This window comes from Mesorhizobium sp. STM 4661, assembly GCF_000359125.1.
In the GTDB taxonomy this organism is placed as follows: domain Bacteria; phylum Pseudomonadota; class Alphaproteobacteria; order Rhizobiales; family Rhizobiaceae; genus Mesorhizobium.
Genome location: NZ_CAAF010000052.1, coordinates 1 through 94,233, shown reverse-complemented (window position 1 = coordinate 94,233; position 94,233 = coordinate 1). Strand labels below are relative to the sequence as shown.

General features: G+C 61.9%; 95 protein-coding genes, 4 tRNA genes and 1 pseudogene. 53 read left to right on the top strand and 47 right to left on the bottom strand.

All coding sequences use genetic code 11. The annotated features are described in order from the left end of the window. Positions 1 to 285: 285 nt before the first annotated feature. Together MESS4_RS17095 and MESS4_RS17090 are read left to right on the top strand one after the other, a co-directional pair. Positions 286 to 1,173: a DMT family transporter gene (locus MESS4_RS17095; protein ID WP_006333292.1), complete on the top strand. Its 888-nt coding sequence runs from the start codon at positions 286 to 288 to the stop codon at positions 1,171 to 1,173. Between the two features lie 158 nt (positions 1,174 to 1,331). Continuing rightward, entirely contained in the window at positions 1,332 to 2,003 is a 672-nt protein-coding gene (locus tag MESS4_RS17090; protein WP_006333291.1) for a peptidoglycan recognition family protein, read from the top strand. A 51-nt stretch (positions 2,004 to 2,054) separates the two neighbouring features. On the opposite strand, the gene MESS4_RS17085 is transcribed toward MESS4_RS17090, so the two are convergent. After that, positions 2,055 to 2,312, bottom strand: coding sequence for a GlsB/YeaQ/YmgE family stress response membrane protein (locus MESS4_RS17085; RefSeq protein WP_006333290.1), 258 nt, complete (start codon positions 2,310 to 2,312; stop codon positions 2,055 to 2,057). Positions 2,313 to 2,474: 162 nt separating this feature from the next. On the opposite strand from MESS4_RS17085, the gene MESS4_RS17080 reads away from it, so the two are divergent. Further along, the gene (locus MESS4_RS17080; RefSeq protein WP_006333288.1) at positions 2,475 to 2,951 is read left to right on the top strand and encodes a YidB family protein; all 477 of its coding nucleotides are present in this window, start codon (positions 2,475 to 2,477) and stop codon (positions 2,949 to 2,951) included. A gap of 108 nt (positions 2,952 to 3,059) precedes the next feature. Here the strand turns inward: MESS4_RS17080 and MESS4_RS17075 are convergent. After that, a tRNA-Gly gene (locus MESS4_RS17075) sits at positions 3,060 to 3,133 on the bottom strand. Positions 3,134 to 3,222: 89 nt separating this feature from the next. Continuing rightward, positions 3,223 to 3,307: transfer RNA gene (locus MESS4_RS17070), tRNA-Tyr, on the bottom strand. Positions 3,308 to 3,505: 198 nt separating this feature from the next. On the opposite strand from MESS4_RS17070, the gene MESS4_RS17065 reads away from it, so the two are divergent. Further along, positions 3,506 to 4,351 carry an RNA methyltransferase gene (locus MESS4_RS17065; RefSeq protein WP_006333284.1) on the top strand — a complete coding sequence of 282 codons (846 nt, stop codon included), beginning with the start codon at positions 3,506 to 3,508 and terminating at the stop codon, positions 4,349 to 4,351. A 79-nt stretch (positions 4,352 to 4,430) separates the two neighbouring features. On the opposite strand, the gene MESS4_RS17060 is transcribed toward MESS4_RS17065, so the two are convergent. The 3 genes from MESS4_RS17060 to gcl all read right to left on the bottom strand — a co-directional run bounded on the left by MESS4_RS17060 (position 4,431) and on the right by gcl (position 8,159). Beyond that, a complete protein-coding gene (locus tag MESS4_RS17060) occupies positions 4,431 to 5,318 on the bottom strand; it encodes a 2-hydroxy-3-oxopropionate reductase (RefSeq protein ID WP_006333282.1) in 888 nt (295 codons plus the stop codon). Between the two features lie 236 nt (positions 5,319 to 5,554). Beyond that, the gene (hyi, locus tag MESS4_RS17055) at positions 5,555 to 6,352 is read right to left on the bottom strand and encodes a hydroxypyruvate isomerase (protein ID WP_006333278.1); all 798 of its coding nucleotides are present in this window, start codon (positions 6,350 to 6,352) and stop codon (positions 5,555 to 5,557) included. Between the two features lie 25 nt (positions 6,353 to 6,377). Next, positions 6,378 to 8,159 carry a glyoxylate carboligase gene (gene gcl / locus MESS4_RS17050; RefSeq protein WP_006333276.1) on the bottom strand — a complete coding sequence of 594 codons (1,782 nt, stop codon included), beginning with the start codon at positions 8,157 to 8,159 and terminating at the stop codon, positions 6,378 to 6,380. Positions 8,160 to 8,363: 204 nt separating this feature from the next. Here gcl and bhcR point away from each other — a divergent pair, with 204 nt between their 5' ends. Both bhcR and MESS4_RS17040 read left to right on the top strand, forming a co-directional pair. Continuing rightward, entirely contained in the window at positions 8,364 to 9,227 is an 864-nt protein-coding gene (bhcR, locus tag MESS4_RS17045; protein ID WP_006333274.1) for an HTH-type transcriptional regulator BhcR, read from the top strand. Between the two features lie 96 nt (positions 9,228 to 9,323). Beyond that, positions 9,324 to 9,809 (top strand): YbaK/EbsC family protein, encoded by a 486-nt coding sequence (locus MESS4_RS17040; RefSeq protein WP_006333272.1) that lies wholly within the window; start codon positions 9,324 to 9,326, stop codon positions 9,807 to 9,809. Between the two features lie 36 nt (positions 9,810 to 9,845). Here MESS4_RS17040 and MESS4_RS17035 read toward each other — a convergent pair whose 3' ends face one another. From MESS4_RS17035 to MESS4_RS32360, 3 genes are all read right to left on the bottom strand, one after another. After that, positions 9,846 to 10,202 (bottom strand): hypothetical protein, encoded by a 357-nt coding sequence (locus tag MESS4_RS17035; protein WP_006333269.1) that lies wholly within the window; start codon positions 10,200 to 10,202, stop codon positions 9,846 to 9,848. Positions 10,203 to 10,577: 375 nt separating this feature from the next. Next, the gene (locus MESS4_RS17030) at positions 10,578 to 10,877 is read right to left on the bottom strand and encodes a BA14K family protein (protein WP_006333268.1); all 300 of its coding nucleotides are present in this window, start codon (positions 10,875 to 10,877) and stop codon (positions 10,578 to 10,580) included. Between the two features lie 322 nt (positions 10,878 to 11,199). Next, complete coding sequence (locus MESS4_RS32360; RefSeq protein WP_006333267.1) at positions 11,200 to 11,367, bottom strand: hypothetical protein; 168 nt, start codon at positions 11,365 to 11,367, stop codon at positions 11,200 to 11,202. Positions 11,368 to 11,525: 158 nt separating this feature from the next. Here MESS4_RS32360 and MESS4_RS17025 point away from each other — a divergent pair. Further along, positions 11,526 to 11,601: transfer RNA gene (locus MESS4_RS17025), tRNA-Thr, on the top strand. 248 nt (positions 11,602 to 11,849) lie between these two features. Here MESS4_RS17025 and MESS4_RS32355 read toward each other — a convergent pair. After that, the gene (locus tag MESS4_RS32355) at positions 11,850 to 12,119 is read right to left on the bottom strand and encodes a hypothetical protein (protein ID WP_006333265.1); all 270 of its coding nucleotides are present in this window, start codon (positions 12,117 to 12,119) and stop codon (positions 11,850 to 11,852) included. 145 nt (positions 12,120 to 12,264) lie between these two features. On the opposite strand from MESS4_RS32355, the gene MESS4_RS17015 reads away from it, so the two are divergent. Then, complete coding sequence (locus MESS4_RS17015; protein WP_006333263.1) at positions 12,265 to 12,903, top strand: cupin domain-containing protein; 639 nt, start codon at positions 12,265 to 12,267, stop codon at positions 12,901 to 12,903. A gap of 76 nt (positions 12,904 to 12,979) precedes the next feature. On the opposite strand, the gene MESS4_RS17010 is transcribed toward MESS4_RS17015, so the two are convergent. The 3 genes from MESS4_RS17010 to MESS4_RS17000 form a co-directional block, all read right to left on the bottom strand. Continuing rightward, positions 12,980 to 14,692, bottom strand: a complete 1,713-nt coding sequence (locus tag MESS4_RS17010; protein ID WP_348259953.1) for a diguanylate cyclase — start codon at positions 14,690 to 14,692, stop codon at positions 12,980 to 12,982. Between the two features lie 417 nt (positions 14,693 to 15,109). Next, on the bottom strand, positions 15,110 to 15,586 hold the full coding sequence (locus tag MESS4_RS32350) for a DUF995 domain-containing protein (RefSeq protein ID WP_081609766.1): 477 nt from the start codon (positions 15,584 to 15,586) through the stop codon (positions 15,110 to 15,112). An 87-nt stretch (positions 15,587 to 15,673) separates the two neighbouring features. Further along, positions 15,674 to 16,288 carry a TetR/AcrR family transcriptional regulator gene (locus MESS4_RS17000; protein ID WP_006333258.1) on the bottom strand — a complete coding sequence of 205 codons (615 nt, stop codon included), beginning with the start codon at positions 16,286 to 16,288 and terminating at the stop codon, positions 15,674 to 15,676. 91 nt (positions 16,289 to 16,379) lie between these two features. Between MESS4_RS17000 and MESS4_RS16995 the strand changes: the two are divergent. The 6 genes and pseudogenes from MESS4_RS16995 (at position 16,380) to glf (ending at position 22,341) form a co-directional block, all read left to right on the top strand. After that, a pseudogene (locus MESS4_RS16995) lies at positions 16,380 to 17,449 on the top strand (spermidine/putrescine ABC transporter substrate-binding protein). A gap of 13 nt (positions 17,450 to 17,462) precedes the next feature. Beyond that, positions 17,463 to 18,308, top strand: a complete 846-nt coding sequence (locus tag MESS4_RS16990; RefSeq protein ID WP_006333249.1) for an ABC transporter permease — start codon at positions 17,463 to 17,465, stop codon at positions 18,306 to 18,308. Position 18,309: 1 nt separating this feature from the next. Further along, positions 18,310 to 19,092, top strand: coding sequence for an ABC transporter permease (locus MESS4_RS16985; RefSeq protein ID WP_006333247.1), 783 nt, complete (start codon positions 18,310 to 18,312; stop codon positions 19,090 to 19,092). Then, on the top strand, positions 19,089 to 20,150 hold the full coding sequence (locus MESS4_RS16980; RefSeq protein WP_006333245.1) for an ABC transporter ATP-binding protein: 1,062 nt from the start codon (positions 19,089 to 19,091) through the stop codon (positions 20,148 to 20,150). Before MESS4_RS16985 ends, MESS4_RS16980 begins: the two co-directional genes overlap by 4 nt. A gap of 3 nt (positions 20,151 to 20,153) precedes the next feature. Continuing rightward, a complete protein-coding gene (locus MESS4_RS16975) occupies positions 20,154 to 20,912 on the top strand; it encodes an MBL fold metallo-hydrolase (protein ID WP_006333243.1) in 759 nt (252 codons plus the stop codon). Positions 20,913 to 21,156: 244 nt separating this feature from the next. After that, on the top strand, positions 21,157 to 22,341 hold the full coding sequence (gene glf / locus MESS4_RS16970) for a UDP-galactopyranose mutase (RefSeq protein ID WP_006333239.1): 1,185 nt from the start codon (positions 21,157 to 21,159) through the stop codon (positions 22,339 to 22,341). Here glf and MESS4_RS16965 read toward each other — a convergent pair. Next, on the bottom strand, positions 22,299 to 23,306 hold the full coding sequence (locus tag MESS4_RS16965; RefSeq protein ID WP_006333233.1) for an NAD-dependent epimerase/dehydratase family protein: 1,008 nt from the start codon (positions 23,304 to 23,306) through the stop codon (positions 22,299 to 22,301). The two genes, glf and MESS4_RS16965, sit on opposite strands and share 43 nt — an antisense overlap. Positions 23,307 to 23,520: 214 nt before the next feature. Continuing rightward, positions 23,521 to 23,685, bottom strand: coding sequence for a hypothetical protein (locus MESS4_RS33980; RefSeq protein WP_198292764.1), 165 nt, complete (start codon positions 23,683 to 23,685; stop codon positions 23,521 to 23,523). A gap of 255 nt (positions 23,686 to 23,940) precedes the next feature. Here MESS4_RS33980 and MESS4_RS16955 point away from each other — a divergent pair, with 255 nt between their 5' ends. Beyond that, complete coding sequence (locus MESS4_RS16955; RefSeq protein WP_006333228.1) at positions 23,941 to 24,714, top strand: NAD kinase; 774 nt, start codon at positions 23,941 to 23,943, stop codon at positions 24,712 to 24,714. 192 nt (positions 24,715 to 24,906) lie between these two features. Then, complete coding sequence (locus tag MESS4_RS16950) at positions 24,907 to 26,484, top strand: DEAD/DEAH box helicase (RefSeq protein ID WP_006333219.1); 1,578 nt, start codon at positions 24,907 to 24,909, stop codon at positions 26,482 to 26,484. A 74-nt stretch (positions 26,485 to 26,558) separates the two neighbouring features. On the opposite strand, the gene MESS4_RS16945 is transcribed toward MESS4_RS16950, so the two are convergent. From MESS4_RS16945 to MESS4_RS16920, 6 genes are all read right to left on the bottom strand, one after another. Next, positions 26,559 to 27,209 carry an OmpA family protein gene (locus MESS4_RS16945; RefSeq protein WP_006333214.1) on the bottom strand — a complete coding sequence of 217 codons (651 nt, stop codon included), beginning with the start codon at positions 27,207 to 27,209 and terminating at the stop codon, positions 26,559 to 26,561. A 164-nt stretch (positions 27,210 to 27,373) separates the two neighbouring features. Beyond that, positions 27,374 to 27,742, bottom strand: coding sequence for a GFA family protein (locus MESS4_RS16940; protein ID WP_006333212.1), 369 nt, complete (start codon positions 27,740 to 27,742; stop codon positions 27,374 to 27,376). Positions 27,743 to 27,958: 216 nt separating this feature from the next. After that, the gene (locus MESS4_RS16935; protein ID WP_006333208.1) at positions 27,959 to 28,345 is read right to left on the bottom strand and encodes a hypothetical protein; all 387 of its coding nucleotides are present in this window, start codon (positions 28,343 to 28,345) and stop codon (positions 27,959 to 27,961) included. Between the two features lie 300 nt (positions 28,346 to 28,645). Continuing rightward, positions 28,646 to 29,777 (bottom strand): peptide chain release factor 2 gene (gene prfB, locus MESS4_RS16930; RefSeq protein ID WP_157385605.1). Its coding sequence is split into 2 segments (ribosomal slippage): positions 28,646 to 29,710 and positions 29,712 to 29,777, totalling 1,131 coding nucleotides; the frame shifts between segments, so codons are not numbered across the junction. A 131-nt stretch (positions 29,778 to 29,908) separates the two neighbouring features. After that, entirely contained in the window at positions 29,909 to 32,365 is a 2,457-nt protein-coding gene (locus MESS4_RS16925; RefSeq protein WP_006333204.1) for a penicillin-binding protein 1A, read from the bottom strand. 213 nt (positions 32,366 to 32,578) lie between these two features. Continuing rightward, positions 32,579 to 33,841 carry an N-acetylmuramoyl-L-alanine amidase gene (locus MESS4_RS16920; RefSeq protein ID WP_006333203.1) on the bottom strand — a complete coding sequence of 421 codons (1,263 nt, stop codon included), beginning with the start codon at positions 33,839 to 33,841 and terminating at the stop codon, positions 32,579 to 32,581. Positions 33,842 to 34,513: 672 nt separating this feature from the next. On the opposite strand from MESS4_RS16920, the gene MESS4_RS16910 reads away from it, so the two are divergent. Beyond that, complete coding sequence (locus tag MESS4_RS16910) at positions 34,514 to 37,462, top strand: ribonuclease E/G (RefSeq protein WP_006333195.1); 2,949 nt, start codon at positions 34,514 to 34,516, stop codon at positions 37,460 to 37,462. A 203-nt stretch (positions 37,463 to 37,665) separates the two neighbouring features. Here MESS4_RS16910 and MESS4_RS16905 read toward each other — a convergent pair whose 3' ends face one another. Then, positions 37,666 to 38,595: a glutaminase gene (locus tag MESS4_RS16905; protein ID WP_006333191.1), complete on the bottom strand. Its 930-nt coding sequence runs from the start codon at positions 38,593 to 38,595 to the stop codon at positions 37,666 to 37,668. Between the two features lie 11 nt (positions 38,596 to 38,606). After that, positions 38,607 to 39,755, bottom strand: a complete 1,149-nt coding sequence (locus tag MESS4_RS16900) for an aminotransferase class I/II-fold pyridoxal phosphate-dependent enzyme (RefSeq protein WP_006333189.1) — start codon at positions 39,753 to 39,755, stop codon at positions 38,607 to 38,609. 143 nt (positions 39,756 to 39,898) lie between these two features. Between MESS4_RS16900 and MESS4_RS16895 the strand changes: the two genes are divergently transcribed. The 6 genes from MESS4_RS16895 (at position 39,899) to aat (ending at position 45,272) form a co-directional block, all read left to right on the top strand. Next, the gene (locus tag MESS4_RS16895) at positions 39,899 to 41,293 is read left to right on the top strand and encodes a M48 family metalloprotease (RefSeq protein ID WP_036241485.1); all 1,395 of its coding nucleotides are present in this window, start codon (positions 39,899 to 39,901) and stop codon (positions 41,291 to 41,293) included. Positions 41,294 to 41,395: 102 nt separating this feature from the next. Further along, positions 41,396 to 42,199 carry a DsbA family protein gene (locus MESS4_RS16890; RefSeq protein WP_036241496.1) on the top strand — a complete coding sequence of 268 codons (804 nt, stop codon included), beginning with the start codon at positions 41,396 to 41,398 and terminating at the stop codon, positions 42,197 to 42,199. Between the two features lie 146 nt (positions 42,200 to 42,345). Further along, positions 42,346 to 42,780 (top strand): type II 3-dehydroquinate dehydratase, encoded by a 435-nt coding sequence (aroQ, locus tag MESS4_RS16885; RefSeq protein ID WP_006333183.1) that lies wholly within the window; start codon positions 42,346 to 42,348, stop codon positions 42,778 to 42,780. Positions 42,781 to 42,806: 26 nt separating this feature from the next. Further along, positions 42,807 to 43,265, top strand: coding sequence for an acetyl-CoA carboxylase biotin carboxyl carrier protein (gene accB, locus MESS4_RS16880; RefSeq protein WP_006333181.1), 459 nt, complete (start codon positions 42,807 to 42,809; stop codon positions 43,263 to 43,265). A gap of 19 nt (positions 43,266 to 43,284) precedes the next feature. Continuing rightward, entirely contained in the window at positions 43,285 to 44,628 is a 1,344-nt protein-coding gene (accC, locus tag MESS4_RS16875) for an acetyl-CoA carboxylase biotin carboxylase subunit (protein ID WP_006333179.1), read from the top strand. A 26-nt stretch (positions 44,629 to 44,654) separates the two neighbouring features. Further along, entirely contained in the window at positions 44,655 to 45,272 is a 618-nt protein-coding gene (aat, locus tag MESS4_RS16870; RefSeq protein ID WP_006333178.1) for a leucyl/phenylalanyl-tRNA--protein transferase, read from the top strand. A gap of 12 nt (positions 45,273 to 45,284) precedes the next feature. On the opposite strand, the gene MESS4_RS16865 is transcribed toward aat, so the two are convergent. From MESS4_RS16865 to MESS4_RS16845, 5 genes are all read right to left on the bottom strand, one after another. Next, on the bottom strand, positions 45,285 to 45,671 hold the full coding sequence (locus tag MESS4_RS16865; RefSeq protein ID WP_006333176.1) for a hypothetical protein: 387 nt from the start codon (positions 45,669 to 45,671) through the stop codon (positions 45,285 to 45,287). 75 nt (positions 45,672 to 45,746) lie between these two features. Beyond that, the gene (locus MESS4_RS16860) at positions 45,747 to 46,274 is read right to left on the bottom strand and encodes a DUF2155 domain-containing protein (protein ID WP_006333174.1); all 528 of its coding nucleotides are present in this window, start codon (positions 46,272 to 46,274) and stop codon (positions 45,747 to 45,749) included. Between the two features lie 125 nt (positions 46,275 to 46,399). Beyond that, on the bottom strand, positions 46,400 to 46,798 hold the full coding sequence (locus MESS4_RS16855; RefSeq protein WP_006333166.1) for an NADH:ubiquinone oxidoreductase subunit NDUFA12: 399 nt from the start codon (positions 46,796 to 46,798) through the stop codon (positions 46,400 to 46,402). Between the two features lie 210 nt (positions 46,799 to 47,008). Further along, positions 47,009 to 48,070 carry a dienelactone hydrolase gene (locus MESS4_RS16850; protein ID WP_006333162.1) on the bottom strand — a complete coding sequence of 354 codons (1,062 nt, stop codon included), beginning with the start codon at positions 48,068 to 48,070 and terminating at the stop codon, positions 47,009 to 47,011. Between the two features lie 221 nt (positions 48,071 to 48,291). After that, positions 48,292 to 49,398, bottom strand: coding sequence for an AraC family transcriptional regulator (locus MESS4_RS16845; RefSeq protein ID WP_006333160.1), 1,107 nt, complete (start codon positions 49,396 to 49,398; stop codon positions 48,292 to 48,294). 272 nt (positions 49,399 to 49,670) lie between these two features. Between MESS4_RS16845 and panB the strand changes: the two genes are divergently transcribed. Beyond that, entirely contained in the window at positions 49,671 to 50,525 is an 855-nt protein-coding gene (gene panB / locus MESS4_RS16840) for a 3-methyl-2-oxobutanoate hydroxymethyltransferase (RefSeq protein WP_006333158.1), read from the top strand. Then, on the top strand, positions 50,522 to 51,373 hold the full coding sequence (gene panC / locus MESS4_RS16835) for a pantoate--beta-alanine ligase (protein WP_006333157.1): 852 nt from the start codon (positions 50,522 to 50,524) through the stop codon (positions 51,371 to 51,373). The genes panB and panC overlap by 4 nt, the downstream gene beginning before the upstream one ends. Before the next feature lie 244 nt (positions 51,374 to 51,617). Here the strand turns inward: panC and MESS4_RS16830 are convergent, their stop codons facing one another. The 4 genes from MESS4_RS16830 to MESS4_RS16815 form a co-directional block, all read right to left on the bottom strand. Continuing rightward, on the bottom strand, positions 51,618 to 51,830 hold the full coding sequence (locus MESS4_RS16830; protein WP_006333156.1) for a hypothetical protein: 213 nt from the start codon (positions 51,828 to 51,830) through the stop codon (positions 51,618 to 51,620). 4 nt (positions 51,831 to 51,834) lie between these two features. Continuing rightward, on the bottom strand, positions 51,835 to 53,334 hold the full coding sequence (gene gatB, locus MESS4_RS16825) for an Asp-tRNA(Asn)/Glu-tRNA(Gln) amidotransferase subunit GatB (protein ID WP_006333148.1): 1,500 nt from the start codon (positions 53,332 to 53,334) through the stop codon (positions 51,835 to 51,837). Between the two features lie 287 nt (positions 53,335 to 53,621). Further along, positions 53,622 to 54,053, bottom strand: a complete 432-nt coding sequence (locus MESS4_RS16820) for a CBS domain-containing protein (RefSeq protein ID WP_006333146.1) — start codon at positions 54,051 to 54,053, stop codon at positions 53,622 to 53,624. Positions 54,054 to 54,176: 123 nt separating this feature from the next. Further along, positions 54,177 to 54,923: a rhomboid family intramembrane serine protease gene (locus MESS4_RS16815; protein ID WP_006333137.1), complete on the bottom strand. Its 747-nt coding sequence runs from the start codon at positions 54,921 to 54,923 to the stop codon at positions 54,177 to 54,179. A 413-nt stretch (positions 54,924 to 55,336) separates the two neighbouring features. Between MESS4_RS16815 and MESS4_RS16810 the strand changes: the two genes are divergently transcribed. The 3 genes from MESS4_RS16810 to MESS4_RS16800 all read left to right on the top strand — a co-directional run bounded on the left by MESS4_RS16810 (position 55,337) and on the right by MESS4_RS16800 (position 57,643). Beyond that, positions 55,337 to 55,975, top strand: coding sequence for a PAS domain-containing protein (locus MESS4_RS16810; RefSeq protein WP_006333135.1), 639 nt, complete (start codon positions 55,337 to 55,339; stop codon positions 55,973 to 55,975). Positions 55,976 to 56,090: 115 nt separating this feature from the next. Then, a complete protein-coding gene (locus MESS4_RS16805) occupies positions 56,091 to 56,708 on the top strand; it encodes a PilZ domain-containing protein (RefSeq protein WP_036241483.1) in 618 nt (205 codons plus the stop codon). A gap of 326 nt (positions 56,709 to 57,034) precedes the next feature. After that, a complete protein-coding gene (locus MESS4_RS16800) occupies positions 57,035 to 57,643 on the top strand; it encodes a transglutaminase-like cysteine peptidase (protein WP_006333129.1) in 609 nt (202 codons plus the stop codon). Between the two features lie 121 nt (positions 57,644 to 57,764). Here MESS4_RS16800 and MESS4_RS16795 read toward each other — a convergent pair whose 3' ends face one another. Together MESS4_RS16795 and MESS4_RS16790 are read right to left on the bottom strand one after the other, a co-directional pair. Further along, on the bottom strand, positions 57,765 to 58,292 hold the full coding sequence (locus MESS4_RS16795; RefSeq protein ID WP_006333127.1) for a gamma carbonic anhydrase family protein: 528 nt from the start codon (positions 58,290 to 58,292) through the stop codon (positions 57,765 to 57,767). A 106-nt stretch (positions 58,293 to 58,398) separates the two neighbouring features. Further along, positions 58,399 to 58,737 (bottom strand): hypothetical protein, encoded by a 339-nt coding sequence (locus MESS4_RS16790; RefSeq protein WP_006333126.1) that lies wholly within the window; start codon positions 58,735 to 58,737, stop codon positions 58,399 to 58,401. 162 nt (positions 58,738 to 58,899) lie between these two features. Between MESS4_RS16790 and MESS4_RS16785 the strand changes: the two genes are divergently transcribed. Further along, positions 58,900 to 59,631 carry a hypothetical protein gene (locus MESS4_RS16785; protein WP_036241481.1) on the top strand — a complete coding sequence of 244 codons (732 nt, stop codon included), beginning with the start codon at positions 58,900 to 58,902 and terminating at the stop codon, positions 59,629 to 59,631. 376 nt (positions 59,632 to 60,007) lie between these two features. On the opposite strand, the gene MESS4_RS16780 is transcribed toward MESS4_RS16785, so the two are convergent. Further along, positions 60,008 to 60,211, bottom strand: coding sequence for a DUF3126 family protein (locus MESS4_RS16780; RefSeq protein ID WP_006333119.1), 204 nt, complete (start codon positions 60,209 to 60,211; stop codon positions 60,008 to 60,010). 259 nt (positions 60,212 to 60,470) lie between these two features. Then, positions 60,471 to 61,319: a serine O-acetyltransferase gene (gene cysE, locus MESS4_RS16775; protein WP_006333117.1), complete on the bottom strand. Its 849-nt coding sequence runs from the start codon at positions 61,317 to 61,319 to the stop codon at positions 60,471 to 60,473. Positions 61,320 to 61,548: 229 nt separating this feature from the next. Between cysE and MESS4_RS16770 the strand changes: the two genes are divergently transcribed. Beyond that, entirely contained in the window at positions 61,549 to 62,157 is a 609-nt protein-coding gene (locus tag MESS4_RS16770) for a hypothetical protein (RefSeq protein WP_036241494.1), read from the top strand. A gap of 148 nt (positions 62,158 to 62,305) precedes the next feature. Here the strand turns inward: MESS4_RS16770 and MESS4_RS16765 are convergent, their stop codons facing one another. The 3 genes from MESS4_RS16765 to MESS4_RS16755 all read right to left on the bottom strand — a co-directional run bounded on the left by MESS4_RS16765 (position 62,306) and on the right by MESS4_RS16755 (position 64,333). Next, on the bottom strand, positions 62,306 to 63,073 hold the full coding sequence (locus MESS4_RS16765) for an alpha/beta hydrolase (RefSeq protein WP_006333115.1): 768 nt from the start codon (positions 63,071 to 63,073) through the stop codon (positions 62,306 to 62,308). Between the two features lie 96 nt (positions 63,074 to 63,169). Further along, entirely contained in the window at positions 63,170 to 63,733 is a 564-nt protein-coding gene (locus tag MESS4_RS16760) for a DUF192 domain-containing protein (protein WP_006333114.1), read from the bottom strand. 24 nt (positions 63,734 to 63,757) lie between these two features. Beyond that, positions 63,758 to 64,333: a cold-shock protein gene (locus tag MESS4_RS16755; protein WP_198292765.1), complete on the bottom strand. Its 576-nt coding sequence runs from the start codon at positions 64,331 to 64,333 to the stop codon at positions 63,758 to 63,760. A 216-nt stretch (positions 64,334 to 64,549) separates the two neighbouring features. Between MESS4_RS16755 and gloA the strand changes: the two genes are divergently transcribed. Both gloA and MESS4_RS32340 read left to right on the top strand, forming a co-directional pair. Next, positions 64,550 to 64,990, top strand: a complete 441-nt coding sequence (gloA, locus tag MESS4_RS16750) for a lactoylglutathione lyase (RefSeq protein ID WP_006333111.1) — start codon at positions 64,550 to 64,552, stop codon at positions 64,988 to 64,990. Between the two features lie 128 nt (positions 64,991 to 65,118). Beyond that, the gene (locus MESS4_RS32340; protein WP_006333110.1) at positions 65,119 to 65,412 is read left to right on the top strand and encodes a DUF2218 domain-containing protein; all 294 of its coding nucleotides are present in this window, start codon (positions 65,119 to 65,121) and stop codon (positions 65,410 to 65,412) included. On the opposite strand, the gene MESS4_RS16745 is transcribed toward MESS4_RS32340, so the two are convergent. After that, a complete protein-coding gene (locus MESS4_RS16745) occupies positions 65,351 to 65,983 on the bottom strand; it encodes a DUF1697 domain-containing protein (protein WP_006333109.1) in 633 nt (210 codons plus the stop codon). The two genes, MESS4_RS32340 and MESS4_RS16745, sit on opposite strands and share 62 nt — an antisense overlap. A gap of 13 nt (positions 65,984 to 65,996) precedes the next feature. Next, on the bottom strand, positions 65,997 to 67,253 hold the full coding sequence (ilvA, locus tag MESS4_RS16740) for a threonine ammonia-lyase IlvA (RefSeq protein ID WP_036241492.1): 1,257 nt from the start codon (positions 67,251 to 67,253) through the stop codon (positions 65,997 to 65,999). A gap of 145 nt (positions 67,254 to 67,398) precedes the next feature. On the opposite strand from ilvA, the gene MESS4_RS16735 reads away from it, so the two are divergent. The 3 genes from MESS4_RS16735 (at position 67,399) to MESS4_RS16725 (ending at position 71,272) form a co-directional block, all read left to right on the top strand. After that, complete coding sequence (locus tag MESS4_RS16735; RefSeq protein ID WP_006333107.1) at positions 67,399 to 68,811, top strand: aminopeptidase P family N-terminal domain-containing protein; 1,413 nt, start codon at positions 67,399 to 67,401, stop codon at positions 68,809 to 68,811. Positions 68,812 to 68,910: 99 nt separating this feature from the next. Continuing rightward, the gene (locus MESS4_RS16730) at positions 68,911 to 69,984 is read left to right on the top strand and encodes an alpha/beta hydrolase (RefSeq protein WP_006333105.1); all 1,074 of its coding nucleotides are present in this window, start codon (positions 68,911 to 68,913) and stop codon (positions 69,982 to 69,984) included. A 121-nt stretch (positions 69,985 to 70,105) separates the two neighbouring features. Continuing rightward, positions 70,106 to 71,272 (top strand): alpha/beta hydrolase, encoded by a 1,167-nt coding sequence (locus tag MESS4_RS16725; protein ID WP_006333102.1) that lies wholly within the window; start codon positions 70,106 to 70,108, stop codon positions 71,270 to 71,272. Between the two features lie 261 nt (positions 71,273 to 71,533). On the opposite strand, the gene ade is transcribed toward MESS4_RS16725, so the two are convergent. After that, positions 71,534 to 73,351 (bottom strand): adenine deaminase, encoded by a 1,818-nt coding sequence (gene ade, locus MESS4_RS16720; RefSeq protein ID WP_006333101.1) that lies wholly within the window; start codon positions 73,349 to 73,351, stop codon positions 71,534 to 71,536. A 188-nt stretch (positions 73,352 to 73,539) separates the two neighbouring features. Between ade and MESS4_RS16715 the strand changes: the two genes are divergently transcribed. Continuing rightward, on the top strand, positions 73,540 to 74,205 hold the full coding sequence (locus MESS4_RS16715; protein ID WP_006333097.1) for an outer membrane protein: 666 nt from the start codon (positions 73,540 to 73,542) through the stop codon (positions 74,203 to 74,205). Between the two features lie 34 nt (positions 74,206 to 74,239). Here MESS4_RS16715 and MESS4_RS16710 read toward each other — a convergent pair whose 3' ends face one another. Beyond that, the gene (locus MESS4_RS16710; protein ID WP_006333096.1) at positions 74,240 to 74,560 is read right to left on the bottom strand and encodes a hypothetical protein; all 321 of its coding nucleotides are present in this window, start codon (positions 74,558 to 74,560) and stop codon (positions 74,240 to 74,242) included. Between the two features lie 433 nt (positions 74,561 to 74,993). Here MESS4_RS16710 and MESS4_RS16705 point away from each other — a divergent pair. Then, a tRNA-Leu gene (locus tag MESS4_RS16705) sits at positions 74,994 to 75,078 on the top strand. Between the two features lie 187 nt (positions 75,079 to 75,265). Further along, positions 75,266 to 76,267 (top strand): DUF2806 domain-containing protein, encoded by a 1,002-nt coding sequence (locus MESS4_RS16700; protein ID WP_036241479.1) that lies wholly within the window; start codon positions 75,266 to 75,268, stop codon positions 76,265 to 76,267. 230 nt (positions 76,268 to 76,497) lie between these two features. Here MESS4_RS16700 and MESS4_RS16695 read toward each other — a convergent pair whose 3' ends face one another. The 3 genes from MESS4_RS16695 to MESS4_RS16685 form a co-directional block, all read right to left on the bottom strand. Next, positions 76,498 to 76,776 (bottom strand): hypothetical protein, encoded by a 279-nt coding sequence (locus MESS4_RS16695; RefSeq protein ID WP_006333089.1) that lies wholly within the window; start codon positions 76,774 to 76,776, stop codon positions 76,498 to 76,500. Between the two features lie 156 nt (positions 76,777 to 76,932). Then, on the bottom strand, positions 76,933 to 77,838 hold the full coding sequence (locus tag MESS4_RS16690) for an ATP-grasp fold amidoligase family protein (protein WP_244441150.1): 906 nt from the start codon (positions 77,836 to 77,838) through the stop codon (positions 76,933 to 76,935). An 87-nt stretch (positions 77,839 to 77,925) separates the two neighbouring features. Next, positions 77,926 to 78,504 (bottom strand): NUDIX domain-containing protein, encoded by a 579-nt coding sequence (locus tag MESS4_RS16685; protein ID WP_006333086.1) that lies wholly within the window; start codon positions 78,502 to 78,504, stop codon positions 77,926 to 77,928. Positions 78,505 to 78,724: 220 nt separating this feature from the next. Here MESS4_RS16685 and MESS4_RS16680 point away from each other — a divergent pair, with 220 nt between their 5' ends. The 8 genes from MESS4_RS16680 (at position 78,725) to MESS4_RS16645 (ending at position 85,536) form a co-directional block, all read left to right on the top strand. After that, positions 78,725 to 79,828, top strand: a complete 1,104-nt coding sequence (locus tag MESS4_RS16680; protein ID WP_006333082.1) for an NADH:flavin oxidoreductase/NADH oxidase — start codon at positions 78,725 to 78,727, stop codon at positions 79,826 to 79,828. Positions 79,829 to 80,127: 299 nt separating this feature from the next. Further along, positions 80,128 to 80,289: an SH3 domain-containing protein gene (locus tag MESS4_RS34575; protein ID WP_244441149.1), complete on the top strand. Its 162-nt coding sequence runs from the start codon at positions 80,128 to 80,130 to the stop codon at positions 80,287 to 80,289. A gap of 129 nt (positions 80,290 to 80,418) precedes the next feature. Continuing rightward, positions 80,419 to 80,697, top strand: coding sequence for a DUF982 domain-containing protein (locus MESS4_RS16670; protein ID WP_006333072.1), 279 nt, complete (start codon positions 80,419 to 80,421; stop codon positions 80,695 to 80,697). 30 nt (positions 80,698 to 80,727) lie between these two features. Next, positions 80,728 to 80,967 (top strand): DUF2188 domain-containing protein, encoded by a 240-nt coding sequence (locus MESS4_RS16665; RefSeq protein ID WP_006333070.1) that lies wholly within the window; start codon positions 80,728 to 80,730, stop codon positions 80,965 to 80,967. A gap of 179 nt (positions 80,968 to 81,146) precedes the next feature. Next, positions 81,147 to 82,235, top strand: coding sequence for a sn-glycerol-3-phosphate ABC transporter ATP-binding protein UgpC (gene ugpC, locus MESS4_RS16660; RefSeq protein ID WP_006333069.1), 1,089 nt, complete (start codon positions 81,147 to 81,149; stop codon positions 82,233 to 82,235). Between the two features lie 36 nt (positions 82,236 to 82,271). Then, on the top strand, positions 82,272 to 83,597 hold the full coding sequence (locus tag MESS4_RS16655; protein WP_006333065.1) for an ABC transporter substrate-binding protein: 1,326 nt from the start codon (positions 82,272 to 82,274) through the stop codon (positions 83,595 to 83,597). 78 nt (positions 83,598 to 83,675) lie between these two features. Next, positions 83,676 to 84,626 carry a sugar ABC transporter permease gene (locus tag MESS4_RS16650; RefSeq protein ID WP_006333064.1) on the top strand — a complete coding sequence of 317 codons (951 nt, stop codon included), beginning with the start codon at positions 83,676 to 83,678 and terminating at the stop codon, positions 84,624 to 84,626. Position 84,627: 1 nt separating this feature from the next. After that, complete coding sequence (locus MESS4_RS16645; protein WP_006333063.1) at positions 84,628 to 85,536, top strand: carbohydrate ABC transporter permease; 909 nt, start codon at positions 84,628 to 84,630, stop codon at positions 85,534 to 85,536. Positions 85,537 to 85,636: 100 nt separating this feature from the next. On the opposite strand, the gene MESS4_RS16640 is transcribed toward MESS4_RS16645, so the two are convergent. Continuing rightward, a complete protein-coding gene (locus MESS4_RS16640; RefSeq protein ID WP_006333062.1) occupies positions 85,637 to 85,915 on the bottom strand; it encodes a hypothetical protein in 279 nt (92 codons plus the stop codon). Between the two features lie 317 nt (positions 85,916 to 86,232). Between MESS4_RS16640 and MESS4_RS16635 the strand changes: the two genes are divergently transcribed. The 7 genes from MESS4_RS16635 (at position 86,233) to MESS4_RS16610 (ending at position 94,092) form a co-directional block, all read left to right on the top strand. Beyond that, positions 86,233 to 86,976, top strand: a complete 744-nt coding sequence (locus MESS4_RS16635) for a competence/damage-inducible protein A (RefSeq protein ID WP_006333059.1) — start codon at positions 86,233 to 86,235, stop codon at positions 86,974 to 86,976. A gap of 80 nt (positions 86,977 to 87,056) precedes the next feature. Beyond that, positions 87,057 to 87,890 (top strand): universal stress protein, encoded by an 834-nt coding sequence (locus MESS4_RS16630; RefSeq protein WP_006333057.1) that lies wholly within the window; start codon positions 87,057 to 87,059, stop codon positions 87,888 to 87,890. Between the two features lie 114 nt (positions 87,891 to 88,004). After that, positions 88,005 to 88,505: a xanthine phosphoribosyltransferase gene (gpt, locus tag MESS4_RS16625; protein WP_006333055.1), complete on the top strand. Its 501-nt coding sequence runs from the start codon at positions 88,005 to 88,007 to the stop codon at positions 88,503 to 88,505. 308 nt (positions 88,506 to 88,813) lie between these two features. Then, positions 88,814 to 89,302: an NUDIX hydrolase gene (locus MESS4_RS16620; protein WP_036241477.1), complete on the top strand. Its 489-nt coding sequence runs from the start codon at positions 88,814 to 88,816 to the stop codon at positions 89,300 to 89,302. A gap of 626 nt (positions 89,303 to 89,928) precedes the next feature. After that, positions 89,929 to 93,726 carry a vitamin B12-dependent ribonucleotide reductase gene (locus MESS4_RS16615; protein ID WP_006333049.1) on the top strand — a complete coding sequence of 1,266 codons (3,798 nt, stop codon included), beginning with the start codon at positions 89,929 to 89,931 and terminating at the stop codon, positions 93,724 to 93,726. Between the two features lie 62 nt (positions 93,727 to 93,788). Then, positions 93,789 to 93,893, top strand: a complete 105-nt coding sequence (locus MESS4_RS34570; RefSeq protein WP_244441148.1) for a type II toxin-antitoxin system HicA family toxin — start codon at positions 93,789 to 93,791, stop codon at positions 93,891 to 93,893. 4 nt (positions 93,894 to 93,897) lie between these two features. Next, positions 93,898 to 94,092, top strand: a complete 195-nt coding sequence (locus MESS4_RS16610; RefSeq protein ID WP_006333046.1) for a type II toxin-antitoxin system HicB family antitoxin — start codon at positions 93,898 to 93,900, stop codon at positions 94,090 to 94,092. The last annotated feature ends 141 nt before the right edge of the window (positions 94,093 to 94,233 follow it).

The window sequence follows — 94,233 nt, the reverse complement described above, 5'->3', positions numbered from 1 at the left end:
TAGTCTCTTTCCTTGGACGGCCTGGACCTTCAGTTCAGTCGAATGCGGGGCGATTAGCGACAACGGCCGAAAAACACAAGTGCCTTGTGGCTGAGCGCTTTCCCGCTCGGTCTGAACCCATGATCCGATTTTCGGGGGATATGGCGCGGATATAGGAACGCCAGCCGGGAAATGAAATAGGCAAGCGTCCAGCCCGCCGAAGGCCGCATTCCCCGTGCCCTTGCCGGATTTACAGCGCCGGCCTGGCCCATTGCCGGCGTAACATCAGTCTGATTTGTTCGACCGATGCAGTTCATTCCCAGCTCCATTCGCGGCCCGCTGTTCATGATCGTCTCGACCGGGTCGTATCTGGTCAACGACACGATGATGAAGCTTGCGACCGTCGGCCTGCCGCCCTACGAGGTGCTGTTCCTGCGCGGCATGGCGGCTACGTTGTGGGGCATGCCGTTGTTGTTCCTGCTCGGCTACAGCAGACAGATCCCGCTGATGTTCGACAGGAAGGTCTTGCACAGGAACCTGCTCGAGCTGGGGGCGATCCTTTGCTACGTGGTGGCGCTCGCCAACATGCAGATCGCCGATTCGACCGCGCTTGGGCAGATCACGCCCCTGTTCATGCTGGTCGGCTCCTCGATCCTGTTCGGCGAGCGGATCGGCGGCATGCGCATGGCGCTGATCGGGCTGGGCTTCATCGGCGCACTCATGGTGGCGCAACCGACGATGCAAGGCATTTCGATCTATGCGGCGCTGGCGCTCGGCAACGCGGCGCTCGCCGCCGCGCGCGATCTCGCCGGGCGCAAGGTCGCCGCGGAGGTGCCGGGCATGATCGTCGCCATTTCCGCCGTCGTGGTGGTGCTGGCCGGCTCGGGCATCGCGCATCTTGCGACGGAGCAGTGGGCGGCGCCCGCAGCCCACCATTTGCTGCTGATCGCCGGCGCCGGGCTGTTCCTGATCTTCGGCCATTTCTTCATCTTCATGGCCTATCGCGTCGGGCCAACGAGCGCGGTGGCGCCGTTCTATTACTGCTTCACCGTCTGGGCGGTCATTTCAGGCCTGGTGGTGTTCGGCCAGTTCCCGAACGCGCTGGCGGTTGGCGGCATCCTTCTGGTGGTGGCCAGCGGGCTGACCATCGTGTGGCTCGACGAGCGCAAGCGTCGGCTGACCGTCGTCGCATAGGCGAGATGGATGATTGCCTGGCGACCAAGGTCTCCTGCCGAGTAGCCGCAGCACATCAAGTGTTAGAAACGCTCAACCAAATTATCGTTTCGTTTTCGCATTCTCCCTCAAAGAAATTATAGTGATTCCATTCGCCAGATTTGTTGCGGGGATTTTCTGTGGCACTGCCGCCGGACTGGATACCCAACGTTCCGATGAAGCGGGTCGTTTGTCATTGGACGGCCGGCTCGCATTCGGCAGGCGATACCGACAAGGATGCCTATCATATACTGGTCGAGGGCAATGGCGACCTCGTCAGGGGCAGGCCTTCCATCGCGCTCAACTCCGGCAGGGTAAAATCGGGATACGCGGCCCATACCCTCAACTGCAACAGCGGCTCGATCGGGGTCTCGCTCTGCTGCATGGCCGAAGCGGAGGAGCGGCCATTCAGTGCCGGCCGTTACCCGATGACGAGGACACAGTGGGATGCGCTGGCCGTCGTCGTCGCCGAGCTCTGCAAATACTATCGCATCAAGGTCTCGCCAAGGACGGTGCTCTCCCACGCCGAGGTCGAGAGCACGCTGGGCATCAAGCAGCGCGGAAAATGGGATTTTACCCGCCTGCCCTTCGACCCGTCGGTCGTCGGACCGAGGGCCTGCGGCGACCGGTTGCGAAAGGACGTGATGTCGGCGATGGGGGCGATGCCCAATCTGCCGGTCAGACCCGGTCGCGACACGGCCCTCGAAACAGCCGTCAGGCGTCTGCTCGATGAATTGTGGCCAATCCTCGCCCGAGGGCTCGCCGCAGGCTTCAACACGCTGGTGCGGGAGCTCCTCAAACGGATGAGGTAGACGGGCGGCAGCCAGGTGAAAAGGCAGATCCGCCAGGCTGATAAATTGTTCCTAGACCGCTCGTCTGCCGGAGAACTGGTGATAGGCCCACAGAACGACCACCGCGCCGACCACGGCGACGATCAGGCTGTAGAGATTGAGACCGGTAACGCCTGATGCGCCAAAGGCGCTGAAGATCAGTCCACCGACGATGGCGCCGACGATGCCCAGCACGATATCGAGCACCAGGCCTTGCCCGCTCTTGTTGACGATCTTGCCGCCCAGGAAACCGGCTATGACGCCGAGGACGATCCAGCTTAGTATCGACATTTTCGTTCCTCTCATTCCCCGCGAACGATTCTTCCACATCATTAAGCAAAGCTCAAGCCAACTTGAAATTCATGCTTACGGAAAGCTCAAGCCAGCTTGAAATTCGGGCCGAATGCGCCATTGTTGAGGATGGGACGGGCGATGTTGACATGGAGATCCATAATGGGACTGTTCGACAATGCCGTTCCCGGCGGCAACATAGCCAAGCCGCTGCTAATTGCGCTCGGCGCGCTGCTGGTTGGAAAGATGCTGAGCGGCAAAAGTGCCGACCAGACGAACCAGGATCAAAGCCCTGCCCCCATTCCGACAGGGACGACGCCGTCCGCAGGCGAGACGACTTCCGCCGATGGCGGCCTGGCCGGTGGACTGGGCGGCCTTCTCGACAAACTGAAAAACGCCGGCCATGGCAATGTCGCCGACTCATGGGTCGGCACCGGGCAAAACCAGCCGATCAACGGCAATGATCTGGGCAATGCGTTGGGGCCGCAGGTCATTCGCGAGATCGCGCAAAGGGCGGGGATGAGCGAACAGGACGTGCTCAAGCAATTGTCCGCGGCTTTGCCTGGCATCGTCGATCAGTTGACGCCGAATGGACAGATGCCATCGCAAGGCCAGCTTGCATCTATCTTCAACAGGTAGAGCGCCTTCAAGGGAGTAGGGGAATAGGGCAGTAGGGCAATATGTAGAACGAGGCTCGCGACCACATACTGCCCTACTGCCCTATTCCCCGATTTTGCAATGGGAATTTGGAGCGGGTAGCGGGAATCGAACCCGCATATTCAGCTTGGAAGGCTGCTGCTCTACCACTGAGCTATACCCGCGCCTTGTACTGAAGTACCGGATTCACCCGAAAAGCGCCATGCACTTTCGGTCCGATGCTTTTCACGTTTCAGGGCTTCCGGGCCGGCAGTGGTGGAGAGGGTTGGATTCGAACCAACGTAAGCTAAGCTAACGGATTTACAGTCCGTCCCCTTTAACCACTCGGGCACCTCTCCAGTCTGCCGCCGGAGCCATGCAACGAGGCATTCGAGCCAATTCGGACCCGAGTTGTGTCTTCTCCGAAACCAGCGAAGCGCCTTATGGCGGCAAGCCCATTGGGTGTCAACCGCGCAGCCAGGGTTTTTCGATGTTGTTCGCCGGCTGCGGCGACAGGGCATATCCTTGGCCGGAGGAGACGGCTATAGAAGCCGGCCATGAGCAACAATTCCAACACCCCGAAAGACACTCACTACGCCAAGCTGCGCCGCGCCTTTCGCGACGAGAAAAGCGGCGGCGCGCCGGCATTCAAGCCTCGCCAGCCTGTACCGCCGGGCGAGAACGCGGCCGACGGGCTGGTGCGGCTTTACGGCCTGCATACGGTGCGGGCAGCGCTCGACAATCCGCGCCGTAAGATCAGGAAGATGCTGGTGACGCGCAACGCGGCCGAGCGGCTGGCGATCGCCGACCTTGCTGCCTTGCCCTTCAAGGCCGAGTTGGTCGAGCCCAGGGAGATCGACAGGATCACCGGCTCGGATGCAGTGCATCAGGGCGTGCTGGTCGAGGCCGAGCCGCTGAAGCCGAAGCGCCTCGATGCGCTCGGCGAGGCAACGCTGGTGCTGGTGCTCGACCAGGTCACCGATCCGCACAATGTCGGCGCGATCCTGCGCTCGGCGGTCGCCTTCGGCGCCGGCGCGCTGATCACCACGGCGCGCCACAGCCCGCAAGAATCCGGCGTGCTGGCAAAATCGGCCTCCGGCGCGCTGGAGCATATCGACCAGATCGAGGTGAAGAACCTCGCCGATGCGCTTGGCCAGCTTCACGAAGCCGGCTTCCAGACCATCGGCCTCGATTCGGACGGACCGGCGGAGCTCGAAAAGTGCTTTTCTGGCTACAAGATCGCGCTGGTGCTCGGCGCCGAAGGCAAGGGCCTGCGTCAGAAGACGCGCGAAACGGTGACGACGCTGGCCCGGCTCGACATGCCCGGCGCCATCCGCTCGCTCAACGTGTCGAATGCGGCGGCGGTGAGCCTTTATGCGGCGAGGAAATTCTTAGGGCAGTAAGGGAATAGGGCAATAAGGCAGTATGTTTCGCTCGGAGTGGATCCACCCTACTGCCCTACTGCCCTACTGCCCTACTGCCCTACTGCCCTAACCCATGCCCCGCCATCCGCTCCAGCGCTCGAACCAGCGCCGAGTGATCCTCCTTGGCGCCGCCATTGGCGGCGCAGGAATTGAACAATTGCTGCGTCGTCGAGGTGTTGGGTAGTGCTACGCCAAGCGCCCTTGCCCCTTCCAGCGCAAGGTTAAGATCCTTCTGGTGCAGTTCGATGCGGAAGCCCGGCGCGAAGGTGCGCTTGACCATGCGCTCGCCATGCACTTCGAGGATGCGCGAGGCTGCGAGGCCGCCCATCAGCGCCTGACGCACCTTGGCCGGGTCAGCACCGGCTTTTGACGCAAAGACAAGCGCTTCGGCGACGGCTTCAATGGTCAGCGCGACGACGATCTGATTGGCAACCTTGGTGGTCTGGCCGACGCCATTCGGCCCGACCAGGGTGATGTTCTTGCCCATCTTTTCGAAGACGGGCCTCGCGCGTTCGAAAGCCTTTTCCGCGCCGCCGACCATGATGGTCAGCGACGCCGCCTTGGCGCCGACCTCGCCGCCCGAGACCGGCGCATCGAGATAGTCGCAGCCGAGATCGTTGATCTTCTTGGCGAATTCCTTGGTCGCGATCGGCGAGATCGAACTCATGTCGATGACCAGTCTGCCCTTGGCCAACCCGGGCGCGACGCCCTTGTCGCCAAACAGCACTTCAGCCACCTGCGGCGTGTCGGGCACCATGGTGATGATGATGTCGGCAGCTTTGGCCACGGCATCGTGGCCGGCGACGGTCTTCAAGCCCTTGGCGATGAGATCGGCAGGCGGCTTCGAGCGATGGTCGCTGGCTACAACCTTGTAGCCAGCATCCAGCAAATGCCCCGCCATCGGCGCGCCCATGATGCCGAGGCCGATGAAGCCGATGGTTTCCATGTGGTTCTCCGTTCGTTGTTAGGCCGCGTTCCTTCGCGCCCCCCTCTGGCCTGCCGGCCATCTCCCCCACAAGGAGGGAGATCGGCAGTTTCGGCACCGGCTCGTAACTTTCCCGTCCTCGAAAATTGGCGAAAGCGGCGGTGACATCCAATCTCCCCACCCGTGGGGGAGATGGCCGGCAGGCCAGAGGGGGGCGCGAAGGAGCGCGACCTCAATAGTCCTTAGCAATTAGGCAGCTAAGCCGCCGCACTCCCCTGCCCGGCCAATTCCTTGAACCAGCCGAGCCCGGCTTCGGTCCCGGCCTTGGGCTTGTATTCGGCCCCCACCCAGCCGGAATAGCCGATGCGATCGATATGTTCGTGGAGGAAGGGATAGTTGATCTCGCCCGTCCCCGGCTCATGACGGCCGGGATTGTCCGCAAGCTGGATATGGGCGATGCGGCCGAGATTTGCCTCGATGGTACGGGCGAGATCCCCCTCCATGATCTGCATGTGGTAGATGTCGTATTGCAGGAACAGGTTCTTCGAGCCGATGCGGTCGATCAGCGCCAGCGCCTGGTCCGAGTAGTTGAGAAAAAAGCCCGGAATGTCGCGCGTGTTGATCGGCTCGATCAGAAGCCTGATGCCGGCCTGCTCCAGCTTCTCGGCCGCGAAGGCCAGGTTACCGGCCAGGACATTTTCCAGCACTGCAGGGTCAACCCCTTGCGGCGCGATGCCGGCGAGGCAGTTGACTTGCTCGCAGCCCAGCGCATGCGCGTAAGTGATCGCCTTGGCGACGCCTTGCCGGAATTCCGGCACGCGGTCCGGCAGCACGGCGATGCCGCGCTCGCCATTTGCCCAGTCGCCGGCCGGCAGGTTGAACAACACCTGCGTCAGGCCGTTCTTCTTCAGCCTGGCGGCAACGACCTCGGGCGCATGGTCATAGGGGCCGATATATTCGATGCCCTTGAAGCCGGCGCGGGCGGCGGCGTCGAAGCGATCGAGGAAGTCATGCTCGCCAAAGAGCATCGAAAGATTGGCTGAAAAACGCGGCATTCTTTTCTCCTTCTCTCCGCAGATCTTAATCCAACATCACGATCGCCGTCGGCGCATCCTCGTGGCTCTCGGCAAGCTCCTCGAACTCGGTGATCTTGTCGATTTCCGTGCCCATCGAAATGTTGGTGACGCGTTCGAGGATGAATTCGAGCACGACCGGAACCTGATGTTCCTTCATCAGCCGTTGCGCCTCCTTGAAAGCCGAGGCGAACTCATCCGGCTTCTTCACCCTGATGGCCTTGCAGCCCATCGCCTCGGCGACCGCGACATGATCGACGCCATAGCCGGCCTCGGGGTCGTCCTTCCGGTTGACGTTCTCGAAGGCAAGGCTGACCTCGAAATCCATCGAGAAACCGCGCTGCGCCTGGCGGATCAGGCCGAGATAGGCATTGTTCACGACGACGTGGATGTAAGGCAATTTGTGCTGCGCGCCGGCTGCCAGCTCCTCGATCATGAACTGGAAATCATAGTCGCCGGACAGCGCCACGATGGTGCGGTCCGGGTCGGCGGCGCGCACGCCGAGTGCGGCCGGCAGCGTCCAGCCGAGCGGGCCGGCCTGTCCGCAATTGATCCAGTTGCGCGGCTTGTAGACATGCAGGAACTGCGCGCCGGCGATCTGCGACAGGCCGATCGTGGTGACATAGGTGGTGTCGCGGCCGAACGCCTTGTTCATCTCCTCATAGACGCGCTGCGGCTTCAGCGGCACCTGGTCGAAATGCGTCTTGCGCTTCATCGTCTTCTTGCGCTGCTGGCATTCCCTGGCCCAAACTGACCAGTCGCGCAGCTTTCCTGCCGTCTTCCATTCGGTGGCGACGTCAAGCAGCATCTTCAGCGCAGCACCCGCATCCGAGACGACGCCGAGATCCGGCGCGAAAACGCGGCCTATTTGCGTAGGCTCGATGTCGACATGGATGAATTTTTTGCCCTTGGTGTAGACATCGACCGACCCGGTGTGGCGATTGGCCCAACGATTGCCGATGCCGAAGACGAAGTCGGCCTCGAGCATGGTCGCATTGCCGTAGCGGTGCGAGGTCTGCAACCCGCACATGCCGGCCATCAGCCGGTGGTCGTCGGGGATCGCGCCCCAGCCCATCAGCGTCGGAATAACCGGCAGGCCGGTGATCTCGGCGAATTCGATCAGGAGGTCGGACGCATCGGCGTTGATGATGCCGCCACCGGCGACGATCAGGGGCTTTTCGGACGCATTGAGCATCGCCAGCGCCTTCTCGGCCTGGGCGCGCGTCATCGCCGGCTTGAACGGCGCCAGCGGTTCATAGGCGTCGATATCGAACTCGATCTCGGCCAGTTGCACGTCGACGGGTAGGTCTATCAGCACCGGTCCCGGGCGCGACGAGCGCATCAGGTGAAACGCCTTCTGCAGCGCCATCGGCACCAGATAGGGCTCCATGACGGTAACAGCCCATTTGGCGACGGGTGCGGCGATCGCGGCGATATCGACGGCCTGGAAATCCTCCTTGTTCAGCCTGGCCCGCGGCGCCTGGCCGGTGATGCACAGGATTGGAATCGAATCCGCCGCCGCCGAATAGAGCCCGGTGATCATGTCGGTGCCGGCCGGGCCGGAGGTGCCGATGCAGAGGCCGATATTGCCTGATTTGGCGCGGGTATAGCCTTCGGCCATATGCGAAGCGGCCTCGACATGGCGCGCCAGGATATGGCGGATGGTGCCCCTCGCCTTCAGCGCGGAATAGAGCGGGTTTATCGCCGCGCCCGGCACACCAAAGGCACAGGAAATGCCTTCCTTTTCGAGAACGAGAACCGCAGCGTCGACAGCGCGCATCCTGGCCATAGCAAGCCTCCGCAAATGTGTTGATGGCCAAGGATGGCAGCGTTTTCATCATTTTTCAATTTTTTCAGAATATTTTTTCATTTTTAAAAAACGACACCTATGCACTGATTTTGTTGTATTTTCAGTTTTTCAGATATAGGCTGCTCTGGTTGGTGAAAAACTTTTTCATTGCTCCGTTTGGCGAAATTGGCGACAAATGGCGCCATGGAAACGACCGAAAAACGTCAGCGTGGCCGGCCGCGCTCCTTCAATGGCCCCGCCGAGGCCGCCTCGGTGCAGTCGCTCGACCGGGCGCTGCGCATCCTTGCCATTGTCGCCGAGGGCAGCGGCCTCTCGCTGAGCGAGATCGCCGCCAGTTCCGGTCTTGCCGCCTCCACCGCCTACCGCATGCTCACGACGCTGGAAAGCCACGGCATGGTCGAATTCGACAGCACCGACCAGCTCTGGTCGATCGGCGTCGAGACCTACCGCATGGGCGCGGCGTTCCTGCGCCGCCGCAAGCTGGTCGACCGCGCCCGTGCCGTCATGCAGGACCTGATGGAGAAGACCGGCGAGACTGCCAACCTTGGCGTCGCCGAGGACGATTGCGTCGTCTTCGTCAGCCAGGTCGAGACGCATCAGGCAATCCGCGCCTTCTTCCGCCCGGGCACGCGCAGTTCCTTCCATGCGTCCGGCATCGGCAAGGCGGTGCTGGCGCATCTCGACCCCGAACGTGTCGCCGCCATCCTGCGCAAGGCCGGGCTGGAGCGCTTCACCGAAAACACGCTTTCCGACATCTCGGCGCTCGCCCACGATTTGGTGAGGATCAAGCTGCGCGGCTGGTCGGTCGACGACGAGGAGCGGCATCCGGGCATGCGCTGCGTGGCCGCCGCCATCTTCAACGAGTTCGGCGAGCCGATCGGCGGCGTTTCGGTCTCGGGGCCGACGGTGCGCGTCACACCGGAGCGGCTGGCCGAGATCGGCCCCCTGGTGCGTGAAGCCGCGGCCGACATCACCAGGATGATCGGCGGCCTGTCGACCCCGCCTTCGCAAGGCCTTGGCAACGGACGGGGTCACTCTTCGACATAGGCGGCACGGACATAGACAGCACGCGTTCGCCTTGACAGCCGCCCGGCAACGGCCAAGTTTGCGTCCATCTTCCGCAAGCCGACGCCCGAAAGACGCATGAGCCTCCAATCCGTCAAAGCCTTCTTCGCCGAACATGCCCCCGACATCGAGGTGATCGAAACGCCGACAAGCTCGGCGACCGTGGCGCTCGCGGCCGAGGTGCATGGCGTCGAGCCGGGGCAGGTCGCCAAGACCATCTGCCTGCGCGTCGGCGACCGGGTCATGCTGGTCGTCGCCCGCGGCGACGCGCGCATCGACAACCGCAAATCGCGCGATGCATTGGGCGGCAAGCCGCGCATGCTCGATGCCGAGCAGGTCGCCGAAATCACTGGCCATCCGGTTGGCGGCGTCTGCCCCTTCGGCCTCGCCTCGCCGCTGCCGGTCTATTGCGACGTCTCGCTGCGCGCCTACGATCAGGTCGTGCCAGCGGCCGGCGCAACCAATGCGGCGGTCAAGATCGGCGTCGAGCGCATGGCCCGGCTGGTCGGCGCCGAATGGTGCGACATCTGCCAGGACGCCGTGCCGGAGCCCGCCACAGCCTGACAGCAGCGACGAACGGCCGGGCCGCGATGTTGGAGGCTAAGCCCCAGGCAGCGCGCTCCTGGCCGACACTTCGAAGACGTCGAGCAGGATCGCGAGCCCGACGCCGCAGGCGGTCAGGACGAGGCCGGTCATGAAGACACGGTTGGCGCGCTCGTAGACGCGCCGGCGCAGGGAACTTGTGCCGAGCAGCACGGACAGCGCCCGCATCTGCAGCGCGATGCCGACCAGGATCGGCGCCACGGCGAGCAGATGGTGGAGTTGCCACGGTATCGGGTTGGCGGCCCAATGCGTGATGAAGCCCAGCGAAAACGCCAGCAGGATGCCGACGGTGGTGACCGTGCCGTTGCGGAAAAGGGTCTCGATCAACTCTTCCTTGGGTTCTTGCTCGTCCACGCCTTCTCCCCCTCTGCCGGCTTCGCCGTCAGATTAAGCTGTCGGGAAATCCCTGTACACCGACAAAGGCCGATCGCCATAGGACACAGTCGCTTCAGCTTTGCGCCGCTTGCGCCTGCGTTCCAGCGTTGGTGGCTGGCGAAAGCCGACGTAGCGCCCGATGTCCCCAGTCCAAACACCCCCTTGCGGGGGAGATGTCCGGCAGGACAGAGGGGGGTGGGAAGGATCGCCAACTTCGACTTGCAGCCAAGCTGGGATTAGCCTGAGGGGCTTGGCTGCGATTGGTTGACAGGTCGGAGGGACAGCACCCCCCTCTGCCCTGCCGGGCATCTCCCCCGCAAGGGGGGAGATCGGCAGCTTCACCGACGGTGCCTCTCAAAGCCGGCAATAGCGGCGATTACCGTCGTAGCCGACATAGGTGTCGGTGTAGGGATCGTAGCTCTGGTAGCGATCGAGGCAGCGGCGGACATGCCAGGAGCCGCCCTCTTCCTCGATATAGACGGTACGCGGCTGGGCGAGCGCGGTGCCGAGCAGGAAGCCGCCGACGCCGGCGGCGATGCCGATGCCGAGGTGCCTCCTGTGATGACTGCCATGGGCAGCCGAGGGCTGAATGGTGCCGGCCAGCATGACGGCCGCGACGGAGGTGGCGATAAGGCTGGAAATGAAAGTGCGCATGATGATCTCCTTGCTTCGTTGTGAGAGGCGATCCATCCGCCCCTTGACCATCGGTCGTTTCGGCAAGGAAAAAGGTTCGAAGCTTCCTTGAAATTTTTCGAGCGGCAGCTTCGCCGGCACATCAAGCAAAAAGGGCGGCCGAAGCCGCCCTTTCACGAACCGGGTCACCGATCAAAGGAAGATGATCACCTTGCCATGCTTGTGGTGATGAGTAGTGAGTAGTGAGTAGTGAGTAGTGAGTAGTGAGATGCGTGCCATGACGCGTTGCGATTCACTACTGACTACTGACTACTGACTACTGACTACCCACTCTTTCGCCGGTTCAGCCCATGCCGGTGACGTGGCGCAGCCAGAAGGCAAGCGCGATGAAACCGACGATGGTGGTAACCCCGGTCCAGTCGACATTGGCGTTCTTCACGTCCCTGATAAGCTTCACCAGGAGAAGCCAGGCCACCACGACGATCGGCAGAATGATGACAAGTCTGATCATGCGACACCCTCGCGCAAGCGATTGCACCTCGATCAAATATAGGAAGCGAATGGGCCGTTTTCAGGATGCCTTCCCCGGGAGCCGATGCAGCAGGGCCGATAACCGAAAATGGAGTTTTGTCTTTACTGGCGCAGCAAATATGCTAACCGGAGCGCCGTGCCCTTGTAGCTCAGCTGGTAGAGCAGCGGTTTTGTAAACCGAAGGTCGGCGGTTCGATTCCGTCCGGGGGCACCACCCTTCGCTCTTCGAGCTTCGGGTGGCAGGCCACCCGGGGCTCGTTAGACGAAGGAGTGTCCTCCGAAGCCTTGGCGAAGGAGGACTGTCGACGGTTCGATTCGGAGCCGCTGAGGCGCACCGGTCTCCTCCACACAGACATCGCCCTACTTTTGCTCATGCGCCCATGCACTCGCGCCCGGCCGGCATCCAGTCCCGGTCATTCAATGCCATTCGATTAAACTTCTCCTGTGTATATTAGTAATCGCTCAATTTAGCGCGCTGACAATATCCGTGCGGCGGCCAAACCAATAGGTGTTGTCATGCGAAGCGACTTCGCTGCGGCGCGCGAGCTTTTGGAGTGCGCGCAAAACCGCCTCTGCGGTCTCGACGAAACGAGCCAACGCGTCAGCCTGGCACTGGACGCGCTGATCGAGGAAATAGCCATCGCCGAATTCCGGAAAGCGCCGGTGACGATCGTGCCGTTTCCCCGCTCGCGGCCGCCCAGGCATGCTCGCTAGAATCGCGATTGCGCCCATGTTGACGGGAAGCCATGGAGTGGCTCGCGCGTTCGCGCCTTACGTTTCTTGGGGTATAGGCGTATCGTGGTTCACGCGAAGAAAGCTGTGCGATCGGGGTGTTTTGACATCAGCGCGCCGGTATTCGTAAGAAACGAGCTGATCCATGTCACGCTGTGGGGATGTCTACGAGAACAAGGTGACCGGTGAATTTGCCGTGATCCTGCGTGGCACCGAAGACCGTGGCCAGGGACCAGGCATTGCTCATTTGACCGCCCGGCCGGGGGCTGCGGTGGTCGGCGAGCACTTCCACCCGAACATGATCGAACGGTTCACCGTCTTCAGCGGCCGGCTCGACGCCCGCATCGCTGGGAAGACTTTCTCCCTGGAGCCCGGCCAATCCGCAACGGCGGAGGCTGGCGTGGCGCATGATTGGTGGAACAGCAGCAAGACCGATGAAGCGCATGTCCTGATCGAATTCGAACGGGCGCACGGCGCCGACCACATCGACCCGAACCGTTTCGAACTGCTGATCGGCATGCTCTTCGGCCTGGCCAATGCCGGCAAGGTGGACAGCAAAGGCAGGCCTTCGCCGCTTCAGGCGGCAGTCATCGCCAGGGAATTTGCCGACGTGGTCGTCTTCACCCGGCCGTCACCCGCGATCCAGCGAGTGGCGCTCGGAATCCTGGCGCCGCTCGCCAATCTGCTTGGCTATCGGGCGATCGACCCCAGCTACTGCAGACCGCACGGACATATCACGCCGGCCCCCGAAATTCTCGCTCTGGCGGGTCTTCCGGCTGCCTGATTCCGATCGGATGCAGGTATTAGTCGCTTCGGAGTTGTTGAGCCGCTGATGATCGCCGCGCCTTTATGGCGCGTCGTTACCCGCGTCGAGCGGCGGTCGTCGCAATTGCACCCGGTTCATAGGCTTTCCAGGTGCCCCGGCCTCTTGCCTTGGCCTGATAGAGCGCCTTGTCGGCATTCTTGAGCAGCCCATCCGGGTCTGATTGATCCCCGGGAAAGACGGTATAACCGATGGTTCCGCCGGGAAGCAGGGTGACATCGTCCATCTTCAGCGGCTGCGACAAGTTCTTCATGATCCGTGTCGCCAGGCTGACGTCGCCGGTGCCGTCCGTGGGACCGTACATCAGCACGGCGAATTCATCGCCACCCAGTCTCGCCACCATGTCACCACGCCTGATCGCCTTCTCGAGACGCCGTGCAATCTCGACCAGAAGCATGTCTCCCACGGCATGCCCGAAATTGTCGTTGACCTCCTTGAAGCGGTCGAGGTCGAGAAGCATGACGACAAGCTCGCCGCCCTCCGATCGCGCCTTGTCGACCAGCCTGTCGAGTTCGCGGTTGAAGAAGGCGCGGTTTGGCAAGCCGGTGAGAGGATCATGAAGCGCCTGGCGTTCGAGACTCTTCTCGAAACTGCGCCGCTCCGTTACATCCGAGATCGTCTGCACCGTGCAGCCATTGGCCAAGACCTTGCTGCGCGAGGCAAATGTTCTGCCATCACCGAGTTCGATCAGCTTCTCGCCGTCCTCGCGGAGCGTCGCAAGCTTTTCAGCAAGATGATCGTCCAGGCTTTTGCGAGGAGCAAGCGGCTCCTCGCCAAGTTTGACCGACGCCCGGATGATATCGGCGAAGCTGGCACCCGGCATCCGCAGATGTGCGGTGAGAGGAAACAATTCCCGAAACCGATTGTTGCAGAACAGAATGGTGCCATCCGGATCGTACATCGCCAGCCCATCATTCATGTGCTCAAGCGCCTGATCCAGATGGGCCTGGGTCTCTTCGAGCCTTGTTTGCAACGTCCTGCGCAGCGTGACATCGCGATTGTGCGTGATCAGCCCGACAACATCGCCCAGATCGTTCGTCATCGGGGCCTTCAAAGTCGACAGCCAACCGGTCGAGCCATCGGCAAAAATGCCTGGCTGCTCGATGGTGGCATGCTTTCCTTCCCGAAGCACCGCCAGTTCGTCGTCACGAAACCGTTTCGCGAGTTCTGGCGGGAAGAAATCGAAATCGGTCTTGCCGAGGAGATCGTCCGCGCTCGCCGCTCCCATCAGTTTCGCAGTAGCCGGATTTGCCGCCAGAAACCGGCCATCGACACCTTTGATGTTCAGACAATCCGGCAAGGCGTCGACCATGGAGCGAAAAAGCTGGTTGGCGACGGACAGCTCGCGACGCCTCATTTCCTGCAGAAGCAGAGCGCCCAGAAGCAGGGTGGCGACAAACGCCAGCAAAACACGCTGCCAAAGCTGCGCTATCAGAACAGCCTGCTTTTCCACGGGCAGCGTCAGCACAACCAAGGAACCGAAAGACGCGACCGCGGCAGCCATGAGCATGAGGTCCAGGTATCGGATGCGCCGGGATCCGCGCAGAGCATAGCCAACCAGCCCAATGGTCGTCGCAAGCACAATGCTCAAAACGCCCGAGAAGACTGCTCCGCCGAGATAGAGGCGGTACAGCACAGCCGCCCCGGCTGCCATGACAGCGGCGGGCACGCCGCCGAAAAAGCCTGTCACGGCGATCAATGGCCCACGAAAATCATTGTAGACGCCGGGGGATGCCTCGAAGGCCATCATCATCGAGCCGATGGTGCCCGCGGTCATCACCGCGCCAAACAGCAGCTTTTGGCGTGTCTCGCTCAACCGGGCCACGAAATCGCCGACGGAACTCCAGGCAACCAGCATGACCGCGGAGGCGGCGAGATTCGCAAAAAGAGGTTGCCAGATAGCCACCAGGGGAACCTTTCGGCATAAGACCGGCAGGCATTGTCGACGGTGGCGAATTTCTGATTGGTTACTTCGACGTATTTATTTGATTGAATGGTGAATTTATCGCCTGTGGAGCATCAGCGACGACGGACAGAGCGAAGAACTGAGGTGCTAAATATCTCGCCAAGATATGCACTTCGGGCGCGCGACCAGAGTCAGGGCGCCCAAGCCTGCAGCTTCGCCGGGCGGCAATGCCGTCTCCCCAAAAAGCGTTCGTTGATCAGCTTATGATTTAGTCAGTTTCGCGTATTCCTTGGATACCTTGTCTCCGGCTTTCAGGCTCTTCAACTCGCCTTGGTAATAGTCATCCTTCTTGGGTTTGGAGCCATCATAGCGGGTCGACCATAACGTCCAGATCTTCTTTCCGTCCTTGTACCACTGCCAGCAATCGGACGCTTTACCGGTATCGGCCGACTTGATCGACTTCCAGGCAACCTTCATGCAATTTCGGTTTGAAGAAACACTCCAACTGCCTGAAAAAGTAACCTTCCCCTTTGTATTATAACCGATGACATTCCCGTCCGGAGCAAAGAAAGCGCGAGCGTCGTCCCAGACAGCGGACTTTCCTGAATAGACGGCACGCACTTCATCCGCCGACATAGGTTTAGCGGTCTTGGGCAAATTGTCGGCGGATGCGGCCGATACCTGCGCTGCCAGAATCGAGACCAAAATAGGGAATGCTGCTGAACGAATTCGTCTCATAACGCTACTCCCCCCTCGTTGATTGTCGCCTTCTATCGCGCAAGTACTTTATATTATTCTAAATAACGGTCAACTAATTAGGCGTTCTCAAACCGTGATCGCCGCCACCAGAATGCGGTTCTGCCGGCGTATTGCCGCGCGCAACTCCGCGATCCTGGCCTCGTCGCGTTTCACGAATTCGATGAACATCATGTTCATGTTGTTGAAGATCAATTCGCCGAGGGCCGGCCCGTCGATGTCGCGGCGCACCAGGCCGAGCGTCTGCAGCCTCGCGATCAGCGCGCGGATCTGCTCGGTCAGCGTCCGGTCGAGCCCGGTATAGGCCTGGCCGAACGGGCTATCGGGAAGCTGCGTCGAAATCGCCATCGCCTGGCGCCACATCTCCTTGCTGAGATAATGCAGCGAGTGCTCGATATAGATGCCGAGCAGCGTATCCAGCGCATCGCCGACATTGGCCGGCGGGTTGGCGACGACGCCGCGCCCGGCATTCAGCACCTCGTTGACCTCCATCGAGACGATGGCGCCGAGGATATCGCCCTTATTCTGGTAGTAATTATAGATGGTGCCGACCGAGACCTCGGCCTGCGCCGCGATCGTCTCGATCTTGGCGCCTTCATAGCCGGCCTCGCGGAAAAGATCCGCCGCCGCCTCGATGATGCGGCGGTGCCGGTCCGCCTTTTGCCTTGCCCGCAATCCACTCATATCGGCTGTTTGCCACAAAAACAGAATTGACTCAATTTTAGAATTGGTTCAATTTTTTGCAACAAGCCACAAAGGCAAGGGAGAACACTCGATGTCCAGCAATTTTACCTCCGTTCTGAAAACCCATCTGCGCGCGGCAACCGCGGCCGCAGCATTAATGATTGCGACGGGCTCTCAAGCCGCTGATCTCAACGCGCTGATCTGGTGCGATCACGCCGACCCGGCACTGCTGCAGCCCTTCGAGGAGGCCAACGGCGTCAAGGTCAATGTCAAGGAATTCGAAGGCACCGGCGCCGGGCTAGCGATCGTCGAACAGTCGCAGCCCGGCGACTGGGACGTGATGGTGATCGACAGCATCGACATCCCGCGCGGCGTCGAAAAAGGCCTGTTCGAACCGTTGCCGGAAGACAAACTGCCCCTGGCCGACCTCTTTGCGCAAGTGAAGATGGATGGATCCACTGTCGTCGACGGCAAGCGCTACGGTATCACCGAAAAGTTCGACTACAACACGACGGCTACAACAAGACCAAGGTCGATCCGGCCGACATGCAGTCGCTTGCCACACTCACCGGCGACAAATACAAGGGCAAGATCGCCATCTACGACTATTATCTGCCGGTCATCGGCATGGCGGCACTGGCGATCGGCAAGAAGACGGCAGCGCTGACCGAAGCCGACCTTCCCGCCATCAAGGCCGAGCTGCTGAAGATGAAGGCCAATGCCAAGCTGGTCGGCGAGGTGACCGCCAGCCAGACCGCGCTGGCGACCGGCGAGGTCGACATTCTGGTCGGCGGCGGCGAATGGGTGACGGCGGGGCTGGCCAAGGAAAACCCGGCGCTCGACTTCTCGATCCCGAAAGAAGGCGCGGTGCTGTGGTCGCAGTCGCTGGCCATGTTCAAGGATTCAGAGAACAAGGACATGGCGCTGAAGTTCATCCAGTACATTATGAGCCCGGAAGGCCAGGCGCGGCTTGCCACCTCCTCCTGCTATTGGGGCATGCCGGCGAACAGCAAGGCGGCGCTCACCGAAGACCAAAAGAAGATCCTGCGCTTCGACGAGCAGCCCGGCTTCCTCGCCCGCGCCCAGTCCTATCCGGCGCCGAATGCCGATCTCGACAAGAAGATGCAGGACGTGTGGACCGAAATGCTGCAGGCGCAATGAGCGCCTGCCGGTGATGAACTCTGCCGCAAACAGCGGGCGTGCCTTGCCCTGGGCGCTGGTCACGCCGGCGCTCGGCTGGACATTGCTGTTCTTTGTGCTGCCCTTCCTCGCCATGGGGTTTTCCAGCCTCACGGCGCATGAAGGCGGCAGCTTCACGCTCGCCAACTACAGCCAGTTCTTTGCCAATCCGGCCTATTGGCATGCGATGGTGAACTCGCTTGAGGTGACGGCCATCGTCACCCTCATCTCCGTGCTGCTCGCCTATCCCTTCGCCTGGATCCTTGCCGAACAGGTGCCGGAACGCTGGCAGCGGCTGGCGCTGATGCTGGCCGTGCTGCCGTTCTGGACCTCCTATGTCGTGCGCTCCTATTCCTGGCTCTTGGTGCTGGCGCAGAACGGCGTGATCAACCGCGCGCTGACCGGCTCCGGCCTGTTCAGCGAGCCGCTGCAGCTCGCCAACACACGGCTGGCCACCGTCACCGGCTTCGTGCATTTCTTCGTCATGCTTTTGACGCTCACGATCTTCGCCAATCTGAAGCAGCTCAGCCCCAGCTACCGCAAGGCCGCCGCCGATCTCGGCGCCGGGCCGGTGCGGACCTTCCTGCATGTTGTCCTGCCGCTGACACTGCCGGGGATCATGGTCGGCGCTTTCCTCACCTTCGTGCTCTGCATCGGCGACTACATCACGCCGCAGATCCTGGGCGGCAACAACGAGCTTTTGATGCCGCAGTTGGTGATGATGCAGATCGGCCGGCGCGGCGACTTTCCGCTCGCCTCGGCGCTGTCGATCATCCTGATGGCGGTCGTCACATCAGCCTATCTCGCCTGCGCCCGCTGGCTGAAGATCGAGCGGGCCTGAGATGCGCGCTCTTGTCCGTATCGCTTCCTGGCTCTACGCCCTTGTCGTCTACGGCATCATCTTCCTGCCGGTGATCGTGCTGGTGCTGTTTTCGCTGCAGGCGACGTCGTTTCCGATCCCGCCCTTCACCGGCCCGTCGCTGCGCTGGTACGATGCTGTGCTTTCCGACACGCGGTTGACCTCGGCGCTGGTCAACTCACTTCTTGTCGCCGTCCTCTCTTCGCTCGCCGCCGTCACGCTCGGTTTCCTCTCCGCCTGGGGCTTCGCCCGCTTCACCCTCCCAGGCTCGGCGCTGCTGCGCGGGCTCATCACGCTGCCGCTGACGGTCAGCTATCTCATCATCGGCATGGGGCTGCTGGTGCTGTTCAACTGGGCCGGCGTGCCGAAATCGCTGCTGGCGGCCGGCATCGGCCATGTCGTGATCAACCTGCCGCTCTGCTTCGCCATCATCTACAGCCAGATGGGCGACCACCAGATCAATATAGAGCGCGCCGCGCGCGACCTTGGCGCGCCCGAATGGAAGGTGCTGCTGCTGATTACCGTGCCGGTCATGGCGCCGGCGATCTTCGCCGGTTTCTTCCTGTCGATGACCTTCTCCTGGGACGAGTTCGTGATCTCCTTCCTCTTGACCCGCTTCGATACCACGCTGCCGGTCGAAATCTGGAACCTGCTGCGCTCCGGTCTCAATCCCAAGACCAACGCCATCGGTTCGCTGGTGTTTGCCGTCTCCATCGTGCTGGTGGTGCTGTTCGAACTGACGCTGTTGCGGAGGAAGCCGGCATGACCGCGCCCCTGGTCGATATCCGTGCAGTCTCGCACCGCTTCGGCCAGCAGACGGTTCTGAAGAACGTCTCGCTGCAGATCGAACCGGGCAGCTACACCATCCTGCTCGGCCCCTCGGGCTCCGGCAAGACGACGCTGCTTTCCATTCTCGGCGGCTTTGTCAGCCCGAGCCAAGGCATGGTGTTCATCCGTGGCGAGGACTGCACATCCGTGCCGCCGGCGAAGCGCCCGACGACCACGGTGTTCCAGGACTATGCGCTGTTCCCGCATATGAGCGTCGGCGCCAATGTCGGCTTCGGCCTGCGCATGCAAGGCGTCGATGCCGCGACACGCGCCGCCAAGGCGCGCGAGGCGCTGGCGCTGGTCGGCCTGGCGTCTGCTTTCGACAAGAAGCCGCATCAGCTCTCCGGCGGCCAGCGGCAGCGCGTGGCGCTGGCCCGCGCGCTGGTCATCGAGCCGGCCGTGCTCTTGCTCGATGAGCCACTCGGCGCGCTCGATCTTAAGCTGCGCCGCCAGATGCAGGACGAGTTGAAGGCGATCCAGAAGCGCGTCGGCACCGCCTTCATCCATGTCACCCACGACCAGGAAGAAGCGATGGCGCTGGCCGATCATTGCGTGGTGATGAATGACGGGCGCATCGAGGACGAAGGACCGCCCGAGCGCGTCTATGCGCGGCCGGCGACGCGCTTTTCCGCGACCTTCATGGGTGAAAGCACGATCCTGCAGGGAAACGTGACGGAGGCGAAAAACGGGACGATCTCGGTCGCGACGCCGGCCGGCGCGATCATGTTGCCCGGTACCTTGCAGCCCGGCGCGAAAGTCGCCCTCGCCATCCGGCCGGAGCATCTTGTCCTTGGCGCGGCTGGAGGCGTGGCGCTGGGCAGGGCTGAGGTGAGCGATGTCGTTTTCCAGGGCAGCTTCAAGCGCGTGCTGGCCATCTCAGCCAAAGATCCGGCGCTGCACTTCATCGCCAAGGCTCCGGCTTCGGCCACCGTCCAGACTGGCGACACGGTCGCGGTTTCATGCAACGCTGACGATATCATCCTGCTGACGGACTGAGCGATGGGCATGCTTCCGGTCATCGACGCCCCCAACTGGTACGAAACCATCCGCATGGGCGAAGGCGTGACGCTGATCCATGAGCCGTGGATAAAGCCGTTCTTCCGCTGCAACATCTGGCATGTGCGCGGCCGCGACCGCGATCTTCTGTTCGACTCCGGCCTCGGCCATTTCAGCCTCAGGCGCCACGTGCCGCTGGTGACGGAGCGAAAGCTCACCTGCGTGGCCAGCCACACGCATTTCGATCACATCGGCTGCCATCACGAATTCCCGGACCGCTGCGTGCACCGGGCCGAGGCGGAAATCCTCGCCGATCCGCGCAATGAATGGACGGTCGCCGACCGTTACGCCACCGACGAGATGTTCGATGGGCTGCCGCAAGGCTGGGACACGGCGCGCTACCATATCCTGCCGGCGCCGGCCGGGCGTCTGCTCGAACAGGGCGATGTCGTCGATCTCGGCGACCGTGCCTTTGAGGTGATCCATACGCCAGGCCACTCGCCTGGCGGCATCGCGCTTTACGAGAGGAAGACCGGCGTCCTGCTTTCCGGCGACATCATCTATGACGGCCCGCTGATCGACGATGTCTATCATTCTGATATCGACGACTATGTCGCAACACTGCTCTCCATGCGCGATCTCGATGTCTCGATCGTGCATGGCGGCCACTTCCCAAGCTTCGGCAAGGTGCGCTACCGCCAGCTTGTCGACGAGTATCTCGCGCAAAAGCGGCTGGTCGGCTGCCATCTGCCGCAGAGCTGATGAATCCGTTGGCATCCGCCACTTCGACGCATATGGCTGTCCAGCCCTATCCGTGGTCCGACGATGCCGCCGACGACCCTTCGCACTCGCCCAGATTATGGTGTAAAGGCCGGCCACGGACCCTAAAGCGCGGCGCGGCTGAACAGATCCATACGACGCGCTTTAAGTTTTTGTCTCTACGCATGTCGTTGTCCCAAAACTGCTGCGCACTTTTGGGCGACATGCATCAGGAGCAGGCATACGAATGGACAACAATTTGCTGAACGGTGCCACAATCCTTATTGTCGGCGCTGGATTTTATGGCGCTACGCTCGCCGAGCGCATCGCGACGAAACTCGGCCGGCGCGTACTGGTGATCGATCGGCGCCCGCATATCGGCGGCAATGCCTACACCGAACCGGATTCGTCCACAGGCGTCGAGATACACCGCTACGGGCCGCATCTCTTCCACACATCGAACGAAGAGGTCTGGCGTTACCTCCAGAACTTCACCGGCTTCAGCGCCTACCGTCACCGTGCCTTCTCGACCCATCGCGACCAGGTTTATCCGCTGCCGATCAACCTCGCCACGATCTGCCAGTTCTTCGGCCGGCGCTTCAGCCCCGACGAGGCCCGCGCCATGATTGCCGAGCAGTCGTCGGAACTTGGCGACCGTCTGCCGAGCAATCTCGAGGAGAAGGCGATATCCCTTGTCGGACGGCCGCTCTACGAGGCCTTCATCAAGGGCTACACCGCCAAGCAGTGGCAGACCGACCCGCGCGAGTTGCCGGCGCAGGTCATCACGCGCCTGCCCGTCCGCTACAATTTCGAGGACGGCTATTTCAACGACCGCTTCCAGGGACAGCCGCTGGACGGCTATACCGCGATCTTCGAGAAGATGCTCGCCCACGACCTCATCGAGACGAGGCTTGGCGTCGACTTCTTCGATATCAGGAACTTGCTGCCAGAGGGCCTGCCGGTCGTCTACACGGGTCCCATCGACCGCTATTTCGACTATGCCGAAGGAGAACTCGGCTGGCGAACCATCGACATCGAACTGGAGATCATGGATACGCCGGATTATCAGGGCACCTCGATCATGAACTATGCCGACGAAGCCGTGCCCTATACACGCGTGCTCGAGTTCCGGCATTTCAACCCGGAGCGTCAGCATACAATCGGGAAAACGCTGATCGGCCGCGAATATTCGCGTTTCGCGCGCCGCGCCGATGAACCCTATTATCCGATCGATACACGCAGGGACCAGGCGACCTATGGGCGCTATGTCGCACGCGTGAGCCTCGAAAAGAACATCCATTTCGGCGGCCGCCTGGGCACTTACCGCTATCTGGATATGCACCAGGCCATCGGCTCGGCTCTCAAGGCGTTCGAGACCGTCCTCGAACCCTATTTCGAAGGACGGCTGGACTCCGTGTCGCGAAAGGCCTGAGCAATCGGACCGGCGTCGACAGCCGCTATCTGTTTCCGAAACCATTGAAGGGTCCGCTCAATGCCGTCCTGATAACCGGTTTTCGCTTCCCAGCCAGGGAGAATGCGCCTCGCCAAAGTCAGGTCCGGACAGCGATTTGTCGGATCCTGGGGAGCTGGCGGATGATGCTCGATGGAGCTGCCCGGAATGAGCGAGCAAACAAATTTTGCGATCCGCAGCACCGACACCTCGCAATCGTTTCCGATATTCAGGGGGCCTCGATATGAGATGTTGTCGCGCCAGAAAAAGCGCTCCAGTCCGTCGACAATGTCGTCGACATAGCCCCAGCTTCGCGATTGAGAACCGTCGCCGTAAACGGTCAGGATTCCGGTTGTCAGGGCCTGACTTAAGAAGTTCGAAATCGCGCGGCCGTCGTCGACCCGCGTTCGCGGTCCATAGGTGTTGAAGAGCCTCACTACCCGAACGTCCAGTCCGTCAACCCGTTGCGTCTCGAACAGCAAAGCTTCCGTGCAGCGCTTGCTTTCGTCGTATGACGATCTGGGTCCGGTGCAATCCACGGAGCCTCTGTAGCTCTCGGGCTGTGGGGAAATGAGGGGATCGCCGTAAACTTCCGAGGTCGAGGTAAAGCAGAAACGGCCACCCGGCTTGAGCAATGTCAGAAGATTGAGGGCTCCGCCCACATTGGCCTTGATGGTGCGCGACGGCTCGCGCATGTACCAAGGTGGCGAAGCGGGCGACGCGAGATGGATGATTTCATCGAAGCGGCGATGGGATCGGAAGCTCTCGACGTCCTGTATTTCCAGGCTCAGGCGCGGGTCGGTGATATCAGCAATGTTTTGGCGCGATCCGGTCCACAGATTGTCGACGACAACCAGGCTTTCCAGATCGTCGCGCGACAACAGGCGGTCGATCAAATGCGAGCCGATGAAACCGCAGCCTCCGGAAACCAACACGCTGCGCGCCATGGAAAATTCAACCCCTCGACGTCAGGCCAGTCAACGAACCGCAGAACCCGATCCGAAGCCATGAGTCTTCTTCTGCCAGAGCGTTCATCTACATCGCGACCGGCTGGAATTGCAACGAGCGACCTTGAGCGCGTGCGCGGATGCGTACAGCCGAGGGCGGCGCCGCATACATTGTTTGCCCCACCCGGAGTTCACGCTGCGGTGCTTCGCGGACTCACAGCGCCCGTTGCGGACACGGCATGCCTGCGGCGTCGCCGCAGCGTGAAGCCGTGGGTTGAGGTCTGAAACTGGTTTCTTCGGACTGGCGCACCAGTTCGGCGAAGACAAGGGCAAAACTTCCCAGCATCAGGAAGACGATGATCAGGCGTGCCAGTGGCAATAAATCGGCCTCGACTGGTTAGCCCCCACGCCACCCATCCACTGCCGGCTAACATGATCGATCCGGCTTTACGAGAGCTTAAGCCGGGCCTTAACCATCACATTCTCTTGTCATGCGACACGATGCGCGAGCAATGGATCAGCGCTTGGCCGGAGAAGACAGCGCCTCCCTTTGCAGAAATGTCCGCCCATGCTACCCCGGCGCTGGCGCGGCCCAAGCAACCGGTCGCCGCCAATCGGTCGTCATCGGGGAGCCATGAGCAAAGCCGCCAGCCGTTTCGCCTTCGTCTCGTCCGACACCGCCGACGCCAGAGCAGCGCTGGAAAGCCTGTCGGCGCGCTATGGCCAGGCATCCGTCGAGGATGCCGGAATCGTCGTTGCGCTCGGTGGCGACGGCTTTCTGCTGCAAACCTTGCGCGACACGATGAGCACGGGAAAGAAGGTCTACGGCATGAACCGTGGCACCATCGGCTTCCTGATGAACGAATATCGCGCCGGCGACCTGGCAGAGCGCATCGACGCCGCGGTGGCCGAAACAATCCGTCCGCTGGAAATGCAGGCGGTGACGCCTGACGGCGAAACGATTTCGGCGCTGGCGATCAACGAGGTGGCGCTGTGGCGTCAATCCTACCAGACGGCCAAGATCCGCATCACCGTGGACGAGCAGGAGCGGCTGGAGGAATTGAGCTGCGACGGCGTGATGGTGGCGACGCCGGCCGGCTCGACCGCCTATAATCTTTCCGCGCACGGGCCGATCCTGCCGCTCGACGCGCCATTGCTGGCGCTGACCCCGGTCAGCCCGTTTCGGCCGCGCAACTGGCGCGGCGCGCTGCTCTCCAACAAGGCGACCGTGCGCTTCGACATTCTGGAGCCGGAAAAGCGGCCGGTGAACGCCGCCGCCGACCACACGGAGGTCAAGGCGGTGACCTCGGTCACGGTCCGGGAATCGCCGAATGCGACGGCGACGCTGCTGTTCGATCCCAACCATTCGTGGAACGAGCGCATTCTCGCCGAGCAGTTCCGCTACTGAGCCGACATAGCAACGCGCGGCCAGATTAAGCATTGCAATTAAGGTTACGACTTCACAATCGTTCCATTCCCGCCTGTTTCTGTTGACAAATCGCGGGCTTGCGCCTATCGCAATGCACAATATTGCAGGCGCGTGGCGCTTGCCGCGACGGATGCCGTTGCGCTCCCCCGAACCAGCCAAAGACAACAACACTTGTCCTCAGACACCACGATCGCTCAAGAAGCGTTGACTTTCGCAGACCTCGGCCTGTCGCCGAAGGTCCTTTCCGCAGTCACCGATGCCGGCTACACCGAGCCGACACCGATCCAGGCCGGCGCCATCCCGCATGCCTTGCTCGGCAAGGATATTTTGGGCATCGCCCAGACCGGCACCGGCAAGACGGCTTCCTTTGTGCTGCCGATGCTGACGCGCCTCGAAAAAGGCCGGGCACGCGCCCGCATGCCGCGCACGCTGATTTTGGAGCCGACGCGCGAACTCGCCGCGCAGGTCGAAGAGAATTTCATCAGATACGGCAAGAACCACAAGCTCAACATCGCGCTGCTGATCGGCGGCGTGTCCTTCGACGAGCAGGACAAGAAGCTGGAGCGCGGCGCCGACGTGCTGATCGCGACGCCCGGCCGCCTGCTCGACCATCGCGAGCGCGGAAAACTCCTGCTCAACGGCGTCGAGATCCTCGTCATCGACGAGGCCGACCGCATGCTCGACATGGGTTTCATCCCCGACATCGAGCGCATCTGCGAGATGATCCCGTTCACCAGGCAGACGCTGTTCTTCTCGGCGACGATGCCGCCGGAGATCACCAAGCTGACCGAGAAATTCCTGCACGCGCCGGTGCGCGTCGAGGTCTCGAAAGCCGCGTCCGCCGCCACCAACATCATCCAGCGGCTGGTGAAGTCCGGCTCCAAGCCCTGGGACAAGCGCGAGACGCTGCGCAACCTGATCAAGGCCGAGGATGCGGAGTTGAAGAACGCCATCATCTTCTGCAACCGCAAGGTGGAGGTTTCGGAGCTATTCCGGTCGCTCTTGAAATACGACTTCGATGCCGGCGCGCTGCATGGCGACATGGACCAGCGCGCGCGCATGCAGATGCTGGCCAATTTCCGGGACGGCAAGTTGCGATATCTCGTCGCCTCGGACGTTGCGGCGCGCGGCCTCGACATTCCCGATGTCAGTCATGTCTTCAACTATGACGTACCGATCCATGCCGAAGATTATGTCCATCGCATCGGCCGCACCGGCCGTGCCGGACGCTCGGGGAAATCCTTCACCATCGCCACCAAGTCGGACACCAAATACATCGACGCCATCGAGCGGCTGATCGGCACCAAGATCGAGTGGCACGACGGCGATTTGTCGACAGTGGTCGCCAGCGAGGGCGAGGACGAAGCACCGCGTCGTGGTCGCGGCGCGCCACGCCGTGCCGGCCGCAAGGACGACGACCGCAAGGACAGGGGCGAGCGCAAGCCACGCGAGCGCCACGCCAAGCCCGGCGCAGAAGCGGTATCGGAAACCGCGCTTGAGGAATTGCCAGCCGTGGCCGATGCCGTGGTCAACGACATTGACCAGCGGCGTACGCGCAAGGAAGCGATCCGTTCGGAAAACACCGAACGCCAAGCTTCATCCGAACGCAGCGCACCGCGGACGCCGGAACGTGGCGACACCAAGCCGCAGCGTGACCGCCCTGCCCGCCACCGCCAGGAAGACAATGACGCGACCGTCGGCTTCGGCGATGACATGCCGGCCTTCATGCGCATCGTCGCCAAGGTCTGACACCGGCGCCGCGCTTTCTTTGAACGTCCAACAACGGCCCCTTGCGGGGCCGTTGTTGATTCTATCGGCTTCGCTCAGGTGAGCGGCGAAAGCTGGATCTCGACGCGGCGGTTCTGCGCGCGGCCCTCGGCTGTGGCATTTGAGGCGATCGGGCGCGTCTTGCCGAAGCCGGTGACGGCGAAGCGGCGGGAATCGACGCCTTGCCCTGACAGATAGTTGGCTACCGCCAAAGCGCGGCGCTGCGACAGGTCGAAATTGTACTCGGCGCTGCCAGTCGAGTCGGTGTGGCCGAATACGTCGACCGTGGTCTGCTTGAACTTCTTCAGCACAAGCGCCACCGAATTCAGGACGTCATAAAAGCCAGGCTTCACCGCATCCTGGTCGACGTTGAAGGTGATGTCGGACGGCATGTTCAGGATGATCTGGTCGCCGGTGCGGGTGACGCTGACGCCGGTCCCCTCAAGCTGCCGGCGCAGTTCCGCCTCGTTCTGGTCCATGGTGGCGCCGATGGCGCCGCCGGCAAGCGCGCCGATGCCGGCGCCGATCAGTGCGTTGCGGCGATCATTGCCGCCGGCAAGCAGGCCGACGCCCGCGCCCGCCAGCGCGCCGAGACCGGCGCCGGCCGCGGTGTTGGAGATCTTCTGATCTCCAGTATATGGATCGGTGGTGGTGCAGGCGCTCACGAGTACAGCCGTCGCCACAACGACGAGCACAGTCTTTTTCATTGGGTCGTCCCTCTCCAAACCGCGGTCGCGCCGACGGCGCGCCATATCAGCCCTTCCTCAAGCTTTGTAACATGAAATGCGGCGAAAAGCGGAACAGGGAAAGCGCCGGCTACTGCTTTTCCCAGCTCAATTCCACGGTCGCCATATTGGGCAATTTTGATCGGCTACCAGAGATTCTTGCCGTCGATAACCACCACTTCGACCCTGTCGAGATCGAAATCGTCAAACAGGCGCGCGTTCACGCTGATCTTCGGATTGTCGAAATCCGGCTTGCCGGTCGACCAGTCCGGCGTTTCGGTGAAAGTGCCGCAGCCGCAGGTGGCGCAGAACCCATGCTTTACGGTCTTCGATCCCCACCGATAGAAGGAAACATTCTCGATCGGGCTGGTGAGCTTGAACTGCGACGGGGTGTAGTAGGCCCACAACGAACCGCGCTTCGAGCAGAAGGAACAGGTGCATTGCGTGACGGTCCGCGGCGCTTGCGAAACCTCGAATGTCGTCGCCCTGCAGTGGCAACTTGCCTTGATGGTCATGAACGAATTCCTCTCCCGTTGCCCACCGCCTGAGCAGCAAGGCAACATAAAGAAACGGTCCTGACAACCATCTGTCAGCAGGCTTGCGCGCCCGCCATGCGCAGAGTCAAAATGTCAGAGCGTCCTTTGCGCGTCCAAATTGGGCGCGCGGCGCCCTAATCCTTTTTTATGCATGCCGTTATCCCAAAACCGCCGGGCACTTTTGGGCGACATGCACTAGTAGGACGGTGGCGGCACGAACAGGCAGATCGTCCTTCCGTCATTGGCTCCGGCAACCGAACACCAGTGATATTCGCCATCGGGCGAATTCTTGATGCGGGCGTCGCTGTAAGCCACGACTTCGCCCGTCCCCTTGATGACATACCCCTCGGGGCGCTCGCTGATCGATGTTTGCGAGACCTCGCGGCAATCATAGCCCGAGCAACAGGAGAACGGGTAACTCCAGCCTTGCGGCATCGCCGCGGTCGGCTTGGCGTCATGTGCCAAGGCGGATGAGGCGAATGTGATGGTGGCGGCCGTCAGGGCCACCACCGCAATGAAAGAATTCAGGAGGCGGCGCGCCGTCTGGACGGCTGAGGCCGATCGGATCTTGAAAGCAGACATGGGCACAATTCCTATCAAACGAGTTATCAAGCGTTTCGCTTGCCCGCCCGGAACGTGTCTTCCCAATAGCCGGATCGTCAGGTCGCAGATATGCCGCGTCCGGCCATAAATGCTTTTTCTCCAGCCCTGGATGCTGGGCTGATTCCTTGGTTGGCGCAAGAAATTGCTGCGCCCACGATGCCGCAGCCTCAGCATCTGCATCCAACTCAAAATCGTGCGCCGACTTGGTTAACGAAAGATTGCACCCTCGTTGGCGGTCGCGGGCAGCAGACGGCTTGGGTGGTGGCCGCTAAGACAGCGTCAGTCGATGTCAGCCACCACTTCGCCGGCGCCACCCTCGATGCGCTGCGACAGCGAGGCTTCCATGAAATCGTCGAGGTCGCCATCGAGCACGCTCGACGGGCTTGTGCTCTCGACGCCGGTGCGCAGATCCTTGACCAACTGATAGGGCTGCAGCACGTAGGAGCGGATCTGGTGGCCCCAGCCGATATCGCTCTTCGATGCTTCAGTGGCATTGGCCACCGCCTCGCGCTTCTTCAACTCTTCCTCGTAGAGTCGCGAGCGCAGCATCTCCCAGGCCTTCGCCTTGTTCTTGTGCTGGGAGCGTTCGGCCTGGCAGGCGACCGCGATGCCAGTGGCGAGATGGGTGATGCGGACCGCCGAATCGGTGGTGTTGACGTGCTGACCACCCGATCCGGACGAGCGATAGGTGTCGATGCGGACATCGGATTCGGAAACGTCGATCTCGATCGTGTCGTCGATGACGGGATAGACCCAGACGCTGGCGAAAGACGTGTGACGGCGCGCATTGCTGTCATAGGGCGAAATGCGCACAAGACGATGAACGCCGGATTCCGTCTTCATCCAGCCATAGGCGTTGTGGCCCTTGATCAGCAGCGTGGCGGACTTGATGCCGGCTTCTTCGCCGTCATGCACTTCCAGCACCTCTACCTTGAAGCGGCGCCGCTCGGCCCAGCGCGTGTACATGCGCAGAAGCATCGAGGCCCAGTCCTGGCTCTCGGTGCCGCCCGCGCCGGCATGGATTTCGAGATAGCTGTCGTTGGCGTCCGCCTCGCCCGAAAGCAGCGTTTCGATCTGGCGGGCCTTTGCTTCGCCGCGCATCGAACGGATCGAAGCTTCAGCCTCGGCGACGACGCTCTCGTCGCCCTCTTCCTCGCCAAGCTGGATCAGGCCGACATTGTCGTCCAGCGCCTGGGTGAGGCCTTTGACCGCCGCGATGCCTTCCTCGAGGCCCTGGCGCTCGCGCATCAGCTTCTGCGCTTCCAGAGGTTCGTTCCAAAGGCTCGAATCCTCGGCACGCACATTCAGGTATTCAAGCCGCTTTATGGCCTGATCCCAGTCAAAGATGCCTCCTCAGCAGGGTTATCGCCTGCCTGATTTCGTCGACGATGTTTTGCGTTTCCGCGCGCATGGCTGCTCGTTCTGTCCTGTGCTGAAATGGTGCCCTGTTGCTTAAATAGGGCTTGGGTCGGCGCGATACATAGGGACGGCGCCGCTGCCTGTAAAGCAGAATGGGCCGGCTCGAAGGCCGGCCCGGCGCCATTAGTAGAGGCCGCCGCCGCCTGACTGGATGGCCTGGTTGGCCTGTGGCGACAGCGACCCGCCAGAAGCGTTGGATCCGTCCGCACCCATGCCGATCACCCAATAGCTGTCGGCAGGACCGGTGCCCGGCTTGAAGGCTTCGATAATGGTGCCCGCGGCGCCCTCGCTGGCACGCATGCCAGTCTTGCGATTGATGGCGATCAGCTTCATGCCTTCCGGAACCTGAAAATCGACATTGGGCGTGCCGTCCAGCGCCACGCGCATGAAGTCCTTGAAAATCGGCGCGGCGAGGCCGCCGCCGGTCGCGCCTTTGCCAAGGCCTTTCGGCTGATCGTAGCCCATATAGAGGCCGACAACGAGGTTCGGCGTATAACCGATGAACCAGGCATCCTTCTCGTCGTTCGTCGTTCCGGTCTTGCCGGCGATGTGGCGGCCGAGCTCGGCGATGGTGGCGCCGGTACCGCGCTCGACGACGCCCTCCATCATCGAGGTGATCTGATAGGCGGTCATCGGATCGAGCACCTGCTCGGAATTGTCGACCAGCTCCGGCTCGGGCTGGTTCTGCCATTCGGCAGCATTGCAATTTTCGCAGCCGCGTTCGTCCTGCTTGAACACCGTCTTGCCGTAACGGTCCTGGATGCGGTCGATCAGCGACGGCTTGATCGACTTGCCGCCATTGGCCATGATCGAATAGGCCGACACCATGCGCATCACGGTCGTCTCGCCCGAACCCAGCGCCATCGGCAGATACGGCGCCAGCTGATCATAGACGCCGAAGCGCTCGGCATATTCAACGACCAACTTCATGCCCATGTCGTTGGCAAGGCGTACCGTCATCAGATTGCGCGACTTCTCGATGCCGGACCGCAAGGTCGCCGGCCCCGCCACCGTCCCGTCGTAGTTCTTCGGCGTCCAGGTCGTGTTGCCGCTCTGGATGGTGATCGGGCCGTCCATGATCACCGAAGCCGGCGTATAGCCATTGTCGAGGGCGGCCGAGTAGACGATCGGCTTGAACGACGAACCCGGCTGCCGCATGGCCTGCGTCGCACGGTTGAATTCGGATTGCGCGTAGGAGAACCCGCCGACCATGGCCAGAACGCGACCAGTATGCGGATCCATGGCGATCATGCCGCCTTCCACTTCGGGAACCTGGCGCAGGCTGTAGGCGCTGTCCGAACCGTCGTTCTTCTGCACGAAGATGACGTCGCCCGGCTTCAGCACGTCCGCCGGCGACTTGGCCTTGACGGTCTTGCCATCGACGACATGACGCATGGCGAAGCTCATGTCCTCGCGGCTCACGGTGCCCTCGATGCGCTCCTTGACGAGGTCGCCCGAGATCTGCCGCGTCGGCTGAAGGCCGATGGACAGGCCGCTTGCCGAACTGTCGAGAACGACGGCGAGCGACCATTCGGGCACGTCCTCCAGCCCCTTGACGTCGCCCAGCGCCCCCCCCCAGTCGCCGGATACGTCAATAGTCGTCACCGGTCCGCGATAGCCGCGCAGCGTGTCGAACTTCATCAGGCCGTTCTGCATGGCCTTGCGGGCGATGAGCTGCATCTTCGGATCGAGCGTCGTGCGCACGGACAGGCCGCCCTCGTAGAGCGCGTTCTCGCCATAGCGCGCGATGATCTGGCGGCGCACTTCCTCGGTGAAATATTCGCCGGCGAACAGATAGGTGCCGGTGCGGCGCGGCGTGACGCCGAGCGGCTCGGCCTTGGCCTTCTCGCCCTCTTCACGCGTGACGTAGCCATTGTCGACCATCTGGTCGATGACCCAGTTGCGGCGCTCGATGGCGCGGGCGGTATACTTGAAGGGATGGTAGTTGTTAGGCCCTTTCGGCAAGGACGCCAGATAGGCCGCTTCCGCCACGGTGAGTTCGTTCACCGACTTGTCGTAATAGGTGAGCGCGGCGCCGGCGACGCCATAGGCTCCGAAGCCGAAGAATATCTCGTTGAGATAGAGTTCGAGGATCCGGTCCTTCGAATAGGCCTGCTCGATGCGGAAGGCGAGGATCATCTCCTTGATCTTGCGCTCGTAAGTCTGATCCGAGGTCAACAGGAAGTTCTTCGCCACCTGCTGGGTGATGGTCGAGGCGCCGACCTGGCGCCTGCCCGATCCGAAATTCTGCAGATTGACCAGGATCGCCCGGCCAAGGCCGGTCATATCGATGCCGGGATGGTAGTAGAAATTCTTGTCCTCGGCCGACAGGAAGGCCGCCTTGACACGGTCAGGTACCGCCTGGATCGGCAGATACAGGCGCCGCTCGCGCGCATATTCGGCCATCAGCGCACCGTCGGACGCATGGATGCGGGTCGTCACCGGCGGCTCATACTTGGCCAGAACCTCGTAGTCGGGCAGACCTTTCGACAAATGGCTGATATAGATCGCGGCGCCCGCCGCGACCAAAAGGGCCAGCGCCGTGCCGATGCCGAAGAAATAGCCAATGAGACGAATCATGCCCGCTCCAGTCCTTGGTTCGGGGTTCTCCTAAACGAAGCCGCCTTTCGCGCAAGCTTTCGAGACGATCCCGATCCGCATTCGAAAACCCATGTCGCCACCATGTGGGTAAAATACGGCAAGCCAGGATTTCGGTTTCGAATGCCTGATATAAAAGCACGGGGTGTTGTCACCGTGCAACGCTGCCCCTGGTTGCGGGCGACGGCCGGCATATCAGCCTCCGGCTCCTGTTCCCGTCTTGGCCGAGGCAAACAGCGCGACGGCGTTGGTTATGCTCTGGGCCGCCTTGCCGCGCCAGTCGGCGCTGAGCAGTTGCGCCTCGTCCTTGGCATTGGAGAGATAGCCGAGTTCGACCAGCACGGACGGGACATCCGGCGCCTTCAGCACCTTGAAGCCGGCCGAACGCCGCGGATTGTTGATGAGGCCGACGCTGCTGGACAACTGGCCGACCAGAGTATGGGCAAAACTCATCGAGAAACTGTGCGTCTCGCGGCGGATCAGGTCGATCAGGATGTCGGTCACTTCCTTGTTGTCGTCCTTGATCTCCATGCCGGCGAACTGATCGGAGAGGTTTTCACGGTCGGCAAGCGCCTGGGCTTCGGGGTCGGAAGCCTTGTCGGAGACGGTGTAGACGGTCGCGCCGCGGATGCCCTTGACGCTGATCGTGTCGGCGTGGATCGAGATGAGCAGGTCGGCCTCGTGCTGGCGGGCAATGCGCACGCGGTCGTCCAGCCGCAGGAACTGGTCGCTCTCGCGCGTCATGAACACGTCGTATTTGCCGACCGCGGCAAGTTTGTCCCGCAATTCGTTGGCGAAAGCGAGCGTGACGTTCTTTTCGATCGTGCCGTTCAGGCCTTCGGCGCCGCCGTCGATGCCGCCATGGCCGGGATCTATGATGACGGTGAAGCGATGGCCTGGATTGGAGATCGGCCCGGTGCCGACCCGGCCGCCCTTGTCGGCGGAAACCGTCGAACCGGTGGTCAGTGCCTGATTGGCAAGCGCTGCGTCGAATTCGCGCGCCGACGCCGCCGACATGTCGATGGCGATGCGGTAGCCGTTGCCATCCTCGTTCTTGAGCACGTCGAGCCTGTCTATGGCGAACGGGCCCTTGCCGGTGAGGATCAGTCGCGAGACGCCCTCGCCCAGATCGCCGTAGCGCACGTTCCTGACCAGGCCACGCGCCTTCACATCCTTGGCATTGACGGCGAATCGCGTGCTTGGCAGGTCGATGACCAGGCGGTTGGGACCGCGCAGGAGGAACCATTTGATGTCGGGTTCGCGATCGAAACTGACGACGATGCGCATCTTGGTGGCATCGCCGGCCATCTTGTAGCTCGTTACGCGAAGCGGCGTCTCCACGGCAAAGGAAACCGGCGGGAAAGCCAGACAAGCGGCAAACAGCAGCAGCAGGCCGGCAACTCGGGAGAAAATGTCTCCGACACGCCTGCCCTTGTCCGTGAAGCCTGCCAGTCCCATTTTCTTCCAGTCGCTCCGGTTTGGCGCCAGACGCCCAATCTCTTCATTACTGAGAGTCGGCGTCTTGTCGAAGTGCCGGTTAAGCCGCGAACTCGATTAACGATTGGTATCCAGAGAAGGTTAACCAAGCCTTTTCATGCAAGGCCGAAACCCAGTACTTGCCGTAACGGAACTGCTTTTTGCCGGCATCGGAAATCGGGGTTGCCTTCCAACCCGCCAAATCATAAAAGCGATGGTGGATCACTGCAATCCTGGAACCGTCCTCTTCCGCAGCTTCCTGCTATCAGGTCAGACGAAAGGCGGCTCCTTCGCTTCAGGCGAAAAGGCATCAGGTGATCGCGACGAATTTCGCAGGTGTGAGCCCGTGGCGGGGGAAGCGCCTGCGTGAGGAAAACGGCCGGGATTGTTCCGCGCCGGCTCTGTACGAGCAAACAAGCTGGTCCGGATTTTCCGGGCTTTGGTTCAAAAAGGATCCGCTGGTTACGATGGCTTCAAGCGCAATCATGGAAAGGTCCGCAGCAAACCGCGCCATTGTGGCAGCGGGCGGCACCGCCATGGCGCTCAAGCGGCGGCCGGCGGACGTTCAAATGTCCGGCACCCATGCTCACCCGCAGCGAAGGGCTTCGCCCCGCAAGCTGCAAGCGATGACGGCTGCCGGCGGGAAACGAAATAATGCCCAACAAAATGCTGATAGACGCCTCCCACCCGGAGGAAACACGTGTTGTCGTCGTTCGCGGTAACCGCATCGAAGAATTCGACTTTGAATCCCAGGACAAGAAGCAGCTCAAAGGAAACATCTACCTCGCCCGCGTAACCCGCGTCGAACCCTCCCTTCAGGCAGCCTTTGTCGAATATGGCGGCAACCGTCACGGTTTTCTCGCCTTTAGTGAAATTCACCCCGACTACTACCAGATTCCTGTCGCCGACCGTCAGGCGCTGCTGCGCGCGGAAGCGCAGGAGGCTGAAGACGAGGACGAAGAGGACGGCGAAGGCGAAGACCGCCAGAACCGCGAGCGCGGCCGACGCGGCCGCCGGCGTGGCGGCAAGAGCCGTGACCGCGGCGAGCACAAGCGCGACGCAAGCAATGCAGATTCTGGCGATTCCAATGAAAGCGGCGATCACAACGAGAGCGGCGAAGATGCGGTCGCGGAAAACATCGATGCCGCAGCTGAACAGGATACCGCCGCGGCCGATAGCACGGATCATGTCGAGGACGTCGCCGACCGTGGCGAGGATGTCGTAGCTCGCGGCGAGGACGTCGCCGACGACGAGACCTCTACCGAAGGCGGGCCTAGTTCCATTGCCGCCAGTATCGAAGCGGATGTGATCTCCGAAGCCGTGCCGCAGGCAGAGCCTGCAGGCGAAGCCACCTCCACCGACAATGATCGCGGCATGCTGGAAGAGGTGCAGTCCTCGCATCCGGACGACCATGAGGTCGAATCGGTCGGCGCCGAGGATGCGCTGGAGGAAGTGCGCAACCGCCGCAAGCCGGTGCGCCGCCAGTACAAGATCCAGGAAGTGATCAAGCGCCGGCAGATCCTGCTGGTGCAGGTCGTCAAGGAAGAGCGCGGCAACAAGGGCGCCGCACTCACCACCTATCTGTCGCTTGCCGGCCGCTATTCGGTGCTGATGCCGAACACGGCGCGCGGCGGCGGCATTTCGCGCAAGATCACCAGCGCCGTGGATCGCAAGCGGCTGAAGGAAGTCGTCGCCGATCTCGAAGTGCCGCAAGGCATGGGCGTCATCCTGCGCACCGCCGGCGAAAGCCGCACCAAGGCCGAGATCAAGCGCGACTACGAATATCTGATGCGGCTTTGGGAAAACGTCCGCAATCTGACGCTGCAGTCCACGGCCCCTGCCCTGGTCTATGAGGAAGGCAGCCTGATCAAGCGCTCGGTGCGCGACCTCTACAACAAGGACATCGACGAGATCCTGGTCTCCGGCGACGAAGGCTACCGCGAGGCCAAGGACTTCATGCGCATGCTGATGCCGAGCCATGCCAAGGTGGTGCAGCCGTTCCGCGACACGACGCCGATCTTCGTGCGCAATGGCATCGAGGCACAACTCGACCGCATGCTGCAGCCGCAGGTGACGCTGAAGAGCGGCGGCTACATCATCATCAACCAGACCGAAGCGCTGGTCGCCATCGACGTCAATTCGGGCCGCTCCACCAAGGAGCACTCGATCGAGGACACCGCGCTTCACACCAATCTGGAAGCGGCCGAGGAAGTCGCTCGGCAGCTCCGGCTGCGCGATCTTGCCGGCCTGATCGTCATCGACTTCATCGACATGGAGGAGAACCGCAACAACCGCTCCGTCGAGAAGCGGCTGAAGGATCACCTCAAGAACGATCGCGCCCGCATCCAGGTCGGCCGCATCTCGCATTTCGGCCTGATGGAGATGTCGCGCCAGCGCATCCGCGCCAGCGTGCTGGAATCGACGATGAAGCCTTGTCCGCATTGCGGCGGCACCGGTCATGTGCGCTCCGATTCATCCGTCGCGCTGATGGTGGTGCGGGCGATCGAGGAATTTCTGCTCAAGGATTCGCGCAGCCACATCACGGTGCGGACGCCGGCGGCGACCGCGCTCTACGTGCTCAACCACAAGCGCGGCACGCTGGTCGAACTCGAAGGCCGCTTCGGCCTGACCATCACGATCGAGGCCGACGACACGGTCGGCGCCCAGCATTATGCAATCTTCCGCGGCGCGCTGGCCGAAAAGCCGGAGGGCTTCGTAGAGGCGCGCAGCCTGCCGACCTATGTCGAGCCGGAAGAGCCCGAGGACGAAATCATCGTCGAGGAGGAGGATGAGGCTCCCGTGCAAGCGGAGCAGCCGCGCCATGGTCAGCAGCCGCAGCAGCCAAGGCCCAGCGAGGATGGCGAAGGCCGCGATCGCAAACGCCGCAAGCGCCGCAGACGGCGTGGCGGCAAGGACCGCGACCGCGAGCATGGCGCGCCGGCGGAAGGTGCTTCCGTCTCGATGCCGGCTGTTGGCGGCGCCGAAGCGACAAGTGATGAACATGCCGGCGATGAAAATGCCGAAGCGGATCAGGAAGCGCCGGTCGGCGTGATCGATGCGGCGGAAGCTTCGGATGACGGTCAAGGCAAGAAGCGCCGGCGTGGCAAGCGCGGCGGCAAGCGCAATCGCCGTGAGGACGGCGAAGACGCGACCGATGCGAGTGCCGGCGAGTCAGCTGATGTTTCCGAAAGCGCGGCTTCGGAAAGCGAGCCTGTCGCAATCGAACCGGTAGCCGCAACACCGGTAGAGGAGCTGGCCATCCTTGCTCCGGCCAACGACGACGCGCCGAGCGCGGAGAAGCCTAAGAAGCCGCGCCGCGCCGCCAGGCCGAAGAAGGCTGCCGCGGAAATCGTCGCTGAGTCGCCGGTTGCCGAGCCGGAAATCCCTGCGGCGCCGGAAACCGCTGGCGAGCCTCCTGCACCTGTTTCGAAGGAAACTGTGGCCGCTGACGACGAAGAACCAAAGGCCCGTCCGTCACGGCGCAAGCCTGTACCGGTGGACGCTCCGGTTGTGCCGGTCGTCTCCTCAACCGTTGCCGACGAAGCCAAGGCCGAAGAAAAGCCGAAGCGTGCCGGTTGGTGGCAGAAGAAAGGCTTTTTCTAAGCTTTTCAGTTGTTTGGAATGATTTTCTGACTAAAGAATCCCGCGTCGTCCAAGAGACGGCGCGGGATTTTCCTGTCTGGCGGTATCGTTTCTACGCGCCCAAAACGCGTCGCGTTTAAAAGGATTCATGAGACGCGCTTTGGGTCTTTGTCTTCATGCATGTCGTTGTCCCAAAACCGCTGCGCACTTTTGGGCGACATGCATTATGGCGCGAAGATCGACCAGTTCATCATCCTGGCCAGCCGTTCCAGCGCCATCGAGCCCAGCTTGGAATTGCCATTGGCGTTGAGGCCGGGCGACCACACGGCAAGCGAGGCGACGCCCGGCACGATCCCCAATATGCCGCCGCCGACGCCGCTCTTGCCCGGGATGCCGACCCGGAAGGCGAAGTCGCCCGAGCCGTCATAGTGACCGCAGGTCAGCATCATCGCGCCAATGCGGCGGGCGCGTTCGGCAGACACGACGGAATGGCCGGTTGCCGGGTTCTTGCCGCCATTGGCAAGGAAACGGCCGGCCAGCGCCAGCTGCCGGCAGCTCATGGCGATGGCGCAGTGATGGAAATAGACGCCCAGCGCCAGCTCGGGCGCATGATGGAGATTGCCGAAGGATTTCATGTAGTTGGCAAGCGCGAAATTGCGGTATCCAGTGGCGCGTTCGGAGGCAGCGACCTCCCGGTCGATGATAACAGTGTCGTCATCGGCCAGGAACTGGATGAAACGCAGGATCTCGCCGATCGCCTCGCGCGGCTGGTGGCCGGCGAGCAGAATGTCGGAAATGACGATGGCGCCGGCATTGATGAACGGATTGCGCGGAATGCCGTTCTCATGCTCGAGCTGGACGATCGAGTTGAACGGGTTGCCCGACGGTTCGCGCCCGACACGCTGCCAGAGCGCATCGCCGACATTGCCGAGCGCCAGCGTCAGCGTGAACACCTTGGAAATGCTCTGGATGGAAAACGGTTCATCGGCATCGCCCGCCATCAGCACGCGACCATCATTGGTCACGGCGGCGATGCCGAACTTCTTCGGATCGACCTTGCCGAGTTGCGGAATGTAAGTTGCGACCTCGCCGCGATCCGTCCGTTCCGCCATTTCGGCGGCGACGTCGGCCAAGGCCTGTTCGAGTTCCGGCATTGACGTCCTCGCTACTTCAGCCAACGCTCGATGCGCACCAGCGCCTCGAGCATGTCGTCGTGGCTGCCGGCGTAGGAGAAGCGCATGGTTCGATGACCCTGAAGCGGATCGAAATCACGGCCGGGCGTCGCCGCGACATGCGCCTCGGCCAGCATCCTGCGCGCGAAAACCATGCTGTCGTTGGTATGCCTGGTGACATCGCAAAAGGCGTAGAAGGCGCCGTCCATCGGCGCCGCCAGCGCAAAGCCGAGTTCGGGCAGACGCTTCATCAGAAGCTCGCGATTGCCCGCATAGCGCGCCTTCACCACCTCCAATTCCCCAGTCGCCTTGAACGCTTCTATCGCCGCGATCTGGGAAAGCGCGGGTGGCGAGATGTAAAGGCTCTGGGCGATACGCTCGACCGGCCGCACCAATTCTTCCGGCAGCACCATCCAGCCGATGCGCCAACCGGTCATGCAATAGTATTTCGAAAAGGAATTGATCACCGTCACATCCGGGCCATGGGCAAGTGCCGTAGTGTCGGACGCGGTATAGACCAGCCGGTGATAGATTTCGTCCGAGATCACGGCGATGCCCAGCTCCTGCGCCGTCTTGACCAGTGCCGACAGCTCATTGGCAGGGATGACCGCGCCAGTCGGGTTGGCCGGGCTGGCGAACAGGACGCCCTTCAGCGGTTTTTGGCGGTGCGCGGCTTTCAGGTGCCCGGCATGGAGATAGGCGGCGCCGTCAAGCTCGATCTCGACGATCTCGATGCCGAGCGCCGCCATGATGTTGCGATAGGCCGGGTAGCCAGGTGCTGCGATGGCGACGCGGTCGCCCGGATCGAACATTGCCAGGAAGGCGAGGTTGAAGGCTGCCGACGATCCGGTGGTGACGGCGATCCGGCCAGCGGGAACATCAAGCCCGTAGTGGTCCGCATAGTGCTCGGCGATTGCCTTGCGCAGGCTAGGCAGACCCAGTGCATCGGTATAGCCGATGAGCCCCATCCTCAAGGCGTGAGCTGCTGCTTGCCTCACTCCAGCCGGCGCCGGATCGGACGGCTGACCTACGGCCATGGAGACGATGGGAATGCCGGAGGCCTTCAGCCGATTCGCCTCCGCCAGAATGTCCATGGCGTGGAACGGCTCGACCTCGCCGCGGCGTGAAAGCGAAACAACCATTTGACCTCACATCCTGCCGCCCGAAGCCGCCGGCCCGGCGGCCGCGCCGCACAAATGCCCGATTGATGTGAGGATCACAAGTTCAGTAAGTTTTCGGTGCCGACTTTTCATCCTTCGCCCGCTCGTCTACCAGTGGACCTGTCATGTTGAGCCGACCCAGATCGATGATTGCCAGGGCAGCGCGCGTCTTCGCAACGCTTTGGCTTGCCGCGATGGTCGCCGTGGCCGGCTCGGTCAATGCCTTCGCGCAAAACGTGCCGGTGGTGCGCGATGCCGAGATCGAAGCGCTGGTGCGCGATTACGCGCGGCCGATCTTCAAGGCGGCGGGCCTGTCGAACGATGCCATCGACATCGTCCTGGTCAACGATCAAAGTTTCAACGCCTTCGTCGCCGGGCGCCGTCTGTTCATCAACACAGGCGCCTTGATGGAAGCGGAAACGCCCAACGAGATCATTGGCGTCATCGCCCATGAAGCCGGCCACATCGCCGGCGGTCACCAGCAAAAATTGCGCGAGCAGCTCGAACGCGCCAAGACGATGGCCATCATCGCGACGTTGCTTGGCGCCGGTGCCATCGTCGCCGGCGCCACCACCAACAGCCGCGGCCTCGCCGGCGCCGGCATGGGTGTCGCGGCGGGCGGCGGCGAGATGGCGCAACGCAGCATCCTTGCCTATCAGCGCACCGAAGAGATGACCGCCGACCGCTCGGCAATCACCTATCTCAACGCCACCGGCCAGTCCGGCATGGGCATGCTGAAGACGTTCGGCCGCTTCCAGAGCGCGCTCTCGCTGTCGGGCGCGCAGGTCGACCCGTACCGGATCAGCCATCCGATGCCGCAGGAGCGTATCGCCAATCTCGAAGTCCTGGTGAAGCAGAGCCCCTATGTCGACAAGGTCGACCCGCCGGCGCTGCAGCAGCGGCACGACATGATGCGCATCAAGATCGCCGCCTATATGGGGGGCCAGGCCGCCGCATCGCGGCTGATGCGCAAGAATCCCGGCAGCCTCGCCTCGCAATATGGCCTTGCGCAGACCACGTATCTCTATGGCAATCTGGCTGCCGCGCTCAGCAAGACCAACGCGCTGATCAAGGCGCAGCCGAAAAACGCCTATTTCCAGGAATTGCGCGGCGACATCCTGATGAAGGCGAACAAGCCGAAGGATGCTTCGGAAGCCTATGCCAAGGCGGTCAGCCTCGATCCGGCCCGATCGGGACTGCTGCCGGTCTCCTACGGCCAGGCGCTGATGGCCATCGGCACGCCGGATTCGCTGGAGAAGGCGGTGGTGCAAATCAACAAGGGGCTCGCGCGCGACCGGGAAAACGTCGCGGGCTACCGCTATCTGGCGCAGGCCAATGGCGAGCTCGGCAAAATCCCGGCCGCCGATCTTGCCACCGCGGAAGGCCATTTCTATTCCGGCGACTACAGGAATGCGAAGATCTTCGCCATGCGCGCGCAACAAAAGCTGAAGCGCGGCGAGCCGGGCTGGCTTCGCGCGCAGGACATCATAAACTACGCGCCACCAGGCAAGAAAAAGTGAACCTTCCGGCAACCGTGGCGACATATAGTCAGGCCAGTCGGTAGTCAGACCAATCGAGTTGAACCAATCCGACCGGAAAACCAGGCAAGAGGATTACGGATGATGAAAAAGGCAATTCTGCTCGGCACAACAGGAGTGGCGGTCGCTCTCGCCATGCTGGCTTTCGGGTTCGTGGCCGGAAATCCGCAGACGGCAAAGGCCGATACGGCTCAACTGGCCCAAGCGGTGTCTGGCGATACCAAGATCGACCGCGCGGAGGTCGAGGGCATCATCCGCGACTACCTCCTGAAGAACCCGGAAGTGCTGCTGGAGGTCCAGGACGCGCTTGAGGCCAAGCAGAAGGAAGAGCAGCGCATCGCCAGTCTCGGCGTCATCAACAATGCCAAGGAGCAGATCTTCAACTCGGCCTTCGACGGCGTCGTCGGCAACCCGAACGGCAAGGTCACCATCGTCGAGTTCTACGATTACAATTGCGGCTTCTGCAAACGCGCCATCGAGGACATGCGGGCGCTGACGAAAGCCGATCCGGACCTGCGTTTCGTGCTCAAGGAATTCCCGATACTCGGCCCGGATTCGCAAAAGGCAAGCGTCGTCTCGATGGCCTTCCACATGATGATGCCGGAGAAATATGGCGAGTTCCACAACGCGCTGCTCGGCGGCCAGGGACGCGCCACCGAGGCCACGGCCATCAAGGTGGCGCTTTCGCTCGGCGCCGACGAGGCGAAATTGCGCGAGAAGATGAAGGATCCGTCGATCGCTGAAGCCATCTCCAAGACCTATGACTTGGCCAACAAGCTGGCCATCACCGGAACGCCGTCCTATGTGGTCGGCAACGAGGTGGTGTTCGGAGCGCTCGGCCAGGAAGTGCTGGCTGAGAAGATCGAAGCGGCCAAGTCCGCACTCTGATCGGCGCACTGGTTTTCGCCGCAGGCCATTTCCCGCCAGTTGTGGACAGCGAAAGAACGCACTTGCGCTCTTTTCGCAGGCGTCTAAGCCCATTATAGAGGCCCAGTGCGCTGGCTTGAGGCCGGTGCCGGGAAAGGTCGGCATTCTTGAAAACGGTTTTCGTCCTGAACGGTCCCAACCTCAACGCGCTCGGCAAGCGCGAGCCGGGCATATATGGCGGCAAGACGCTTGCCGCGATCGGCGAAGACTGCAAGCAGGCGGGTGCGGCATTGGGACTTGAGATCGATTTCCGCCAGTCGAACCATGAGGGCGATCTCGTCGACTGGATCCAGGAGGCCGCCGACAAGGCAGCCGGCATCGTTATCAATCCGGGCGCCTACAGCCACACCTCGATCGCCATTCACGACGCCATCCGCGCCGTAGCACCATTGCCCGTCGCCGAAGTTCATCTTTCCAACATCCATGCGCGGGAACCATTCCGCCACGTCTCCATGGTCTCGCCGGTCGCCGTCGGCATGATCTGCGGGTTCGGGCCGCTCGGCTACACGCTGGCGCTGCAGGCGCTGGCCGCACGCCTATGACCGGCCAACAAACAGAAGGCTCGAAAATGTCGATAAAGAAGACCGGTGTTGACCAGCAGCTGATCCGCGATCTGGCGGGCATACTGAACGACACCAACCTCACCGAGATCGAGGTCGAGCTGGGCGACTTGAAGGTGCGCGTGTCGCGACAGGCGCCGGCCGTACATGCGGTTGCCGCGCCGCAGCCCGCCTATGCGCCGGCGGCGCAGCCCGCAGCGGCCGCAGCCGGGCCGGCAGCAGCCGAAATATCAAAGAACGCGGTGGCTTCGCCCATGGTCGGCAGCGCCTATCTGGCGCCGTCGCCCGACGCCAAACCGTTCATCGAGGTCGGCCAGAAGGTCAAGGAAGGCCAGACGCTGCTGATCATCGAGGCGATGAAGACGATGAACCAGATCCCGTCGCCTCGCGGCGGCACGGTGACGGCGATCCTGTTCGAGGACGCGCAGCCGGTCGAATATGGCATGCCGCTCGTCGTGATCGAGTAGAGCCGGGAACAGGCGAGACATGTTCCAGAAAATCCTCATCGCCAATCGCGGCGAAATTGCCCTGAGGGTGCTGCGCGCCTGCAAGGAGCTCGGTATCCAGACTGTGGTGGTGCATTCGACCGCCGATGCCGACGCCATGCATGTCAGGCTCGCCGACGAGAGCGTCTGCATCGGCCCGCCGCCGTCGCGCGACAGCTATCTCAACATCCACCAGATCGTCGCGGCCTGCGAGATCACCGGCGCCGACGCCGTGCATCCGGGCTACGGCTTCCTGTCGGAAAACGCCAAGTTCGCCGACATCCTCGCCGCGCACAACATCACCTTCATCGGCCCGTCCGGCGATCATATCCGCATCATGGGCGACAAGATCGAGGCCAAGCGCACGGCAAAACGTCTTGGCATTCCGGTCGTGCCCGGCTCCGACGGCGCGGTCACCGAGGAAAAGGAAGCCAGGCGCATCGCCGCCGAGATCGGCTATCCCGTGATCATCAAGGCTTCGGCCGGCGGCGGTGGACGCGGCATGAAGGTGGCGCTTAGCGAAGCCGACCTTGAAATCGCGTTGCAGACGGCCCGCTCGGAAGCCGGCGCCGCCTTCGGCGACGACGCCGTCTACATTGAGAAATATCTGGAAAAGCCGCGCCACATCGAGGTCCAGGTGTTCGGCGACGGGGCTGGCCGCGGCGTGCATTTCGGCGAGCGCGACTGCTCGCTGCAACGCCGCCACCAGAAGGTTTGGGAAGAGGCGCCCTCGCCGGCGCTCAATGCCGAGGAGCGCGCGCATATCGGCGGCGTCTGCGCCAAGGCCATCGCCGATCTTGGCTATTCCGGCGCCGGCACCATCGAATTCCTCTACGAGAACGGCGAGTTCTATTTCATCGAGATGAACACCCGCCTGCAGGTCGAGCATCCGGTAACGGAGGCGATCACCGGCATCGACCTCGTGCACGAGCAGATCCGCGTCGCCTCGGGCGGCGGGCTTTCGGTGAGGCAGGAGGACATCAAATTCAACGGCCATGCCATCGAATGCCGCATCAATGCCGAGGATCCGCGCACCTTTACCCCCTCGCCCGGCACGATCACGCATTTCCATACGCCGGGCGGCCTTGGCATTCGCGTCGATTCCGGCGTCTATTCCGGCTACAAGATCCCGCCTTACTATGACAGCCTGATCGGCAAGCTGATCGTGCACGGCCGCAACCGCGTCGAATGCATGATGCGGCTGCGCCGCGCGCTCGACGAGTTCGTCGTCGACGGCATCAAGACGACGCTGCCGCTGTTCCGTGACCTTGTCGGCAACGCCGACATCGCCAATGGCGACTACGACATCCACTGGCTGGAAAAATACCTGGCCAAAGAGGAATAGCCATTAATTTCTAGTATGATGACGCGATGACCCGTCCCTATGCGCCAGGCTATCGCATCCCGACAGATCTTCTGCTCAAGGCCTATGCCTCGGGCGTCTTCCCGATGGCCGAAAGCGCCAGCGACCCGGAAGTTTTCTGGGTGCGGCCGGAAACGCGCGGCATCATCCCGCTCGACGGTTTCCATACGCCGAAGAGCCTGACGAAGACACTGCGGAGAAACCTGTTCGACATCCGTTTCGATTTCGATTTCGAGGCGACGATCGACGGCTGCGCCGAGAAGCGCGACGAACGCCGTTCGACCTGGATCAATGCGCCGATCCGCGAAGCCTATGTCGAGCTCCATCGGATGGGTCATTGCCATTCGGTCGAGGCCTGGCGCGAGGACCGGCTGGTCGGCGGTCTTTACGGCGTCTCGCTCGGCCGGGTGTTCTTTGGCGAAAGCATGTTCGCCAGGGAAACGGACGCCTCGAAGGCCTGCCTCGTGCGCCTGGTCGAGCGGTTGAAAGCGCGCGGCTTCGCGCTGCTTGATACGCAGTTCACCACCGAACACCTCAAGCGCTTTGGCGCCGTCGACGTGCCGCGCGGCAAGTACGAAAAAATGCTGGCGGATGCGCTGAAAGGCGAAGCGGTGTTTTTTTCCTGACGATCCGCTCAGTCAAGCTTTCGCAGCAGGCTCCATTGGCGTTTGCGAATGGAACATCATCTTCCAGCCGTTGACGCGATGGACATAGCCCGTGCTGACCAGCGCCGCATAAGGCTCGCCATTCTCCCGCGTTGCATGTGCCTCGTAGGTCAGCATGACGATGTCGCTGCCCGGCTCGATTATTCCCTTGAGCTCGATGTCGAGGTCGCGCCAACGATTTGGGTTGGTCGCGGTCTTGGCGAGATCGGCATTGTCCATCGCCTGCGCCATCTCTGGAAATGCCACCAGGCATTCGGTGTCGGCATTGGCCGCATAATAGGCCGCGTCGCCCGTCCAGAACCCCTTCTCGAGTTCCAGCAGCTCTTTCTTGCTGGCCGTGATCCGCTTGCTGTCTGACATCGGAGATCCTCCCTGCGCATCGATGCGCGGTCGTCCGTGGCTTAACGCAGGGCGCGTATAGCGGTTCCGGAGGGATCAGTTGGTCTTGGTGGTGTCCGGCTCGGCGGTATCGGGGTTGGCCTTGGGTTTTCCGGTATCGGCCTTGGCCGAATCGGGGGCCGGCACGTCCGACTTCTGCTTGCAGCCCTTCAGCCAGACGTCGTAGACGGCGTGCTCGACGGCATTGAGGCCGGGGCTTTCGGCAAACATCCAGCCGGTGAAGATACGGCGGATCTTACGGTCGAGCGTGATCTCGTCGACCTCGACGAAGGAATCGGTCTTCGGCTGGTCGTCCTGCGGTCGCGAATAGCAGACGCGCGGCGTCACCTGCAAAGCGCCGAACTGCACCGTCTCGTCGATATAGACATCGAAGGTGATGATGCGGCCGGTGATCTTGTCGATGCCGGCGAACTCGGCGACGGGATTGGTGACGCGATCCGATGCCGCGGGCGCGGCCGGCGCCTCCGGCGCCGCGGGGGTCTGCGCCGCGGCCACGCCAAAAGCGCCAAAAGCGACAGTGGTCGCCGCCAGTGCGCCCATCGAGATTCGGCCGAAAATGCTCATGCGGGGATACCGGTTGTTTGCGCCCGGGTGATTCTGTCGATCGCCAAGGCTAGTCGCTGCTGCGGGATCAGCAAGCAGCTAAACGCCAATTGTGGCGACAAAGGATCGATCCGCGTTGACGAGGGTTATGACCCCGGCGTCCAGGCGTCGTAGTCGCCCGTCACCTGCGGCCGGTGCTGATTGGTCAGGACGGAACCCTTGGGGCGATAGGCGGCGGGGCTGCCGGTGAGGTTCGGCTGATGCGGTTTCTGCCATTCGCGTGGCTTGTAGCTTTCGCTCGGCGGCGCGACATCGACGCGATGATGGATCCAGCCATGCCAGCCCGGCGGGATCTCCGAGGCTTCCGAATAGTTGCGATAGATGACCCAGCGGCGCGTGCGGCCTTCCGAATCGACACCGCCCTCGTAGTAGACGTTGCCGGCCTCGTCCTGCCCGACTTCCTTGCCATGCCGCCAGGTGTGGAAGCGCGTTCCCAGCGTCTGGCCGTTCCACCAGGTGAAAAACTGCAGAAGGAAAGTTTTCATCAAATCCTCGCGGCGGGCGCCCGTCGCCTGCTTATGGCGTCAGGTCATCGCGAAGGCAAGACTTTTGCCCGAGGTGCCGTACAAATGGTCGTCAGGAGACCGGTGTCCGTTCGCATGGCCGAGTTTTGAGGCTGGACTACCTGGTCTCGGTCATGCGGTTGTTCGGCATAATCGGCCAAACGATGCGGACGCATACGGGACAGTCTATGTTTATGGGCTTGCCTTCAATGCTCGACTGAAGGCAGTAGTGACCATATTGATCAGTTCCATATGGATCTCGCGCCGTGTGCGGCCTCCGCCATCCATACAAATCGGATCACCAACCTTTTCAGCTTCGGCAAGCTCAGGCGCACCAGGTTTGCATTCGCCAAACATGCTGTAATGGCTCGCATCTTCGATTGTGGAATAAGTGGCATTTGGGATGGCTTTTGCAATTTTTGCGGCCTGCGCGGTCAGAGGGATTTTCCCTGGTTGACCTAAATTTACGAGTTGAACAGGAATTGAGATCTGGGAAAAGCTGTTGAATTCGAAGACATCGACGGGTGCAGGATCAATCGCCATGGCAAATCTGATACGCGCATCTTCATTGTCGCGGCCGGCCGATGTCAAATCCATGGCGTGAAGATCAACGCCGCTTTGCCTGACCCATCCACAAAGAGAAGGGTTGAGCGCGTCCGTATCGCAATAGCCAGCCAAGCGTTTTGCGTCGATGCGGGCACCAGCTATCGCCAAAGCCGTGGTTCCGCCCATGGAAAGCCCGAGAGCACCTACCTTGTCATGTTCGAGGTGCTCTTCGAAAAAAGAGTCTTTGTCCATCGCATTCAAGGTCTCGGTGATATCCGCAGGTCTCAGCCAAAGCTTCATCGTTTCCGCCGCGGATCGGTTTGCGCCTGTATTTCCGGGATGGGTGGGGGCCGCCACAACGAACCCCTGCTTCGCCAATGGCATCGCAATCCAGCTCAAGGCTTGCGCGTTTCCTGCCAGGCCAGCGCCATGGGACAGCAATATAAGAGGAAATTTTCCATCTGAGATCGGGGCATCGAGCATGGCGGGCGTTCCCACAAAAAACATGCTCTCCCCAAGCACAACCGGTTTGCCACCCGAAGATGCCGGATACCAAACGGTCACGTCGAGATCGATCCCGCGCTCCTTGGAGAGAGCCGCAATCTGACGCACACCGACATTGTCGCTGGCGACGGCTGGCTGTTGCACCACCAACGTCGAAGAAACGACGGTCCAAAGCATAGCCAAGACTTTCATCAAGAACTTCATTGTTTTCCTCTTGCGCTCGTCATCATCGTCACGCTGTCAATCCCCTCGTACCGGAGTTCGGAGTACCGGAGTTCGGATAGTTGCCGATAAGTATGAGCTTGAGCGTTCAGGCCCCAAGATTGACCGGAATCCAGGCTGGCTCGCCCTCGAACGCGATCTCGGACGTCCGAGATCGTGATCAAGGTCGTTTCGCGCGATGAATTCAGCCCCTGGGTGCAGGATTACGAGGCGACAGGTGCCGCGTTTTGCGCTTCGGGCGGCGCAGACGTTTCGCCGCCGACCCGGCGATAGGCGCTGGGTGTCATGCCCGTGACGCGCTGGAACTCGCGATTGAAGTTCGACTTCGTGCCAAAACCCGATTCCAGCATGACGACTGTCACCGGATCGCGTGTCGAGACCAGCCGCCGCTGCGCATCGCCGACCCGGTATTCATTTACGACTTGGGAAACGTTGCGGCCATGAACCCGGTTAATTGCCCCAGAAATCTGTCGCGCATGTATTCCGGCGCGCCGTGCAAGACGGTCCAGCGTCAGGTCCGGATCGCGATAAAGATGCTGCTCGGCCATCAGTGCATCGATCCGGCGTATAACGACCTCGTCCGTCTCGGAAAGATCCTCGCTGACCGGCGAAGCGTAAGAGCGTGAAGGCGATGGCTCGGAGGTGGCGAATGCGAGACCCTCCTCCGTCGCTTTGAGTTCCGCGTCAGGGCGAGTGTCGTCCGCGACCGTTGCGGCGTAACCGGCGACCGCCAGCCACAGAACGCTCGCAGCGGTCAGGAGCATTTGGGCCTGCTGCCCATCACCAAAAGAGAGATCAAGCGATACCATTGCATCGACAAAGGCGGTGATAATGAGAAGAAGCGCGACCGCGACGAGCGCCTTGTGCGCGGTCCACTCGTCACTGAGACGCACAGCCGCAAGCGCGCTCGGGCCTTGCCGCGCAACTCGCAAGAGCGCCAGACCGTATCCGAGATCGATCGCGAAAAGAACAATGTCGATTGGCGCACGCCAGAAGGCGACGAGAACCGCGACGAGGCTCGCCGGCATTAAATGCGGCCACAGGTCTGAGGGTTTCGCCAGGTTCTTGCGGCGAAGCTGATCGAAGGCGGCGAAGGAAAGCGCGGGCAGGACAGCGGCGAGGATCGGCTGGATGAAGCGTGCCGGATACCAACCGACGTTCCAGTTCAACCCCGACACAGTCGCCTGAATTGCGAAGGCGGCCACGAGCAGCGGAAACAGCCCGAGCTTTCCTTGTCCCTGCCGGATCATCCGCACGAGGATGAGCAGCAGGACAAGCGAAATGACGAACGGGAGCGGTAGCGACGGCATATATAACCATTATCACGGAAGAGGCTTCTTCATCGCGCCGAGGGTGATGGTGGACCCCCTGAATTTTAGATGAAATTTTGTCGCGTGAATCCGCCGCGGAAGCCGAAGGTTCGCGACCAACCAGGCAATTCGTTGCGCATCTCATCGAGAACGCCGCTTACGGCGCTTTCGCGACCGCCGGACGCCTGCTTGCCAAGCTTGTTTCGTCTCCCTAAAGCTCTGCGCGCGCCCCGTGCGGGTACATGGTTGACTGGTCTTGAGGGAGATGAAGCTTGGCCCCAGACGCATCCGACGCGGATCAGCGGATCAGCGCCAGTTCCATTCGCCTTCGCAAGGGCGGTGTACCGATCGTCTGCCTCACCGCCTACACCTATCCCGTCGCCCGCCTGCTCGACGACCATGTCGACCTGCTTCTGGTCGGCGACAGCGTCGCCATGGTCCTGCATGGCCACGAGACCACGCTCGGCGCCTCGTTGGAAATGATGATTGCCCATGGCCAAGCGGTGATGCGGGGCTCGGCCAGGGCCTGCGTGGTGGTCGACATGCCGGCCGGCAGCTATGAGGGCTCGGCGGCACAGGCCGTCGCTTCGGCGCGGCGGATCGTCGAGGAGACCGGTTGCCAGGCCGTCAAGCTGGAGGGCGGCGTCACCATGGCCCGGCAGATCGCGGCGATCGTCGAGGCCGGCATTCCGGTCATGGGGCATATCGGCTTGCTGCCGCAATCGGTGGAAAGCGACGGCGGCTACAGGATCAAGGGCCGCAGCGAGGAGAATGTGGCGGCCTTGTTTCGTGATGCGGACGCTGTCGAAATGGCCGGCGCGTTCTCGGTGGTCATCGAAGGCACCGTCGAGACCGTCGCCGCCGACCTCACCCGGCACATCTCCATCCCTACCATCGGCATCGGCGCCAGCGGCGATTGCGACGGCCAGATCCTGGTCATCGACGACATGGTGGGCTTGACCGTCGACCGCGTGCCGAAATTCGTCAAGCAATATGCCGATCTGCGCAGCGTCATCTCGCATGCGGCAGCCAGCTACGCGGCAGAGGTGCGAAACCGGACGTTTCCCGGTCCGGGCCATGTCTTTCCCGCCGTAGCCGACAAGAACGACGCAGGCGACAAAGCGTGAGCCGGCCGCTCGTCGTCGACAGCGTAGCCGCTCTTCGCGCGCAAATCCGCGACTGGCGTCGCGATGGCCTGAGCGTTGCAATGGTGCCGACCATGGGAGCGCTGCATGACGGCCATATCTCGCTGGTCGAGATCGCGCTTGAAAAGGCCGATCGCTGCGTTGTCTCGATCTTCGTCAATCCGGCGCAGTTCGCGCCGAGCGAAGACCTCGACAAATACCCGCGCCAGCTCGCCCGCGACCTCGACCGGCTACGGCAGGCCGGCGCGCAGCTCGCCTTCACGCCCGATGTGACGCAGATGTACCCAGCCGGTTTCGCCACGAAAATCTCGGTCGGCGGGCCTGCCGCCGGGCTGGAGTCGGATTTCCGGCCGACCTTCTTCGACGGCGTCGCGACTGTCGTGGCAAAGCTCTTCCTGCAGGCGTCGCCCGACTGCGCGGTCTTCGGCGAAAAGGATTACCAGCAGCTTTGCGTGGTCCGGCAGCTCTGCCGCGATCTCGACCTGGCGGTGGAAATCATCGGCGCGCCGACGGTGCGCGATGCGCATGGCCTCGCCATGTCGTCGCGCAACGCCTATCTCGGCGAAGCCGAGCTCGAGGTGGCGCGCCAGTTCAACGCCATATTGCGCCGGGCGGCGGCGGCGCTTTCGGCGGGCACGGATGAAGGCAGCGCAACTGCCGAGGCCGGCCGCGCGCTGGTCAAGGCCGGCTTCGCCAAGGTCGACTATGTCGCGGCGCGCGAGAGCCTGACGCTTGCCCGCTGGCGGCACGGCCGCGACGGCCGGCTGCTCGCCGCGGCCTGGCTTGGCAAGACCAGGCTGATCGACAATGTGGAAGTTCCCTCCGTCTGATTCGGCGAGTTTCAACCCGCCTTTCATCGCTGCGGCAGGATCCGCGACGGTCACGTCGCCGCCGGCCTGACGCGCAAGGAAATCGCCGCCGCTGGCGGCGTCTCGACGGCACCATCAAGTCGCAACTGGCGACGATCTTCGACAAGACCGGCACCGGCGATCAGCGCGGGCTCGAACTCCTGATACGCGAACTTTCGCCACCGCTGCGCTCGAACTGATTTTGCGCCGGCACTGTTGAACCGGGTCAGACCGCATGTTTCGCGACCTTTGCGAGCTGGGCCATGTGGCTGAACAGCCAATTGTTGTCGGCGGCATACTCACCGAAGGCGGCAAGCGCGTCATTCGGGTTCTCATGTATCGGATGCATAAGGGTGCCGACGAACAGCAGTACGGCACCGGCTATCAGCAGCGCCGACGAGACAACTGCCTGATTGCGCGGCCGTGGTCTTGCGTTCATTGCCCTACTCGATGCCGAGCTTGGCCTTGACCAGGTCGTTGACCGCCTGCGGATTGGCCTTGCCGCCTGTCGCCTTCATCACCTGACCGACGAACCAGCCGGCCATGGTCGGCTTGGCGCGTGCCTGCTCGACCTTGTCCGGGTTGGCGGCGATCACCTCGTCCACCGCCTTCTCGATGGCGCCGGTGTCGGTGACCTGCTTCATGCCGCGGCTCTCGACGAGCTGGCGCGGGTCACCGCCCTCGTTCCAGACGATCTCGAACATATCCTTGGCGATCTTGCCGGAGATGGTGCCTTCCTTGATCAGGTCGATGACCGCGCCGAGCTGGTCAGGCGAAACCGGTGCGTTTTCAATGTCTTTTCCAGCCTTGTTGAGAGCGCCTAGAAAATCGTTGATAACCCAGTTGGCGGCGAGTTTGCCGTCACGCCCGGCGGCCACCTTCTCGAAATAGTCGGCGATTGCCTTTTCCGACACCAGGATCGAGGCGTCGTAGGTCGAGAGCCCCAGCGAGGCGATCAGCCGTGCCTTCTTGTCGTCAGGCAATTCCGGCAGGTCCTTTGCCAGCGCATCGACATAAGCCTGGTCGAATTCCAGCGGCAGGAGGTCCGGATCCGGGAAATAGCGGTAGTCATGCGCCTCTTCCTTGGTCCGCATGGAGCGCGTCTCGCCCTTGACGGCGTCGAACAGCCGCGTTTCCTGATCGATCTTGCCGCCATCCTCGAGAATGGCGATCTGGCGGCGCGCCTCATAGTCGATGGCCTGGCCGATGAAGCGGATCGAGTTGACGTTCTTGATCTCGCAGCGCGTTCCGAATTCGCCGCCGGGCTTGCGCACCGACACGTTGACGTCGGCGCGCAGCGAGCCTTCGTCCATGTTGCCATCGCAAGTGCCGAGATAGCGCACGATGGTGCGCAGCTTGGTGACATAGGCCTTGGCCTCGTCGGCGGAGCGCATGTCGGGCTTGGAGACGATCTCCATCAGCGCCACGCCGGAGCGGTTGAGATCGACATAGGACATGGTCGGATGCTGGTCGTGCATCGACTTGCCGGCATCCTGCTCCAGATGCAGCCGCTCGATGCCGACCTCGATGTCCTCGAATTCGCCCTGCCGGTCGGGGCCGACCGAGACGATCACCTTGCCCTCGCCGACGATCGGCTGCTTGAACTGCGAGATCTGATAGCCCTGCGGCAGGTCGGGATAGAAGTAGTTCTTCCGGTCGAAGACCGACTTGTGGTTGATCTCGGCCTTGAGACCGAGACCGGTGCGGATCGCCTGCTTGACGCACTCCTCGTTGATCACCGGCAGCATGCCCGGCATGGCGGCGTCGACCAGGCTGACATTGGCGTTGGGCGCCGCACCGAAAGTCGTAGAAGCGCCGGAGAAGAGCTTTGCCTCCGAGGTCACCTGCGCGTGGACCTCGAGGCCGATGATGATTTCCCAGTCGCCGGTGGCGCCAGAAATCAGGCGCTTGGCGTCGGGCGTGCGGGTATCGATGAGGGTCATAAGGGCCTACAATTGGAACTACGGAATATGCAGAACGCATATTTTGATGTGCAATCTCGCTAGTGCAAACCATTCCGCGAAACAAGCGTCCTTTGCGCATCCAAGAGGACGCGCGACGCTGCAGGACGGCGCATCCTGCGCCTGCCTGCACAGGGCGGACGCACTGAAATCGAAAAAACGAGAAGACGCTGATCGCCTCCGTCAAATGCCTGACCTGGCCGAACTCGACAACAGGTAGAAGCCAAATCCGCCGGCCGGCATGCGGTCGGCGGGTTTCTCTCGCCGTCTTATGCCGTGGCGATATAGGCCCTGATCTCCTCGGCCTCGCGCTCGACATCCTCGATGCGCCGCTTCACCACGTCGCCGATCGAGACGATACCGTCGAGCAGGCCGTCCTTTTCCACCGGCAGATGGCGGAAACGGCCCCTGGTCATGATCTCCATGACCTCGTTGACGGTGTGGTTCTCATTGCAGATCTTCACCTTGGGCGTCATCGCCGAACGCACCGCGATATCCAATGCGGCAGCCCCTTCCTTGGCAAGGACCCGCACGACGTCGCGCTCGGAAAGAATGCCGACGATCTTGTGATCGCCATTGGTGATGACCAGCGCGCCGATCCTGTGTTCGGTCAGGATGCGAATGGCCTCGCTCAGCTTTTCGTTCGGCCCGCACGTCAACACGTCATGGCCTTTTTTCTCGAGAATTGCCTTAACAGTCATGGCGTCCTCCTCAGCTTGCCGGCTCCTGCCCTGACCGGCTTTCACATAAGAGTGAACATCCGGCTTTCACATAAGAGTGAACATGGTGCGCCGCGATCGGTTGCATTTCAAGTGCGCGCGGTCTCAGACCGTGAACCCGCCCGCCTGTTGGCGCCGATCAAAAAACCGCAGGCCGAAGAAGCCGGCGACAAAACCGCCAATATGGGCCTCCCAGGCGATCTGGCCGTCGACGCCGGGGGCTCCGATAAGGCCGGTGACGAGGTTGATCACCATCCACACCGCGAGGAAGGTCACAACGCCGCGCGAGCGCAACACCTCGGCCATCGGCAACGGCGCGCCGGCAAAGGCTGCCTTGCCGGACGAACGGTCGATGCGGAAACCAAAGCGGGCGGCGGCTCCCATCATGCCCGATATCGCGCCCGAGGCGCCAACCAGCGGCGCCTGGCCGAGCGGATACACGGCCCAGAACAGCACCACCGCCGCCAGTCCCGTCGCGGCGAAGAACAGGCTGAAGCGAAGCGCGCCGAAGCGGTTCGCCAGCGGCGAGCCGAAAGCCGCCAGCCACACCATGTTGATGGCGAGATGGGCAAAGCCGCCATGCAGGAAGGCATAGGTGAAGGGGCTTGAAAATGCATAGAAATCAAGGTCGAAGCGACCGGAATAGCGGACCGGAATGAAGGCGGCCCGGATCAGCAGGGACAGGTCCTGTTCGTCGGTCAGCACATAGACGCGGATCAGGTGAACGGCGACGCAAATGCCGATCACCGCCAGCACGACAGGCGGCAGATTGAACACCGGCTCGCGGCGCTGCTCCTCCGGCTCGCGCGGTTCGCCCTGTTCGATGTCCGACGGGCTTAATGGTTCACTCATTTGCACTCAGTCCCAGGATTCGACTCTGGAGCATCTAGGCCACGGCCGGCCAAATCACAAACGGCGAATCGTCCCGGCGAATCAAAGCGGGGCACGATCAAGTTGGCCGCGAATCAAAAAGAAGCCGTCCAAGGTTTCCCCTGAACGGCTGGTCGAGTCCCCGACCCCCAAAACTCATGACTGAAGTTGCTGCCGATCGTCGCGAAACGACCGCTTCTGGAGTGGTTTTGGTGTGCCACAGGTCCCGGCCCGCCGCAACGTAAACCACTTGTTAACCTTAACGGCCCCGACCCGTGAACAAGTGTTAACGACGCTGGCACGCATCCTGCTCCGCAACGCATGTAGGTCATCGGAGGGCGCCCTTCTGTTCACCGATGGGACATCAGACGACAGAATGCGCGGAGCAGCATAGCATGAACCAGAACGGATCGATCACGCTGTTCCATTATTGGAACCGGCTGCGTGACGGACGCCCTGCCCCGAAGCGCTCGGAAGTCGAGCCCGCCGACATCAAGTCGCTGCTGGCCGACACTTTCATCCTGGAAAAGGATACGCGTGGCGAAGCGGTATTCCGGCTCGCCGGCACCAGGCTTTGCGCGGTCTATGGCCGTGAGATGAAAGGGTTTTCCTTTCCCTCGCTATGGCGCGGGAAGGACCAGCGGCTCGTCGCAAGGCTGATCGATGGCGTCTTCGATCAGAAATCCGTGGTGCTCATCACCTATGAGGGGTTCAGCCGCAGCGGCCGCTCCAACAAGTTCGAACTGCTCGCCCTGCCGCTCGATGGCGGCATCGAAAATCCGCGCTGCCTCGGCGTGATAAGTGCCGCGGAAAAACCGTTCTGGCTGGGCGCGGATCCGATCGCCGACGCCTTGATCGATTCGATCCGCGTTGTCGATCCGGAGAAGGAACCGGTGTTCCTGAACAACAGGCCGGCCATCGACGTCCCCTCGCTCGCTCCCCTGGAACTCGATCCGCCAGAGACGATTTCGGCGCTGGGTCAGGCGCGCCGCATCCGTCATCTCGTCGTATTCGACGGCGGCCGCGAGGAATAGTACCAAATCTTAAAGTAACGGCGGCAGGCTTTCCCCTTTGTTAACTTGCTTTGCTGTAGTTTTCCGTGAAATTCCCCGCATCACGCGCGGAATGCCAAACGGGGTGTAGGCGGTGATGAGGTCAACGGCGGTCGACTATGCGCCGTCCCAAGCCGAGAGGCGTAACTTTCAGCGCGTCCGCGTGAAGATCTATGGACGCTTCATGCTGGAGGATCGCACCGAACATCCGTGCCAGGTGGTCGACATGTCGCCTGGCAATGTATCGTTGCGCTGCGAGCGCATCGGCATGCCGGGTGAGAAAGTCATCGCCTATATCGACCATATCGGCCGCATCGAAGGCGTCATCACCCGCACTCTGCAGGATGGCTTCGCGATGACGGTCATCGCGTCGGAGCGCAAGAAGGACAAGCTCGCCGCGCAATTGACCTGGCTTGCCAACAAGCACGAGCTCGACCTGCCGGAAGACCGTCGTCATGAACGCGTGGCGCCGCGCAACCCGACAAGCGTGCTTCAGCTTACCGACGGGCGCCAGTACCAGTGCCGCATCATCGACCTGTCGCTTTCAGGTGCTGCGATCGAGATCGATGTCAAACCGGCGATCGGCGTCCAGGTGACGCTGGGCACGATGCGCGGCCAGGTGGTGCGGCATTTCGAGGACGGCGTCGCCGTCGAGTTCGCGGTCATCCAGCGGCCGGAAACACTCGATTCCGAATTCAACGCACCCAGCCCCTGACGGACAGCAACACTTGCGCAAACCGAACCGGCGCAAACCGAACCGGCCTGTTTCGGCCGGTTTTTTGTTGGCCCGCGCCGGCCGGCGCGGTCCGCTTGCCAGCGCTCTGTCCTCCTGTTCGCCTAGGGGACTTCCCAAAACCGGGCCCGGTTTGGGTCGAGGGGCAGCGAGAATACGGCCCCGCCAGGAATGCCTCAATAATCCTATACTCAAAAGATTCAAATTTTATGTTTATTCTATTGGCGTTTTACTCAATATCTACTTCGCACTTTTGCGCCGAATAAATCCACCCGTGTCATTGTCTCCTCAAACGGGGAGACTGAACAATGAAGAAGACAAGGGGCAAGCTGTTGCTCTTGGCAATGGCGATGCAGCTTTCCGCCTGGGGAACGGCATCGGCGGCGGGACCTGCCTTCATGCATACCGGCGGCCGCACCACACAGCCGGTTGGCCATTACGAACTCTGCCAGAAGCTGCCGCGGGAATGCAGCCAGAGGACGCAGACGCAGGCGCCGATCGAGCTGACCCGCAAACTGTGGGCGAGGATCGTCAGCATCAACAATTCGGTCAACACCAGGGTTGAGCCGCGCACCGACATGGAGCAGTGGGGCAAGGAAGAAGTCTGGTCCTACGCCGACAGCGGGTTCGGCGATTGCGAGGACTATGTGCTGGAGAAGCGCCGCGAGTTGATGGCTATCGGCGTTCCGGCCGGCGACCTGTTGATGACGGTGGCGCGCCAGTCGAATGGCGACGGCCACGCGGTGCTGACGGTACGCACCAGCCTCGGCGAATTCATCCTCGACAATCTCAAGTCCAAGGTGCTGCCCTGGACCGCCACCGACTACACCTACCTCAAGCGCCAATCGAGCCAGAATTCGGGCGTTTGGGTAACGATCAACGACGGCCGCTCCGACGCGGTCGCCAGCGTCCGCTAAAGGACGCGACGCAAAAACCCGGTCGAGTCCCCACCCTCCCCGTCCCCAACGACCGGGTTTTAGGAGCCGGCCCCGTCCCCGGGCCGGCTCCGCTGTTTCTAGGTCGGCATTGGGTCTGGCCCTACGCCTTCTTCAGCCCCGCCTTGAAGCGCTTGGCGTTGGCGACGTAGTGCGCGGCCGAGCCGCGCAGCCTGGCGACCGCGGCATCGTCCAGGTCCCGCACCAGGCGCGCGGGTGAGCCGACGATCAGCGAATTGTCTGGGAATTCCTTGCCTTCGGTGACCAGCGCACCGGCGCCGACCAGCGAATTCCTGCCGATCCTGGCGCCGTTCAGCACGATGGCGCCCATGCCGATCAGGCTGTTGTCGCCGATCGTGCAGCCATGCAGCAGCGCGCGGTGGCCGATCGTGCAGCCTTGGCCGATGGTCAGGGGAAAGCCGGGATCGGTGTGCATGACCGTGTGTTCCTGCACATTGGTGTCGGGGCCGATGACGATCGGCTCATTGTCGCCGCGAATGACGACGCCGAACCAGAAGCCGGCATTGCGGCCGACCCTGACATCGCCGATCAGCGTGGCGTCGGGTGCGATCCAGTTGCTGTCCGTGTCCTCGAAACCGGGCGCCTTTCCGTCGATGGCATAGAGCGGCATTTTTCGCCTCCGAATCGTCTCTCGCTAAGCCTTATGCATGTCGTTATCGCAAAACCGCTGCACACCTTCGGGTCAAGCCCAAGGGCAAGCTTTTGCGCGACATGCACTAAAGGTTCGCAGACCCTAGAAGCGTGCCGGCCCGGGATGCAATGTCGATCAGCGCGATGCCCAAAGCCAACGCCCAGATCGTCGCGGTGCAGCCGCAGGAGATCAGCGCCAGTTTCGAAATATGGCCCTCCCGCCAGGCGTCCAGGGCGTCGTTGATAAACATCAGGGGACCGGCGCATGCCGTCGCGACCAGCGAGCGCAGCATATGCTTCGGCGACACATAGGGTTCGGCAAAGGCAAGCCGGCGGCCCGACATCAACTCCATTGCCGATCCGACCAGGCCGCACGCCGTCAGCCCAAACATAAAAGCGAAGAGTGTGTGCTCGACCGGACCCATCTTTACCATCCATTTACCATGAAATCGCACAGTCGCGTTCGACAGGCGCGTTGCAAGAGCCATGCCGCGCCTGATGTGCCGTCCTAGGACACCCAAAGGGGGGACACCCAAAGGGGACACCCAAGGGCACCTTGGGACAGATGGTCGATGTCGGGGATCGCGATGAAGCAAGCAACCGCCACTGAAGGCCCGCAACTCACTGTTGTCGATTCCATGCTGATGAAGCGGGTGTTCCACGCGTTCGCGACGCTGGCATTGCTTTCGGTGGCGATCAGCCTTGGCGGCAAATGGTTTGGCCGCTCGATCGCCATGGCCGGTTACACGGACGACACCACGATCCACGAGGTCGTCATCGGCAACAATGTCATCGCCGTGCCAGCCAATTTCATCCGCTTCGACCAGGCAAGGCGCGACGGCATCGCCTCGCGCCTCGACCTCTATCTGCGCTATCCCGAGATGGACGGCTACAGCGAGGCCGCCCGCGACGATTTCAACCACACCGTATCGAGCAGGGACATCGTCTTCCTGTCGTTCGAGCCGCGGATGATGTCGCGCGACATGAGCGGCCGCTTCGCACCGATTTACAGCGCGCTGATCGCCCAGCCCGGTACGCCCGGCCCGGGCGGCACGACGCTCTACGGCTTCACCGAAAAATCAGGCTACCTCAACGAGGTGCTGGCGGTCGCCAGCCGCCCCGGCAAGGACCCGTTCGTGGCGCGCTGCCTGAGCGGGCCGAGTGCGGCGGAATCGCTGGCGCCCTGCGAACGCGACATCCAGGTCGGCGACAATCTCAGCCTGACCTACCGCTTTCCCAAGGAATTTCTGGGCGACTGGCGGGCGCTCGACACAGCCATCGCCGCCGAGGCCGCGCGTATCCTGAAGACAGGACATTAGGATAAAGGGCGAGGCGAACCGCGAGAGGATTCCGTGATTTTTGAGCGCCGTGGCAGCGTGGAACTTTACGCGACGTCGGCGGGACAGCGCCCCCCTCTGCCCTGCCGGGCATCTCCCCCTCAAGGGGGGAGATTAGCAGCTTTGTTGTCCCGCACCTCTTTCAACGTTGGAGATTTGCGAAAGCCAAGATGACGGCCAATCTCCCCCCTTGAGGGGGAGATGTCCGGCAGGACAGAGGGGGGCGCGAAGGAACGCCGGCGCTTGCTCTTTATCGCTCCGCCGCGCTCCGGGATGACGAAGGCACGATGGCCTGCGGCCAATCGCAAACGTCGGGAATTGGCGGTTTAAGGCCGATCGGTGCCGACCGCCCAGGGGCTCAGGCCAGATCGATGTCGAGGATCGCCATCGAGAAATTGTAGTCGCCGTCGTCCTCGTCCTTGAAGACGATGCCGAGGAATTCGTCGCCGACATAGACCTCGGCCGAATCGTCCTTGCGCGGCCGCGCCTTCACCTGGAGCTTGGGATTCTGGAAGACGCGCTTGAAATAGGCGTCCAGCTTTCTGATTTCGTCCGGCTTCAACAGTTCTCTCCGATCGTCGGGCTTGCTAAAGCGCGTCGCGTCCGAGGGATCATACGACGCGCTTTTGTTTTTTGTCTCTATGCATGTCGTTGTCCCAGAACCGCTGCGCACCCTCGGGTCAAGCCCAAGAGCATGCTTTTTGGGCGACATGCATTAGCGACGCGCTTCTGGCACGCCGACAATGGCGATGTAAAGGCAAGCCGGCGAGAGAAGCTGACGCCCCTAACGCGGACAACCGGATTTAACTGTGCGCCTGACGTCAGATGTCGAAGCTGACGACATGCTCCATCGTCTGCGACGGCAAAAGCTGGTCCATCTGCCGCGAAGGCTGGTCGCAGCCGGTCTCGCCGACGACGCGGGCCGGCACGCCGGCCACCGTCTTGTTGTGCGGCACGGGCGACAGCACGACCGAACCCGCCGCGACTTTCGAGCAATGGCCGATCTCGATGTTGCCGAGGATCTTGGCGCCGGCGCCGATCAGCACGCCGCGGCGGATCTTGGGGTGACGGTCGCCGCCGGCCTTTCCGGTGCCGCCCAGCGTCACGCCGTGCAGGATCGACACGTCGTCCTCGATGACAGCGGTTTCGCCGACGACGAAGCCGGTGGCGTGGTCGAGGAAGATGCCCTTGCCGATGCGGGCGGCCGGATTGATGTCGGTCTGGAAGACCGAGGACGACCGGCTCTGCAGATAGAGCGCGAAATCCTTGCGGCCCTGGTTCCACAGCCAATGCGCCAGCCGGTGGGTCTGGATGGCATGAAAGCCCTTGAAGTAGAGCACCGGCATGATGAAGCGGTCGCAGGCCGGATCGCGGTCGTAATAGGCCTGGATGTCGACGCGCACGGTCGTCGACCAGTCCTTGTCGTCGGCCAGCATCGCCTTGAATGTCTGGCGGATGAGATCCGAACCGATGTCCTGATGGTCGAGCCGTTCGGCCAGCCGATGGATGACCGCTTCCTCCAGGCTTTCCTGGTTGAGGATGGTCGAATAGAGGAACGCCGCCAGCAGCGGATCGCGGTTGACCGCTTCCATCGCTTCATCGCGGATCGAGCGCCAGATCGGATCGATCGGCTGCACCATGCTGGGGCGGGCAATGGTAATGCTGTTCATCTGATGTCTCCGGGCTGCCGGCTTGCCTATTCTCCGGCGGCATAATGCGCATCGCGATTAAAGTGATTCAAGCGATGCGCATTAAGTCGCTGTTTTTGAGCATGTCGTTGTCCCAAAACCGCTGCGCGCTTTTGGGCGACATGCTCTATAAGCCAGATCATAGCACGGGTGAACTCAATTTTCCTTAGTGCTTTGTCAAATGGATTTGGTCACGGAAAATCAAGCGGCCATGGAAAACGAACCCTTGATCGATGAACCGCTGAAACGCGAGCTCTCCGTGCTCTATCGGGCAAAGGACCGCCACTATCACAACCTCGCCCATATCGAGGCGATGCTGGCGCTGGCCGGCGACTATCGGGCATCGCTGAACGACGCTGAAGCCGTCGAAGCGGCGATCTGGTTCCACGATGCCGTCTATGACAGCCGGGCCAAGGACAACGAGGCCAGGAGTGCGGCACTTGCCGAGGCAAAACTCGCCGGCCGCACCGATGCGGAGCGTATGGAGCGCATCGCGACGATGATATCAGCCACCGCCACGCATGAGTTGCCCAGCCTTCAAGGCCCTGGCGATGGGGATTTTATCCGCGATGCAGCACTTTTCCTCGATATGGACCTGGCGATCCTGGGGGCGGCGCCAGATGCCTTCGACGCTTATGAACAAGCGGTGCGCGAGGAGTATGGCTGGGTCGAGGAACCGATGTGGCGCGCCGGCCGCGGCGCGGTGCTGAAGACTTTCCTCGCCCGCCCGCATATTTTTCATACAGAGGAATTCCGGCGGCGGTTCGAACCGCAGGCCAGGCAAAATATGGCGCGCTCGATCGAAGCGCTTGAGGCATGACCTGCGACTGCTACGGTGCAGAACCTTTGATGCCGGCAGGACAGAGGGGGGCGCGAAGGATCGCTACAGAGCGGCCTTTATCCTGAGCGCTGCATTCTCCGGGCGATACAACAGGCATTGAGCCAATCCAACTCAAGCACAGATGCGTTCAGCGCGGATTTTCGGCATAAAACTCGAGCACCCGCTGCTTGAAGCTCTTGTCGCCGACAGCCAGCATATGGTCGCGACCCTCGATATGAAATGCCTTGGCGTTCGGCATCAAGGCGGCCAGCTCGTCCGGCGAGCCGCCGATATCGTCCTTGGTGCCGACGGCGATCAAGGTCGGCTGGGCGATGCGCGCAATTTCGGCCTCGGTCAGCAATTCCCGCGACGTGGCGATGCAGGCCGCCAGCGCCCGGCGGTCGCTGCGGGTCTGGTCGGCGAAAGCTCGAAACGAGCGGCCGCGCGGATGGCTTATGGCCTCTGGTTCAACTGCCAAAAGCGCGGCGGCGATCGGGTCCCAGTCGCCGACGCCGTCGACCATGCCGATGCCGAGACCGCCGAAGACCAGCGTCGCCACCTTGTCCGGGTCGGAAAGCGCCAGGAACGCCGATATCCGCGCGCCCATCGAATAGCCCACGACATGGGCGCGTTCGATGCCGAGATGGTTCAACAAGGCCGCCGCGTCGGAAGCCATCTTCGCGGGCGTATAGTCGGCCTCTTCGTAGCTCTTCGACGAAGAGCCATGGCCGCGATTGTCGAAGGCGATGGCGCGGTAGCCTGCGTCGTTCAACGTCTTGAACCAGCCAGGCGATACCCAGTTGACGTAATGGCTCGAAGCAAAGCCGTGGATCATCAGCACCGGATCACCCCTGCCCGATGCCGGCTGGCGATCGAGGAAGGCAAGGTCGAACCCGTCATGGGAGAAAAACTGCATCGGCCAAATGTCTCTTTGCATGCATGTCGTTATCCCAAAACCGCTGCACACCTCCGGGTCAAGCCCGGGGGCAGGCTTTTTGGGCGACATGCATTTTCAGTCGCTGCCGACGTTCGGCGCATCGCCATTGTTGGCTGGCGGCATGCCGTCACCCGGCGCCCCGCCGATTGCCGGATGGCGCAGCAGGTCGCCATCCTCGATACCGTCCCTGGCGGCGGTGCCCGCCTTGAGCTCAAGCACGAAGCGCACCGGCACGCCGGACGAGATGATCGCCTCGGATTGCGGCTCACCTTGCTTGATCGCCCGGATCTTGCCGTCCTTGCCGACGAAGATCAGGTCGAGCGGCAGCGGCGTGTTCTTCATCCAGAAATTCACGTCCCTGGGCTCCTCGAACACGAACAGCATGCCGTGATCGTCGGCCATCTGCTCGCGAAACATCAGGCCGGCCTCGCGCTCGGCGGAGGTGTCGGCGACCTCGATGGAGAAAGAACGTTCGCCGCCCTTCGTCACCGCGATCAGCGGCTGCGGGTCGACGGGAAGGATCATCGCCCGGCCGTCCGCCGAAGTCGGCTGCTGCGAATAGAAGAAAGCGCCGGTGGCGACGATGACTGCAATCGCGGCGCAGAGCGCGCTCGCCGTCAACCAGTTCCTGTGAGCCATTCAAAGTCCTCGGCCGGAATCGTCCTAATGCGAGACCGGCAAGGTCCCCATATCCGGGTGAATTTCGGCAGCCATAAGGCCTTTGTCGCCACGTCCGAAGCGAACCAGCACGACCTGACCAGGCCTGAGCTCGGTGATGCCGTAGCGGCGCAGCGTCTCCATATGGACGAAAATATCCTCGGTGCCCTCGCCCCGGGTCAGGAAGCCAAACCCCTTGGTTCGGTTGAACCATTTCACGAGCGCCCGTTCGAGACCGCTTTCCGGCGTGACCGAGACAGGCGTGCGCTGATCCTGCATTTCCGCGGGATGGATTGCCGTGCTGACATCCATGGAGAGCACACGGAACGCCTGCAGGCCGCGTTCGCCATGCTTGACGAGGCAGACGACGCGCGCGCCTTCCAGCGCCGTCTGGAAGCCGTCCTTGCGAAGACAGGTCACGTGAAGGAGGATATCGCCTGAAGAGCCGTCATCCGGGAGAATGAAACCGTAGCCCTTGGCCACGTCGAACCATTTGATGGCGCCCGCAACTTCGACGAGATCGGCCGCGTCGCCCCTCTCGTCCCGATTCAAGGCGTCGCTACCAATCTCGTCCCGCCCCATGAAAGAGGCCTTTTCCCCCATAAGAACGCCCCCTTTTGCCAAGAACACCACAACTGATTCTTGACATGAGATTAACACCGCGGCTTCGCAGGTGTGCAAGACCTGACGTGCCTTTTTTCACGGTTCAATACAGGAATACCCGATTTGTTGCGGCGATTGCCCTTTGGCCGGGCGGCCCCTATGTTCCGCCGCAACGCAACAATTCGAGGAAATCACATGCGCTACCTCCACACCATGGTCCGCGTCGCCGACATCGATGCCTCACTCGATTTCTACTGCAACAAGCTCGGCCTCAAGGAAGTGCGCCGCCATGAAAACGAACAGGGGCGCTACACGCTGATCTTCCTCGCGGCGTCCGAAGACGAACAAAGCGGCATTGCCGACAAGGCGCCCCTGATCGAACTGACCTACAATTGGGATCCGGAAGACTACAAGGGCGGCCGCAATTTCGGCCACCTCGCCTATGAGGTCGACGACATCTATGCCACCTGCCAGCGGCTGATGGACAAGGGCGTCACCATCAACCGGCCGCCGCGCGACGGCAACATGGCCTTCGTCAGGTCGCCGGACGGCATTTCGATCGAGCTTTTGCAGAAAGGCCTGGCCAAGGACAAGGCCGAGCCCTGGGCCTCGATGGCGAACACTGGAGCCTGGTAAGCGATCACCTCATCGGGAGCGGCTATGGCGTTTGCCGGAGCGATGCCTATCTCTCCGGCACGGCGCCTGCTTCCCAGGACTGGCGCCATACCGTGTAACGGGCCCGCCGCGCCCCAGGAGAATCCATCATGCCGACCAGCCACGTCGATGTCGCAACCGAACATGCCAGCCGCTACCTGCAGCAGCTCTGCAAGCATTGGGCGCACAAATTTCCCGTCGAGTTCGACCCGAACCATGGGGCTATCGAGCTATCGCTCGGCCGCACGGTTCTGGATGCCAATGCAACCGCCCTTCACATCGCGGTGACATCGGATGAAGCCGGTTCGCTTGAGCGCCTGGAAACCGTCGTCGCCGACCACATCAAACGCTTCGCTTTCCGCGAAGAACTGACTTTTGACTGGAAACGCGCTCAGGCAGCGTAGGTGGCCCGAGTTCAGTTGCGCTGACCTGGCCGGCCATTTCCAGCAGCGTCAGGACCGTGCGCCAGTTGCGGGCGGTGCCGGGCACTTTGAGGGTGCGCGGGATGAGATTGGCGAAAACTGATTTGCCGAGCCCGTCCGGCGCGTGCAGGTAAAGCACGTCGCCCCTGATTTCGAAACTCTCGGGGCCGATGCATTTCTCGGCGAGCCGCGTGATCTCTTCGGCGGTCGGCTCGCACTCGAGCACATAGGCATGGAGCTTTTTCGGCTCTCCCGCGACATCCGGGTAGGGATTTTCCTTCACCAGCCGCTCGAACCAGTCGAGGTCGCGCACCATGATGCGGGAATGGAACCCCCACTTCTTCTCGAAGGCGGCTTCCAGCTGTTTGGTCAGACTGGCGGCGTCGCCCTTTCGTGACCAGAAAACCGCATTGCCGCTCTGCACATAGGTGGCGACACCGGGAAAGCCGAGTTCTCCAAAGAACGCCCTGAGTTCCGCCATTTTGACGATGCGATTGCCGCCGACATTGATGCCGGAAAACAGCGCGACAAAGACCTTTCCCCGATCACTCATTTGACTTGGCCGCTCATATGATGAATCCCGCCAGCGTCTCGTTGTCGGTAATGTCCTGATACTGAACGCCTTCGGCGTCGAAATTCGCCTTGAGCAGATCGAAATTGCGGCGGTCCTTGGTCTCGATGCCGATCAGTACCGAGCCGAAATTGCGCGCCGATTTCTTCAGATATTCGAAGCGGGCGATATCGTCGTCGGGTCCCAGCATTTCGAGGAAGTCGCGCAATGCGCCCGGCCGTTGCGGAAAACGGATGATGAAGTATTTCTTCAACCCTTCGAAGCGCAGCGCCCTTTCCTTGACGTCCGGCAGCCGCTCGAAATCGAAATTGCCGCCCGAAACCACCGCGACGATGGTCTTGCCTCTGATTTCCTTCTTCGAAAAATCCTTCAGCGCGTCGATCGCCAGCGCGCCGGCCGGCTCGAGCACCACGCCTTCGACGTTGAGCATCTCGATCATGGTCGCGCAGAGCCGGTTTTCCGGGATGAGCCGCACCGCCTCGGCAGGAAAATCCTTGAGATGCCGCAGCGGCTCGCGGCCGATCTCGGCCACCGCCGCGCCGTCGACGAAATTGTCGACCTTGGCGAGCCTGACACGCTTTCCGGTGGCGAGGCTCTCGTTCAGGCTTGGGGCGCCGGCCGGCTCGCAGAAGACGAAGCGCGTGTCGCGGCGCTGGTCGGCGAAATAATGCGTCACGCCCGCGGCGAGACCGCCGCCGCCGACCGGCAGCATGATGATATCGGGCATCCGCGCCCCGGGCATCTGGTCTGATATCTCGTAGGCGACGGTCGCCTGTCCCTCGATGATATCCTTGTGGTCGAAGGGCGGGACCATATGGGCGCCGGCGCTTTCGGTGAATTCCAGGGCAGCGCGGTAGCAGTCGTCGAAGAAATCGCCGATCAGTCTGATCTCGACGAATTCGCCGCCGAACAGCCGCGTCTTGTCGATCTTTTGCTGCGGCGTCGTCACCGGCATGAAGACCACACCCTTCTTGCCGAAATGACGGCAGACGAAGGCAAAGCCCTGCGCATGGTTGCCGGCTGAAGCGCAGACGAACAGCTCGGCATCGTTGCCGGCGGCGAGCGTCTTGCGGAAGAAATTGAAAGCACCCCTGATCTTGTAGGAGCGAACCGGCGACAGGTCTTCGCGCTTCAACAGCACGCGCGCGCCGGTCTTCTTCGACAGATAGTCGTTTTCCTGCAGCGGCGTCTCCGGGAAAATCTGCCGGATCGCGGCAGCGGCGGCAGCGACGCGAGAAGAAAAACTGTTCATGGCAGGATCATCCGGGATCGCCTGTGCGCGAGTTTCATCTCCGCCTATTGCATATCCGACCTTGCAAAGCCATTGTCCGGCCGATCCACGCGTGCCCGCCAAGGGCATTCCCAGAATCCTTGCAAGCACTTGGAGGCGTTTGTTCATGCCTGTCGCATCGGTTGCCCTGAAAACCGTGTCGCTGCCGGAATTCGGCGAGCCGACGGTGATGCCGCTGGTGCCGCGCACCACCTACGAGGCGCGCATCGAGGCACTGACGGCGCGCGGCACGGAGGCAGGCTTCGATGCTTTCGTCATCTACGGCGACCGCGAGCACGCGGCCAATGTCGCCTATCTCACGGGCTACGATCCGCGTTTCGAGGAAACGCTGCTGATCATCGTTCCCGGCAGGGAGCCGAAACTCCTCGTCGGCAATGAGGGCTGGGGCTATGCCGAGATCTGCGATGGGCCTTACGAGCGCATCCTCTACCAGACATTCTCGCTGCCGGCGCAGCCGCGCGACCGTTCGCCGGCGCTCGCCGACATCCTTGCTGATTGCGGCCTGAAAGCCGGCCGGCGGATCGGCGCCATCGGCTGGAAGCCGTTCGGCGCCGGCGATGCCGGCTTCGGGGAGATGGCGCTCGACCTGCCGTCCTTCGTCGCGGACACGCTGCGCACACTTGCCGGCGACAAGAGTGCTGGGGGCGCGGTCATGAATGCGGCGAACCTGCTGATGAACCCCGCGGACGGCCTGCGGGCGATCAACGAGGCCGACCAGCTTGCATCCTTCGAATTCGCCGCGACCTTTTCGTCGCAAGGCCTGCGCAACGTCCTTGGAGGTATCGAACCCGGCATGAGCGAGTTGCAGGCGGCGCGGCTAATGGGCATCAATGGCCTGCCCCAATGCTGCCACCTGATGCTGTCGGCCGGCAAGCGCGCGCCCTACGGTTTGCCGAGCCCTCGCCTCGACATCATCAAGCGCGGCGACCCGGTCACCATGGCCTATGGCCTCCACGGCTCGCTCAACGCCCGCGCCGGTTTCCTGGTCGAGGACGCAGCCGAGCTTCCGCGAGGGATAAACGACTATGTCGAGAAGCTGGTCGCACCTTATTTTTCCGCAGTCGTCGACTGGTACGAGACGGTCGGCATCGGTGTCACCGGCGCCGCCTTGTGGAACGCGGTGCACGAGCGCATCGGCGATCCGTTCTTCGGTATCTCGCTCAATCCCGGCCACCTCGTCCATATCGACGAATGGATGCATTCGCCGATATTCGCCGGCTCGGACATCAGGCTGAAGTCGGGCATGGCGCTGCAGGTCGACATCATTCCGGCGACCGGGACCGACTATTTCACCACCAATATCGAGGACGGCATCGCGCTCGCCAACCAGCCGCTGCGCGAGGAGATCGCCTCGCGTTACCCCGAAGCGTGGCGCCGCATCGAGGCGCGCCGCGCCTTCATGACCGACGTGCTGGGCATCCGGCTGAAGCCCGAGGTACTGCCCTTTTCCAACATACCGGCCTTCCTGCCGCCGTTCTGGCTTTCGCGCAACAGTGCGATGGCCGTCGCCAGACGCTGATCACAATTCGGCTGGACACGACTTACTTCCGCCGCACTCTGCCTGTCCGGGAGGTGTCGCGGGGGGTGGATGGGCCTTTGGCCGGAGTTGGAATTTTAAGTGCCGTTGAAGACGATTTGCATCATTGTCCTTGCCGTGCTGGTTGCCGGCTGTGCCGGCCGGCAAACCGAGGAAATTCTCGGCAGCACCGTCGTCTCAGCGCCGGTGACCGAAATCGCCGGTAACCACAGCATCTTCATCGCCACGACGCGCAAGCGCTCCGACGACCCCAACAAGGTTTTCGACGGCGAGCGCTCGGCCACACTGAACTACGCCCGAGTCAACGTCACCGTGCCGGGAATCCACCAGACCGGGCAGATCGAACGGCGTTCGCGCGGCAAGTCGAATGACCCGGCCAAATATTTCATGGCCTCCGAGGTCGTTGGCTACGATACCCAGCCGCAATTCTCCAACGCGCTCAGCGCCGACATAGCCGCGCGCGGCGGCCGCGTCATGGTCTTCGTGCATGGCTACAACACCGGTTTCGACAGCGCCGTCTACCGCGTCACCCAGATCGTCCAGGATTCCGGCTATCCCGGCACGCCGGTGCTGTTTTCCTGGGCGTCGGGCGCCAAGACCACCGACTATGTCTACGACAAGGAAAGCGCCAGTGCCGCCCGCGACCAGCTGGAAGTGACGCTGAGGATGCTTGCCCAGACCGGGGCGCGGCGCATCGACATCGTCGCCCATTCACTGGGCACCTGGGTGACCATGGAAGCGCTGCGCCAACTCGCCATCACCGGCGACCGCGACCTCGGCGGCAAGCTCGGCGACGTGGTGCTGGCCTCGCCGGATATCGATGTCGACGTGTTCAAGAGCCAGATGCGCCGCTATGGCAAGCCGGACAAGCCGTTCATCCTGTTGTTGTCCGACGACGACCGGGCGCTCAGGCTCTCCGGCCTGATCGCCGGCTCGCGGCCGCGCGTCGGCGACTACAAGGACGCAGCCGATCTTGCCTCCTACGGCGTGACCGTCGTCGATCTTTCCAGCGTCAAGGGATCGGATCGCTTCAACCACAACAAGTTCGCCGACAATCCGGAGCTAGTGAAGATGATCGGCCAGCGGCTGCGCCAGGATGATGGCTTTGCCAGCGACCGGGAAGTGACCGACCGCATCAACCTGCTCACACAGTAAGGACTTGGTCGTTCACGATTGCGGCACCATCGGATCACTTTCAACTGGACCCGGCTGGCCGCTGCCTTTATCGACATAGCCAAAGACGTCACGCCGTTGACGTCCTTTTCGCGGAGCCAGCGTGACCGTGCGTTCGAAGATTTTCATCGTCGTTGCGTTCGCGCTCGCTGTCACCGGCTGCGCCGGCCGGAATACACACGACCTTCTCAATAAGACGACAGTCGCGGCGCCGGCCTCCGACATCGCGGCCACACATGAGATTTTCGTCGCCACCACCCGCCAGAAGGCGACCAAAGAACCGCGACAGGTGTTCGACGGCGATCGCTCGCTGACCACCAGCTATGCCAGCGTCGATGTGACCGTTCCCAAGGTTCATCAGGTCGGCGCCATCGAGCGCGCCAAGGGCTCCGCCAACAGCAACCCGGCGAAGGATTTCACCGCCACCGGCGTCACCTACTACGAGGGCGCCCCGCAATTCGCCAAGGCGGTCGGCGCCAACATCGCCATGCGTGGCGACCGCGCGCTGGTTTTCGTGCATGGCTTCAACAACGGCTTCGACGACGGCATCTACCGGCTGACGCAGATCGCGCACGACACGAAATATCCCGGCACGCCGGTTCTGTTCTCCTGGGCGTCGAGCGCCAAGACCACCGGCTATATCTACGACAAGGAAAGCGCCAACGCCGCGCGCGACGATCTCGAAGCGACGCTGCGGATGCTGGCCAAGACGCGGGTCAAGAGCATCGACATCATCGCCCATTCGATGGGAACCTGGGTGACGATGGAGGCGCTGCGCCAGCTTGCCATCACTGGCGACCGCGATCTCGGCGGCAAGCTCGGCTATGTCATCCTGGCCTCGCCCGACATCGATGTCGATGTGTTCAAGAAGCAGATGATCCGCTACGGCAAGCCCGACAGGCCTTTCGCCATCCTGCTCTCGGGTGACGACCGGGCCCTGAAGCTGTCTTCCCTGATCTCGGGTGACAAGCCACGCGTCGGCGACTATGGCGATGCCGCCGACCTCGCCAGCTATGGCGTGTCGGTGGTCGACCTGACCAAGACCAAGGGCGGCGACCGGCTGAACCATGCCAAATTCGCCGACAACCCGTTCCTGGTGCAGTTGCTCGGCGACCGGCTGCGCGCCCCGGCCGGCCTGGCATCGGACGAATCCAATCCGGCGCAGCCGATCGACAATCTCGGCCAAGGCATCGGCAAGGCCGTCGGCTCCGTCGCCGAAATCGTCATCACCACGCCGTTCAGGGTGTTGACCATCGCCACCGGCGGATGACCAGCGGACGAATATTGTCCTAGGGTTGTTGAGATTCAGGTCAGGCCGAGCCGGAGTCGAAGACGGGCGCGAAGCGACCAAACTGGTGGTTTTCGAGAACCGGAGCGGAGCGTACTTAAAGTGCGTGAGCACCGGCCTACGCCGGCCGTAGCCTTAACTACCACACCACGACCGCTCATAAGTACTTCGGCCGGTGAAGGTCGGAAGCGCAGAAAATCGCCACTTGCAGGCCGGCATGCCATGAATATCGGCAACCCTAATTTAGACGAACAGGTCGACTTTCTGGAACGTCGTCACGTCGATCAGGCCGACATCGGAAATCCTCAGTTCCGGGATGACGACCAGCGCCAGCAGCGAATGCTGCATGTAGGCGTTGTTGAGGGAACAGCCCATCTTGCGCATCGCTTCGGTGAGCTTCTCCGCCTTGACTGCCACGATTTCAGCGCGTTCGTCCGACATCAGCCCGGCGATCGGCATTTCGACCAGCGCCAGTTCCTTACCGTTGGAGAACAGCACCACGCCGCCGCCGACCTCACCCAGCCGGTTGACCGCCAGTGCCATGTCCTGCTTGTTGGTGCCGACGACGATGATGTGATGCGCATCATGCGCCACGCTGGAGGCCATGGCGCAATCGCCCATGTAGCCGAAGCCGGAGACGAAAGCGTTGGTGACGCCGCCCGTGCCCCTGTGGCGCTCGACCAGCGCGATCTGGCAGACATCGTTGCGGCGGTCCATGGCGACCAGCCCATCCTCCACCGGAAGATCGGCCTCCAGCGCCCGCGTCGGCGCCTGGTTCTCGATGACGCCGATGACGCGCACCCGCACCTCGTTGGCACCCTTGGGGGCGGCGATGTCGAAATCCTCGACCTTGAGCTTCTTGCCGAGCTTGACGGTGTTCTTCGCCGTTCTGGGGTAATCATAGGCCGGAATGTCGATTTCGAGCCTGCCGCCCTTGGCCAGCCTGACGCCGCGAGCATAGACCTCGTCGATGGCCATTGCGGCGAGATCCGAGACGATCAACAGGTCGGCGAGCCGGCCCGGCGCGATCGAACCGATCTCGCGCTCCAGCCTGAAATGCTGGGCGGTGTTGAGCGTCGCCATCTGGATCGCCGTCACCGGCTTCAAGCCTTGTTGAATGGCGTGGCGGACCACCCGGTCCATATGGCCTTCGTGGACAAGCGTGCCGGAATGGCTGTCGTCGGTGCAGAGGATGAAATTGCGCGGATCGAGCCTGCTCTCCGTTACTGCCTTGATCTGCGAGGCGACATCATACCAGGCCGAGCCCAGCCGCAGCATCGCCTTCATGCCCTGGCGAACGCGGGCGATGGCGTCCTCGGCGCGTGTGCCTTCATGATCGTCCTCGGGTCCGCCGGCGACATAGCCGTGGAACGGCAGGCCGAGATCGCGCGAGGCGTAATGCCCGCCGACCGTCTTGCCCGCTTTCACCGTCGCGGCGATCTCTCCGGACATGACCGGGTCGTTGGCGGCGACGCCGGGGAAATTCATCACTTCGCCGAGCCCGATGATGTTCTCCCAGGTCATCGCTTCGGCGACGTCGGCGACCGTCAGCTCGGCGCCGGCATGCTCCAGCCCCGGCGCCGAGGGCACGCAGGACGGCATCTGCACATGCACGTTGACGGGCATGGCGACGGCCTCGTCATGCATCAGCCGCACACCCGCCAAGCCCAGCACATTGGCGATCTCATGCGGATCGATGAACATCGAGGTGGTGCCGTGCGGGATGACGGCGCGGCAGAACTCCGTCACCGTCACCATGCCGCTTTCGACATGCATGTGCGCGTCGCAAAGGCCCGGCACCAGATAGCGCCCGCCGGCATCGACCACTTTGGTGCCCTGGCCGATGGCATGGCCGGCATTCGGGCCGCAATAGGCGAAGCGGCCGCCGGCAATGGCGATGTCGGTGCCGGCGATGATCTCGCCGGAATGGACGTTCACCCAGCGCCCGTTGCGGATGACGAGATCGGCAGGCTTCCTGCCCATCGCGACATCGACCAGATGCGTCGCCATCTCGGCCCAAGGTTTGGGTTTCGTCGCGGTTGCGGACGGCTTCTTTGCCATGAAAGGACTCCTGTTTGCCCGACTGTGCCAAGCCAGCAAGGTTTTGACCAGTTGGCAATGCTCTCCCACCCTTTTCAGGTGCGAACAAGGCGCCGGTATCCGCTCCCGCGGAAATCCGATTCCGTTTTGCGGCAAATCACGTTACCTTCAATCGAAGGATTGTTCTGGATCGACGTTCGGGGAGCTCGATGCGTCGCCTACTGCTCGCAAGTGCCGGGTTTCTGATCGCTCTGGCCGGGCCGGCTTTCGCCGCCGACCCGATGACTGACCTGCCGATGACCGCACCCGGCTTCGACTGGACGGGCTATTATGCGGGTCTGCAGGCCGGATATGGATGGGGCAGTTCCGACATAGGGGGAACGGAAGGCGAGCCGTTTTCAGCCGCGCCGGACCTCGATGGCGGCTTCATCGGCGGCCATGTCGCCGGCCTCTGGCAATTCGATCAGGCGGTGATCGGCGCTGTGGCCGAACTCAACTATTCCGCGATTGACGGCAGCGCCGAGGCAGAGCCGGGAAATTCAGTCGGCACCGACATCAAGTGGTTCGGGTCCGTCAACGCCAAGGCCGGCTATGCCATGGACCGCCTGCTGGTCTACGGCATCGGCGGCATCGCTTTTGCCGGTATCGAAACGTCACAAAACGCCGGCACGACTTTTGCCAAAACGGAAACGACTGCCGGCTGGACGATCGGCGCCGGCGTCGACTTTGCCCTGACCGACAAGTTCATCGTCGGCGCCCAGTACCGCTACTACGATTTCGGCAAGGAGCATTACGATGCGCCGGACGATTTTCTCGACCGCGACCAGGACGTCAAGCTGCATACGGTGGGTGTGAACCTGAACTACAAGTTCTGATCGTCCCTCGCGATGCTTGTTGATCGCTGGAAAGCTAGTGCAGCGTTGGCGAATGGCCGGGACGGAAACCCTTCAACGCGGCGACTATGCCACGCATCAAAACACGATCAGGAAGGACAAGCATGGGATCCTCGTCCGCGACGCCGCAGATCGGCAGGACCTTATAGTCGCCTTCGAAGGCCAAACCGTCGCCATTGGCGTAGAAATCGAGCCTCGGGAAGCATCCCTTCAGAAACGTCTCGACCGCGCGCAAGGCGGCGTGGGAGCGGAACTCCTTACCAGACGGCGCCAGGACGACGAAGCTGTTGACTTCGGCGCTGGCGAACGACGTGGATAGATCGAAGGTGGAATGCATGAGAGCTGTCCGATTACAGCCCTCATTCTTTTCGGCACGGGGCGAGAGTCAATCGTCATGCAACAAGATATCCACAACACAAAAAGCCCGCGCCTCCAGAAGAGGCGCGGGCAGATTTAGCCCCCTGCCCGATTTACAGCACTTAAAAAGCGCACCAGCGGGGGACAGCCAGCGAGCTAGGTCTGTTAGGATCGGTAGGGACCGGCCTCAAACATACGCCTCTTCCAGGCCCCGACACATCAGCCGAACAGATGACGGAAAACCTTGAATAGAGGCCTTCTCTTGAACCAATTCCTGGTAGCGCGCACGGAAGGGCAAGGGACAGCCGAGAGGCCACGGGCCCATGAAAGACGGGGCTTTTTTTGCACAACACTTTTCCGGCTTGCACGACAGCAATTGACGAAATCGCCTAAGTAGTTGAAACGAAAGGCCTGCGGACGTGGCGGAATTGGTAGACGCAAGGGACTTAAAATCCCTCAGCTACGGCTATCCGGGTTCGATTCCCGGCGTCCGCACCATTTTGAATTTGCTTGATTTTCCTCACTTCTGAGCTGGTTGGAGCGCCCTTCATCGAAGATGCGGGTATCCGATGTGCCAATTGATCTGGCCCGAAACGGCAGTTCGGCTCTCTTCCGCCCGGTAAGGGCTGAGCATTGCTTCCTCAATGACAGCGGGTAAGTTCGTACGTAGGGAGGCATTAACGACATGAGAAACGATGAAGGGAAGAAGCTCTCTCTTTCTGCTTCAGCTGAAATTAAGGATTTGCTAGGGTTAGGTGATATTGGCAAAACCCTTCTTGCTGCAATTGAACGAGGCGTGGGCAAATTGCTTGGGCCAATGCAGCGGAGGCGGGAAAACCAAGTCGAGATAGCCGCTGCGTATCAATGGCAGAAATTCGCAGAAGATGCCGGCCTATCCCTTAAGACCGCAGCGGTGGACCTGGGCGAACGCACCAGCGTACGGTTGATTGCCGAACAGACTGGGATTCAGGCCAATAGAGAAGCAATTGCCGCAGAAGCGCTACAAGACGTAAAACTGCTAGTCCACGAAGGTCGCGCAACGGACACTTCGGCACGTCAACCCGACACCGAATGGCTCGACCGCTACTGGCGACTGGCAGGCGAGATTTCCCGATCAGACTTCCAGGCACTGTGGGGCCGAGTTCTTGCCCGGAAAATTACGGGAACAGCCGACATAGGAGCGCGGACCCTGGACTTTGTAAGCACGTTGAGCCGTTCGGAAGCAAGGCTGATAGAGCGGTTGGCCGCTTGTGTCTGTTATGTCCAAGATCCAGAGGATTGGGCATTCATTCATAGCCTGCCCAACGGTTTCCCCAAGAACACTCCGAACGAGGTAATCAACAACAAATTAGCGATGATGACAGTTGATCTTCGTGACCCAAATCTCGGTTCGTTAGGTATTTATCATGAAGAGGGGTTCGCTCACTCGACGTACATCAAAATAGTCGATGGCAAAGCCAGGATCAGCATCGCAGGCAAACAATTTGAAATATCGTCGAGTTCGGGCAAGTGGCCAGGGGACTACGAGGGGTACTGCCACCTCGGAAGCGGGCACGGTGTCTCCCAACTCGGGCGCGAGCTACTCGCTCTCATCGATGTACAGCCGAACAACGAGTATCTCGAAGTTCTGGTCGCGGGACTTGTGAACTTAGGTCTACGACTGGATCCTGCCACGCAAACTATCTGATCCGACGCACTAATCCGATTTCGGACAACTCATGTGAACAGGCTGATAGGTATTTAATATCCCTCGATCTCTGATCGTACGGGTTCGATTCCCGTCGTCCGCACCACTCCAAGCTGCAGCACTTCCAAGCAAATGGAGGATCTCCAGGGAACGCCCCTGTTGCGGCGGCCGGCGTGCCATGTCTCGCGAACACCGGCTGCTGTAAAGCTTCTCCCCGGAGGCCTGCGCGCTTACTTGATGTAAACGAGCACGTAGCGGTTGTTGTAGGGCTGGTAATATTTCGTCCCGCATTTCCAAACGACGATACCGCCGCTGTAGGTGGTCTTTACGCATCCTTTGGGCAGAGTGTTGATGTAGATGGTTGTCCTCTGGATGACGATTGTCTTTGCCTCCGCCGCGCCGACGAAGCGGAATCCCGAGACGCCGTCCAAGCCGTTGCCGGCCACTGACGAGAGCGCCAGCATGCCGCAAACGGCGACTGCGCGGGTGGACGAACTGCGATTGATCATGGAATTTCCCCTTCTTTTCCCCTTTTCCTTTCCTGTGCTGCCGCAACGTCAGCCTATCAGCAATGCGCAAGGGCCTCAACGGACCTGAAATCAGCCTCTCTGATCCTACGGGTTCGATTTCCGTCCGCACCAGCAAACAATGGCGGCCGTTCCTGGTCAGATGTGGCCGGCAGCGGCAAGTGCTGCCCTGTGCCAGCGCGCAAACCAGCCCGGCGGGCACTTCAGATAGCGGGACGCGGCAATGTCCCAGCGCGCGCCGAGCTCACGATCGAAGGCTGGCGGATCGAACTGCTGCAGGCCGCTGCGGGGATAGATCGTGAATTCTCCGAAGACCGGTTCGCCTGCGTCCTCGTAGAAATCGACCCGTATCATGTCGAATTCGCTGCCCAGAGTTTCGGCCGCCTCGACCATGCGTGAGAAGCTTTCCGGCCGGGCAATTTCCAGCGTCGCGTCGATGCCGCCCTGGGCGACTGCCAGCCGCCGCCAGTCGCGATCGAAAAGTGCCGTTTTGCGGACGCTCGAGCGGAAGGCGGTGACCACGACAAGAGCGACACGACCGGCGACTACATTGAACTTGTAGTCGATGGGCTGATAGGCCTGATCCTTGCCGATCAGCGCCTCGACGAAGACCTTGCGCTCGATATGGGCGTAGCTGCGTTCCAGCTTGCGGTCGCCATAGGTCTCGGCGAGGTGCCGGGTCATGTCGGCAATGATTGCGTTGCCGTCGACCTGAGCGGGATCCGCAACGACGGCATTCATGGCGCAGCCGTGATTGCATTTGACGATATAGGGGACCTTCAATCCGCCGAAGGGAATGTCGCGCGGGTTGTCGCCTTGCCACAGCGCAGCCGGAACATGCAGCCAGGGAAGCCGATCCCTGACGAACTGCTTGGCTTTCAGCTTGTCGAGCACGACCGCAAATCGCGGGTCGTCATCGAAAATCTTGCGCCAATGTATCTTTTCCGTGAAGGTCGCCGGGGCAGCGAAGTTCGGCAGATGCCGCATCCTTTCGAAGAAGCGCTGGGTCAGGCGCCGGTAACGGACCAGCAGCGCAACATTCAAGACCAGAAGAAACGCCTTCGCGCCAACGCGTTTCAGCCGGCCCGGCTGCTGGCGTGCGCCCCTGCGATGTCCAGGCCCATGCATGGATCAAGCCCGGATCGGGTTCAGCTTCAGGTGCTGGATCAGGATGATCGTCTTGGCATCGACGATGCGGCCGTCGGCAATGCCGGCCAGGGCTTCGTCGAGCGGCATCTCCAGCACTTCGATGTCCTCGCCTTCTTCCGGCGCACCGCCACCGGCCGAGATGCGGTCGGCGGGCGAATAGCGCGCGATGAAGAACCAAAGCCGCTCGGTCACGCTGCCGGGGCTCATGTAAGGCGCAAACAGCCGTTCCACGTCCTGCAGCCGGTAGCCGAGCTCCTCCTCGGCCTCCTTGCGGATGCAGGTTTCCGGATCGTTTTCATCGAGCAGTCCGGCGCAGGCCTCGATCAACGGCTCGCGGTGGCCGGTGACATAGGCCGGGTAGCGGAACTGCCGCACCAGGAGCACCGTCGAGCGCTCCGGATCATAAGGTAGGATCACCGCGCCGTCGCCACGATCATAGGTCTGGCGGATCTGCGTCTCCCACTGCCCGTCGCGCCGGCGATAATCGAGGATGGTCTTTTTCAGGACCGCCCAGTCGTCGGAGAGAATTTCCTCCGAACGGATGCGAACGCGATCTTCCATGACGGACTCCGTGCTGCCGGTGCGAAGGCTACAGCGCCGCACGTCGCTCTGGACGCGCGAAGGATGCTGCGGCACTGCCGATTTCGGTCATGCGTTAGCCTCGAACCGGTTTTTGCGCAATCCTGACAGCGATTGGTCCAGAGCACGTTTCACCGCCTCGTGTCTGGCGCAGCCGCGATCCATTGCCTAAATAGCGACGACCCTCCCGGAGCTCATTTTGATGACCACATCTCTTTTCCAGCCGATCACGCTTGATGGCCTTACTTTCCCGAACCGCATAGCGGTCGCGCCGATGTGCCAGTATTCCGCCGATGACGGCTCCGCCAGCGACTGGCACCTGTATCACTGGATGAATCTCGCCATGTCCGGCGCCGGCATGGTCACGGTCGAGATGACCGACGTCGAGCGGCGCGGCCGCATCTCGCATGGCTGCCTTGGTCTTTATTCCGACGACAACGAGGCTGCCGCCCGGCGCACCCTGGACGCCGCCAAGCGCGTCGCCGCCCCCGGCACGAAATTCGGTACCCAGCTTGCCCATGCCGGCCGCAAGGCCTCCAACCAGAAACCGTGGGAAGGCGGCGGACCGCTGAAGCCGGATCAGGACCCGTGGCCGATCGTGTCTGCCTCGGCAATTGCCTACGACACGGGCTGGCAAGTGCCGCGGGCGCTGGAGGACGACGAGATCGTGCAAATCATCGAACGCTTCGCCGATGCGGCCAGGCGCGCCGAACGCGCGGGCTTCGACTTCATCGAACTGCACGCCGCGCATGGCTATCTGATCTTCCAGTTCCTGTCGCCGCTTTCCAACCAGCGCACCGACCGCTGGGGCGGCTCGCTGGAAAACCGCATGCGGTTTGTCGTCGAGATTGCCAAGGCGGTGAGAAAGGCCGTCCCGAAGCTGATGCTTGGAGCCCGCCTGTCGGTCAAGGAATGGGTCGATGGCGGCTTCGATGTCGAGGACGCGATCGAGGTGGCCAAGGCATTGAAGGCGGCCGGTGTGGCCTATCTCTGCTGCTCGAGCGGCGGCAATTCACCCCTGCAGAAGCTGCCGACGGGTCCGGGCTACCAGGTGCATCTGGCGGAAGCGGTGCGCAAGGGCGCCGGCATCCCGACGCGGGCCGTCGGCCTGATAGACGATCCCAAGCAGGCCGAGGCGATCGTCGCCGACGGCCGCGCCGACATGGTGGCGCTGGCCCGCGCCTTCCTTGCCGATCCGCGCTGGGCGTGGCGCGCGGCGGCGACTTTCGGCGAGAAAATCCACCCGGCGCCGCAGCTTGCCCGCTCGGTTACGACCATGCAGCACTGGATGAAGGCGGCGGGCTGACCGCCCCGCTGATTGTGACCGACCATGCGGTGCGCGTCGCTGGACAGCGTGCCACAGCTTCGCTTTAATCGGCCCGAATATTGGTCCTTGGGGTTGGGATCCTGGGGTAGGCTGCGGATTGACGCGGCCAGGGTTGGGAGCAAAGTCATGTCGTTCAGGGCAATCCATCCGGTGGCCGCAATGGTTGCGGCCGGACTGTTATTTGGTGTGTCTGCGCCGGCCGGCGCGCAATATTGCGAACGCAGGGTGCACGGCCTTTCCAGGCACTACAATCTCGCAACGGGAAGCGGTTTCTCGCCGTGCGGGCGCGGCCGAATTCGTCGTCGCGCATGATCGGCCAATTGTTCAATGGCGATCATACCGAGATCTTCGACCGGCGCGGCAACTGGTACAAGGTCGGAATCGGTGGCGCGACGGGCTGGGCGAACGCACGCTGTATGCGCAACGACTGCGGCTATTGAGGCTTTTACTGACACTTTTACGCGCAGTCTGAACCATGATCCCGAAAAGTGGAATCCGGTTTTCGGAAAGATCATGGTCAAACGAGAAGATAAACTTGCAACCAAATCGGCCGCTCCGCGTTGGCGGCGATGGTGGACAACAAGCCGTTTGAAAAGCCTGTCGTGGTCGAACTTGGCCATGTCGGCAAATATCGCGAGATCCGCAGCACCCAGGAGGCGGCCGAGTGTCTGATGACGACCTGGCCGCTCAATCGCGGCCCTCGGCATCGCGATGCCCTCGACACTTGCCTCAAAGTGCTGGAAGGTTATCGTTCGACCGCGGACGCGCGCCGGGCACTGATCGAGGCGGCGAAGGAATCGGAGGTGCTGGTTCCCGACGAGAGATTGCCCGACGGCAGGCTGCATTGAGCAGATGAGGCTTTTCAACCGGAGGACTTCATGGCCAAGCTGACTTACAAGATCGTCGAGCATGATGGGGGCTGGGCCTACAAGGTCGGCTCGACATTCTCCGAGACGTTCCCCAATCACCAGGACGCACTGCGCGCCGCCGAGATCGCCTCGGCCGAGCAGCAGGTCGCCGGCACCACGGACGGCATCCAGTATGAGGACGCCGACGGCAAATGGCACGACGAACTGGCAGACGGCCGTGACCGGCCGCAAACCGAAGTTTCCGACTAGGCTGGCGTCGCCCTCGATCGGTGGCGACGAAGAAAACGCTTGCCGCGCGGCCGCTTTACAGGCCAGTTTGGTAACGCCACCGTTTTTGCCGCGTGACCAAGGAGGAGCTTGGATATCGCGAGCCAGACGGGAAGCGGTTTCCTTCGACGATGTCGTGAGGACCGATCGGGAGGAGATCGATGGCGTCTGTCGCGATTGGCGATGTCTATAAATCGTTTGGAACCGTCGAGGTTCTCCACGGTGTCAGCGTGAGCATTGACGATGGCGAATTCGTCACGCTGGTCGGGCCGTCGGGTTGCGGAAAATCAACCCTTCTCAGGATGATCGCCGGCCTGGAAAAGATCTCGCGGGGCGAGATCGCCATTGGCGAGCGCGTCGTCAACAACGTTGCGCCAAAGGAACGCGACGTCGCCATGGTCTTCCAGAACTACGCGCTCTACCCGCACATGACCGTCGCCGAGAACATGGCGTTCTCGCTCATGCTCAAGGGTGTTTCTAAAGCCGAGAGCGGCGCCAGCGTCCAGCGCGCGGCCGAAATCCTGGGGCTGGTGCCATTGCTGGCGCGCTATCCTCGCCAGTTGTCCGGTGGCCAGCGCCAGCGCGTCGCCATGGGCCGGGCGATCGTGCGCGATCCGCAGGTCTTCCTGTTTGACGAGCCACTCAGCAATCTCGACGCCAAGCTCAGGGTCCAAATGCGCGCCGAGATCAAGGAACTGCACCAACGTCTAAAAACCACGACGGTCTATGTCACGCATGACCAGATCGAGGCGATGACCATGGCCGACAAGATCGTCGTCATGCATGACGGCCTCGTCGAGCAGATCGGGCCGCCATTGGAACTCTACGACCGGCCGAACAATCTCTTTGTCGCCAGCTTTATCGGCTCGCCCGCCATGAACATGCTGAGAGGCGAAATCGCAACTGACGGCGGCTCACCGTCTTTTCGCGGCTCCGGGGGGATTTCCCTACCGCTGGCCGCGGTACCTTCGATCGGCAACGGCGAGCAGGTGGTGCTGGGGATACGACCCGAGCATCTGCGGCTATCCGAAGGAGAAGGCATTCCAGTCACTGTAGTGGTGGTCGAGCCGACCGGGTCGGAAGTGCAGCTCATCGGCCGGACGGCCGGCGGTGACGAGATCGTCGCGAATTTCCGGGAACGCCATTCCTTCACTCCGGGCGAAACCGTACGGCTCTCGGCCGACCCGGGTCTCATCCATCTCTTTCATGGCGAAACCGGGCAGCGCTTCGAAATGCGAACCCGGCAGTAAGAACCGCAGCGAGGAAATAAACAGGAGGAGACGAGCATGAAATTCACCAGACGTGACGTGATCCGCACCACCGCCGGCGTGGCGGCGGGAGCCTTGGGAAGCCGGTTCGTCGGTTCTTCCGCCTTTGCCCAGGAGGGGTTGACATACAAGCCCGAAGACGGCGCAAAGCTGCGGATGCTGCGCTGGTCGCCGTTCGTACAGGGCGATGAGGATCAATGGCTGGCCAACACCAAGCGGTTCACCGAGGCGACAGGCGTCGAGGTCCGCGTCGACAAGGAAAGCTGGGAAGACATTCGCCCCAAGGCGGCGGTTGCCGCCAATGTCGGCTCCGGCCCGGATCTCATGTTGGTCTGGTTCGACGACCCGCACCAGTACCCCGACAAGCTGCACGACGTGACGGAACTGGGCGAGTATCTGGGTTCGAAATACGGCGGCTGGCACGACGGACCAAAGCAATATGCGACGCGGCAGGGAAAATTCCTCGGTCTGCCTTTGGCCACCATCGGCAATGCCATCGTCTATCGGGAAAGCTGGGTGAAAGAGGCTGGCTTCTCGGAGTTTCCGAAGGACACGGCAGGCTTGCTCGAACTTTGCAAGGCCTTGCAGGCAAAAGGACATCCGGCCGGCTTCACGCACGGCCATGGCGTCGGCGACGGCAACAACTACGCTCACTGGCTGCTTTGGAGCCACGGCGGCCAGATGGTCGACGAGAGCGGAAAGGTAACGATCAACAGCCCTGAGACCCTCAAGGCGATCGAATACGCGCAGGAACTCTACAAGACCTTCATTCCCGGCACCGAAAGCTGGCTCGACGTGAACAACAACCGCGCCTTCCTGGCCGGCGAGCTCAGCGTCATCGCCAACGGCATTTCCGCGTACAACACGGCCAAGATCAACAAGGACAATGATCCGAAACTGGCTGAAATTGCCAAGGATATCCGCACGACCAACCTGCCGATCGGTCCTGTCGGGAAATCGGTCGAGCTGTTCCAGGTGACCACGGCCGTCATCTTCGACTACACGCCCTACCCCAATGCGGCCAAAGCGTATCTGCAGTTCATGTTCGAGGAACAGCAAATGGCCGAGTGGATCACCTCCTCGGCCGGCTACTGCTGCCAGACACTCAAAGCCTTCGACAACAATCCGGTGTGGACGGCCGACCCGAACAATGCCGCTTACGCCAAGGCCTCGGCGACGCTCCGTCCCAATGGATATGCCGGGCCGCTCGGTTATGCCTCGGCGGCGACCATGGCCGACTATGTGCTGGTCGACATGTTCGCCAAGGCCGTGACGGGCCAGGCGACACCGCAGGAGGCGATGGAAGAGGCGGAGAAACGCGCCAACCGGTACTATCGCGTTTGATCACAGCCGAGCCGGGCAGCCGCGACCGCGCTGCCCGGTCTGGTTCATGCCATCAGAGACCTTATGAGGAGCCGTCCCATGGCCGTGTCGTCCGCTGCCGTTCAGCCGCGTCCGTCGATCCTGTCGCGGAGCCTGTCGCTCTTGGCCGACAGCCGGAACGCGCTTGGCTTCGGCTTCATGCTGCCGGCGGCAGCGCTGCTGCTGGTTTTCCTGACCTATCCGCTCGGGCTCGGCGTCTGGCTCGGCTTCACGGATGCCCGCATCGGCCGCCCCGGCATCTTCATCGGCACCGAAAACTATCAATATCTGTGGGATGACGCCGTCTTCTGGCTCTCTGTCTTCAACACCTTGCTCTACACGATAAGTGCCTCGATCCTGAAGTTCGCGCTCGGCCTCTGGCTGGCGCTTATCCTCAATCAGAACCTTCCCTTCAAATCGTTCTTCCGCGCGATCGTCCTGCTGCCTTGGGTGGTCCCGACGGTGCTGTCGGCCATCGCCTTCTGGTGGATCTATGATTCGCAGTTCTCCATTCTGTCCTGGGCGCTTATGGAAATGGGCCTGATCGACCATCGCATCAATTTCCTCGGCGATCCGGAGAACGCGCGCGCTTCGGTCATCGCGGCCAATGTCTGGCGCGGCATTCCGTTCGTGGCCATCACGCTGCTTGCCGGCCTGCAGACGATTCCTCAGTCTCTCTACGAGGCCGCCACGCTCGACGGCGCCAGCCGCTGGCAATTGTTCCGCTATGTGACGCTGCCGCTGCTGACGCCGATCATCGCCATCACCATGACGTTTTCGGTGCTGTTCACCTTCACCGATTTCCAGCTGATCTATGTGCTGACCCGCGGCGGACCGGTGAATGCCACCCATTTGATGGCGACATTGTCTTTTCAGCGCGGCATTTCCGGAGGCCAGCTTGGCGAGGGCGCAGCAATCGCGGTCGCCATGATCCCGTTCCTGCTTGCGGCGATCCTGTTCAGCTATTTTGGCCTGCAACGCCGCAAATGGCAGCAGGGTGGCGGAGACTGACATGGCTGTGATCAAGAAGGCCGCGATCACAAAAACGAAACGCCCGGAACTCGACGAAGGCGGCATGGGCTACCTTCAGAGCCTGCCGCGGCGCGTGGTGACGGTCTATCTGCCGTTGCTGGTGTTCGTGATCGTGCTGTTGTTCCCGTTCTACTGGATGACGATCACGGCGGTTAAGCCCAATCTCGAAATGACCGACTATGCAAATTTCAATCCGTTCTGGGTCGTGCACCCGACCTTGGAGCACATCCGCTATCTCCTCTTCGACACGTCCTATCCGGGCTGGCTGCTCAACACGATCATCATTTCCACCGCCGCCACTTTCCTATCGCTGCTGGCTGCGGTGTTCGCGGCCTATGCGATCGAACGGCTGCGGTTTTCCGGGGCGCGGCAGGTCGGCCTCGCGGTCTTCCTCGCCTATCTCGTGCCGCCCTCGATCCTATTCATCCCGCTGTCGGTGATGGTGTTCAACCTTGGGCTTTACGACACGCCCTTTGCGCTCATTCTCACCTACCCGACCTTCCTGGTGCCCTTCTGCACGTGGCTGCTGATGGGTTACTTCCGTTCGATCCCGTTCGAACTGGAAGAATGCGCGCTCATTGACGGGGCGAGCCGATGGCAGATCCTCACCAAGATCGTGCTGCCGCTGTCGGTGCCCGGCCTGATTTCCGCCGGCATATTCGCATTCACCCTGTCATGGAACGAATTCATCTATGCCCTGACTTTCATCCAGTCGTCCGAAAACAAGACTGTACCGGTCGGAGTACTCACGGAGCTTGTCCGCTCCGACGTCTATGAGTGGGGAGCGCTGATGGCTGGAGCACTGATCGGTTCACTGCCGGTCGTTGTGCTTTATTCGTTCTTTGTCGAGCACTACGTTTCCTCGATGACCGGCGCGGTCAAGGAATAGCCGACTTTCCGGTCGAGCTTTTGCCAACCGTGAGGTATTTCCCGGCCGCCCCGGATGCCCGGTACGGGCACCCTGCCGGCCGGCTCATAACGCTGCCTGATTACTTGCCGCAATACTGATCGTTGACGTTCAGGCCGGCATTGGCATCAGGCCCCGCCGTGTTCGAGGCGCAAGGCCCTGCCGGCCCGGGATTGCCGAGGCTGTTGAGGCCTGACGCATCGCCGTTGATGATGCCGGTGGTGTTCGGATCAACAGTCATCATCTGTTCACTGCTGGAGACCGGGCGGTGGCGGATGTGATGGGCGCCCGACGATTGCGCCATTGCCGATGTGGCAAGGCCAATCGTGAGGACCGAGGCTGCGAGAATTTTCGTAAGCATAGGAGTTTACTCCATTCCATGGCATTCAGATATCGGGGATTCCAGATATCGTCGACTTTGGTTCGACGAGATAAAACCCACTGGCAGGTTTCGGGTTCGATGAAAAAATCGTGAAGGCGCGCTGGTTTCGACACCTTTTTGTGACCGATGCGTGAAGGCGCCGCGGATGCCTTGGCAGCAGACTATGCGTACTAGCTCGGTGCGTACTCGTTCGCTCGTTTGGTGGCATTGCCGCCGGCCGCCCGTCGCGCTATCTCAGGCGACCCTGTCTGCCCCAGGCTACCCTGCCCAAGATAACCCGCCTGCCGGAGCTTCTCATGCCTGAAATCGTCACCGCCGCCATGCTCGTCATCGGCGACGAGATTCTGTCCGGCCGCACCAAGGACAGGAATATCGGCCACCTCGCCGACATCATGACGGCGATCGGCATCGACCTGAAGGAAGTGCGCATCGTGCCCGACGAGGAAGACGAGATCGTCGCCGCGGTGAACGCCGTGCGTGTCCGCCACACCTATGTCTTCACGACCGGCGGCATCGGCCCGACGCATGACGACATCACCGCGGATTCGATTGCCAAGGCCTTCGGCGTGCCATGCGAATACGACACCAAGGCCTATGCCATGCTGGAAGCGAGCTATGCCGGGCGCGGCATCGAATACACCGAGGCGCGCAAGCGCATGGCGCGAATGCCGCGCGGCGCCGACCATATCGATAATCCTGTCTCCATCGCGCCGGGTTTTCGCATCGGCAACGTCCATGTTATGGCCGGCGTGCCGGCGATTTTCCAGGCAATGCTCGACAATGTCGTGCCGACGCTGAAGGCCGGCACGAAAATGCTGTCCGCCACCGTGCATTGTCCGTTCGGCGAAGGCCTGATCGGCGGACCGCTGGCCGATATCCAGAAGGCCCATCCGGATACGATTATCGGCTCCTATCCGAAATATGGCGACGGCAAGTTCTGGACGGAGCTGGTCGTTCGCGCCCGCAGCCAGGAGGCATTGGACGCCGCCCGCGCCGATGTCGAGGCGATGGTCGCCGGCTTTGCCAGCGCGGCCGTTTGATCTAGACCAGCTCGGAACCAAGCATGGTGCTATAACGTTTCCCGCAAGCGAGTTTCAATCGCGAAAAATGAGGGATTACCATGCGATTCAAGACCATCGTCGCGATATTGCAGAACGAGCAGGACGCGGAACGCGTGCTCGACTGCGCCATTCCGCTCGCCAGCAAGTTCCAGAGCCATCTCATCGGCATTCATGCCGAAGCGCTTCCCGTCCCCTACACGTCGGCCACCGGCTTTCCCGACACCGAGTTCCTGCAGGTTTCAGCCGACATGAGCCGGGAGCGCGCCGACAAGTTGCAGGCGCTGTTCCTCAGACGCATCGAGGATTCCGGCCTGTCGTTCGAGTGGCGCAGTCTCGAAAGTTTTTCAGGCGACAGCGCGCTGACCGGGATTTCCAGCGTGCGCACCGCCGATCTGGTCGTTGCCGCGCAGCGCGAGTCGGACGGCGATGCAAGCGCCGACGTGGATACGCTGGTCTACGACGCAGGCCGGCCGGTGTTGGTCGTGCCGCATTCGGGCCCTCTTGTCACCAGCTTCAAGCATGTGCTTCTGGCCTGGAACGGCAGCAAGGAAGCCGCACGCGCCGCCTTCGACGCCTTGCCCTTCATCATCGAAGCCGAGAAGACGGACATTGTCGTCATCGATCCGCCGGACACGCTTGACGAAAACCCGGAAGCCGCCGGCGCCGAAATCGCCGCCGCCCTGTCCAGGCACGGCGCCACCGTCAGCGTCTCGGTGCTGCAGTCGGGCGGCAACTCAATCGACGACGTCATCCAGACCAGGGTTGCCGAAACCGGCGCCGACCTGCTCGTGCTCGGCGCCTACAGCCACTCGTGGCTGCGCCAGCTTCTGTTTGGCGGCGTCACGCGTACGGTGCTGCGCACAGTGCCGGTGGCGGCTTTCCTGTCGCGGTAAGCCCACAAGCAGGCTTGCCGCCGCCCTTGCCAAGGCCAAGGCTTTCCAGTTAATTCCGCGCGCATTCCATCGTGTCTTGCGCGCGGCCCGCGCGCCTTGCGGAGTGCGCGAAAAATGTCCCTTCCCGAAAAGGCCTTTCCTGTCTCCTGGGATCAGTTCCACCGCGACGCCCGCGCGCTCGCCTGGCGGCTCGCCGGCGCCAACAAAGGCCAATGGAAAGCGATCGTCTGCATTACGCGGGGCGGGCTGGTTCCGGCCGCCATCATCTCGCGCGAACTCGGCATACGGGTCATCGAGACGGTCTGCGTCGCCTCCTATCACGACTACACCAGCCAAGGGCAGTTGCAGGTGCTGAAGGAGGTCACGCCGGCGCTGCTCACCGATGACGGCGCCGGGGTGCTGATCGTCGACGACCTCACCGACACCGGCAAGACGGCGGGCATCGTGCGCGCCATGATGCCCAAGGCGCATTTCGCCACCGTCTACGCCAAGCCGAAAGGCAGGCCGCTGGTCGACACCTTTGTCACGGAAGTCAGCCAGGATACCTGGATCTATTTTCCCTGGGACATGGGCTTCACCTACCAGAAGCCGATCGCCGACGACCACGCCGGCTGATACGCGCAACACTTCTCACTCCAATCGGCCCTCAAAAGGCCCGTTTGCTTCGCGAGATGACGCAACGCGGGCATATCGCATCGGCCCGAAAATCGGAATCGATTTTCGGAAAGCACGATGCGAAGACTCAAAGTCTTTAGAGCGTACTTTGTGCGTCCAAGTGGACGCACGTCGCTCTAACGTATGAAACTTGTGCTTATTGTCGCATTTTAGCCAATTCATGTGAAGTTTTTTACTCTTGCTACCTATATTGATTGTAGAATTCGTAAGGCGACAAATGATTCTGGAGGCTGGGGCAAGCTTCTCTGATGTTGACGAGACCAACGACGCATAACCACCTGACCACACGGGTCCGGCGGCTTTTTGGCACGGCGCCATGCCGCCTGCAGGTTGCGGCGCTGCCTTGGCGCAATACTGGACACGGCATCGAGATCATGCTGATCACCAGCCGCGACACCGGCCGCTGGGTGCTGCCCAAGGGCTGGCCCGAGGCCAAGGAGCCCCTTTGCGAGGCCGCGGCGCGCGAGGCCGGCGAGGAAGCCGGGTTGCGCGGCACAATCTCCCACATCGAGGCCGGCCGCTATTTCTATGCCAAGGCATTGGCCTCCGGCGAGGAAGTGCCTTGCGAAGTCCTGGTGTTTCCGCTGCAGGTCGACAAGATCGCCGACCGGTGGAAGGAAAAACGCGCGCGCACCCGCAAATGGGTCACCTCCACCGAGGCCGTGCGCATGGTCAACGAGCCGGACCTTTGCGAGATCATTGCCCGTTTCTGCGCCGACCCGCGCAGATTCTCCTGAGCAGGACAGGGGCTCGCAGGCCAAGGCGCGACGCCTTTGCGTGGGCCAAATAGAAATCCTCGGTGACCCTTCCTATCCCCGTTATCCACATATGTGACACACAAGATGTTGGGGTCACAAAAGCTACGCAAACGAATCCTTGACGGCGCAAAACGAGTCGCCTTTTATAGGCCATGCGCCCCTGTTGAGAGCGCGACCGGAAAGTTCTGAGCCCGGTCTTTTTCCCGGATTTTGTGCGTTTTGCCCGCATTTCCGCCTGTTTACGAGGCTGGCGGAAGCGTTGGGGTTGGTGGGGCTTGGGGAGACGAAAGGGAGAATTGTCGGACTGGAATAAATTGTCTGTTAACACTATATTTAGTGTTTGCAGGTAGGTTCGACGCTAGATAGTGTGGACTTCCCCTCGATTGAGGGAGTCGAAAAAAGTTTCAGTTTTGAGGGACCCGCAGGGTTCGCCGGCGCGTTGGATCAGGTACTTCGCAAGGAGTCTGACCAGCAGGGCGGCGGAGGTTGTGAAAGGAAGAGCCGGTCGTTTTCGAACGCCGGCGGACGGCGGACATGCGCGTTTCGCATTGGGGGCAGAAATCCCCGGGGAAAAGCGCTATATATAGACAAAAGGAATAGGGCCAATGCGCATCGAGCGTCGCTTCACCAAGCCAGGACAAGCAGGTCAAGAGGGGGCTGCCTACGCGGAGATCGAATTCCGCAAGGCGCTTTCGGAGATCAAGAATCCGGATGGCTCGGTGGTGTTTCGTCTCGACAATATCGACGTGCCGGCGCAGTTCTCGCAGGTTGCCGCCGACATCCTGGCGCAGAAATATTTCCGCAAGGCCGGCGTTCCCGCGCGCCTGAAGAAGGTCGAGGAGAACGACGTCCCCTCCTTCCTGTGGCGCTCCGTCGCCGACGAGGCGGAAATGGCCAAGCTGCCGGAAGCCGAGCGCTATGGTTCCGAGATCGACGCCCGCCAGGTCTTCGACCGGCTTGCCGGCACCTGGACCTATTGGGGCTGGAAGGGAGGCTACTTCAAGTCGGAGGAAGACGCGCGCGCCTTCCGCGACGAGCTTGCCTATATGCTGGCCACCCAGCGCGTGGCGCCGAACTCGCCGCAATGGTTCAACACCGGCCTGCATTGGGCCTATGGCATCGACGGACCGAGCCAGGGCCACTTCTATGTCGACCCGTTCACCGGCAAGCTGACCAAGTCGAAGTCGTCCTACGAGCATCCGCAGCCGCATGCCTGCTTCATCCAGGGCGTGCAGGACGATCTCGTCAATGAAGGCGGCATCATGGATCTGTGGGTGCGCGAGGCGCGCCTGTTCAAATACGGCTCCGGCACCGGCTCCAACTTCTCGTTCCTGCGCGGCGAAGGCGAAAAACTGTCCGGCGGCGGCCGTTCGTCCGGCCTGATGAGCTTCCTGAAGATCGGCGACCGCGCGGCGGGCGCCATCAAGTCGGGCGGCACGACGCGCCGCGCGGCGAAAATGGTCATTGTCGACGCCGACCACCCCGATATCGAGGAATTCATCGACTGGAAGGTCAATGAGGAGCAGAAGGTCGCCTCGCTGGTCACCGGCTCCAAGATCGTCAAGAAGCATCTCGAAGCGATCATGAAGGCCTGCATCAACTGCGAAGGCCATGACGACGATTGCTTCGACCCGGCGATCAACACCGCGCTGAAGCGCGAGATCAAGCTGGCCAAGAAGGACGCGGTGCCGGAGAACTACATCTATCGGGTCATCCAGTTCGCCAAGCAGGGCTACACCTCGATGTCGTTCAAGACCTACGACACCGACTGGGATTCCGATGCCTATCTCACCGTCTCCGGCCAGAATTCCAACAATTCGGTGTCGCTGAAGGACAATTTCCTGCGCGCCGTCGAACAGGACGCCGACTGGCACCTCACCGCCCGCAAGGACGGCAAGGTGCTGAAGACGCTGAAGGCCAGGGAGCTCTGGGAGAAGATCGGCTATGCCGCCTGGGCGTCGGCCGACCCGGGCCTGCATTTCAACACGACGATGAACGACTGGCACACCTGCGCCTCGGCCGGTGCGATCCGGGCGTCCAACCCGTGCTCGGAATACATGTTCCTCGACGACACGGCCTGCAACCTCGCCTCGATCAACCTGCTCCCCTACCGCAATGCCGACGGCACGATCGATATCGCCGCCTACGAGCATACGGTGCGGTTGTGGACCATGGTGCTCGAAATCTCTGTCATGATGGCGCAGTTCCCGTCGAAGGAGATCGCCAAGCTTTCCTACGAATACCGCACGCTCGGCCTCGGCTACGCCAATATTGGCGGTCTGCTGATGACTTCGGGCATTCCTTATGACTCGGACGAGGGCCGCGCCATCTGCGCCTCGCTCACCGCAATCATGACCGGCACGGCCTATGCCACCTCGGCCGAGATGGCTGCCGAGCTCGGCGCCTTCCCCGACTATGACCGCAACGCGCAGAACATGCTGCGTGTCATGCGCAACCATCGCCGCGCCGCCTATGGCGACAAGGACGGCTACGAGAAGCTGGCGGTCAACCCGGTGCCGCTGGTCGCTTCCGACCTCAAGCAGCAGGCGCTTGCCGACCATGCCAAGGCTGCCTGGGACCGCGCCATCGAGCTCGGCGAGGAACACGGCTACCGCAATGCGCAGGCAACCGTGATCGCGCCGACCGGCACGATCGGCCTGGTCATGGATTGCGACACCACCGGCATCGAGCCCGATTTCGCGCTGGTGAAGTTCAAGAAGCTGGCCGGCGGCGGCTATTTCAAGATCATCAACCGCGCCGTGCCGGAAGCGCTGCGCACGCTGGGCTATTCTGAGAGCCAGATCGCCGAGATCGAAGCCTATGCGGTCGGCCACGGCAATCTTAACCAGGCGCCAGCCGTCAACCCCGGCTCGCTTAGGGCAAAAGGCTTCACCGACGACAAGATCGCGGCGCTCAACGCAGCATTGAAGTCGGCCTTCGACATCAAGTTCGTCTTCAACCAGTGGACGCTGGGCGCCGACTGGGTGAAGGAGACCTTTGGCTTCGCCGACGAGCAGCTCAACGATTTCTCGTTCGAGATCCTGCCGGCGCTGGGCTTCTCCAGGAAGGACATCGAGGCCGCCAACATCCATGTCTGCGGTGCGATGACGCTGGAAGGCGCGCCGTTCCTCAGGGCGGAGCATCTCGCGGTGTTCGACTGCGCCAGCCCGTGCGGCAAGATCGGCAAGCGCTCACTGTCGATCAACAGCCACATCATGATGATGGCGGCGGCGCAGCCCTTCATCTCCGGCGCCATCTCCAAGACCATCAACATGCCGAACGACGCGACGGTGGAAGACGCCAAGGGCGCCTACATGCTGTCGTGGAAGCTGGCGCTGAAGGCCAACGCGCTCTATCGCGACGGCTCCAAGCTCTCGCAGCCGCTCAACGCCTCGCTGCTCGCCGATGGCGAGGAGGACGAGGACGACGCGGTCGAACAGCTGATCGCGGCACCTGCCGCGGCGCGCGCGGCGCAGATTACCGAGCGGATCGTCGAGCGCATCATCGAGCGCGTGTCGCGCGAACAGGAAAAGCTGCCCGGCCGCCGCAAGGGCTACACGCAGAAGGCCAAGATCGGCGGCAACACCATCTTCCTGCGCACCGGCGAATATGACGATGGCCGTCTCGGCGAGATCTTCATCGACATGAACAAGGAGGGCGCGACCTTGCGCGGCCTTCTCAACAACTTCGCCATCGCCATCTCGCTCGGCCTGCAATATGGCGTGCCGCTCGACGAATATGTGCACGCCTTCACCTTCACCAAGTTCGAGCCGGCCGGCATGGTGCAGGGCAACGACGCCATCAAGAGCGCGACGTCGATCCTCGACTACGTGTTCCGCGAGCTCGCCATCTCCTATCTCGGCCGCAACGACCTCGCCCATGTCGACCAGTCGGACTTCTCCAACACGGCACTGGGACGCGGCATCAGCGAAGGCAAGACCGACGCCGTCTCCAAGGGCCTGACCCGCGGCTCGCCGGTGAAGCTGGTGTCACGGGCCAACGACCCGAAAGGCTTCGCCGGCGGCTCGGCCGGCACCCCTGCCCGTTCGGCGCCGACGGCGTTCTCCGGCTCCAACGTGCTGGCGCTGAAGCCGGCCAGCGACGAAGCCGTCGCTTTCAAGCGCGACTATGAGGAGCGGGCAAGGGAGCTGATCGAGGACATCGCCTTCGAGGAGGCTGTGGATGCGGCTTCCGACGCCGCGGATGCCACTTCGGCGCTGTTCACCGATGCGGCGGCGAATGAAGCAGCCGAAGCGAAAAAACTAGCCGCAGACCGCCGCGCCAAATCCCTGCTCCAGGGCTACACCGGCAATTCCTGCTCCGAATGCCAGAATTTCACGATGGTGCGGAACGGGACTTGTGAGAAGTGCGATACGTGTGGGGCGACGAGCGGGTGTAGCTGAGGACTGATGCCGCCTCGGCTTACGGTTAGTTGCAACCAAGGGCAGCCATCGCCAATATAAGCATGAAATCAAAGCCGGCCCGCGTTACCGTGGCCGGCAAGCCGTTTGAAGAGGTTGCACCGGGAACACTAAATAGCATCCTCAAGCAGTCCGGTTTGAAAGAGTGATGACATGCGCTACGCGGTGGTGATTGAAAAAGCCGGAAACAATTTTTCCGCCTATGTGCCGGACCTGCCCGGCTGCATCGCGACCGGTGCGACTGTGCCTGAAGTGGAAACCGAAATTCGCGACGCAATACGCTTTCATATCGAAGGCCTGCGCGCCGATGGGCTGGATGTGCCCAAAGGTGTCAATCTCGTAGAGTAGAGGCATAGAGCCTGCGGGCTCTCCCTTCTCCCCTTGTGGGAGAAGGTGGCCGAGCGCAGCTCGGTCGGATGAGGGGTGTTCCAGAGGACACCAACGTCTCACTCCGTCCAACACCCCTCTTCCGTCTCGGCGCTGCGCGCC

Coding starts and splice junctions, on each gene's coding strand:
- MESS4_RS16985 (WP_006333247.1), top strand. CDS start 18,310: ATGCGCGCTCTTGTCCGTATCGCTTCCTGGCTCTACGCCCTTGTCGTC.
- MESS4_RS17060 (WP_006333282.1), bottom strand. CDS start 5,318: ATGGAAACCATCGGCTTCATCGGCCTCGGCATCATGGGCGCGCCGATG.
- MESS4_RS16745 (WP_006333109.1), bottom strand. CDS start 65,983: ATGAGTGATCGGGGAAAGGTCTTTGTCGCGCTGTTTTCCGGCATCAAT.
- MESS4_RS16845 (WP_006333160.1), bottom strand. CDS start 49,398: ATGCCGTCGCTACCGCTCCCGTTCGTCATTTCGCTTGTCCTGCTGCTC.
- MESS4_RS16990 (WP_006333249.1), top strand. CDS start 17,463: ATGAACTCTGCCGCAAACAGCGGGCGTGCCTTGCCCTGGGCGCTGGTC.
- MESS4_RS16935 (WP_006333208.1), bottom strand. CDS start 28,345: ATGTCTGCTTTCAAGATCCGATCGGCCTCAGCCGTCCAGACGGCGCGC.
- MESS4_RS17085 (WP_006333290.1), bottom strand. CDS start 2,312: ATGTCGATACTAAGCTGGATCGTCCTCGGCGTCATAGCCGGTTTCCTG.
- MESS4_RS16665 (WP_006333070.1), top strand. CDS start 80,728: ATGGCCAAGCTGACTTACAAGATCGTCGAGCATGATGGGGGCTGGGCC.
- gloA (WP_006333111.1), top strand. CDS start 64,550: ATGCGCTACCTCCACACCATGGTCCGCGTCGCCGACATCGATGCCTCA.
- MESS4_RS16830 (WP_006333156.1), bottom strand. CDS start 51,830: ATGAACGCAAGACCACGGCCGCGCAATCAGGCAGTTGTCTCGTCGGCG.
- gcl (WP_006333276.1), bottom strand. CDS start 8,159: ATGGCCAGGATGCGCGCTGTCGACGCTGCGGTTCTCGTTCTCGAAAAG.
- ilvA (WP_036241492.1), bottom strand. CDS start 67,253: ATGAACAGTTTTTCTTCTCGCGTCGCTGCCGCCGCTGCCGCGATCCGG.
- MESS4_RS16620 (WP_036241477.1), top strand. CDS start 88,814: ATGTTGACGAGACCAACGACGCATAACCACCTGACCACACGGGTCCGG.
- MESS4_RS16865 (WP_006333176.1), bottom strand. CDS start 45,671: ATGTCAGACAGCAAGCGGATCACGGCCAGCAAGAAAGAGCTGCTGGAA.
- MESS4_RS16680 (WP_006333082.1), top strand. CDS start 78,725: ATGACCACATCTCTTTTCCAGCCGATCACGCTTGATGGCCTTACTTTC.
- MESS4_RS32340 (WP_006333110.1), top strand. CDS start 65,119: ATGCCGACCAGCCACGTCGATGTCGCAACCGAACATGCCAGCCGCTAC.
- MESS4_RS16760 (WP_006333114.1), bottom strand. CDS start 63,733: ATGGCTCACAGGAACTGGTTGACGGCGAGCGCGCTCTGCGCCGCGATT.
- MESS4_RS16860 (WP_006333174.1), bottom strand. CDS start 46,274: ATGAGCATTTTCGGCCGAATCTCGATGGGCGCACTGGCGGCGACCACT.
- MESS4_RS16855 (WP_006333166.1), bottom strand. CDS start 46,798: ATGAAAACTTTCCTTCTGCAGTTTTTCACCTGGTGGAACGGCCAGACG.
- MESS4_RS16695 (WP_006333089.1), bottom strand. CDS start 76,776: ATGATCAATCGCAGTTCGTCCACCCGCGCAGTCGCCGTTTGCGGCATG.
- MESS4_RS17080 (WP_006333288.1), top strand. CDS start 2,475: ATGGGACTGTTCGACAATGCCGTTCCCGGCGGCAACATAGCCAAGCCG.
- MESS4_RS34570 (WP_244441148.1), top strand. CDS start 93,789: ATGAAATCAAAGCCGGCCCGCGTTACCGTGGCCGGCAAGCCGTTTGAA.
- accC (WP_006333179.1), top strand. CDS start 43,285: ATGTTCCAGAAAATCCTCATCGCCAATCGCGGCGAAATTGCCCTGAGG.
- MESS4_RS16815 (WP_006333137.1), bottom strand. CDS start 54,923: ATGAGTGAACCATTAAGCCCGTCGGACATCGAACAGGGCGAACCGCGC.
- MESS4_RS16810 (WP_006333135.1), top strand. CDS start 55,337: ATGAACCAGAACGGATCGATCACGCTGTTCCATTATTGGAACCGGCTG.
- MESS4_RS16925 (WP_006333204.1), bottom strand. CDS start 32,365: ATGATTCGTCTCATTGGCTATTTCTTCGGCATCGGCACGGCGCTGGCC.
- MESS4_RS16900 (WP_006333189.1), bottom strand. CDS start 39,755: ATGGTTGTTTCGCTTTCACGCCGCGGCGAGGTCGAGCCGTTCCACGCC.
- MESS4_RS16770 (WP_036241494.1), top strand. CDS start 61,549: ATGGAAAACGAACCCTTGATCGATGAACCGCTGAAACGCGAGCTCTCC.
- MESS4_RS16655 (WP_006333065.1), top strand. CDS start 82,272: ATGAAATTCACCAGACGTGACGTGATCCGCACCACCGCCGGCGTGGCG.
- MESS4_RS16700 (WP_036241479.1), top strand. CDS start 75,266: ATGAGAAACGATGAAGGGAAGAAGCTCTCTCTTTCTGCTTCAGCTGAA.
- hyi (WP_006333278.1), bottom strand. CDS start 6,352: ATGCCGCGTTTTTCAGCCAATCTTTCGATGCTCTTTGGCGAGCATGAC.
- MESS4_RS17030 (WP_006333268.1), bottom strand. CDS start 10,877: ATGCGCACTTTCATTTCCAGCCTTATCGCCACCTCCGTCGCGGCCGTC.
- MESS4_RS16890 (WP_036241496.1), top strand. CDS start 41,396: ATGAAAAAGGCAATTCTGCTCGGCACAACAGGAGTGGCGGTCGCTCTC.
- MESS4_RS16640 (WP_006333062.1), bottom strand. CDS start 85,915: ATGCTTACGAAAATTCTCGCAGCCTCGGTCCTCACGATTGGCCTTGCC.
- gatB (WP_006333148.1), bottom strand. CDS start 53,334: ATGACCCTCATCGATACCCGCACGCCCGACGCCAAGCGCCTGATTTCT.
- MESS4_RS16955 (WP_006333228.1), top strand. CDS start 23,941: ATGAGCAAAGCCGCCAGCCGTTTCGCCTTCGTCTCGTCCGACACCGCC.
- MESS4_RS16630 (WP_006333057.1), top strand. CDS start 87,057: ATGCGATTCAAGACCATCGTCGCGATATTGCAGAACGAGCAGGACGCG.
- MESS4_RS16905 (WP_006333191.1), bottom strand. CDS start 38,595: ATGCCGGAACTCGAACAGGCCTTGGCCGACGTCGCCGCCGAAATGGCG.
- MESS4_RS16610 (WP_006333046.1), top strand. CDS start 93,898: ATGCGCTACGCGGTGGTGATTGAAAAAGCCGGAAACAATTTTTCCGCC.
- ade (WP_006333101.1), bottom strand. CDS start 73,351: ATGGCAAAGAAGCCGTCCGCAACCGCGACGAAACCCAAACCTTGGGCC.
- MESS4_RS16670 (WP_006333072.1), top strand. CDS start 80,419: ATGGTGGACAACAAGCCGTTTGAAAAGCCTGTCGTGGTCGAACTTGGC.
- MESS4_RS16755 (WP_198292765.1), bottom strand. CDS start 64,333: ATGGGGCGGGACGAGATTGGTAGCGACGCCTTGAATCGGGACGAGAGG.
- MESS4_RS32355 (WP_006333265.1), bottom strand. CDS start 12,119: ATGGGCGCAATCGCGATTCTAGCGAGCATGCCTGGGCGGCCGCGAGCG.
- cysE (WP_006333117.1), bottom strand. CDS start 61,319: ATGAACAGCATTACCATTGCCCGCCCCAGCATGGTGCAGCCGATCGAT.
- MESS4_RS16635 (WP_006333059.1), top strand. CDS start 86,233: ATGCCTGAAATCGTCACCGCCGCCATGCTCGTCATCGGCGACGAGATT.
- MESS4_RS17095 (WP_006333292.1), top strand. CDS start 286: ATGCAGTTCATTCCCAGCTCCATTCGCGGCCCGCTGTTCATGATCGTC.
- MESS4_RS16920 (WP_006333203.1), bottom strand. CDS start 33,841: ATGGGACTGGCAGGCTTCACGGACAAGGGCAGGCGTGTCGGAGACATT.
- MESS4_RS16650 (WP_006333064.1), top strand. CDS start 83,676: ATGGCCGTGTCGTCCGCTGCCGTTCAGCCGCGTCCGTCGATCCTGTCG.
- MESS4_RS17065 (WP_006333284.1), top strand. CDS start 3,506: ATGAGCAACAATTCCAACACCCCGAAAGACACTCACTACGCCAAGCTG.
- accB (WP_006333181.1), top strand. CDS start 42,807: ATGTCGATAAAGAAGACCGGTGTTGACCAGCAGCTGATCCGCGATCTG.
- MESS4_RS16975 (WP_006333243.1), top strand. CDS start 20,154: ATGGGCATGCTTCCGGTCATCGACGCCCCCAACTGGTACGAAACCATC.
- MESS4_RS16910 (WP_006333195.1), top strand. CDS start 34,514: ATGCCCAACAAAATGCTGATAGACGCCTCCCACCCGGAGGAAACACGT.
- MESS4_RS16735 (WP_006333107.1), top strand. CDS start 67,399: ATGCCTGTCGCATCGGTTGCCCTGAAAACCGTGTCGCTGCCGGAATTC.
- MESS4_RS17015 (WP_006333263.1), top strand. CDS start 12,265: ATGTCACGCTGTGGGGATGTCTACGAGAACAAGGTGACCGGTGAATTT.
- MESS4_RS16765 (WP_006333115.1), bottom strand. CDS start 63,073: ATGCAGTTTTTCTCCCATGACGGGTTCGACCTTGCCTTCCTCGATCGC.
- glf (WP_006333239.1), top strand. CDS start 21,157: ATGGACAACAATTTGCTGAACGGTGCCACAATCCTTATTGTCGGCGCT.
- MESS4_RS17010 (WP_348259953.1), bottom strand. CDS start 14,692: ATGATGGCCTTCGAGGCATCCCCCGGCGTCTACAATGATTTTCGTGGG.
- MESS4_RS16715 (WP_006333097.1), top strand. CDS start 73,540: ATGCGTCGCCTACTGCTCGCAAGTGCCGGGTTTCTGATCGCTCTGGCC.
- MESS4_RS32350 (WP_081609766.1), bottom strand. CDS start 15,586: ATGAGACGAATTCGTTCAGCAGCATTCCCTATTTTGGTCTCGATTCTG.
- MESS4_RS16795 (WP_006333127.1), bottom strand. CDS start 58,292: ATGCCGCTCTATGCCATCGACGGAAAGGCGCCCGGTTTCGAGGACACG.
- MESS4_RS16685 (WP_006333086.1), bottom strand. CDS start 78,504: ATGGAAGATCGCGTTCGCATCCGTTCGGAGGAAATTCTCTCCGACGAC.
- MESS4_RS17040 (WP_006333272.1), top strand. CDS start 9,324: ATGAGCCTCCAATCCGTCAAAGCCTTCTTCGCCGAACATGCCCCCGAC.
- MESS4_RS17000 (WP_006333258.1), bottom strand. CDS start 16,288: ATGAGTGGATTGCGGGCAAGGCAAAAGGCGGACCGGCACCGCCGCATC.
- MESS4_RS16790 (WP_006333126.1), bottom strand. CDS start 58,737: ATGGGTCCGGTCGAGCACACACTCTTCGCTTTTATGTTTGGGCTGACG.
- MESS4_RS16645 (WP_006333063.1), top strand. CDS start 84,628: ATGGCTGTGATCAAGAAGGCCGCGATCACAAAAACGAAACGCCCGGAA.
- MESS4_RS16945 (WP_006333214.1), bottom strand. CDS start 27,209: ATGAAAAAGACTGTGCTCGTCGTTGTGGCGACGGCTGTACTCGTGAGC.
- MESS4_RS16820 (WP_006333146.1), bottom strand. CDS start 54,053: ATGACTGTTAAGGCAATTCTCGAGAAAAAAGGCCATGACGTGTTGACG.
- MESS4_RS16805 (WP_036241483.1), top strand. CDS start 56,091: ATGAGGTCAACGGCGGTCGACTATGCGCCGTCCCAAGCCGAGAGGCGT.
- MESS4_RS16800 (WP_006333129.1), top strand. CDS start 57,035: ATGAAGAAGACAAGGGGCAAGCTGTTGCTCTTGGCAATGGCGATGCAG.
- MESS4_RS16965 (WP_006333233.1), bottom strand. CDS start 23,306: ATGGCGCGCAGCGTGTTGGTTTCCGGAGGCTGCGGTTTCATCGGCTCG.
- ugpC (WP_006333069.1), top strand. CDS start 81,147: ATGGCGTCTGTCGCGATTGGCGATGTCTATAAATCGTTTGGAACCGTC.
- MESS4_RS32360 (WP_006333267.1), bottom strand. CDS start 11,367: ATGATCAGACTTGTCATCATTCTGCCGATCGTCGTGGTGGCCTGGCTT.
- MESS4_RS16980 (WP_006333245.1), top strand. CDS start 19,089: ATGACCGCGCCCCTGGTCGATATCCGTGCAGTCTCGCACCGCTTCGGC.
- gpt (WP_006333055.1), top strand. CDS start 88,005: ATGTCCCTTCCCGAAAAGGCCTTTCCTGTCTCCTGGGATCAGTTCCAC.
- MESS4_RS16850 (WP_006333162.1), bottom strand. CDS start 48,070: ATGAAGTTCTTGATGAAAGTCTTGGCTATGCTTTGGACCGTCGTTTCT.
- MESS4_RS16895 (WP_036241485.1), top strand. CDS start 39,899: ATGTTGAGCCGACCCAGATCGATGATTGCCAGGGCAGCGCGCGTCTTC.
- MESS4_RS16940 (WP_006333212.1), bottom strand. CDS start 27,742: ATGACCATCAAGGCAAGTTGCCACTGCAGGGCGACGACATTCGAGGTT.
- MESS4_RS16615 (WP_006333049.1), top strand. CDS start 89,929: ATGCGCATCGAGCGTCGCTTCACCAAGCCAGGACAAGCAGGTCAAGAG.
- MESS4_RS16710 (WP_006333096.1), bottom strand. CDS start 74,560: ATGCATTCCACCTTCGATCTATCCACGTCGTTCGCCAGCGCCGAAGTC.
- bhcR (WP_006333274.1), top strand. CDS start 8,364: ATGGAAACGACCGAAAAACGTCAGCGTGGCCGGCCGCGCTCCTTCAAT.
- aat (WP_006333178.1), top strand. CDS start 44,655: ATGACCCGTCCCTATGCGCCAGGCTATCGCATCCCGACAGATCTTCTG.
- MESS4_RS16785 (WP_036241481.1), top strand. CDS start 58,900: ATGAAGCAAGCAACCGCCACTGAAGGCCCGCAACTCACTGTTGTCGAT.